Source organism: Pseudomonas sp. P4795, assembly GCF_048822895.1.
Classification (GTDB): Bacteria; Pseudomonadota; Gammaproteobacteria; order Pseudomonadales; family Pseudomonadaceae; genus Aquipseudomonas.
This window is the reverse complement of the sequence record NZ_JBMFBT010000011.1, coordinates 1-114742: the sequence shown is the minus strand read 5'-3', so window position 1 is coordinate 114742 and position 114742 is coordinate 1. Positions and strand designations below refer to the sequence as shown.

General features: G+C 58.2%; 105 protein-coding genes, 1 tRNA gene, 3 pseudogenes and 1 riboswitch (1 of these 110 cut by a window edge). Of the genes and pseudogenes, 49 read left to right on the top strand and 60 right to left on the bottom strand.

Going from position 1 to position 114742, the window contains the following annotated elements:
- Positions 1-46, top strand: partial view of an EcsC family protein gene (locus ACOI8A_RS25690; RefSeq protein WP_420650277.1) — the end only. It extends 665 nt beyond the left edge of the window; 46 of the gene's 711 nt are visible here — the last part of the coding sequence; its start codon lies off the left edge, out of view; the stop codon is at positions 44-46.
- Between the two features lie 7 nt (positions 47-53).
- Here ACOI8A_RS25690 and ACOI8A_RS25685 read toward each other — a convergent pair whose 3' ends face one another.
- The 5 genes from ACOI8A_RS25685 to ACOI8A_RS25665 form a co-directional block, all read right to left on the bottom strand.
- Complete coding sequence (locus ACOI8A_RS25685; protein ID WP_420650278.1) at positions 54-1904, bottom strand: metallophosphoesterase; 1851 nt, start codon at positions 1902-1904, stop codon at positions 54-56.
- A 4-nt stretch (positions 1905-1908) separates the two neighbouring features.
- Entirely contained in the window at positions 1909-3027 is a 1119-nt protein-coding gene (locus ACOI8A_RS25680) for a hypothetical protein (protein WP_420650279.1), read from the bottom strand.
- Positions 3028-3248: 221 nt separating this feature from the next.
- Positions 3249-4013 (bottom strand): ABC transporter ATP-binding protein, encoded by a 765-nt coding sequence (locus tag ACOI8A_RS25675; protein WP_420650280.1) that lies wholly within the window; start codon positions 4011-4013, stop codon positions 3249-3251.
- On the bottom strand, positions 4010-5026 hold the full coding sequence (locus ACOI8A_RS25670; protein ID WP_420650281.1) for a FecCD family ABC transporter permease: 1017 nt from the start codon (positions 5024-5026) through the stop codon (positions 4010-4012). The genes ACOI8A_RS25675 and ACOI8A_RS25670 overlap by 4 nt, the downstream gene beginning before the upstream one ends.
- Positions 5023-6036 (bottom strand): ABC transporter substrate-binding protein, encoded by a 1014-nt coding sequence (locus ACOI8A_RS25665; RefSeq protein ID WP_420650282.1) that lies wholly within the window; start codon positions 6034-6036, stop codon positions 5023-5025. The genes ACOI8A_RS25670 and ACOI8A_RS25665 overlap by 4 nt, the downstream gene beginning before the upstream one ends.
- Before the next feature lie 140 nt (positions 6037-6176).
- Positions 6177-6374, bottom strand: a riboswitch (cobalamin riboswitch).
- A gap of 604 nt (positions 6375-6978) precedes the next feature.
- Between ACOI8A_RS25665 and solA the strand changes: the two genes are divergently transcribed.
- From solA to ACOI8A_RS25645, 4 genes are all read left to right on the top strand, one after another.
- Entirely contained in the window at positions 6979-8157 is a 1179-nt protein-coding gene (solA, locus tag ACOI8A_RS25660) for an N-methyl-L-tryptophan oxidase (protein WP_420650283.1), read from the top strand.
- A gap of 185 nt (positions 8158-8342) precedes the next feature.
- Positions 8343-10538: an OsmC domain/YcaO domain-containing protein gene (locus ACOI8A_RS25655; RefSeq protein WP_420650284.1), complete on the top strand. Its 2196-nt coding sequence runs from the start codon at positions 8343-8345 to the stop codon at positions 10536-10538.
- A gap of 226 nt (positions 10539-10764) precedes the next feature.
- On the top strand, positions 10765-11400 hold the full coding sequence (gene ycaC / locus ACOI8A_RS25650) for an isochorismate family cysteine hydrolase YcaC (protein ID WP_420650285.1): 636 nt from the start codon (positions 10765-10767) through the stop codon (positions 11398-11400).
- Positions 11401-11520: 120 nt separating this feature from the next.
- Positions 11521-11802: a hypothetical protein gene (locus ACOI8A_RS25645; protein WP_420650286.1), complete on the top strand. Its 282-nt coding sequence runs from the start codon at positions 11521-11523 to the stop codon at positions 11800-11802.
- Between the two features lie 13 nt (positions 11803-11815).
- On the opposite strand, the gene ACOI8A_RS25640 is transcribed toward ACOI8A_RS25645, so the two are convergent.
- The gene (locus ACOI8A_RS25640; protein WP_420650287.1) at positions 11816-12412 is read right to left on the bottom strand and encodes a LysE family translocator; all 597 of its coding nucleotides are present in this window, start codon (positions 12410-12412) and stop codon (positions 11816-11818) included.
- A gap of 50 nt (positions 12413-12462) precedes the next feature.
- On the bottom strand, positions 12463-13299 hold the full coding sequence (locus ACOI8A_RS25635; RefSeq protein WP_420650288.1) for an AraC family transcriptional regulator: 837 nt from the start codon (positions 13297-13299) through the stop codon (positions 12463-12465).
- 177 nt (positions 13300-13476) lie between these two features.
- Here ACOI8A_RS25635 and ACOI8A_RS25630 point away from each other — a divergent pair, with 177 nt between their 5' ends.
- The 9 genes from ACOI8A_RS25630 (at position 13477) to catA (ending at position 23082) form a co-directional block, all read left to right on the top strand.
- Positions 13477-15603 (top strand): TonB-dependent receptor family protein, encoded by a 2127-nt coding sequence (locus ACOI8A_RS25630; RefSeq protein WP_420650289.1) that lies wholly within the window; start codon positions 13477-13479, stop codon positions 15601-15603.
- Between the two features lie 140 nt (positions 15604-15743).
- Entirely contained in the window at positions 15744-16700 is a 957-nt protein-coding gene (locus ACOI8A_RS25625; protein WP_420650290.1) for an AraC family transcriptional regulator, read from the top strand.
- A 160-nt stretch (positions 16701-16860) separates the two neighbouring features.
- Complete coding sequence (gene benA / locus ACOI8A_RS25620; RefSeq protein ID WP_420650291.1) at positions 16861-18219, top strand: benzoate 1,2-dioxygenase large subunit; 1359 nt, start codon at positions 16861-16863, stop codon at positions 18217-18219.
- A complete protein-coding gene (gene benB, locus ACOI8A_RS25615; RefSeq protein ID WP_420650292.1) occupies positions 18216-18704 on the top strand; it encodes a benzoate 1,2-dioxygenase small subunit in 489 nt (162 codons plus the stop codon). Before benA ends, benB begins: the two co-directional genes overlap by 4 nt.
- A gap of 20 nt (positions 18705-18724) precedes the next feature.
- The gene (benC, locus tag ACOI8A_RS25610; RefSeq protein WP_420650293.1) at positions 18725-19735 is read left to right on the top strand and encodes a benzoate 1,2-dioxygenase electron transfer component BenC; all 1011 of its coding nucleotides are present in this window, start codon (positions 18725-18727) and stop codon (positions 19733-19735) included.
- A 191-nt stretch (positions 19736-19926) separates the two neighbouring features.
- Positions 19927-20688, top strand: coding sequence for a 1,6-dihydroxycyclohexa-2,4-diene-1-carboxylate dehydrogenase (locus ACOI8A_RS25605; protein ID WP_420650294.1), 762 nt, complete (start codon positions 19927-19929; stop codon positions 20686-20688).
- Between the two features lie 22 nt (positions 20689-20710).
- Positions 20711-21832 (top strand): muconate cycloisomerase family protein, encoded by a 1122-nt coding sequence (locus tag ACOI8A_RS25600; protein WP_420650295.1) that lies wholly within the window; start codon positions 20711-20713, stop codon positions 21830-21832.
- Positions 21833-21850: 18 nt separating this feature from the next.
- Positions 21851-22141, top strand: coding sequence for a muconolactone Delta-isomerase (gene catC, locus ACOI8A_RS25595; protein WP_420650296.1), 291 nt, complete (start codon positions 21851-21853; stop codon positions 22139-22141).
- Between the two features lie 41 nt (positions 22142-22182).
- A complete protein-coding gene (catA, locus tag ACOI8A_RS25590) occupies positions 22183-23082 on the top strand; it encodes a catechol 1,2-dioxygenase (protein ID WP_420650297.1) in 900 nt (299 codons plus the stop codon).
- Positions 23083-23140: 58 nt separating this feature from the next.
- Here catA and ACOI8A_RS25585 read toward each other — a convergent pair whose 3' ends face one another.
- Positions 23141-23374: a hypothetical protein gene (locus ACOI8A_RS25585; RefSeq protein WP_420650298.1), complete on the bottom strand. Its 234-nt coding sequence runs from the start codon at positions 23372-23374 to the stop codon at positions 23141-23143.
- A gap of 167 nt (positions 23375-23541) precedes the next feature.
- On the opposite strand from ACOI8A_RS25585, the gene ACOI8A_RS25580 reads away from it, so the two are divergent.
- Entirely contained in the window at positions 23542-24183 is a 642-nt protein-coding gene (locus tag ACOI8A_RS25580) for an ATPase (protein ID WP_420650299.1), read from the top strand.
- Between the two features lie 260 nt (positions 24184-24443).
- On the opposite strand, the gene ACOI8A_RS25575 is transcribed toward ACOI8A_RS25580, so the two are convergent.
- The 3 genes from ACOI8A_RS25575 to ACOI8A_RS25565 all read right to left on the bottom strand — a co-directional run bounded on the left by ACOI8A_RS25575 (position 24444) and on the right by ACOI8A_RS25565 (position 25414).
- A tRNA-Gln gene (locus ACOI8A_RS25575) sits at positions 24444-24518 on the bottom strand.
- 193 nt (positions 24519-24711) lie between these two features.
- Positions 24712-24921 carry a hypothetical protein gene (locus ACOI8A_RS25570; protein WP_420650300.1) on the bottom strand — a complete coding sequence of 70 codons (210 nt, stop codon included), beginning with the start codon at positions 24919-24921 and terminating at the stop codon, positions 24712-24714.
- 85 nt (positions 24922-25006) lie between these two features.
- Positions 25007-25414, bottom strand: a complete 408-nt coding sequence (locus ACOI8A_RS25565; RefSeq protein ID WP_420650301.1) for a RidA family protein — start codon at positions 25412-25414, stop codon at positions 25007-25009.
- Between the two features lie 121 nt (positions 25415-25535).
- Here ACOI8A_RS25565 and ACOI8A_RS25560 point away from each other — a divergent pair, with 121 nt between their 5' ends.
- Positions 25536-26477, top strand: coding sequence for a LysR family transcriptional regulator (locus ACOI8A_RS25560; protein ID WP_420650302.1), 942 nt, complete (start codon positions 25536-25538; stop codon positions 26475-26477).
- Here the strand turns inward: ACOI8A_RS25560 and ACOI8A_RS25555 are convergent.
- A complete protein-coding gene (locus ACOI8A_RS25555; protein WP_420650303.1) occupies positions 26440-27300 on the bottom strand; it encodes a LysR substrate-binding domain-containing protein in 861 nt (286 codons plus the stop codon). The genes ACOI8A_RS25560 and ACOI8A_RS25555 overlap by 38 nt on opposite strands.
- A gap of 136 nt (positions 27301-27436) precedes the next feature.
- On the opposite strand from ACOI8A_RS25555, the gene ACOI8A_RS25550 reads away from it, so the two are divergent.
- The 4 genes and pseudogenes from ACOI8A_RS25550 to ACOI8A_RS25535 all read left to right on the top strand — a co-directional run bounded on the left by ACOI8A_RS25550 (position 27437) and on the right by ACOI8A_RS25535 (position 31950).
- Complete coding sequence (locus tag ACOI8A_RS25550) at positions 27437-28489, top strand: agmatine deiminase family protein (protein WP_420651474.1); 1053 nt, start codon at positions 27437-27439, stop codon at positions 28487-28489.
- Between the two features lie 3 nt (positions 28490-28492).
- A pseudogene (locus ACOI8A_RS25545) lies at positions 28493-28916 on the top strand (nitrilase-related carbon-nitrogen hydrolase).
- 35 nt (positions 28917-28951) lie between these two features.
- A pseudogene (locus ACOI8A_RS25540) lies at positions 28952-29406 on the top strand (extracellular solute-binding protein); the annotation flags it as partial.
- Positions 29407-29616: 210 nt separating this feature from the next.
- Complete coding sequence (locus tag ACOI8A_RS25535) at positions 29617-31950, top strand: hypothetical protein (RefSeq protein ID WP_420650305.1); 2334 nt, start codon at positions 29617-29619, stop codon at positions 31948-31950.
- A gap of 76 nt (positions 31951-32026) precedes the next feature.
- Here the strand turns inward: ACOI8A_RS25535 and ACOI8A_RS25530 are convergent, their stop codons facing one another.
- Positions 32027-32521 (bottom strand): PaaI family thioesterase, encoded by a 495-nt coding sequence (locus ACOI8A_RS25530; protein WP_420650306.1) that lies wholly within the window; start codon positions 32519-32521, stop codon positions 32027-32029.
- 196 nt (positions 32522-32717) lie between these two features.
- On the opposite strand from ACOI8A_RS25530, the gene ACOI8A_RS25525 reads away from it, so the two are divergent.
- The gene (locus tag ACOI8A_RS25525; RefSeq protein WP_420651475.1) at positions 32718-34628 is read left to right on the top strand and encodes a tyrosine-protein phosphatase; all 1911 of its coding nucleotides are present in this window, start codon (positions 32718-32720) and stop codon (positions 34626-34628) included.
- 11 nt (positions 34629-34639) lie between these two features.
- On the opposite strand, the gene ACOI8A_RS25520 is transcribed toward ACOI8A_RS25525, so the two are convergent.
- Complete coding sequence (locus ACOI8A_RS25520) at positions 34640-35605, bottom strand: AraC family transcriptional regulator (RefSeq protein WP_420650308.1); 966 nt, start codon at positions 35603-35605, stop codon at positions 34640-34642.
- A 250-nt stretch (positions 35606-35855) separates the two neighbouring features.
- On the opposite strand from ACOI8A_RS25520, the gene ACOI8A_RS25515 reads away from it, so the two are divergent.
- Positions 35856-36608: a M12 family metallopeptidase gene (locus tag ACOI8A_RS25515; protein ID WP_420650309.1), complete on the top strand. Its 753-nt coding sequence runs from the start codon at positions 35856-35858 to the stop codon at positions 36606-36608.
- A 49-nt stretch (positions 36609-36657) separates the two neighbouring features.
- Here ACOI8A_RS25515 and ACOI8A_RS25510 read toward each other — a convergent pair whose 3' ends face one another.
- Positions 36658-38337, bottom strand: a complete 1680-nt coding sequence (locus ACOI8A_RS25510; RefSeq protein ID WP_420650310.1) for an MFS transporter — start codon at positions 38335-38337, stop codon at positions 36658-36660.
- 430 nt (positions 38338-38767) lie between these two features.
- On the opposite strand from ACOI8A_RS25510, the gene ACOI8A_RS25505 reads away from it, so the two are divergent.
- Positions 38768-39025, top strand: a complete 258-nt coding sequence (locus ACOI8A_RS25505; RefSeq protein WP_420651477.1) for a chitin-binding domain-containing protein — start codon at positions 38768-38770, stop codon at positions 39023-39025.
- A gap of 692 nt (positions 39026-39717) precedes the next feature.
- On the opposite strand, the gene ACOI8A_RS25500 is transcribed toward ACOI8A_RS25505, so the two are convergent.
- On the bottom strand, positions 39718-40101 hold the full coding sequence (locus ACOI8A_RS25500; RefSeq protein ID WP_420650312.1) for a DUF6124 family protein: 384 nt from the start codon (positions 40099-40101) through the stop codon (positions 39718-39720).
- A 455-nt stretch (positions 40102-40556) separates the two neighbouring features.
- Between ACOI8A_RS25500 and ACOI8A_RS25495 the strand changes: the two genes are divergently transcribed.
- Positions 40557-40988 carry a DNA methylase gene (locus ACOI8A_RS25495; protein WP_420650313.1) on the top strand — a complete coding sequence of 144 codons (432 nt, stop codon included), beginning with the start codon at positions 40557-40559 and terminating at the stop codon, positions 40986-40988.
- Positions 40988-41692, top strand: a complete 705-nt coding sequence (locus ACOI8A_RS25490) for a DUF72 domain-containing protein (RefSeq protein ID WP_420650314.1) — start codon at positions 40988-40990, stop codon at positions 41690-41692. Before ACOI8A_RS25495 ends, ACOI8A_RS25490 begins: the two co-directional genes overlap by 1 nt.
- Here ACOI8A_RS25490 and ACOI8A_RS25485 read toward each other — a convergent pair.
- From ACOI8A_RS25485 to rfaH, 14 genes are all read right to left on the bottom strand, one after another.
- On the bottom strand, positions 41667-43130 hold the full coding sequence (locus ACOI8A_RS25485; protein ID WP_420650315.1) for a family 16 glycosylhydrolase: 1464 nt from the start codon (positions 43128-43130) through the stop codon (positions 41667-41669). The two genes, ACOI8A_RS25490 and ACOI8A_RS25485, sit on opposite strands and share 26 nt — an antisense overlap.
- 30 nt (positions 43131-43160) lie before the next feature.
- Positions 43161-44216 carry a UDP-glucose 4-epimerase GalE gene (gene galE / locus ACOI8A_RS25480; RefSeq protein WP_420650316.1) on the bottom strand — a complete coding sequence of 352 codons (1056 nt, stop codon included), beginning with the start codon at positions 44214-44216 and terminating at the stop codon, positions 43161-43163.
- 29 nt (positions 44217-44245) lie between these two features.
- Positions 44246-45664: an oligosaccharide flippase family protein gene (locus ACOI8A_RS25475; RefSeq protein ID WP_420650317.1), complete on the bottom strand. Its 1419-nt coding sequence runs from the start codon at positions 45662-45664 to the stop codon at positions 44246-44248.
- Positions 45665-45679: 15 nt separating this feature from the next.
- Complete coding sequence (locus ACOI8A_RS25470) at positions 45680-46603, bottom strand: glycosyltransferase family 2 protein (protein WP_420650318.1); 924 nt, start codon at positions 46601-46603, stop codon at positions 45680-45682.
- Positions 46597-47892: an O-antigen ligase family protein gene (locus ACOI8A_RS25465; RefSeq protein WP_420650319.1), complete on the bottom strand. Its 1296-nt coding sequence runs from the start codon at positions 47890-47892 to the stop codon at positions 46597-46599. Before ACOI8A_RS25465 ends, ACOI8A_RS25470 begins: the two co-directional genes overlap by 7 nt.
- Positions 47889-49001 carry a glycosyltransferase gene (locus ACOI8A_RS25460; RefSeq protein WP_420650320.1) on the bottom strand — a complete coding sequence of 371 codons (1113 nt, stop codon included), beginning with the start codon at positions 48999-49001 and terminating at the stop codon, positions 47889-47891. The genes ACOI8A_RS25465 and ACOI8A_RS25460 overlap by 4 nt, the downstream gene beginning before the upstream one ends.
- Positions 48998-50071, bottom strand: a complete 1074-nt coding sequence (locus ACOI8A_RS25455) for a glycosyltransferase (protein ID WP_420650321.1) — start codon at positions 50069-50071, stop codon at positions 48998-49000. Before ACOI8A_RS25455 ends, ACOI8A_RS25460 begins: the two co-directional genes overlap by 4 nt.
- A 15-nt stretch (positions 50072-50086) precedes the next feature.
- Positions 50087-50794, bottom strand: a complete 708-nt coding sequence (locus ACOI8A_RS25450) for a WecB/TagA/CpsF family glycosyltransferase (RefSeq protein WP_420657874.1) — start codon at positions 50792-50794, stop codon at positions 50087-50089.
- Complete coding sequence (locus ACOI8A_RS25445; RefSeq protein WP_420650323.1) at positions 50791-52143, bottom strand: UDP-glucose dehydrogenase family protein; 1353 nt, start codon at positions 52141-52143, stop codon at positions 50791-50793. The genes ACOI8A_RS25450 and ACOI8A_RS25445 overlap by 4 nt, the downstream gene beginning before the upstream one ends.
- A 30-nt stretch (positions 52144-52173) precedes the next feature.
- Positions 52174-53565 (bottom strand): undecaprenyl-phosphate glucose phosphotransferase, encoded by a 1392-nt coding sequence (locus ACOI8A_RS25440; protein ID WP_420650324.1) that lies wholly within the window; start codon positions 53563-53565, stop codon positions 52174-52176.
- A gap of 175 nt (positions 53566-53740) precedes the next feature.
- A complete protein-coding gene (locus tag ACOI8A_RS25435) occupies positions 53741-56056 on the bottom strand; it encodes a GumC family protein (protein WP_420651485.1) in 2316 nt (771 codons plus the stop codon).
- Positions 56057-56058: 2 nt separating this feature from the next.
- Entirely contained in the window at positions 56059-56592 is a 534-nt protein-coding gene (locus tag ACOI8A_RS25430) for a polysaccharide biosynthesis/export family protein (protein ID WP_420650325.1), read from the bottom strand.
- A 12-nt stretch (positions 56593-56604) separates the two neighbouring features.
- Positions 56605-57765 (bottom strand): outer membrane beta-barrel protein, encoded by a 1161-nt coding sequence (locus ACOI8A_RS25425; RefSeq protein ID WP_420650326.1) that lies wholly within the window; start codon positions 57763-57765, stop codon positions 56605-56607.
- A gap of 53 nt (positions 57766-57818) precedes the next feature.
- Positions 57819-58337 carry a transcription/translation regulatory transformer protein RfaH gene (gene rfaH, locus ACOI8A_RS25420; RefSeq protein WP_420650327.1) on the bottom strand — a complete coding sequence of 173 codons (519 nt, stop codon included), beginning with the start codon at positions 58335-58337 and terminating at the stop codon, positions 57819-57821.
- Between the two features lie 757 nt (positions 58338-59094).
- On the opposite strand from rfaH, the gene ACOI8A_RS25415 reads away from it, so the two are divergent.
- The 4 genes from ACOI8A_RS25415 (at position 59095) to ACOI8A_RS25400 (ending at position 63828) form a co-directional block, all read left to right on the top strand.
- Positions 59095-60069 (top strand): NAD-dependent epimerase, encoded by a 975-nt coding sequence (locus ACOI8A_RS25415; RefSeq protein ID WP_420650338.1) that lies wholly within the window; start codon positions 59095-59097, stop codon positions 60067-60069.
- A 72-nt stretch (positions 60070-60141) separates the two neighbouring features.
- Complete coding sequence (locus ACOI8A_RS25410) at positions 60142-60522, top strand: RidA family protein (protein WP_420650328.1); 381 nt, start codon at positions 60142-60144, stop codon at positions 60520-60522.
- A 210-nt stretch (positions 60523-60732) separates the two neighbouring features.
- Entirely contained in the window at positions 60733-62721 is a 1989-nt protein-coding gene (locus ACOI8A_RS25405) for a peptidase U32 family protein (protein ID WP_420650329.1), read from the top strand.
- 123 nt (positions 62722-62844) lie between these two features.
- Positions 62845-63828 carry a GlxA family transcriptional regulator gene (locus tag ACOI8A_RS25400; RefSeq protein ID WP_420650339.1) on the top strand — a complete coding sequence of 328 codons (984 nt, stop codon included), beginning with the start codon at positions 62845-62847 and terminating at the stop codon, positions 63826-63828.
- Positions 63829-63935: 107 nt separating this feature from the next.
- Here ACOI8A_RS25400 and ACOI8A_RS25395 read toward each other — a convergent pair whose 3' ends face one another.
- Entirely contained in the window at positions 63936-64988 is a 1053-nt protein-coding gene (locus ACOI8A_RS25395; protein WP_420650330.1) for an alpha/beta fold hydrolase, read from the bottom strand.
- Positions 64989-65205: 217 nt separating this feature from the next.
- Positions 65206-65400, bottom strand: a complete 195-nt coding sequence (locus ACOI8A_RS25390) for a PLD nuclease N-terminal domain-containing protein (RefSeq protein ID WP_420650331.1) — start codon at positions 65398-65400, stop codon at positions 65206-65208.
- A gap of 413 nt (positions 65401-65813) precedes the next feature.
- Between ACOI8A_RS25390 and ACOI8A_RS25385 the strand changes: the two genes are divergently transcribed.
- The 5 genes from ACOI8A_RS25385 (at position 65814) to ACOI8A_RS25365 (ending at position 75014) form a co-directional block, all read left to right on the top strand.
- Positions 65814-68720 carry a type VI secretion system tip protein VgrG gene (locus tag ACOI8A_RS25385; protein WP_420650332.1) on the top strand — a complete coding sequence of 969 codons (2907 nt, stop codon included), beginning with the start codon at positions 65814-65816 and terminating at the stop codon, positions 68718-68720.
- Positions 68717-73330: an RHS repeat-associated core domain-containing protein gene (locus ACOI8A_RS25380; protein WP_420651478.1), complete on the top strand. Its 4614-nt coding sequence runs from the start codon at positions 68717-68719 to the stop codon at positions 73328-73330. Before ACOI8A_RS25385 ends, ACOI8A_RS25380 begins: the two co-directional genes overlap by 4 nt.
- 11 nt (positions 73331-73341) lie before the next feature.
- The gene (locus tag ACOI8A_RS25375; protein ID WP_420650334.1) at positions 73342-73848 is read left to right on the top strand and encodes a DUF4265 domain-containing protein; all 507 of its coding nucleotides are present in this window, start codon (positions 73342-73344) and stop codon (positions 73846-73848) included.
- A gap of 154 nt (positions 73849-74002) precedes the next feature.
- Positions 74003-74266 carry a PAAR domain-containing protein gene (locus ACOI8A_RS25370; RefSeq protein ID WP_420651479.1) on the top strand — a complete coding sequence of 88 codons (264 nt, stop codon included), beginning with the start codon at positions 74003-74005 and terminating at the stop codon, positions 74264-74266.
- Positions 74267-74372: 106 nt separating this feature from the next.
- On the top strand, positions 74373-75014 hold the full coding sequence (locus ACOI8A_RS25365; RefSeq protein WP_420651480.1) for a LysE family translocator: 642 nt from the start codon (positions 74373-74375) through the stop codon (positions 75012-75014).
- Between the two features lie 6 nt (positions 75015-75020).
- On the opposite strand, the gene ACOI8A_RS25360 is transcribed toward ACOI8A_RS25365, so the two are convergent.
- Positions 75021-75917 (bottom strand): EamA family transporter, encoded by an 897-nt coding sequence (locus tag ACOI8A_RS25360; protein ID WP_420650894.1) that lies wholly within the window; start codon positions 75915-75917, stop codon positions 75021-75023.
- Complete coding sequence (locus tag ACOI8A_RS25355) at positions 75914-77143, bottom strand: MFS transporter (protein WP_420650895.1); 1230 nt, start codon at positions 77141-77143, stop codon at positions 75914-75916. The genes ACOI8A_RS25360 and ACOI8A_RS25355 overlap by 4 nt, the downstream gene beginning before the upstream one ends.
- Positions 77144-77279: 136 nt before the next feature.
- On the opposite strand from ACOI8A_RS25355, the gene ACOI8A_RS25350 reads away from it, so the two are divergent.
- Positions 77280-77744: a winged helix-turn-helix transcriptional regulator gene (locus ACOI8A_RS25350; protein WP_420650896.1), complete on the top strand. Its 465-nt coding sequence runs from the start codon at positions 77280-77282 to the stop codon at positions 77742-77744.
- On the opposite strand, the gene ACOI8A_RS25345 is transcribed toward ACOI8A_RS25350, so the two are convergent.
- Positions 77719-78690 (bottom strand): alpha/beta hydrolase, encoded by a 972-nt coding sequence (locus tag ACOI8A_RS25345; RefSeq protein ID WP_420650897.1) that lies wholly within the window; start codon positions 78688-78690, stop codon positions 77719-77721. The genes ACOI8A_RS25350 and ACOI8A_RS25345 overlap by 26 nt on opposite strands.
- 107 nt (positions 78691-78797) lie before the next feature.
- On the opposite strand from ACOI8A_RS25345, the gene ACOI8A_RS25340 reads away from it, so the two are divergent.
- Positions 78798-79724, top strand: coding sequence for a Gfo/Idh/MocA family protein (locus tag ACOI8A_RS25340; protein ID WP_420650898.1), 927 nt, complete (start codon positions 78798-78800; stop codon positions 79722-79724).
- 12 nt (positions 79725-79736) lie between these two features.
- Here ACOI8A_RS25340 and ACOI8A_RS25335 read toward each other — a convergent pair whose 3' ends face one another.
- The 9 genes and pseudogenes from ACOI8A_RS25335 to ACOI8A_RS25295 form a co-directional block, all read right to left on the bottom strand.
- Entirely contained in the window at positions 79737-82121 is a 2385-nt protein-coding gene (locus ACOI8A_RS25335) for a DUF3772 domain-containing protein (protein WP_420650899.1), read from the bottom strand.
- A 141-nt stretch (positions 82122-82262) separates the two neighbouring features.
- Positions 82263-82955 (bottom strand): hypothetical protein, encoded by a 693-nt coding sequence (locus ACOI8A_RS25330; protein ID WP_420650900.1) that lies wholly within the window; start codon positions 82953-82955, stop codon positions 82263-82265.
- A gap of 39 nt (positions 82956-82994) precedes the next feature.
- Positions 82995-83615, bottom strand: a complete 621-nt coding sequence (locus ACOI8A_RS25325; protein WP_420650901.1) for a LysE family translocator — start codon at positions 83613-83615, stop codon at positions 82995-82997.
- 56 nt (positions 83616-83671) lie between these two features.
- A complete protein-coding gene (locus ACOI8A_RS25320) occupies positions 83672-84388 on the bottom strand; it encodes a DUF695 domain-containing protein (protein ID WP_420650902.1) in 717 nt (238 codons plus the stop codon).
- A 329-nt stretch (positions 84389-84717) separates the two neighbouring features.
- Complete coding sequence (locus ACOI8A_RS25315; RefSeq protein ID WP_420650903.1) at positions 84718-85272, bottom strand: YdeI/OmpD-associated family protein; 555 nt, start codon at positions 85270-85272, stop codon at positions 84718-84720.
- Between the two features lie 350 nt (positions 85273-85622).
- Entirely contained in the window at positions 85623-86537 is a 915-nt protein-coding gene (locus tag ACOI8A_RS25310) for an SGNH/GDSL hydrolase family protein (RefSeq protein ID WP_420650904.1), read from the bottom strand.
- A 155-nt stretch (positions 86538-86692) separates the two neighbouring features.
- Positions 86693-87034 (bottom strand): annotated as a pseudogene (locus ACOI8A_RS25305) (IS66 family transposase); the annotation flags it as partial.
- 125 nt (positions 87035-87159) lie between these two features.
- A complete protein-coding gene (locus ACOI8A_RS25300; protein WP_420650905.1) occupies positions 87160-87762 on the bottom strand; it encodes a hypothetical protein in 603 nt (200 codons plus the stop codon).
- Between the two features lie 319 nt (positions 87763-88081).
- Complete coding sequence (locus ACOI8A_RS25295) at positions 88082-88510, bottom strand: Rrf2 family transcriptional regulator (protein WP_420650906.1); 429 nt, start codon at positions 88508-88510, stop codon at positions 88082-88084.
- Between the two features lie 141 nt (positions 88511-88651).
- Here ACOI8A_RS25295 and ACOI8A_RS25290 point away from each other — a divergent pair, with 141 nt between their 5' ends.
- Entirely contained in the window at positions 88652-89539 is an 888-nt protein-coding gene (locus ACOI8A_RS25290; RefSeq protein WP_420650907.1) for an NAD(P)/FAD-dependent oxidoreductase, read from the top strand.
- A 36-nt stretch (positions 89540-89575) separates the two neighbouring features.
- Here ACOI8A_RS25290 and ACOI8A_RS25285 read toward each other — a convergent pair whose 3' ends face one another.
- The gene (locus ACOI8A_RS25285; protein ID WP_420650908.1) at positions 89576-89827 is read right to left on the bottom strand and encodes a DUF6555 family protein; all 252 of its coding nucleotides are present in this window, start codon (positions 89825-89827) and stop codon (positions 89576-89578) included.
- 221 nt (positions 89828-90048) lie between these two features.
- Between ACOI8A_RS25285 and ACOI8A_RS25280 the strand changes: the two genes are divergently transcribed.
- Positions 90049-90327, top strand: coding sequence for a hypothetical protein (locus ACOI8A_RS25280; protein WP_420650909.1), 279 nt, complete (start codon positions 90049-90051; stop codon positions 90325-90327).
- Positions 90328-92127, top strand: coding sequence for a malto-oligosyltrehalose trehalohydrolase (gene treZ, locus ACOI8A_RS25275; RefSeq protein WP_420650910.1), 1800 nt, complete (start codon positions 90328-90330; stop codon positions 92125-92127).
- 6 nt (positions 92128-92133) lie between these two features.
- Here the strand turns inward: treZ and ACOI8A_RS25270 are convergent, their stop codons facing one another.
- Positions 92134-93261 carry an ATP-binding protein gene (locus ACOI8A_RS25270; RefSeq protein WP_420650911.1) on the bottom strand — a complete coding sequence of 376 codons (1128 nt, stop codon included), beginning with the start codon at positions 93259-93261 and terminating at the stop codon, positions 92134-92136.
- A 39-nt stretch (positions 93262-93300) separates the two neighbouring features.
- Complete coding sequence (locus ACOI8A_RS25265) at positions 93301-93975, bottom strand: HAD family hydrolase (RefSeq protein ID WP_420650912.1); 675 nt, start codon at positions 93973-93975, stop codon at positions 93301-93303.
- A 222-nt stretch (positions 93976-94197) separates the two neighbouring features.
- Between ACOI8A_RS25265 and ACOI8A_RS25260 the strand changes: the two genes are divergently transcribed.
- The 4 genes from ACOI8A_RS25260 to ACOI8A_RS25245 all read left to right on the top strand — a co-directional run bounded on the left by ACOI8A_RS25260 (position 94198) and on the right by ACOI8A_RS25245 (position 96167).
- The gene (locus ACOI8A_RS25260) at positions 94198-94557 is read left to right on the top strand and encodes a response regulator (protein ID WP_420650913.1); all 360 of its coding nucleotides are present in this window, start codon (positions 94198-94200) and stop codon (positions 94555-94557) included.
- A gap of 120 nt (positions 94558-94677) precedes the next feature.
- Entirely contained in the window at positions 94678-95376 is a 699-nt protein-coding gene (locus ACOI8A_RS25255; protein WP_420650914.1) for a hypothetical protein, read from the top strand.
- Between the two features lie 103 nt (positions 95377-95479).
- A complete protein-coding gene (locus tag ACOI8A_RS25250) occupies positions 95480-95827 on the top strand; it encodes a hypothetical protein (protein ID WP_420650915.1) in 348 nt (115 codons plus the stop codon).
- 43 nt (positions 95828-95870) lie between these two features.
- Positions 95871-96167 (top strand): DUF7660 family protein, encoded by a 297-nt coding sequence (locus tag ACOI8A_RS25245; RefSeq protein ID WP_420650916.1) that lies wholly within the window; start codon positions 95871-95873, stop codon positions 96165-96167.
- A 77-nt stretch (positions 96168-96244) separates the two neighbouring features.
- Here the strand turns inward: ACOI8A_RS25245 and ACOI8A_RS25240 are convergent, their stop codons facing one another.
- Genes ACOI8A_RS25240 through ACOI8A_RS25230 form a run of 3 tightly spaced genes read right to left on the bottom strand, consistent with a single transcriptional unit; the run spans position 96245 to position 98854 of the window.
- A complete protein-coding gene (locus ACOI8A_RS25240; protein WP_420650917.1) occupies positions 96245-96871 on the bottom strand; it encodes a glutathione S-transferase family protein in 627 nt (208 codons plus the stop codon).
- A 45-nt stretch (positions 96872-96916) separates the two neighbouring features.
- Entirely contained in the window at positions 96917-97459 is a 543-nt protein-coding gene (locus ACOI8A_RS25235) for a GNAT family N-acetyltransferase (RefSeq protein ID WP_420651482.1), read from the bottom strand.
- Between the two features lie 39 nt (positions 97460-97498).
- Positions 97499-98854: a PBS lyase gene (locus ACOI8A_RS25230; protein ID WP_420650919.1), complete on the bottom strand. Its 1356-nt coding sequence runs from the start codon at positions 98852-98854 to the stop codon at positions 97499-97501.
- 93 nt (positions 98855-98947) lie between these two features.
- Here ACOI8A_RS25230 and ACOI8A_RS25225 point away from each other — a divergent pair, with 93 nt between their 5' ends.
- Positions 98948-99412: a GNAT family N-acetyltransferase gene (locus ACOI8A_RS25225; RefSeq protein ID WP_420650958.1), complete on the top strand. Its 465-nt coding sequence runs from the start codon at positions 98948-98950 to the stop codon at positions 99410-99412.
- A 23-nt stretch (positions 99413-99435) separates the two neighbouring features.
- Here the strand turns inward: ACOI8A_RS25225 and ACOI8A_RS25220 are convergent, their stop codons facing one another.
- From ACOI8A_RS25220 to ACOI8A_RS25210, 3 genes are all read right to left on the bottom strand, one after another.
- Positions 99436-99846, bottom strand: a complete 411-nt coding sequence (locus ACOI8A_RS25220; RefSeq protein ID WP_420650920.1) for a hypothetical protein — start codon at positions 99844-99846, stop codon at positions 99436-99438.
- A 32-nt stretch (positions 99847-99878) separates the two neighbouring features.
- Complete coding sequence (locus tag ACOI8A_RS25215; RefSeq protein ID WP_420651483.1) at positions 99879-100904, bottom strand: alpha/beta hydrolase family protein; 1026 nt, start codon at positions 100902-100904, stop codon at positions 99879-99881.
- A gap of 141 nt (positions 100905-101045) precedes the next feature.
- The gene (locus ACOI8A_RS25210; RefSeq protein ID WP_420650922.1) at positions 101046-101675 is read right to left on the bottom strand and encodes a TetR/AcrR family transcriptional regulator; all 630 of its coding nucleotides are present in this window, start codon (positions 101673-101675) and stop codon (positions 101046-101048) included.
- A gap of 127 nt (positions 101676-101802) precedes the next feature.
- Between ACOI8A_RS25210 and ACOI8A_RS25205 the strand changes: the two genes are divergently transcribed.
- Positions 101803-103020 (top strand): MFS transporter, encoded by a 1218-nt coding sequence (locus ACOI8A_RS25205; RefSeq protein ID WP_420650923.1) that lies wholly within the window; start codon positions 101803-101805, stop codon positions 103018-103020.
- Positions 103021-103032: 12 nt separating this feature from the next.
- Here ACOI8A_RS25205 and ACOI8A_RS25200 read toward each other — a convergent pair whose 3' ends face one another.
- Entirely contained in the window at positions 103033-103566 is a 534-nt protein-coding gene (locus ACOI8A_RS25200; RefSeq protein WP_420650924.1) for a hypothetical protein, read from the bottom strand.
- A 207-nt stretch (positions 103567-103773) separates the two neighbouring features.
- Here ACOI8A_RS25200 and ACOI8A_RS25195 point away from each other — a divergent pair, with 207 nt between their 5' ends.
- Positions 103774-104475 (top strand): tRNA (adenine(22)-N(1))-methyltransferase, encoded by a 702-nt coding sequence (locus ACOI8A_RS25195; RefSeq protein WP_420650925.1) that lies wholly within the window; start codon positions 103774-103776, stop codon positions 104473-104475.
- 10 nt (positions 104476-104485) lie between these two features.
- Here the strand turns inward: ACOI8A_RS25195 and ACOI8A_RS25190 are convergent, their stop codons facing one another.
- Genes ACOI8A_RS25190 through ACOI8A_RS25180 form a run of 3 tightly spaced genes read right to left on the bottom strand, consistent with a single transcriptional unit; the run spans position 104486 to position 107437 of the window.
- Positions 104486-105511, bottom strand: coding sequence for a sensor histidine kinase (locus ACOI8A_RS25190; RefSeq protein ID WP_420650926.1), 1026 nt, complete (start codon positions 105509-105511; stop codon positions 104486-104488).
- 40 nt (positions 105512-105551) lie between these two features.
- Positions 105552-107006 carry an RAD55 family ATPase gene (locus ACOI8A_RS25185; protein WP_420650927.1) on the bottom strand — a complete coding sequence of 485 codons (1455 nt, stop codon included), beginning with the start codon at positions 107004-107006 and terminating at the stop codon, positions 105552-105554.
- Positions 107003-107437, bottom strand: coding sequence for a hypothetical protein (locus ACOI8A_RS25180; protein ID WP_420650928.1), 435 nt, complete (start codon positions 107435-107437; stop codon positions 107003-107005). The genes ACOI8A_RS25185 and ACOI8A_RS25180 overlap by 4 nt, the downstream gene beginning before the upstream one ends.
- A gap of 239 nt (positions 107438-107676) precedes the next feature.
- On the opposite strand from ACOI8A_RS25180, the gene ACOI8A_RS25175 reads away from it, so the two are divergent.
- The gene (locus ACOI8A_RS25175) at positions 107677-108294 is read left to right on the top strand and encodes a LysE family translocator (RefSeq protein ID WP_420650929.1); all 618 of its coding nucleotides are present in this window, start codon (positions 107677-107679) and stop codon (positions 108292-108294) included.
- A gap of 36 nt (positions 108295-108330) precedes the next feature.
- Here the strand turns inward: ACOI8A_RS25175 and ACOI8A_RS25170 are convergent, their stop codons facing one another.
- Together ACOI8A_RS25170 and ACOI8A_RS25165 are read right to left on the bottom strand one after the other, a co-directional pair.
- Positions 108331-109233 carry a bestrophin family protein gene (locus tag ACOI8A_RS25170; RefSeq protein ID WP_420650930.1) on the bottom strand — a complete coding sequence of 301 codons (903 nt, stop codon included), beginning with the start codon at positions 109231-109233 and terminating at the stop codon, positions 108331-108333.
- Between the two features lie 146 nt (positions 109234-109379).
- Positions 109380-109736, bottom strand: coding sequence for a DUF7079 family protein (locus tag ACOI8A_RS25165; RefSeq protein WP_420650959.1), 357 nt, complete (start codon positions 109734-109736; stop codon positions 109380-109382).
- 172 nt (positions 109737-109908) lie between these two features.
- Here ACOI8A_RS25165 and ACOI8A_RS25160 point away from each other — a divergent pair, with 172 nt between their 5' ends.
- Positions 109909-110364, top strand: a complete 456-nt coding sequence (locus ACOI8A_RS25160; protein ID WP_420650931.1) for an anti-virulence regulator CigR family protein — start codon at positions 109909-109911, stop codon at positions 110362-110364.
- A gap of 457 nt (positions 110365-110821) precedes the next feature.
- A complete protein-coding gene (locus ACOI8A_RS25155; RefSeq protein WP_420650932.1) occupies positions 110822-111184 on the top strand; it encodes a DUF6124 family protein in 363 nt (120 codons plus the stop codon).
- A gap of 299 nt (positions 111185-111483) precedes the next feature.
- Here the strand turns inward: ACOI8A_RS25155 and ACOI8A_RS25150 are convergent, their stop codons facing one another.
- Positions 111484-114522 (bottom strand): SIR2 family protein, encoded by a 3039-nt coding sequence (locus ACOI8A_RS25150; protein WP_420650933.1) that lies wholly within the window; start codon positions 114520-114522, stop codon positions 111484-111486.
- Between the last annotated feature and the right edge of the window lie 220 nt (positions 114523-114742).

Below are 114742 nucleotides of genomic sequence, written 5' to 3'. Positions count from 1 at the left end.
TACTGTGGGCAACATTGCGCGGGATACATTCACGCCGAAAAAATGATAGCGGTTTATCGTTTCGCGCTCTCAGTTTCGCCTGCGAGGCTTGAGCCTGGTGATAGGCGGCCCGACCATTCAACGCTGACCGAGCGGGTGATTGTATTTACCTTGTCTTGTTCCGAGCTTCCCGGGTAAGGGGACTCTGCAGCTGCGGCCAATGCCATGCATAGCCGCAGGCTGTGGGCTTTATCCTTCACAGTCTGCGGGGTTGCAGGATCAAGCCAGTAATACGTATCCAGTGCCAAGAGAAGGTTGCCTTTGGCTTGTGCGGAGCAAAATCCTGCTCCAGTGTCACAATTGGCGTTGGCGCGCAATTTTTGTGCAACCTCCGCCGGACCTCTCAAAACAACGGGCCGCATTGGCGTGCCGTGATCATCGCGTTCCCCGAACGGGTAGTATTTAAACTCTTGGCTGGCGGGCATGGTCCGTTCTGCGACATCTGCATAAGCGAGCAACTGTGGTCGTAACTCCTCATGCTTCCCCGACCAGAATTTAAACCAGTGGCCAACAGCGCTAAAAGCGGCCGCTGTGTAGCGGATGAGCTTGGGGTACGTGCTGGTTCTATCACTCTCGGTATCTTGATTACGGACGCTGTAATCCCACTCATCCGAGCTTTTGGATAGTTGCGCTCCATCACAGTTCGGGCTGGATTGTTTGGCTATCAACGGAATTGCAGCAGAGCGAAATCCGACTGCTCCTCGCGAGTCCGCTTCGAACTTCAGATTACGCAAATAAACAGGGGCATCGCTCAGGCTCCCTGTATTGAGTTCTGTCAGCGAACCATATTCGCCATTGTGGCTTAGCAGGGCGCCCGTATGTGTATGGGCACTAACCAGGAAATGCAGCGAACGTGGATCGCCATTCAACTCGTTCCACAGGTCACGCTTCTCGATGCTCCAGTCGTTACCGCTCCAAACATCGAATGGATGGTGGGCGATAAAGAAATATCGGGCTTCGGAGGGGAGATCGGCAGTCAGGTGCTTTAACGCACGTAGCTGGTCGGTGGAAACTCCCGCCCGCAGCCCGGCAAGTCCCGACGGCTTCAAGTATGGGCGTTGATCGAAGTCCGAGCTATCCAGCAACAGTGCATAAACAGGAGTGCCGCCGGACTGCGCTGCCGGGAGGCGTACACGCTGAACGATGTAGGATGTCCACTGCAAGTCGCCCCTGCGAATGCGGGTCGCCCAGCACAACGAGCCGTCGGGATTGCAGTTCGGGTTTTTCGAATCCACAGCTGTATCCCGAGCGAGCATTGCGGCATATCGACTGACAATTTCCTCTTTGGGCATCTGGCTGTAGCGTCTTTGATGATCTGACCAGACTTGGCCTGCGTTGCACAGGTTGCTCCAGTAAGATTTGACATAGATCCGGCCGTCGGCATCGTCCTTGGGGTACATGTTGCCGGTCAGGAATCCATCGTGATTGCCCGGCGCGAATAGCCAACTGGTAGGCCCGGGGCCCGGCCGACCGGATGCCCCCATAGCCGCCATGAAGAGATTCCATTCCGTGGAGCAGGATACGTCGATCGCATCCCCTGCATGCACAACCAACGGGTACGACTTGGCACGCTCCATTGCGTAAGCCAGGATATCGGCCGCACCGATGACCTGTTGCCCGGTTCGCAACGTGACGGGCACAACTTCATCGCCTGATCGATTGAAATAACGGCTCGCGACCCCGCGACTCTCATGTATTTGAGTATCGGCAATGAGCGCGATTGGTTGCGTCAGCTCAGTTTTTCCGGACTGAGTCCAGTCTTTGCCTGGATCTACTGGAACGCCCTTGGGACCGTTTGCACAGCCAGCGACGGCTCCCATCGCTACCAGCAGGGGACACAGCCATGTCGAAATTCCATTATTCATTGTTCTATTCCTCGAAGGTATCCAGCTCGATGACGGTGCGTATGAGCGCACGGAAGAATTCCGCGCGCGGATATGGGAGATCGGAGGTAGCTGAGCGTATTGTCCAGGCGGGATGGTTGCGCAATGGCAACACATAGGTCCAATGATCAGAATTTGCCTCTGCCAGCAACGTCGAGTTGGGGAGCACCGCGTCAGATGCAATCATCTGGCCGTCGTTGCGCGGGTCGACTTGTGCGAGCAACTGGTAAAACGCGAGCAATCCTGGGGAAATTGAAGAGGCACCAGCGTATGCCACTATCGAGTAGAGGTTCACTCCTGGCATCCGAGGGTGCTTTTCCAGCCAGCGCAGTCGTTGGTGTCGCGTGAGGCTGGTGACCTCCTGACCATCCGAAGGTGTGCAATTCAACCCCGAATAGCGCGTGCCCAACTGCTTGTAAAGGTCATCATGCTTGTCAGCAAGTGGCGTACCCATTACAACGCCGGACACGGAAATGAATGAAAGCGGTGTTCGCAGTGGACGGCCATTACCGATTTTCGCGAGGGCGTGCAGAGTGTCAGCAACACCTTTGGAATAGCCGACGACTAAAATTCTTGTGATCGTGGGATCGTTAGCTTCGCGCAAGATCGCAGCGGCGATAATTTCGCCATTGGTTGATGAGGAGGCACGGCCGTGAACATTCACCGCTTGAACACGCGTGAAGCCCGAGAGCGTCAGGTAGGCGTAACCTTCGGTGAAACTCTTAGCAGGTGTTCTGACAACTCCATCGCTGAACGGCAATGCTTGGTCGGCGACGCAATCGCCAAAGATACCGGGAATGACAAGAATCGAGACGTCGTGCAAGGGTGATGATGGCGCCGGTGGTGGAGTCGGCACCGTTGGCCAATGTATCCATTTTGCGACATCACGATCATCCGGCGCAGAGGAGGCAGCAAGTTCTGCCGCAAAACGAGTCGCAAAAACACTGCGCTCATCACGTACTCCGGCAGCGACCAAAGGCAGGGTTACAACAGGCGGGTCACTCGGTCTGTACGATACCAGTGGCGGTGGCACACACCCGCAGACGCCGACCGAAGCCATCAAAGCCAACGCTTGCAGGGGTAAATTCCTGTGCTGATGGACCATGTCGCCACACCCGCATCCGTACACGTGTCATGTGAATGTAGCAGGTGGCCAGCGTTTGGCCAGCTTGCGACGAATGGTGCCTGAATGGCGATCTGCGATATTTATAAGAAACCGACTTGCGCTTTTAAGGCGCGGTAAGCTCGCACGGGGTTTGAGGTAATCGATGTAGAGGCCGATCCGGTGTGGCAGACGACTCACATGGAGAGCGTCTGCCAACTTGATCAGACCGAGCGCAAACGCAGGATCTGCGCGCCGTCGAACGGATCGGTCAGGTAATGCGCCTGCACCGCGAAGGTGTCGAGCAGACGTTGCGGCGTCAGCACTTCCAACGGTTTGCCCAGCGCTACCAGGCGCCCGCGTTCCAACACGGCCAACCGGTCACAAGTCAGCGCCTGATTGAGATCGTGCAGCGCAATCAGCGTAGTCACCGGCAACGCTTGAACCACGTTCAGAATCGCCAGCTGATGCTGGATGTCGAGGTGATTGGTCGGCTCGTCGAGCAGCAGAATCTGCGGACGTTGCGCCAGCGCCCGGGCAATGTGTACGCGCTGGCGTTCACCGCCGGACAGGCTGCGCCAGGTGCGTGTGCTCAGGTGTGTGGCGTCCACATCGTGCAAGGCCTGGCGGACGATGGCGTCGTCATCGGCTGACCATGGACTCAACGCAGACAACCACGGTGTGCGGCCCAGCGCAACAGCATCGAACACGCGGATCGCATCGTCGGTATCGGCCTGCTGCTCGACCACTGCCATGCGTTGCGCGATGTCGCGCCGGGACAAGCGACCAATGGATTGACCTTCAAGCTGAACCGCGCCCGCGGAGGGAACCCGCAGCCCGGCAAGTAGCTTCAGCAATGTGGATTTCCCCGAACCATTCGGCCCGACGATGCCCAGCGTTTCCCCGCGCTGGACGTCCAGATTGATCCCGTGCAACAACTGCGCGTCACGCACCTTGAACGCCAGATCGGTGCAACTCAGCACGCTCATCGCGCGTTTCTCCGGGCAATCAGAATTAGCGCGAACACCGGCGCACCGACCAATGCGGTCACCACGCCAACCGGAATTACCTGACCCTTGATCAACGTACGCGACAGCACGTCCGCCGCAATGAGAAACACCGCGCCGCCCAGCGCGCTTGCCGGCAGCAAGCGACCGTGACTGGTGCCGAGAAGCAGGCGCGCGGAATGCGGAATCACCAGCCCGACAAACCCGATCGAACCGACAATCGATACCATCACTGCCGTCACCATCGCGGCACAACCAATCAGCACAAACTGCACCCGACGCACCGGAATGCCCAGTGACGCCGCCGAATCTGCACCGAAGGTAAACGCATCCAGCGCCCGTCGATGCCACAGACACACCGCCAGCCCCAATACGGCCACCGGCATCGCCAGCCACACCGAAGGCCAGCGCACGCCGCTGAGATTGCCCAGCAGCCAGAACATGATCCCGCGCGCCTGTTCGGAACTGGCCGACTTGGTGATCAGAAACGCGGTGAGCGCATTGAACAGCTGTGAGCCAGCGATCCCGGCCAGAATAATCTGCCCGGTGCCATTCGCGGTGCCGCTGGCGCGCGCCAGCAGAATCACCAGCCCGAACGCCGCAACGGCCCCGACAAACGCGCCCGCCGACAACGAAATCAACCCAGCGCCAACGCCCAGCAGCGTGACCATCACTGCGCCGGTCGAGGCGCCAGCGGAGATGCCCAGCAGATACGGATCGGCCAGCGGATTGCGCAGCAGCGATTGCAGAATCACCCCGCAGGTCGCCAGCCCGGCGCCACACGCGGCCGCTACCAAGGCGCGAGTCAGACGGTAATTCCAGACGATGCCCTGATCAATCGGATCCAGCGCATAACCCGCCGCCCACAGCTTGTTGGCCAGCGTCTGCAACACCACGCCCGGCGCGATGGCCGTTTCACCGATGGACACTCCGGCGAGTACGGCAAGTAACAATACGCCGAGCGCCAACAGGATTCGAAACGCGATGGCGGTCATTTGCTCAGGTCATAACCGTTGATGGCCGAGGCCAGTTGTTCCAGACCATCGAACATGCGCAGGCTGGCCTGCATGGCCATGGCGTCGAGGATGATGATGCGGTTGTTCTTCACCGCGTCCATATTGCGGGTCACTGGGTCGCTGCGCAGAAACTCGAGTTTCTTCTGATGGTCGTCCGCCGGGAAGCGACGACGATCCATGCGTGCGATCACCAGAAAGGTCGGATTGGCCTTTGCGATGGTTTCCCAGCCGACGGTTGGCCATTCTTCATCGGACTGCACGATGTTGCGCACGCCCAGCGTCTCGAGCATGAACTCGGGAACACCCTTGTGTCCGGCCACGAATGGATCGACGCCCATCTCGGAGCTGGAAAACCACACCAATGCGCTGGCCGGCTTTTGTTCGTGCTGTTTAGCCGTGGCGATCGATTTGGCGAGGCTGGCCTTGAGTTCGGCGTTGAGCTTCTCGCCACGCTCCTGCACGTCGAAAATCTCGGCGAACTGGCTGACGCTTTTATAAATGCTGTCGATGTGGAATGGGGCAAGACGTGTGCCGTCAGCGCCGACCAGGTTGTTTTTGGCTTCACAGTCGGAAGGCATCAGGTAGGTAGGGATTTTCAGCTCGTGAAACTGCTCTCGGGTGCCGACAGCGCCTTGCGCGCCGACCATCCACTCCAGCTCAACTGCGACCAGTTGCGGGCGTTTGGCGATCACCGCTTCGAAACTCGGCTCGTTGTCGGCGAGGCGTTGGATCTTGTCGTCCTGAGTTTTGTATTTGGCCTGCACGTCGTTGTACCAGACCGAAGTGCCCAACACTTTGTCGCCCAGATCCAAGGCGTAAAGCATTTCGGTAGCGGCCTGGCCGACGGTCACTGTACCGGTCGGGGCATGCGCAAAACTGAGGGTGCTGCCGCAGTTCTCTACCGTCAGCGGGTAGTGAGTCGGGGTGGCGTGGGCGAGGGCGCAGACGCCAAGTCCGGTGATGAGCGCAGTAACGCGGGCCAGCAGCATGATGCAATCTCCATTTGAACCGTACACGGAGCAGGGGTACGGACTGGAAACACATCGAACGCTGCCGCAGGAGCAGGGTAGGGCCGGTCGAAGAGGAAATTGCGCACGGCAGCGATGTCCTTCCCGGACACCCCGCCGGTTAGTGATATTGCATGGCCGGCAGGTCTCCTGACTGATGCGTCGTCGCCACGCTCCAGGCCTTCCCGGAGATAAATCCAGTGGCAGAAAAGGAGCAGGCTCGGCATCTACAGTTGCGGGGGCAGTTCCGTTTCACGCCTCGTGAGGCGCTACGGATTCCCTATTAATCCCATTTGGAAACCGGCGGCGGCATGGTAGTCGATCGGGCGATGGAGGGGGAGTTAAATGTCTGAAACGGTGGGTACATATTCGTTGCTGCGGTAACGGCTTCTTGGGGTTCCGCCCTGACGGCGGGTCACCTTTTTCAAACGCCAAAAAGGTAACCCAAAAGGCTTTACCCTGACGTTCGGCCCTCGCTAAGGCTCGGGTTCCTTCGCTCCGGGATCGATCCGGGGGCATCGCCTCCGGTTTGCTGCGCTGCACCTCCTCTCGATGTGTTTGGCTGCGCCAAACGTCGCTGCGCTCCCACCCCCGGATCAATCCCTCCACTCAGCCTACCGACGGGCGCTCGCGATCAAGAGCGGTACTCGAGCTAACGCTCATTGTGTTGAGTGGGGCGGCTTTGCCGCATGGGTTGAACGCGAATCAAAAACTGTGGGAGCTGGCTTGCCAGCGATGGCGGCCTGACAGCCGACCAATCTCTGGCAGATGTACCCAGTTCCCAATGTGGAACTGGCTGCTGGCGATGGGCCTCACCTAACCAGTCCAGCTAACGCGCCAATGGCATATGGTTATGCTCTTTTGTTCGTTGTTTTACATGGAGTTTTCCTCTCAACTGGCGGTTTTCTGCTTGGGCGAGCGTTGATGTCTGAACGATTTGAAGCACTGGTAATCGGCCTGGGCGCCATGGGCGCGGCGACGGTTTATCAATTAGCCAAAGCCGGGGTAAAAGTGGCCGGCATCGACCGTCATCACCCGCCGCATACCTTCGGCTCAAGCCATGGCGACACGCGCATCACGCGGCTGTCGGTGGGCGAAGGCGCGCAGTACGTGCCTATCGTGCGCAACTCGCACCGCATCTGGCGTGAGCTTGAGGCGCTGTCCGGCGAGTCTCTGTTCGAGCAGTCCGGTTTGCTGGTGCTGACCTCAAGCCCGGACTTCGATCCAGCCGACCAAACCGATTTCACCCTGCGCACCATCGGCCTGGCCCAGACTTACGGCATCGAACATGAAGTGCTGGATGCCACGCAGATTCGCCAGCGTTTTTCGCAGTTCGCCGAGGTGCACGAGAGCGCCGTCGGCTACTTCGAACCGGGCGGCGGTTTCGTGCGGCCCGAGCGCTGCATCGACGTGCAGCTCAAACTGGCCGAGCAACATGGCGCTACGTTGTACAAAGGTGAGACCGTCATCGACATCAGCTCGAACGAGCAGGGGGTCACCGTCACCACTGATCAGCGCACTTTGCACGCCGACAAACTGGTGATCAGCGCGGGCAACTGGATGGGTGGCCTGGTCGGTGATCCGCTGGACGGGCTGCTCAAGGTCTATCGACAAAAACTGTTCTGGTTCGAACTGCAGGCTGATGCCGACCTGGTCGGCAAGTCGCCGACGTTCATCTTCACCCACGGCAAGGGTGACGACTGCGTCAACTACGGCTTCCCGGCTCAGCCGGGCGAGGGCAGCCTCAAGGTCGCCACCGCGCAGTACCACACCGCATCGTCGCCCGACACGCTTGACCGTACGGTCTCGATGGCAGAGCAGCGCGACATGTACGCGCAACAAGTTGAGGGACGTATCGCCGGGGTCACTGGCAAGGTCCTCAAGTCGGCGGTCTGCGCGTACACCGTCACGCCGGACCGGCATTTCATCATCGACCAGCATCCTTTGTTGCAACATACCTTGCTGGTGTCGGCCTGTTCCGGCCACGGCTTCAAACATTCGGCGGCACTCGGCGAAGCCTTTGCCCAATGGTGCATACGCGGCACCACCGACCTTGATCTCTCGTCTTTCTCCCTGAAACGCTTCGAAGGAAATCCATCGTGAAACGAGTAAGGTGAAAAACTTCATCCTGGAGCGCTATGACGGCTAAGTGGTTCCGGCGTTTTAAAGCGCTGAACACCTGAATTCACCGCTGTCATTCAGCGGTGAATTCAGGAAAGCACAAGACTTCAAGCGGAAAAACCGGATAATGGCGGCCAATTCGTAGCTCGCTATTCTGGTATTCCCGCATGGAAATCAAGGTCAACTTTCTCGACAACCTTCGACTTGAAGCCAAGTTCGACGACTTCACGGTGATCGCCGATCAGCCCATCCGCTACAAGGGTGACGGCTCGGCGCCGGGGCCGTTCGATTACTTTCTGGCTTCGTCGGCGTTGTGCGCGGCTTACTTTGTGAAGTTGTACTGCGACACGCGCAATATTCCGACCGACAACATTCGTCTGTCGCAGAACAACATTGTCGATCCGGAAAACCGCTACAACCAGATTTTCAAGATTCAGGTCGAACTGCCGGCGGACATCTCCGACAAAGATCGCCAAGGCATCTTGCGTTCGATCGACCGCTGCACCGTGAAGAAAGTGGTGCAGGCCGGGCCTGAGTTCGTCATTGAAGAAGTGGAAAATCTCGACGCCGACGCCCAGGCCTTGTTGATGCCGGCCTCGGCATCCGGCGCAAGCACGTTCATTGCCGGCAAGGACCTGCCGCTGGAGCAGACCATCGCCAACATGTCGGGCATCCTCGCCGACCTCGGCATGAAGATCGAAATCGCTTCGTGGCGCAATATCGTGCCTAACGTGTGGTCGCTGCACATTCGCGACGCGCACTCGCCGATGTGCTTCACCAACGGCAAGGGTTCGACCAAGGAAGGCGCATTGGCCTCGGCACTCGGCGAATTCATCGAGCGGCTCAACTGCAACTTCTTCTACAACGATCAGTTCTGGGGCGAAGACATCGCCAACGCGCCGTTCGTGCATTACCCGGACGAGCGCTGGTTCCAGCCCGGCCCTAACGATGAACTGCCTGCAGAAATTCTCGACGCGCATTGCCTCAAGGTTTACAACCGCGAAGGCGATCTGCGTGGCTCGCACCTGTTCGACACTAACTCCGGTAATGAAGCGCGCGGCATCGTTTCGCTGCCATTCGTGCGTCAGTCCGACAAGGAAGTGGTGTACTTCCCGTCGAACCTGATCGAAAACCTGTTCCTCAGCAACGGCATGAGCGCCGGCAACACGCTGGCCGAAGCGCAGGTGCAGTGCCTGTCGGAGATCTTCGAGCGCGCGGTCAAACGCGAAATCATCGAAGGCGAATTCGCGCTGCCGGACGTACCGGCAGAAGTGTTGGCGAAATACCCAAGCATTCTCGCCGGCATTCAAGGCCTTGAAGAGCAGGGCTTCCCGGTGCTGGTCAAGGACGCATCGTTGGGCGGTGAATTCCCAGTGATGTGCGTGACCCTGATGAACCCGCGCACTGGCGGCGTGTTCGCCTCGTTCGGCGCGCACCCAAGCTTCGAAGTGGCGCTGGAGCGCAGCCTGACCGAACTGCTGCAAGGCCGCAGTTTCGAAGGCCTCAACGATCTGCCGCAGCCGACCTTTGAAGGTCACGCAGTCACCGAGCCGAACAACTTCGTCGAGCACTTCATCGACTCCAGCGGCGTAGTGTCGTGGCGTTTCTTCAGCTCCAAATCGAATTACGAGTTTGTCGAGTGGGACTTCACCGGTAACGGCGAAAACTCCAACGCCGAGGAAGCCGCGACCCTGTTCGGCATCCTCGAAGGCATGGGTAAAGAAGTCTACATGGCGGTCTACGAGCACATCGGCGCCACCGCCTGCCGCATCCTCGTGCCGGACTACTCGGAGATCTACCCGGTCGAAGATCTGGTCTGGGATAACACCAACAAAGCGCTGTTCTTCCGCGCCGACATCCTCAACCTGCACAGCCTCGACGACGCTGAACTCGCGGCACTGGTCGAGCGTCTGGTCGAGAGCGAACTGGATGATTACACCGACATCACCACGCTGATCGGCATCGAATTCGACGACAACACTGCGTGGGGTCAGTTGACCATTCTTGAGCTGAAACTGCTGATCTGGCTCGCCCTTGGCCAAACTGAAGAGGCCAAGGAAGTCGTGGAAATGTTCCTGCAGTACAACGACAACACTGTCGAGCGCGGCTTGTTCTACCAGGCTGTGAACGCGGTGCTGGAGATAGGCCTGGACGACGATCTGGAGCTTGAAGACTACGAAGCCAACTTCCGCCGCATGTTCGGCAACGAGCGCATGGACGCCGCGATTGGCTCGGTGGACGGCAGCGTGCGCTTCTACGGCTTGACGCCGACCAGCATCAAGCTGGAAGGCCTGGACCGCCATCTGCGCCTGATCGACAGCTATAAAAAGCTGCATGCAGCGCGCGGCGGTGTGACCGCTTAATCCGGCTAATCACGCTGACAAAAAAAGCACCTTCGGGTGCTTTTTTGTTTTGTGCGGGTATTGGCTGGATTGAGAGATTCAATTTTTTAGCTGCGTCTACTTGCATTGTCCCGCTCAGGTTGACGGTCAAACGCTTTTCAGGCGGTTTATTGCGGGCAGATGCGTCAGTAATCTGTGCCCATGTTGAACGCAACCAAACTTCCATAACTTGAAAAGGGATTCAAACATGAGCACTGCAACCTACAACCGCCTGAACAAAGACGACGCCGTGGTACTGCTGGTCGACCACCAGACCGGTCTGATTTCACTGGTTCAAGACTTCTCGCCGAACGAGTTCAAGAACAACGTGCTGGCCCTGGCCGATGTGGCCAAGTTCTTCGACCTGCCGACTATCCTCACCACCAGTTTCGAACAAGGCCCGAACGGCCCGCTGGTGCCGGAACTCAAAGAAATGTTCCCGGATGCGCCATACATCGCTCGCCCAGGCCAGATCAACGCGTGGGACAACGAAGACTTCGTCAAAGCGATCAAAGCCACCGGCCGCAAACAGATCATCATTGCTGGCGTAGTGACAGACGTGTGCGTAGCGTTCCCGACACTCTCGGCGCTGGCGGAAGGCTTTGATGTGTTCGTGGTTACCGATGCTTCCGGCACCTTCAACACCACCGTGCAACAGGCCGCATGGAACCGCATGACTCAGGCCGGCGCGCAGATGATGAACTGGTTCTCGGTGGCCTGTGAGTTGCAGGGCGACTGGCGCAACGATATCGAAGGGCTGGGTAACTTGCTGTCGCAGCGGATCCCGAACTATCGCAACTTGATGAATGGGTATGCGGCGTTGACGGCTCGTCAGGCCTCGTAATCGCCAAAGATCAAAAGATCGCAGCGTGCCGCGATCGGACGATCTTTTGATTTTGCTCTGCGTGTGTGGAAGAAGATCTAAACTTTGTCTTAAGAATCACGTATTCCAGAGGCGGACCGGATGAACACCCAATCACGACGCAAGTGGATCCTGCCCTCGATACTCATCATCAGCCTGATGTTCACAGCTGGATGCACTCGAAAATCCGCTCACTACTCAGCCTCGAACGTCGGCGACAGCTGTTACGCCAAAGCGCTACCGACAGTGGGTGAGGGCGGGCTGGCATGGGGTTCGAGCTTGAGCGTGGCACGCAAAAAATCACTGAGTAACTGCATGCGCTACGCCGGCAGATCCGGAGGCACGCCGAACACCTGTCAGGTGGTCTTGGCCAAGTGCAAGTGACCTGCAATGAAGCCTAAACCAACACAGTCAACCACGCCGACACCAGCAGCAAAACCGCCAACCCCGTGTTCATGCGTTTGAATGCCTGTGGCGATCTCAACGCCCGCGCACTGCCCACACCAAGCAGCGCCCAAAGGGTCATGCATGGCAGGCAGACCAATAGAAACGCCAGCGACAACACCAGCATCCGCAGCGTCTTGTCACCGCTGCCGGCAAACACGCTGGCCACCGCAATCGCCATCATCCACACCTTGGGATTGATCACTTGCAGCAGGGCGGCGCCGAACACGCTGAGTTCGTCATCGCGCGCAGTCTGTGGGTCGAGGGATGGCGGCACGCTGCGGAAGATCTGCCAGGCCAGCCAGCTCAACCAGAGCACCCCGGCCCACGCCATCAGCTGTTGCACACGGGGGAATTGCAGCAGTGTTTCGCCCAGCCCGAGGCCCACGGCCAACACCACCAAAGTTGCCGCCAGACAGGCGAAGAAAATGATCGGCAGCGTCGCCGTCAGGCCGCGCCGCGAACTGTGGCTCATCACCAGAATATTGGTCGGCCCGGGAGTGATCGAGGCAACGAAGGAGAACAGCAAAAACGGCAGCAACGATTCCATGGCAAGCATTCCACTATGAATAGATAGCCATGGTCGCGGGTCAGGGCGGTTCAGTCTGGAAGGTTTGAGCAGCGCTTGCGGTAATCCGCCGGGGTCAGGTGGTAGGCGCGGCGAAACCAACGGCCCAGATGACTTTGATCGGCGAAGCCGAGGGCGCTCGCGACCTGCGCCGGCGACTCGCCGCGCGCCAGCAATTGTCGCGCCTTGGCCAGCCGCAGTTGGATCAGATACGCATGCGGCGCCAGTCCGAAGGCTGACTTGAAGGCACGCGTCAGACGAAAGCGATCAACCCCGCAAGCGCGTGCCAAATCATTCAGCCCGATGTCCTCGAAAGCATGCGCATGCAGATAATCGCGCGCCACTTGCGCCACCAGCGGCAGGCGCGGATCGACAGTCTGGCGCTTGCGCCAATCGAGGTGGCCAGTCAGCGCGCCGAGCAAATTGTCGACAGCGCTCTGCCGCACGATGCGCAAATCGCCCTCATGCAACGCGCGAAACGCCAGATTGATCGCGACGCTCAGGCGCGGGTCCTGACTCAAGGTGTCGGCAAAACCCGGCTGACTGTTGCTCGGCGCATTCTCGAACAACGCGTGCAGTTCGCGCTCCAGCCAGTGCGGATCGAGATACAGCATCGAATAGGTGAAACCGTCCTCGGTCGGCGCATGCCCGTCGTGGATTTCCCCCGGTTCGAGCATGAACACTTTGCCCGGCGTGCTCAGATGGCGCACCCGGCGACAATTGAACTGCTGCACGCCTTGCTCGGTGACGCCCACCAGAAAACTGTCGTGCCAGTGCGGATCGTAGGCATGCCCCTGAAAATGCGCGCGAATTGATTCAATCCCGGTTTCGGCATCCTGAGACAGATCAATCCAGCTGCGTTTGTCCACGCAAGGCTCCTGGGGCGTTGAAGCGGTTGGCTGGCTAAATTACCGCGCTTTGCCAATAGCCGTTTAGAAGATTTGTGCAGGTTTGGCGGTCGGCCAAAGCAAATTCTCATGTGTTGCGTTCGTCCTTTCATACGTCGCAGTTCTCATTGCCCGTTCTCGTATGTCTGGAGTTTCTCGATGCCCGCGTCCAAATCCCTGCCCACTGCATTGTTGGGGCTGGCCCTTGCCTGTCCGGCCATGGCTGACGCCCAGAGCATGGAGTTGGGCCAAGTGCTGATCGGAGCCGAGGAAACCAGCGGCGCAGATCAGGCGGTCGAGGATGCAAAAGTGCGGCTGGATCAGGTTGCCGGTGGCACCAATCTGGTCGATATGCGCCGCCCGTTGCAGGGTAAAGTCGCGAGCAATCAGGACGTGCTGGCTTATCAGCCGGGCGTCTACGCGCAGTCGGCGGGCAATGAAGGGGTAAAGATTTCGATCCGTGGCTCGGGCATCAACCGCGCACCCGGCGCGCATGCTTCGGGTTTGTACACGATGCTCGATGGACTGCCACTGACCGGGCCTGGTGGCACGCCGTATGAGTTGCTTGAACCGCTATGGCTCGACCATGTGGAGGTGCTGCGCGGCGCTAACGGTTTCGACCGAGGCGCGCTGGCGTTGGGCGGGGCGGTCGATTACGTCAGCCACACCGGCTACGACGCACCGCGTTTGCAAGTGCGCTATGCAACCGGCAGCCACGGTTACCAGCAACGGCAGATCAGCTCCGGCCAAGTACTCGGTGATTTCGATTACTACCTGGCCGTGACTGATGCGCGCTCCGATGGCTATCAGGATCACACCGCCAGCCAGAGCCAAGGCGTGATCGCCAACTTCGGCTATCGCTTCAACCCGAACTTGGAAACGCGTTTCTACATTCGGCATCGCGAGACTGAAAACGACCTTGCCGGACGCGTAACCAAAAACTCGATCGAACACACGCCGCGCTCCGCTAACCCGGCTTACGTCTCGCGTGACGACAGCCGCGATCAGCCGGGTAGCACCTTCATCGGCAACAAAACCACGTACTACATCGATGACGATTCAAGCATCCAGACCGGGCTTGTCTATCACGACTATCCGATGGATTTGCGCGAAGGCCCGAATCGCCTGAAAGTCGCCTACAGCGATGTCAGCGGCACCTTCGACTACAAGCGTCGCGACACGCTTTGGGGACTCGAAAGCCGCAGCACCGTCGGCCTGCGCGTCACCAAACACCTGCCGAATGCCGGCGCCAGCGAACTTGTGCGGATCCCCACCGGCAACACCGCCGGCTACGCGCCGGGCACGCCTATTCGCAACTTCACCTATCAAGGATCGGACACTGTCTTGCACTTTGGCAATGACCTGGAAATCGCCGATGACCTTTGGCTGACCACCGGCCTCGCCGCGATCTACACCCGCCGTGAAAGCGCCGTGACCTATCCGGCCAATGGCGGTAAAACCAGCATGAATGACTGGGATTACGCACCGCGTCTGGGCCTGCGCTATCAACTGACACCCGATCTGCAATTGTTCGGCAACCTCAGCCGCTCAGTTGAGGCGCCGCATCCGTGGTCGCTGATCTACAGCTCTAACATCCGCTTCCCGGCCGGCAGCGGCGTCGCCACTGGCGCGCAACGCGATCCGGTCAAGCTGCAAAACCAGACCGCGACCACCCTTGAACTTGGCGGTCGCGGCGACAGCGTAATCGGCGAATGGAGCCTGGCCTGGTACTACGCGCAAGTGCGCCACGAATTGCTCTCGGTGCTGCCCGACGCCAACGCCACTACGCCCTACGAACTCAACGCCAGCCCGACCGTGCACCAAGGCGTTGAAGCCAGCCTGCAAAGCAACCTGTGGTCAGCCAACGATGGCGGCAAACTCAGCCTGCGCCAGGCCTACACCTTCAGCGACTTCCACTACCGCGACGACCAGCGCTTCGGCGACAACCGCCTGCCGGGCCTGCCGATGCATTACTACCAAGGCGAACTGCGCTACGACTTCCCGCAAGGCTTCTTCGCCGCGGTCAACACGCAACTGGTGTCCAAAGTCGCGGTGGATTACGCCAACAGCTACTACGCCGATCCGTACGCGACATTCGGCGCGACACTCGGCTACAACGCGCCCAAAGGCGACTGGCAAACCTGGCTGGACATGCGCAACCTGACCGACAAACACTACGCCGCTACCGTCACGCCGGGTTATGACGACAAAGGTCTGGATGCCGCAAGGTCGACGCCGGGGGAGGGCATGGCGATGTATGTCGGGGTGTCGTGGAGTTTGCGGTAACCGAGGCCCCAGTGCGCTGGTCATAAAAACGTTCGATCAGCGCACACCCCAATTGCCCCCCTCGACTCTCAAGCGTACTGTGACCGGTGATGGCGCAAACCGTGACCACCACCATAACGACAAGATCGAGTGCCTCGCCCATGGACAGTCGCCTGTTGAGCGACCGCAGCAGCGTGTTCCATCACGCTGACCCGTATGCCGTCTCCGACTATGTGAATCAGCACGTCGGCCAGCATTTCATTGGGCTATCGAAAACCGCTCATCCGCAAGCCAGCCTCAATCATCGCAAACTCGCCGACCTCGATCTGTGCCGTATCAGCTACGGCGGCAGCGTGCGCGTTACCTCCGAGGCGCTGGAAACCGTCTATCACCTGCAAGTCCTGCTGCAAGGCAATTGCCTGTGGCGCGGGCACAAGCGTGAACATCATCTGGTGCCGGGCGAGTTGTTATTGATCAACCCGGATGATCCGGTGGACCTGACTTATTCCGACGATTGCGAGAAATTCATCCTCAAAGTCCCGGTCAGCGTGCTTGAGTCGGTGTGCGACGAACAGCGTTGGCTGCGTCCATCGCGGGGCATTCGTTTTCTGCGCAATCACTATCGGCTCGACGAGCTTGAAGGTTTCACCAATTTGTTGGGCATGATTTGTCAGGAAGCCGAGGCCAGCGATCCGTTACTGCGTGTGCAAGAGCACTACGCGCAGATCATCGGCAGCAAGCTGATTTCGCTGATGAGCACCAACGTCAGCCGCGAATGCCTGAATTCGCCGAACGTCAGTTTTGAACGGATCCTCGATTACATCGAACGTAATTTGAAGCACGACTTGCCCGCCGAGCACTTGGCCCAGCAGGCGAGCATCAGTCCGCGTTCGCTGTACGCGTTGTTCGAACGCCAACTCGGCGTGACGCCGATGCAGTACATCCGCCAGCGCAAACTGGAGCGCATCCACGCCTGCCTGACTGATCCGAGCTGCCCGGTGCGCAACCTCACCGAGCTGGCGCTGGATTACGGCTTCCTGCACCTCGGGCGTTTCTCCGAAAGCTATCGCCAGCAGTTCGGCGAATTGCCGTCGCAGACTTTCAAACGCCGCCACTGAACCATCCCCGCCAAAAATCCCCTCCGAAACACGCTGAACAACCTGCTTCGCCATCCTGCGCAAAACGGATAGCGATCTGCAGGATTCGGCTATTGCCCCGCGTATCGCCTGCCTAATCTGACCTGGCCTGAACTGAACAATAACAATGGAGGCCCTGGCCATGTCCCTGGGAATCGACTACTTAAATGCCATGCTCGAAGAAGACCCCGAGAAGGGCGCCTACCGCTGCAAGCGGGAGATGTTCACCGATCCACGGCTGTTCGAACTGGAGATGGCGCACATCTTCGAAGGCAACTGGATTTACCTTGCCCACGAAAGCCAGATCCCCAACAACAACGATTTTTTGACCACCACCATGGGGCGCCAGCCGATCTTTATCGCGCGCAACAAGGACGGTGTGCTCAACGCATTCCTCAACGCCTGCAGCCATCGCGGCGCCATGCTCTGCCGGCACAAGTCCGGCAACCGCTCCAGCTACACCTGTCCGTTTCACGGCTGGACGTTCAACAACAGCGGCAAGCTGCTCAAGGTCAAAGACCCGAGCGAGGCTGGGTATCCGGCGGCGTTCGATTGCGAAGGCTCGCATGACCTGACCAAGGTTGCGCGTTTCGAGTCCTACCGCGGCTTCCTGTTCGGCAGCTTGAATGCCGATGTGAAAACTCTCGCTGAGCACCTCGGCGAATCGGCGAAGATCATCGACATGATCGTCGATCAGTCGCCCGAAGGCCTGGAAGTGTTGCGCGGTTCCAGCTCTTACATCTACGAGGGCAACTGGAAACTCACCGCCGAAAATGGTGCTGATGGTTACCACGTCAGCTCGGTGCACTGGAACTACGCGGCCACGCAAAACCAGCGCCAGCAGCGTGAAGCCGGCGAACAAATCAAAACCATGAGCGCTGGCAGTTGGGCGAAGAAGGGCGGCGGTTTCTACTCGTTCGATCACGGCCATCTGCTGCTGTGGACGCGTTGGGCCAACCCCGAGGATCGTCCGGCCTACGAGCGCCGTGATGAACTGGCGCGTGATTTCGGCCAGGCGCGCGCTGACTGGATGATCGAGAACTCGCGCAACCTGTGCCTGTACCCGAACGTGTATCTGATGGATCAGTTCAGTTCGCAGATCCGCATCGCGCGGCCGATCTCCGTGGACAAGACCGAGATCACCATCTACTGCATCGCGCCGAAGGGCGAGAGCGCCGAAGCGCGCACCAAACGCATTCGCCAATACGAAGATTTCTTCAACGTCAGCGGCATGGCTACCCCGGATGATCTGGAAGAATTCCGTTCGTGCCAGACCGGTTACGGTGCCGGGCGCGGCTGGAACGACATGTCGCGTGGCGCTACGCACTGGGTCGAAGGCGCGGATCCGGCGGCCGAGGAAATCGACCTCAAACCGCTGCTTTCCGGCATGCGCACCGAAGACGAAGGCCTGTTCGTGCTGCAACACAAGTACTGGCAGGAAACCATGCTCAAGGCTGCCGCGAGCGAAGCAGATCTGATCCCAGTGGAGGCCGTGCAATGAACAGCCTCTACGAAACCGTGCGCGATTTCCTCTACCGCGAAGCGCGTTCTCTGGATGACGGCCAATGGGATCAGTGGCTGGAGTTGTACAGCGCCGACGCGAGTTTCTGGATGCCCGCCTGGGACGACAACGACAGCCTGACCGAAGACCCGCAAAGCGAAATCTCGCTGATCTGGTACGGCAACCGTGGCGGCCTCGAAGACCGGGTGTTCCGGATCAAGACCGAGCGCTCCAGCGCGACCATGCCCGACACCCGCACCTCGCACAATCTGAGCAACATCGAGATCGTCGAGCACGGCGACGGCCAGTGCCAGGTGCGCTTCAACTGGCACACCTTGAGCTTTCGCTATCAGGTCACTGACAGCTACTTCGGCACGAGTTTCTACACCCTGGATGTGCGCGGTGAGCAGCCGCTGATCAAGGCCAAGAAAGTCGTGCTGAAGAACGATTACGTCCGTCAGGTCATCGACATCTATCACATCTAGTCGACACGACGAGGTGCACCATGAGTTTCCAGATCGCACTGAATTTTGAAGACGGGGTCACCCGTTTCATCGAGGCCAGCGGCCTCGAAAGCGTTGCCGACGCGGCGTATCGCCAAGGCATCAACATCCCGCTGGACTGCCGCGACGGCGCTTGCGGCACCTGCAAATGCTTTGCCGAGGCCGGGCGTTATGCCATGGGCGACAACTTCATCGAAGACGCTCTCAGCCCTGACGAACTCGCACAAGGCTACGTGCTGACCTGCCAGATGCGCGCCGAGAGCGATTGCGTAGTGCGTGTGCCGGTCGGCTCGCAAGTGTGCAAGACCGAACAGGCGAGCTTCCAGGCATCGATCAGCGATGTGCGCCAGCTCTCCGAGAGCACCATTGCGCTGTCGATCAAGGGCGAAGCCCTGAGCAAACTGGCGTTCTTGCCGGGCCAGTACGTCAACCTGCAAGTGCCGGGCAGCGAGCAGACCCGCGCTTATTCCTTCAGCTCGTTGCAGAAGGACGGCGAGGTCAGCTTCCTGATTCGCAATGTTCCCGGCGGTTTGATGAGCAGCTTTCTCACCGGGCTGGCCAAGGCTGGCGACAACATCAATCTGGCCGGGCCTTTGGGCAGTTTCTATCTGCGCGAGATCAAGCGGCCGCTGTTGTTGCTGGCGGGAGGCACCGGACTGGCGCCGTTCACCGCGATGCTGGAAAAAATCGCCGAGCACGGCAGCGCATACCCGGTACATCTGATCTACGGCGTGACCAACGATTTCGATCTGGTCGAACTGGATCGCCTCGAAGCCTTCGCCGCACGCATTGCCAACTTCAGTTTCGGCGCCTGCGTGGCCAACCCGCAGAGCCAGCACCCGCTCAAGGGCTACGTCACCCAGCACATCGAGCCGCGTCACCTCAACCAGGGCGACGTTGATGTGTACCTGTGCGGCCCGCCGCCGATGGTCGAAGCGGTCAGCCAATACATCCGGGAGCAGGGCATCACCCCGGCAAATTTCTACTACGAGAAATTCGCGGCCGCTGCCTGACATTCTTTTTGATCCAGCACTGATTCTACTGGTGCAGGCATTCCCTGTGGCGAGGGAGCTTGCTCCCGCTGGACTGCGCAGCAGGCCCGGCTCTTTGGCTTTTGAACAGCGGGGGCCGCTTCGCGACCCAGCGGGAGCAAGCTCCCTCGCCACAAAGAGCGGTGTGATGCTCAATTTATTTCGAGGTTGTCATGAGCAACAGATTTGCCAACAAAATCGCGCTGGTCACCGGCGCGGCGCAGGGCATCGGGCGTCGAGTGTGCGAACGCATGCTGGAAGAGGGCGCGCAAGTGATCGCTGTTGACCGTTCCGAACTAGTCCACGAACTACAAGGCGCGGGCGTGCTGTCGCTGACCGCCGACCTTGAGCAATACACCGATTGCGCTCGGGTGATGGCTGCGGCCATCAACGCTTTCGGCCGGCTCGACGTGCTGATCAACAACGTCGGCGGCACCATTTGGGCCAAGCCGTTCGAGCATTACGCGGTAGAGGAGATCGAAGCCGAAGTACGCCGCTCGCTGTTCCCTACGCTGTGGTGCTGCCACGCGGCGCTGCCGTACATGCTCAAGCAGGGCCGCGGCGCCATCGTCAACGTGTCGTCGATTGCCACGCGCAGCCTGAACCGCGTGCCTTACGGTGCGGCCAAGGGCGGCATCAACGCGCTGACCGCGTGCCTCGCTTTCGAAAACGCCGAGCGCGGGATTCGGGTCAACGCCACGGCACCCGGCGGCACCGAAGCACCGCCACGGCGGATTCCGCGCAACGCCGCCGAACAGTCGACGCAAGAGAAGGCCTGGTATCAGCAAATCGTCGCGCAAACCCTCGATAGCAGCCTGATGAAACGCTACGCAACCATCGACGAACAAGTCGCGCCGATCCTGTTTCTGGCCTCCGATGACGCTGCCTACATCACCGGCGTGACCCTGCCGGTCGGTGGCGGCGATCTCGGTTGAGACCCTCTGAATGGACACTCAAATGCAGCGAATCCTGATCCAAAGCCTGTCGACCACCATCGTCGACCTGCCCACCATCCGCCCGCACAAACTGGCGATGCACACCATGCAGAAACAGACGCTGGTAATCCTGCGTCTGCGCTGCAGCGACGGCGTCGAAGGCATCGGCGAAGCCACCACCATTGGCGGTCTGGCTTACGGTTACGAAAGCCCGGAAAGTATCAAGGCCAACATTGACGCGCATCTGGCGCCAGCGCTGATCGGCATGGATGCGGGCAACATCAACGCCGCCATGCAGCGGCTGGACAAGCTGGCCAAGGGCAACACTTTCGCCAAATCCGGTATCGAAAGCGCGCTGCTCGACGCACAGGGCAAACGTCTCGGCCTGCCAGTCAGCGAACTGCTCGGCGGCCGCGTGCGCGACAGCCTTGAAGTGGCCTGGACTCTGGCCAGCGGCGACACCGCGCGCGACATTGCCGAAGCCGAACAGATGCTTGATCTGCGCCGCCATCGAATCTTCAAACTGAAGATCGGTGCCAATCCACTCGAACAAGACCTCACGCACGTCATCGCGATCAAGCAAGCCTTGGGCGACCGCGCCAGTGTGCGGGTTGACGTCAATCAGTACTGGGACGAATCCCAGGCGATTCGCGGCTGTCAGGTACTCGGCGACAACGGCATCGACCTGATCGAACAGCCGATCTCGCGGTTCAATCGCTCCGGACAGATCCGTCTGAATCAACGCAGCCCGGCGCCGATCATGGCCGACGAATCGATTGAAAGTGTCGAGGACGCTTTCAGCCTCGCAGCGGACGGCGCGGCCAGCGTATTCGCGCTGAAAATCGCCAAAAACGGTGGCCCGCGTGCCGTACTGCGTACCGCGCAGATCGCCGAAGCCGCCGGTATCGCGCTGTACGGCGGCACCATGCTCGAAGGCTCGGTCGGCACGCTGGCCTCGGCGCATGCCTTTCTCACGCTCAAGCAACTGACCTGGGATACCGAGCTGTTCGGCCCGCTGTTGCTGACCGAAGACATCGTCACCGAAGCCCCGCAGTACCACGATTTTCAGCTGCACATCCCACGCACCCCGGGCCTCGGCCTGACGCTGGATGAAGAACGTCTGGCGCGTTTTCGCCGCCACTGATCTCGCCAAGGAGACACCATGCTGTTCCACGTAAAAATGACCGTGAAATTGCCCCTCGACATGGACCCGGCCGTGGCGACCCGGCTCAAGGCCGATGAGAAAGAACTCGCCCAGCGTCTGCAACGCGAAGGCCAGTGGCGGCATCTGTGGCGCATCGCCGGGCACTACGCCAATTACAGCGTGTTCGATCTGCCGAGTGTCGAAGCGCTGCACGACACCCTGATGCTGCTGCCGCTGTTCCCGTACATGCAGATCGAGATCGACGGCCTGTGCCGCCATCCCTCGTCGATCCATTCCGACGACCGCTGAGTCCGAACTGAAGCCCATAACAACAAGATGAGGTGACTACCATGACCGTGAAAATTGCCCACACCGCCGAGCTGCAAACGTTCTTCGAACAAGCCGCAGGTTTTACCAACGACGACGGCAGCTCGCGCCTGAAAAACATCGTCCTGCGCGTGTTGCAGGACACCGCGAAAATCATTGAAGACCTTGAGATCAGCGAGGACGAGTTCTGGAAAGCCGTCGACTATGTAAATCGACTCGGCGGCCGTTCTGAAGCCGGACTGCTGGTGGCCGGTCTTGGCATCGAGCACTTTCTCGACCTTCTGCAAGACGCCAAAGACGCGCAGATCGGGCTGACTGGCGGCACGCCGCGCACCATCGAAGGCCCACTGTACGTGGCTGGCGCGCCGCTGTTCGAAGGAGAGTGCCGAATGGATGACGGCAGCGAGGAGGGCGTCGCCACCGTGATGTTGGTTGAAGGCCAGGTATTTGATCCAAACGGCCAACCGCTGGCCGGTGCCACGGTTGATCTGTGGCACGCCAATACCAAGGGCACCTATTCGTTCTTCGATCAAAGCCAGTCCGAATACAACCTGCGTCGACGCATCATCACCGACGCCGATGGCCGCTACCGCGCGCGCAGCATCGTGCCGTCCGGCTATGGCTGCGACCCGCAGGGGCCGACGCAGGAATGTCTGGATTTGCTGGGGCGGCACGGGCAGCGGCCGGCACATGTGCATTTCTTTATCTCGGCGCCGGGGCATCGGCATCTGACCACGCAGATCAATTTGTCCGGGGACAAGTATTTGTGGGATGACTTTGCTTATGCCACGCGGGAAGGGTTGGTGGGTGAGGTGGTGTTTCGTGAGGGCGTTGCCGAGCTAAAGTTCGACTTCCAGTTGCAGCAGGCGCCGGATGCTGGGGCTGAACAGCGCAGCCAGCGACCACGGGCGTTGCAGGTTTAACAAAGCCTGCCTGAATCCTTGCAGGAGCTGACGTTCGGCTCCTGCGCAATCTCGTGACTCAGAGCCAGGTTTCCTCGACCCGTCGATCCAGCTCTTCCCAATCGGCCATGCCCAGCACACGCGTGGTGTTCAAACCGCGCAAGTAGCCACGCAACTGATTTGCCACAGCCGACACCAGCCCGGCGTCCGCAGCGTCATCGAGCAGCACGCTTTCGTATTCCACCAGATATTCAGCGACCCGCTCACGATATTCGGGCAGGACGGCATCGCGGATCAGATCAAAGGTTCGCATGGGTATTCCCCCCAGGATTGTTTGGCTTGTTATCGACTGTCTCGCAGTCTGCACGCCGGGCAACTATCGGTTCAAGCAATAGTGATCATCAAGAATCGCAAGTTCTGCTTTGTGGGCGATGAGCACAAACTTGGCTCCATCGAAAACGCTGCTGAAGGAATTGCGCGATGAACATCATGACCCGACTGGCTGCCATTGCCCTGCTGATGAGCGGGATGACCGCAACATCGGTGTATGCCGATAACGCTCAGTCATGTCATTTGTTGCCGATCACCGCCAGCAGCGCCGCACTTCAGCATTCGCAAACAGTCGGTGTGCTGTACAGCGACAACACCCTGGACGATCTGCAATACCTTGAGCGCTACCACGATGTGGCGGTGAACGGCGCCAAAGATGCGCTCGATGCCCGGATTCGCGAGGCCTTCATCGACAGCTCCGATCCGGAACTGGCCATCGACTGGCTGACCAGTTCGCTGCAACAGCAGTTTCTCTCGGTGACCGTCTACGACAACCTCGATGCTCTGGTGCAGGCGCACCCGGACGTGGTGGTGATGCTCGATACGCACAACCGCTTGCTGACCCAGCGCAACAACCAGGTCGAAGCGCGGTTTGCCGCACGCTTCTACGACGCCGACCTGCAATACATCGGCAAGGCCAAAGGCGCGGTCGAGAAACAGATGCCATCGGTGTGGGTACACAACAAGGCTGCCCCCGAAATTGCCGCGCAGATCGCCCAGCAGCGGGATCTGCAACTGACTGCACTGAAACAGTTCGATGATTCGCTCAAGTCCCTGGTCAGCGCTGGCTGAGGAAGATTTCTGAAGATGCTCCTTTGGTTGGCCGCAACCAACCAATTTTTTGCCCCGCCAAGTGCGGGGCTTTTTTTGGGCGCAAAAAAGCTCGCAGCGTGCCGCAGATCCTACAGATGAATGTGTAGGCGCTGCGGCACGCTGCGAGCTTTTGAATTTTTGGCGAATGTTTTAAACGATGAAGTAATTACGTAAACAAGAAGAAGTAAACAGAGGATAAGACGAGGGAAAGCTGGAGGAGGGTGAAACGAGGAAAAAAATGGCAGGGGCGGCTGGATTTGAACCAACGCATGGCAGGATCAAAACCTGCTGCCTTACCGCTTGGCGACGCCCCTGTAACCGTTGCTGTCAGCCCTGTGTGGGCCTCTGCTCGAGTGGGCGGCAATTTACCAGCGTTCTTGCCATCTGTGAAGCCCTGAGATGAATAAATTTGAAGAAAAACAGCTACTTATTTCCATGGCCGGCTCAAACACCGCATTTTCAGACACTTGAGGATGCAAAAAGGGGCCGTAAAGCGGCCCCCACCGGTCAATTGCCATCGGCAACCTTGCGTTCGATTTCTGCGGTTTTGCGCTGCAACTCCTCGGCTTCCTGCTCTTTGGTACGAATAGAGGTGGGCGTAATCACCTCATCCACGGCGCGGGTGTCATCTTCCGGGTCCTGCAGATCGCGCTCAACTACATTCACCGGTTTGCCGGATGCATCGCTGGCCTGGGTTTGGTTGTCGTCGCTGTTCATGTTGAATTCCTCCGTTGGCTTAAACGTTGGATACAGCGACGGCACGCGAGTTCGAGTTTTTTGCCGGGGAGTCTGTGCCCGCTGATTATTCCTCGGGCAGTCTCGCGATGACTTTGATCTCGAACTGAAAGCCATACAGCCACGTCACACCGACCGCGGTGATATTCGGGAACGGCGCCTCGCCCCAGAATTCCGGCACTACTTCCCATATGGTTTCGAACGTCGATTGCGGATCGACCATGAACACGGTCACGTCCACCACATCGTCGAAACTGCAACCGGCGGCGCCGAGCACTGCATTGAGGTTGGTGAACGCCAGGCGCACCTGTTGTTGCAAGTCAGGTTCCGGCGAGCCGTCTTCATGACTGCCGACTTGCCCGGAGACAAACAGAAAACCGTTGGAGCGCACGGCCGGCGAGTAACGGTTGCGTTCATAGAGTGCCTGACGGCCGGGTGGAAAAACTACGTCGCGTTTTGTTGTAGAAAGCGTCATGGGGAGTCTCCTTCAAGGTGTTGAGAAGACTTTAGGGACTTGCATCCGCGCGATAAACCAGCAACCTTGGCGCTCACTGTTTGGAAATCCCAAACAATCGAGCCGCATTCAGGGGTTGGATATGGACCGTTTTGACGCGATGCAAGCCTTCGCTCGAGTAGTGGAGGCGGGCAGCTTCACCAAAGCCGCCGAAACCCTGCACATGAGCAAGACCACCGTGACGCATCTGGTGCAGCAGTTGGAAGCGCGCCTGCGGGTCAAGTTGCTCAACCGCACCACGCGCAAGGTCAACGCGACGGCGGACGGTGCGGCGTATTACCAGCGGGTGATCAGAATCCTCGCCGAGATGGACGATGCCGATACCAGTCTGTCCGGCGCATCGGCGCAGCCCAAGGGGCGCCTGCGGGTTGATGTGCCGAGTCCGTTGGCCAACCTGATTCTGGTGCCAGCGCTGCCGGAATTCTGCGCGCGCTATCCGGACATTCAGATCGACATGGGCGTCAGCGACCGCATCGTCGACATCATTGATGAGAACGTCGATTGCGTGGTGCGCGGCGGTGAGTTGCTCGATCAATCGTTGATGGCGCGACGGGTGGCTGATCTGCAACTCGGCGTGTTCGCTGCGCCCAGTTACCTCAAGCGCGCCGGCACGCCTGAGCATCCGCGAGAGCTGGAAGACTCGCATCACCGCGTGGTCGGGTTCCTCTGGGCGCGCACCGGTAAGCCGGTGCCGTATGCGCTGCACAATCACAGCGAAAACCTGCAAATCAAAGGTCGCCACGTGCTGGCGGTGGATGACGGCAATGCCTACCTGTCGGCTGGTCTCGCCGGGCTTGGCGTGCTGTGGCTACCCAAATACATGTCCAAGGCCCACGAGGCGCGCGGCGCTCTGGTGCCGTTGTTCGAAGACTGGCAACTCGACCCGATGCCGCTGTACATCGCCTATCCGCCGAACCGCCATATCAGCCTGAAACTGCGGGTGTTCATCGACTGGGTTGCCGAAGTCATGGCGCGGCATGCGCCGGTCATGCATCGGCCAGGTTACTCAGCAGCCACTCGGTAAAGCTGCGCGCCATCGGGTCGTGCTCGTTGTCGCGGTGGGTCAGCAGCGCCCAGTTCGGCCCGCGAATGGTGTCCTCGACCAAAGGTTGCAGCAGGCCGTTTTCCCGTGCCTGACGACTGAGCAACTGGCTGACCAGTGCAATGCCAAGTCCGCTGCAAGCCGCGTCCAGCAACAATCCCGGGTCAGAAAAATTCAGCCCCTGATCCTGCTGTCCAACATCGATCCCGGCTTCGACCGCCCAATGACTCCAGTCCATTTCCCGCTCACCGTGCAGGGTGGTGCGCTGTTGTGCGGGCACCTGCAAAAGGCTCGGATGACACGCCGGATACAGCCGATCCGCATAAAGCACTTTAAAGCTGCATTCAGCCTGCGAACTGATGTCGTCGCGCACCGCCAGATCGATGGTTTGCGTGGCCATGTCTGGCACTTCATCGGTGCTGAAAATCCACAGATCGACATCCGGGTGCTGCCGTCGAAACTCCCCCAGTCGTGGCAACAACCAATGACGGGCGAACGCGGGCGTGGTGTTGAGCACCAGTTGATTGGGCTTCTGATATTGGCCGAGCCGGCGGATGCCGACCGCCAGTTGCTGCAGCATCGCCTGCGTAGTGCTGAGCAAATCATGGCCGGCGTCGGTCAGGGCGACGCTGCGTCCGCTGCGATGAAACAGCGGTTGCTCCAGATACGCCTCAAGGCTGCGGATCTGCTGGCTGATCGCAGATTGAGTCAGGTTCAACTCGTCGGCGGCCTTGTGAAAACTGCCCAGCCGAGCGGCCGCTTCGAAACCGCGCAGGGAACTCAGGGGTGGCCAGTGTTTAAGCATGATCGATAAGCTCCGCTAATCATTTATCCGCTAAATCCATCGTTTGTTCGCCGGTTTTGCCGCCCGTAGCATACACATCAATGCCGCACAGGCGGATTTGATTGAACACAACGGCTTAACTGACGAGGCGATTAGCATGCACCAGCAGAACAATAACAACAGCGGTTGGATGATGCCGGCAGAGTGGGTGAAACACGCCGCGACGTGGATGGTCTGGCCACACAATCAGGCGTTGTGGGAGTCGGGCTGGCGCCTGACTTTGCCGCAAGTGCAGGAAGATTTCGCCCGTGTGGCCAACGCCATCGCGCGGTTCGAACCAGTGAAACTGGTGGTCGATCCGTCGGCGCTGGCCAGCGCCAAAGCGTTGTGCGGGCCGAACATCGAGCTGATTCCGCTGGCAGTCAACGACAGTTGGTGCCGCGACTCCGGCCCAAGCTTCGTCTGCCACCCGCAGCAAGGTCTGGCGGGCGTGAGCTGGCGCTTCAACGCCTGGGGCGGCAAATCCGCGCACGATCTGGATGAAAGCCTGGCGCGGCGTGCACTCAATCATTTGCAGCTGGAATGCTTCGGCACTTCGCTGAGTAACGAGGGCGGGGCGATTCACGTTGATGGCGAAGGCACGCTGATCACCACTGAATCGGTGCTGCTCAATCCCAACCGCAACCCCGGCGTGAGCAAAGCCGAGATTGAAGACATCTTCAGTCGTCTGCTCGGCGTGAAGAAAACCATCTGGTTGCCCGGCGACCCGGACTATGTGACCGGCGACATGACTGACGGCCACGTCGATGGCGTCTGCGCTTTCGCCCGTCCTGGCGTATTGCTGGTGGATGCCACTCACGACCGCAGCTCGGTATACGCCGAAGTTGCTCGGGAAAACCGCCGTGCACTGGAATTGGCGACTGACGCTCAGGGCCGTAAGTTCGAGCTGATCGAACTGTTTGAAGCCAGCGATGCGGTGGACACAGAAGCCGAAGTGTTCTGTGCCTCGTACACCAACTTCCACATCGCCAACGGCGCGATCATCATGCCGGCGTACGGCATCGAGGCCGACCACATCGCCGCAGAAACCCTGGCCAAAGCCTTCCCCGGTCGCGAAATAGTCCCAGTGCAGATCAACCATCTGGCGCATGGCGGCGGCGGTGTGCATTGCATCACCCAGCAGCAGCCAGCCTGGCCACTGGAGGCTTGAGCCATGACGATAGTCAAAGTCGCCACCACGCAAATGCCGTGTACCTGGGATCTGCCCGCTAACCTCGACCGCGCCGAACAACTGGCGCGTGAAGCCGCTGCGCAGGGTGCGCAAGTGATCCTGTTGCAGGAGCTGTTCGCCACGCCGTATTTCTGCATCGAACAGAGCCAAAGTCGCGAGCACTGATCCGGATCTGCAAATGCGCTTTTACGGCTCGTCGTTCATCACCGATCACAAGGGCAAATTGCTCGCCGAAGCCGACCGCGAAAGCACCGGCATTCTTGTGCAAAGCCTTGATCTGGCCGCCATGCGCGAAGAGCGCCTGAGCTGGGGCATCTACCGTGATCGTCGCCCGGAAATGTACGGCGCGTTGCTCACTCAGGACGGGCGCAACCTGCACGCTCGCTGGAATCCTCAAGGAGTCTGATATGCATACCTCAAACAAGTGGTTGCTCTGTACTCATCCGCAAGTTCCAGTCACAACCGGTGACCGATCTGGTCAACGGCAACCTGTGTCTGTCGCTGGGTTACAGCGGTGACATGACCCAGGCCCAGCGCACCTCGGCAGCGCCGGCAAGACCACCCAATTCCAATACCGCGTGCCGCGCGAGGGCACCACGGTGTGGATGGACACCATGGCCATTCCGGTCGATGCCAGACACCCGGAATACGCCTACGCGTTCATCAACTTCGTGATGCGCCCGCAAAACATGGCCGCCATCAGCAATTTCACCGGTTACCCAACCTCCAACGCCAAAGCGCGGGCAAGTGTCGATGCGGCGATGCGCAACAACCCGGACATTTACCTCGACGAAGCGACCTATGCTCGTCTGATCCCGGGCAAAGACATTTCCCAGGCTGAAATGCGTGCGCGCATGCGCATTTGGACCAAGTTCAAAACCGCCACTGCCAATTGATTTTACGGTCCGCCCAGCGGCCCACGACTCCATCAGGAACACACACATGCCGCGATCTGGGAGGACTTCACCGAAGACGTTCAGGAAGCGCTCGGCCGCATCGCCCGTTCGTCTGAAAGCTGAGTCCACCTGTAATTTCTGACAGTTGTTACCGAGTCGTTGTTGCGGTCAGATGTACGGGCGATACCACCTTAGATAAGGAGCGATTTTATGGACAATACTCAGCCAGATGCGTTGGTCCCTCCCATTGAAATCAACCAGGGTGGGATGTTCAGCGCTACGGAATTGCTGGTTGCTCGCCCTGCACGAGTTCGGGGAGGCATTAGGCCGATTCCGTTTACAGAAGACATGGGCGTTCCTTTGCGAGTTTCCAGGTGGAACAACAATATGTTCAGGTTGTTGATTGATCCACTGCAGAATCAGCGGCGAGATGACGAATATCATATTTATCTGAACAAACTGTTTGTTGCTATTGGATACGCCAAGGCTGATGATGACATTATTGAAGCAGACGTGCCAAACCTGCTGCGTTCCGGCGCTAACACTCTGACTTATATTGCTGTGCGCGGCAGCCAGAATTTGATTGAGTCGGAGGAGCTGACACTCCGTTACCATTATCCACAACCGGGTTACCAGGATCGTAGTCCCGGCGACGATCAACATTCAGAATTGGTATTGGAACTACCTCAATCAGTTCTCGATAAGGGTATCGACCTTGAAACTGCAAAAAAGGGAGTGCTGTTTTGTTTCACTTATCCGTTCTGCCGAGCGTACGACACAATTCGCACGAATCTCAACGGCTTCGATTACGACTACGAAGTCAAACAGACTGAAGCTCCTGCCACGCCATCGGCTACTCCTACGACGATTTGCATTCTGCTGTACGACGACACTTTTATGTTGGCGGGTGACCACCCGGAGTTTATCTGTTCCTTTATGGTAATTGACGCCTTGACCAACCCAAGTGATCTTGTTTCCCCATGGTCAAGCCCCGTTGTCATCGATGTGGACCAGGCTGGCGCCAGATTTCCAGGGCCTATCTTTCGGGAAGTGCTAGATGACACTCCAGATGATCCCGGCACTATTGATTTAGCAAAGCTCGGCAGTGAATTGTCAGGGTTTATTCTAACCAACGACAACCGTTTTAAAATAGGTGACGACATTCTTGTAACAGTCACCCTGCAGATACCGGGTATGACTGATTTGGTATTGAACGTGCCTGCGAAAGTCGAGGGTGATATGTTCGGGCAGAAAAAGCCCGTGGTATTCAGTATTCCCAGCTCAGGCATCGTCATTGGTGTCGTCGTAAAGGGTTTTTATACAGTGTCGAGAGGGGGTGTGAAGGCAGGGGATTCCAAGGTCACCAAGTCCACCGTTATTGGAGACGCCCCACAGGTTCTGCAAAAACCGAGGCTGCAAAAGTCGGAGAACGAGGTGTTCGATCCGGCCGAGCCTGCCAATCAGCAGGGCGGTAATGCTCGGATCGAAGTGCCGAACTCACGTCATGGCGACGAAGTCCAGCTTGTGATGGAAAATGCTTCAGGGGAAATTTCCCCTGCCTTTCCCCGAAAAAAACCCAATGCCAACGGCCGAGCTAATTATCCGGTGGAAAGCCGCATTATCGCGAAGAATTTGGGTAAGAAGATCAAACTATGGCATCGATACTTCCGCGACGGAAATTTGCTCGCAGAGTCGCCGAGCCGACAGGTCCGGATAGGTACCATTCCAGATGATCAGATCGGTCAACCGACTCCATTGATTGACAATAACGGCGGCGGTGAACTGGATGTACGCCCGCTTACTGCAAACGCCAAGCTGCATGTGTCGAAATGGCTACACCAAGTTGCGCAGCAACTTGTAAGTGTCAAATACACCGGGCTTGATGGGAATGGAAATGAAGTAGTTCTTGAAACAGCTAAGGGCGTGTCGAATGACTCGGCGAACGGTTACAGTGATACAGCCCCGGTTGAATGGCTTATGCGGCTTCGGCATGAAAGCAAACTGAATATCACCGTGAGAATCAACTACGGGGGAACTGCAAGTGAGGCCGATTCGGTCAGTCTTCCGTCTAGAACATATATTGTATTGACGCGGATGTTCGAGGGTTTTGACGGTCGGCCGGAGAGTAAGATTTATTCGGCTGGTGAAATAATTAGCACTCCTGTCCTGCAATTTCAGATGACAACTGTTGTCCCTTGGCCAGCTAATCCTATTTCCAGTACCCACATAGGAATCAGTCATTGGAACTACATAAATCGCGGGTATTTTATGTATTGGTATGTCCATAATGGTGCCGAGGCGCGGATAGAATTCAATCAGCCGGGGCAGAACCTGAGCTTCAAATGCGTCGCCAATATTGATAGCCCAGGTAATGTAATTCAGGTGGATGTTTATGGTTTAGCAGGTCATTTGGGACTAAGGACAATGCACTTTTATGGGGGGAGTGAAGCGTTTTCTTTTGCTGGCGCGAATATCATTAGGCTGGAGCTAAAAGCGTTCAAGAATGCCGGAATCGCATTCGATGATTTTTTGTTGACGCCTTAATCTCTTTTAGCCGCGCTGCCTCTGATTTGCGGCGTCGCCTATCCGTTCGATGATGGATAGGCGGCACCGCATTCGGTCAGCGGCCATGCGCGGCGGCTGCCAATTGTTCGGTATCGACGCGCACAAACACCGAATCACCAACCGCTGTCAGCACTTCCCCGGCATACACCTCGCAAATCACTCGCGTCTTGCGCCCGACTTCACCTTCGACTTTCGCCTTTAAGGTCAGCGGCACGCCCATCGGTGTCGGTTTGATGAACTTGATTCCGAGGTTGCCGGTGACGCAATTAATGCGCGGCAGGCTTTCGGCTTCACGTTGCTCGGCGCGGTAGTGGTAGGCCATTGCCGTCCAGTTCGAATGGCAGTCGACCAGCATCGCGATCAAGCCGCCGTAGACCAGATCCGGCCAACCGCAGAATTGCGCGTCCGGCTGATGCTCGGCGATCACGTGCACACCGTCTTCGTGCCAGAAACTCTTGATGTGCAAGCCGTGCGGGTTGTTGCTGCCGCAGCCGTAGCACACGCCGTCGGGTGCGGCGCTGTCTTGCAGGGAGGTGTCGAGCGTGGCCATGCCGGGATCATCCTTAAAAGTGGAAGCTGAACCGCGCTGATATTAACGCTGAATGCAGATCCTCGATATTCACGGACAGAAAACGCGGTGCCCGGACAGATCGCGCAGGGATTTTGCTGACAGGCTTTTCTGTCACATTGCGGCTTGGTTGATTGCAGATAGTGGCGGCCCAACCTGTTTCCCGTGAGGCTGCGCCGTGTTTCAACGTCTTGTGTGTTCGCTGTCCGTTTTGAGCCTGTCCATCGCTGCCGCGCAGGCGGCTGACCTCAATACCCCGCGTCTGCAGGGTATCGACAACTTCCGCGATATCGCCGGCACCACCAGCGCCTATTCAACGGCCAATGACGGCACCCTGCGTTCGGGCGTGTTCTACCGCTCGAATGCGCTGACGCCGACTGCGGCAGATCTGACCGTCCTCAATGGCTTGGGGATCAAATCCATTTACGATCTGCGCACGCCAAGCGAAATTGCCGCCACGCCGGACACACTGATCAGCGGTGCGACCTATCGCAACATCGACATTATTGGCGCCACCACGTCGGGTTCGAACATCACCAACATTTCGTTCCACAGCGCCGCCGAAGCCGTGGCGATGATGCAGGAGACCAACCGCGCCTTCGTCAGCGATGCCGGTATGCGCGGGCAGTTCACCACGCTGTTCAACGAACTGGCCGGGGTCGATGGCGCCGCGCTGTTCCATTGCACCGCCGGCAAGGATCGCACTGGCTGGACCGCCGCTGTGTTACTGAGTATCGCCGGGGTCGACAGCGCCACGATCATGGACAATTACCTGGCGACCAACGAGTACACCGCCGCGCGCGTAGCGAAAACGCTGGCATCGATGCCTGCAAGCATGGCCGCGATATACGCGCCGCTGCTCGGCGTCGAGGCGAGTTTTTTACAGGCCGGTCTTGATCAAGTGACCACGCAGTACGGCAGCATGGATAACTACCTCAAACAGGGATTGGGTCTGTCGCAGGAAACCATCTACGTACTGCGTGGCAAGATGGTTTATTACAACAGTTTGCCCGGTCAGCAGGGCCTGATCGGTAACGCCGCGGCTGGCGCGCAACTGTTGCAGCAACTGCAAAACACCAGCCTGTCGGGCACTTACAGCGATTTCAACTGCTACCTGCAATCGGCGATCGATGCCGGCACTCTCGGTGGGGTCGAGTCCACGGTCGGCGGTCAGGTGCATGCTGATGCGGCGAGTTATCTGCTGCGCCAAGGCGCGATGATTGATCAAGCCGCCGCGCCGTTCACCAGCGGCACCGATCTGAAAATCGGCCAAACCCGGCTGTGGAGCACCGGACTGGCGGGTTATCTCGGCACCGACGGCTCGGCGCATGCCGCCAGCAGCAACGAGCACAGCCAAGGCCTGATGGTCGGCCTGACCCAACGTTTCAGCGAACAACTCAGCGCTCACGCCGGTTTCGGTTACAGCAAGGGCAGTGTCGGCGGCGCGGGTGGCGAGGCGGATACCGATCTGACTTTCTTCGCCGTTGGCGCACGCTTCGCTCCGAATGGTCTGGAGCGCGGGCTGTTTGTCGATGCGGATGCCAACGCCGGTTGGCTCGACTACGAGAGCAAACGCGATCTGGGCGGCGGCCTCGGCTCAGCCAAGGGCGACAGCCACGGCAAACTCACTGGCGCGACCTTGGCGCTGGGTTATCGGCTGCCGTTTAGCGGGATGATTTTTGAGCCAAGCCTCGGTATGCGCGTCAGTCATCTGGACCTGTCGGGCTTCAAGGAGAAGGGCAGCGAACTGGCGCTGGATGTCGACGGCATGCAAGAGACGCGGCGCAGTGCGGTGGCCAATCTCGACGTGTCGTTCGCCCCGGTAGCGATGGGCGCGTGGCAACTGGTGCCGGGTGTCCGCGTGGGTTATGAGCATGTGCTCGGTGATCATCAGGTCGAGAGCGAAGGGCACTTGCTCGGGCTGGATATCGAACAACGCGCCGCGTTCGACAATCGTGATCAGTTCACTGGCGGGGTGAATATCATGGCCAACCTCGGCACGTTCAGCGTCGGCGCGGAGGTCGGTGCCAGTGGCGGTGGGGACAGCCATGGTTTTGGCGGCAGTCTGAAGGCCAGTTACCAGTTCTGACGTGGCCGGTTTCAGCCCTTGCGTACCTGCGCGGGGCTGACGCCGTAGGCGCTTTGGAAATACTGGCAGAACCGGCCGACATTGCTGAAGCCGAATTGCAAAGCCACCTCTGTCACGGAGGGGGACCCGTTGATCAGTGCCGCGTGGGCGCGTTCCAGCCGAACTTGCCGCTGATAACTGACAATCGACGTCCCGGCAAAGCGCCGAAAACCGTCCTGCAACGCGCGCAGGCTGAAATTGCTCAAACGCGCCAGATCCGTGCCGCTGACTTGATGATCGGGGTGGGCCTGAAGGTAATCGATGGCCTGCTTTACGTGCCTCGGCGCGATCAGCGGTTCAGGTCGATTCAGGGCGTCACTGAAGTTATGCGGCCAGGCTTGCAGCACAGCATCGACCAGCATTTCGCGCAGCCGCGAAGGCATCAGCGAACCGCTGCTCAGCAGCAAATCAAACTCGGTGCCGGTGGCCAGATCGATCAATGCGCGGATGCCCTTGAAGGCCTTGATGTTGAGATCGACCACGGGTTCGAAGCGCAGCTTTTTCGGCAGAGGCTTGCCGAGCAAGGTCGACAGTCGCTCGGTCAAAATTGCGCGCCCGATGGAAATCCCATGCTGCGCGTGGTTGTCGATAAAACGCATCGAGCGCAGTTCGGCTTTGTCTATGGCCAATCCAACTTGAGTCAAACCAACCGACTCGCTGCTGTGTTCGAAAATAATCTTGCCCGCGGTGGGAATCACAAAGGTGATCTCGTCAAACGGTGCCGGAAACGCCACGGTGAAATCACCGCGATAGTGCATCCGCCGAAAACTCACGCCTTCGTGCCGCCCATAAACACCACCGATAATGATGTTGCTCGGTAGCGGCGACGAGTCGGCATAGCGATTGCCCAACATCCGCGAAAACAGCGCGCCGAAGTCGTCGCAGTTCATGTCGTCGGAGCGAAGAATGATCGGTTGGCGCGTCGGGCTTGAGAACACCTTGGTTGATCGCCTTGCAGAGAATGGGGCGCAAGGACGCTATCAGTCGAAAATGACGATTGTGTGACAAGTAGAACAACTTGCGCCCTGATGTATGTGCAAACACAGGTCAATCTCCCGCGGTTGCATATGCTCAGCAATAAACTTTTATAAATAACAACTTTACGCCGATCGCTGGACCTAACTAATGTTCAGTCAGGTCTGACTATTCAAGCCGGCCTCAATATGAATTAATAGAAGGAATGCAAGCATGTGTAATTATAAGCCCTGCGTAACTCTGAAAGCTGCCGACCCGCGAGTCGCGTATCAAGTAGCCGTTGCGGAAAATGGCGATAACGCATTGCCGGGGGGCATCTCGATCCGTGCAGTCGCAATGCATAAACAATTGTGGGCCGGCGGACGTGTGTTGACTATTGCGTTTTTAGGGCGTCCTTCCGAACCCCTCAAAGAGGCGGTCAGAGTATTGATTCGGGAATGGGAACCCTATGTGAATTTGTCGTTTGATTTTATTGAAGGGAATAATGCTGACATTAAGATTCAGACAAATGCAGACCAGAATGGATCTCTGATTGGCACCGACGCACTTACAATCAAAGCCGGCCAACCAACAATGCTCATTAAAGCCATGCCTGGGGATTTTGATTTCAGAACGGTCGTACTGCACGAATTTGGTCATGCACTCGGTTTGCATCACGAGCATTTGCACCTGGACGCAAACATCCCTTGGAACAAAGAAAAAGTATATGAAGAGTACGCCACCAAATATGGCATGAGCAAAGAAGAGGTTGATGTGAATTTGTTAAACCCATTAAGCATTGATGACATACTTGTTGGCGTTTACGACACGACTTCCATTATGCATTATCCGGTTGAAAAGGAACTGACGAATGGTGTTTTTGAAGTTCCAATGAATACGGATATCAGCAGCGAGGACAAACGTGTCATTCAACTCCTCTATCCGATTGCCCATTCGCACTATGATGGCTCTTGTGAGCACCCCTGAGAGGGGCGCCCACTTTATCTGAAGGTTAAGTTACCTGGACGACCCGATCTCACTCGTCGTGATTAATATCCCGATCCTTGGTTTCCGGCAAGAAGAACGTCCCAAGCACCGCCGTCATCACCGCAATCACAATCGGGTACCACAAGCCGTAGTAGATATCGCCAGTCGCCGCGACCATGGCAAACGCCACTGTCGGCAGGAAACCACCGAACCAGCCATTACCGATGTGATACGGCAGCGACATCGAGGTGTAGCGAATACGCGTCGGGAACAGCTCAACCAGCCACGCCGCAATCGGCCCGTAAACCATGGTCACGTAGATCACCAGGATCGTCAGCAGCAGCAACACCATCGGGTAATTGGTCTTGGCCGGGTCGGCTTTCTCCGGATAACCGGCCTCTTTCAGTCCGCTGGTAAGGGCCGCGGTAAAGGCGTCGTTGCGGGTTTTGAAGTCTGCCGCTGGCAGCACGCTGCCTTCGAAGCTCTCGACAACCTTATCGCCGATGCGCACTTGCGCCACTGTGCCCGGTTCGGCTTTGACGTTTTCGTAAGGGATTGCACGTTTGGCCAGAATGGTCTTTGCCAGATCGCAGGAACTGGTGAATTTGGCCTTGCCCACCGGGTCGAACTGGAACGAACACGCGTCAGGGTCTGCAATGACTTTGACCGGATTCTTCTCCTGCGCAATAAACACGTCCGGGTTCCCGTACTGAGTCAGCGCATGGAAGATCGGGAAGTAAGTCAGTGCCGCCAGAATGCACCCGGCCATGATGATGCCCTTGCGCCCGATGCGGTCGGACAGGCTGCCGAAGATCACGAAGAACGGCGTGCCGATCAGAAGTGAACCGGCGATCAACAGGTTGGCGGTTTGAGGATCGATCTTCAGCGTCTGCAACAGGAAGAACAGCGCGTAGAACTGTCCGGTGTACCAAACCACCGCTTGGCCGGCGGTGCCGCCGAGCAGGGCCATGATCACGATTTTCAGGTTGTCCCAACGGGCGAAGGATTCAGTCAGCGGCGCCTTCGACGTCTTGCCTTCAGCCTTCATCTTGAGGAACACCGGCGACTCGCTGAGTTGCAGGCGGATGTACACCGACACCGCCAGCAGCAGGAGCGACAGCAGAAACGGAATCCGCCAGCCCCAGGCTTCGAACGCCTCAGTGCCCAGCACGGTGCGGCAGGCGAGAATCACCAGCAGCGACATGAACAGGCCCAGCGTCGCCGTGGTTTGAATCCACGAGGTGAAAAACCCGCGTTTGCCCTTCGGTGCGTGCTCGGCGACATACGTCGCCGCGCCGCCATATTCACCGCCGAGCGCCAGACCTTGCAGCAAACGCAGGGTAATCAGAATGATCGGCGCCGCCACCCCGATAGTCGCGTAACCGGGAAGGAAACCGACGATAGCCGTAGACACGCCCATGATCACAATCGTGATCAGAAACGTATGCTTGCGCCCGATCATATCCCCCAACCGGCCAAACACAATCGCGCCAAACGGGCGCACGGCAAAGCCTGCGGCGAAGGCGAGCAGGGCGAAGATGAACGCCGTGGTCTCATTCACCCCGGCGAAAAAGTGCTTGGCGATGATCGCCGCCAGAGAGCCGTACAAATAGAAGTCATACCACTCGAACACTGTGCCGAGGGACGAGGCGAAGATGACCTTGCGCTCTTCACGCGTCATCCCCTGATTCGGGGCGCTGCCAGTCGATGCTGTGTCGATAACCGCCATGGGTGTTCTCCGTCGTACGTTTTTGTTTTAGGCCGGAGCACCTAACAGTGTTGCTGTACCCGTGGCCTGGGGTGTGGCGCTTCGCGGGTTGCGGGAAGCGTGGACAGACTGAGGGCCTCGCTCTGGGGGCGGGGTTAGGTTGAGCTTAATTGGGTTTTGGGGGATTTCCACTGGATAGCGTTGGATGGGGGATTGTGGGGGAGTAGAGGTCGCGGGACGACATGCAAAGAAGTTTCGGAAGTTATGTTTATTGCGCATTGTTATTAAAAACTGTCATTTCTATCAGGTGCGGCTGTTTGTGGTTGTGTTGATACTTGTTTTCGGTACGGGGCAGTCTTATTAAATAGCGTGTCGCTGGTCGGTGATAGTGGAAGATAAAACTGCACTGTTTTTCCAGTATTTTGTGGATGTAAATAGGTCGGAGAATTTCATGGATACGACAAACTTGAGGGTGAGCGGATTTAAAGGTTCGAACTTGAACTTTGTCCAGTTGTGCACTGAGTTCGGCAGAGGGTTGAATGCGGAAGTCATTCAGGTGGCAATGGTTTCGGATGATGCAGCGGATGTGATGGTGATTCGCAATAATAGTCCAAGATCGGTAGCCGACGCTCTGCTCAGCTGGACAAGTCCAGAGGGGCAACATTTTAACGTTTCCTATACGGCTGATGAGTTTGGTTTTCAGCCATAAAAAAAACCAAAATCAAAGGGGGCAGATTTGAATGGCACTTACTTAACATGTTCTGGGTGCCCGTTCTTTCTAACCTCGGCCCTTGCTGAACTTATGAAACTTTCAGTTGTGCATGCCATCGTTTTGTCTTTCGTCGCTGCTGGTATGCCTGCACTGGCACAAGCAGCTATAGCCACCTGTGATGGAGTTGTCTTACTTCTGAGGACCTCCGACGTAGCGATAGGATCACCTGTTGAGGTGGATGTGACAGTGCGCAGCGATCTGGTTGGGAAGGTTAGCGGCGTAGTGCAATTCGCTGCCTTTAAAGGGCCAAGCTCGATACTCGGCTCAAACAACCAAGCATTCTCGGCCCCGAATACTAGGGTCGTAGTAAATACGAAGCCTACATCTATTGTTAATAACTACAAAGGCACATTGTTAGGTGTGGTGAATGGTGTTCAATGTGAGAAGAGGGTGGAGGGGGCGCTCGACTTGTACGCTCCCTAACAAACCAAAGCGGGACACTCATTGGTCGGTGACTAGTCAAGGTTAATGGGTGTCATCTTTGTTTTGCATCGACGAACCTCACTCTGCTCATAGCGCATCTCGTAAGTGCGACCCTGTAGGAGCTGCCGAAGGCTGCGATCTTTTGACTTTGAAGATCAAAAGATCGCAGCCTTCGGCAGCTCCTACAGGGGACGGCGTGGCAGTAATTATTCGGTTGGGACTAGGTTATCCAGCACTTGATTCACTGCCAATTCTCCGAGCATCACGATTTGGGCAATACCTAGGAGCGTTTTGCGATGTGTGCCTTCAAGCAGTGCGGCAAAGTCGCTGAGCATGACGTTGGCTGAGCCGAGGGTTTCGCTGGCGTCGACCAATAAGGCTTCGTTGCTGGACTTGGGGTTGGCGATGTAGAGGCGATTGGGGTAGTAGGGCGCTGCCATCATGCGAGCGGCGAGTGGGCCCAAGTGGTAGTCGAGGGCGCGTTCGGCGGCTTCGTTGAATTTTTTGGAGTCAGGACATTCGTAGGGCGATGTCGGATCGGTGATGTGTGCCGGTTCGGTTACCGGCGGATTAGGCGTGATTTTGAACATGCGATCTTCCTTTACAGTAGAACCGCAACCTTTTCGCTGCTAAACGAAGGGGTGGCAGCTGTGCGCAAGTTAGCAGACCGGTAGGAAAATCAAACCCGGCGCACCCGAAGATGCCATGCACACAGCTACCATCAAGCGCAGGTAAACACCTGACTGAAGATGCCAATGCAACCGTAAGTCTTTCCTGGCCGGGCTGCTAAACCCGATCACTGCGAATCAGTGACCCGATCAAAGTTACCGGCCGACCCCAGGGCGCACAAGCCGGCGGATTCTGGCCTAGCGGTAGGCAACGGCGCAAGGATTTGTGGGCATTTGGACGTAACACAGCGTTTCGCTAAACAGTCCTGCACTGTCCGGTTTATCGGCTTGCATCCATCAAAGAAAAGTCCCACAGAACCCCATGCCATTCGTCGGCAGCACCGCACTCAACCCCGCCGCACCCCCTCCAACCCAACATGACCAAAACCATCACCGCCCAAGACCTGCACATCGCAATCGCACCCCAAAACGACTCAGCCCTGTTCAAATGGCTGCTCGCCAGCTTTCTCATGGGCAAGCGCATCCAGGCCTACATCGCCGCTGAGGCCTACCGGGTGATTGTCGAGAAACACCAACGCGACACTCCACGCAAACTCGCCAATTGCACCCATCGCGAACTGGTACACATGCTCGGCGAAGCACATTACGTGCGCTACGACGAAACCACCGCCACGCGTTTGTTGGCGCTCGCCGCCAAACTCAACGAAGAATACGCCGGCAAAGTCAGCGCCATCGTCGAGGCCAGCACCGACCGCAGGGATTTTGAAAAGCGCCTGCAAGCCTTCGAAGGCATCGGCCCCAAAACCGTGGAAATCTTCATGCGCGAAGCGGGCAGGGTGCTGTTTTGATGTTCATCGGTTGCGCAGGCTGGAGTCTGAGCCGCGAATACTGTCCGGACTTCCCAACCGAGGGCACGCACCTGCAACGCTACGCCACGCGGGTCAATTGCGCGGAGATCAACAGCTCGTTCTACCGTCCGCATCGCCGGCAAACCTATCAACGTTGGGCCGAGTCTGTATCACCGAACTTTCGTTTCAGCGTCAAGCTGCCAAAGCTGATCACCCACGAACTCCAACTGCAGCACTGCGATCAGGCGCTCGACGAATTCCTGCAGCAGTGCTCAGGGTTGGGAGAAAAACTCGGATGCCTGCTGATCCAACTCCCGCCAAAACTGGCCTTTGACGCACCACAGGCAGAAGCCTTTTTCAGCAAACTCCGAGAGCGCTCCAATAAAGACGTCGTGCTAGAACCGCGCCACGAATCCTGGACAACCGCCCATGATCTGCTGATAGAACATCGCATCGCCCAAGCCGCAGTCGATCCCTCACGCATCAGCACCGACGCAACCCCACAGGGTTGGCCGGGTCTACGCTACTGGCGCTTGCACGGCTCCCCCCGCATCTACCACAGCGCATACGAACCAACGTACTTGCAGCAACTCGCCAACCAACTGCAAACCACCAACACCTGGTGCATCTTCGACAACACCGCCAGCGGCGCCGCCCTTGGCAACGCGCTCTCACTGGCTACTTGCTGCGAGTCCAGATCTTGACGTAATCCACGCGAAACGTCGAAGGCAAATCCGCATCATCCACGACGCCAAACCACTGCCACATCGCCTCGCTGTCGAATACGATCTGCATCGGAAAATTCCAGTGCGTGTTCTTCGCCTCACGCACCAGCACTCCATCGACATACCAGCGCAGCGTGTCCGGTTGCCAGTCAAACCCGTACACATGAAAGGTGCTCGCAAAGCGCCACGGCGCGGTCCAGCTGCTTCCTTCGCTCAGGTGTTGATTGTTGCCGGGTCTGGCCCAGACGTGGGCGTTCATGTTGTACAGCCGATCAAACTTGCCATCGCGGGTCTTGCCGCCGATTTCGAAGATGTCGATTTCGGTGGCGTTGTCCGTCAGCCCGGTCCAGGCCAGCCAGAATGCACTGGAACCGGCGGAATTCATCGGTTTCGCCCGAGCTTCGTAATAGCCGTAAAAACCGCGTTCGATGGTGCGCACCATGGCCGAGCTGTAGTCCTTGTAGCCAAGGCTCAGGTACTTTTCCGGCAACTGCTGTTTGCGAAAGTAGATGTTCAGATTGCCGTTGCCGACCTTGGCGTTCTCCGGCAGGAACAGCGCCGGTTTGCGTCCTAGCGAATCGGTGCCGGTCGCGTCGTTGACGTGCCAGCGGTTGCGGTCGAGGGTCGTGCCGTTGAAGTCGTCGGACAGGCGCGTGTCGAGCAGCCATTGCCCCGCGTTGGCCTGATCCGATAGCGGCAGATTCGCGTTCATATGCGTCGGCGTTGGACCGAGCGGTCCGCTGCGGGTCCACGCGCTGGACTGCTGCGGGACCGCCACCGCCCACTTTTCGGCAAGGTAGGCGAACACCCGTTCACGTTCGGCCTGCGACACCAGCGGCCGGTCGTAGACCAGTACTTCGGCGATATCGCCGCGCAAGATCTCCGAGGTGCCGACCACGTTGCGCGCCACCGCAAACGGGCCGATCGGCACGTCGGTGGCTTCAACAAACGCGATGGCCGGTTCATACGCCGTGGTATGCTGCACGCTGAGGCCGAAGTTCGGCGCGACGTTGTCGTTGTCGGCCAGTTGCGGACGCGAGCTGAACAAGCGTTGCCAGGCTTTGCCGCCAGCCTGTTCCGGCAAACGCCGCGACACCACAAACACGCTGACCGGCCCGGTCCCACTTCGAATCGATGGGCCGATAAACGCCGACACGCCGCTGAAGCGCACCACCGAACGACCGTTGATGGCGTCTTTGACCAGTGTCGGCAACGCGCTCGCCGCCGGATTATCGAGGCTGACATTGACCGCACGCGGGGATTTATCGCGCCAGCTCAATACGCCGTTCTGCCCATCGACGCTCATGTGCGTCGGGTCGGCGCCGTCGAGCCATAGCACCAAACCCTCGGTGACCATCGGCGCCGCCAGCGCATTGGTCGACAACAGACACAGCCAAATCACGCATTGCCTGAACATACGAAACTCCTTCCCTGAGTGAACCTGCTATTACTTGCCCGCGATTGCCAGCAACGGCGCAATGGGCGCGTGATAGCCGTGGGGATTGTTCGACTGCCAGCGCCAACTGTCAGTCAACATCTGCCCGAGATTGCGCTGCGCCGACCAGCCCAGTTCACGCCCGGCCTTGCTCGCATCGGCCCAGCATTGCGCCACGTCACCTTCGCGGCGTGCGGCGAAGCGGTAGGGAATGCTGATCCCGGTGACGTCTTCGAAACCCCGGATGATCTGCAGCACGCTGTAGCCGATGCCGGTGCCGAGGTTCCAGATGTGAATGCCGTGGTCGCCGTGCAAGCGTTCGAGTGCCTTGAGATGCCCTTCGGCCAGATCGCTGACATGGATGTAATCGCGCACGCAGGTGCCATCGACCGTGGCGTAATCATTGCCATACACGGTTAATTCGCCGGCCCGGCCGATGGCAACTTGGGTCAGGCAGGGCAGCAGATTATTTGGCACACCGTTAGGTGCTTCGCCGATCAGACCACTTTCATGTGCGCCGATCGGGTTGAAGTAGCGCAGCAGAGCGATGTTCCAGCGCGAATCCGAGCGCGCCAGATCGGTGAGAAATTCTTCGGTCATCAGCTTGGAGCGGCCGTAAGGATTAGCCGGTTTGCCGGTGCCGAGCGCTTCGTCAATCGGCGTGCGCGCCGGCTCGCCATACACCGTCGCCGAGGAGCTGAACACCAGATTGAACACATGCGCGCGGGCCATCGCCTGGCACAGGAACAGCGTGCCAACCACGTTGTTGGCGTAGTACTCCATCGGTTTGCGCACGCTCTGCGCCACCGCTTTGAGGCCGGCGAAATGCACCACGGCGTCGATGGCGTAGGCGCTGAAAATCTCATCGAGCAACAACGGATCGCGGATATCGCCTTCAATGAACTCGATCTGCGAGCGGGTCAGTTGTTCCAGCCGCGCGATGGATTCGACGCAGCTGTTGCTCAGGTTATCCAGCACCAGCACGCGATGGCCGGCCTCCACCAGTCTTACTACCGTGTGCGAGCCGATGTAGCCGGCACCGCCCGTGATCAACGTGGTTTTGCGCATGACGAAATGCTCCAGAGAGACAGCGCTGCTCACCGGGTGGTGAACACCGATTTGAATTCATGCGGCCAGCGCGGATGCAGCACGCTGTAGGCGAGGGCGTAGGTCAGCGCGCCGGCGAGGATGTTGGCGCCCAGATGCAGGTAGCCCGAGAGGCCGGATCGATGCGAGACCCAGACGACTACAGCGGACATCACCAGCGTCGCGAGGACGCTGCGGTAAGCCGAGTCGAAGAAGCTGCGCCAGCGGTAACCGATGGCGGTGTTGAGGCCGCGAATCTGCAACGGCGTGATCGCCAGCATGCGCAGCAGCAGCGCGACCGCTGCGGCCATGCCGCCGTAAACCGGCCCCAGCGCATACACCAGCGCCAGCGCAAGAACGGTGGTGGCGACTTCAGCCTTGAGCGTCAGGTAGGTGCGATTGACCGCCACCAGCGCGGTGGTCGCGTACAGCGCCAGATTGCCCAGCGCGGCGGTGACGGCCAGCACTTGCAGCAGCACAATCGCGTCGGCCCATTTGTCGCCGAATATCAGCAGAATGATGTCTTCGGCGGTCAGGGCGATGCCGACGAACAATGGCGTCAACAGAAAGCCGCTGATGGCCGTCGAGTCGCCGATCAGGCCGATCAGCCGCGATGGTTCAGCGCTGCGCCGGGCAAACGCCGGCAGTGCGTAGCTCATCAAGCCGTTATAAATCGCCGAGCGCGGCAGGTCGATGATGCGCATCGCCAGGTTGAACATGCCCACCGCATGCGCGCCGGCGGTCATGCCGAGCACGATGTTGACCCCGCGTTGCAGGGTTTGCGAACTCAGCACATTGATCGCCACCGGCGTGCCGCTGCGCAGCAGATCGAGCAACACCGCACCATCGATGACGAATGGAATGCGCCGCCGATCACCGTGCATCAACACTACCAGCGCCAGCAGATCCATGATCAGCGCCTGAGCAATCACCGCCCACGCGCCGAAGCCCAGCAGCGCGACGACGATCCCGGCGCTGCCGCCGGCGACCTTGCCCAACAGGGTGCGCGAGGCCAGCAACTTGAAATTGCCGGTGCGGCGCATTTGCGCGACATAGACCCGCGCCATCATGGTGAAGAGGATTTTCACCGAGGCGATGGCCGTCATCCATTGCAGCACTGGCGACGAGGTATACAGGAATGCGCCGAGCGAAATCACCACGATCGAAACAAGGCTGATCAGCACCGAAAACCAGAACGCGCTGCTGATGTGCTTCTCCTCCAGACGCTCAAGCCTGACCAGCGGATCTTCCAGCACTGACGAATACAGAATGCCGACCACTTCGACGATGGCGATGATCACCGTGCCGATCCCCAACTCGGTCGGCGTGAGCAAACGTGCGTAGACGACGAAGGTGATCATCGACAGGAAAATCAGGCCGAATTTCTCGGTGAAGATCCAGATCAAGGTGATCAGGCGATGGTTAGCCATGGCAGCACCCGCGCTTCAGGAAGTCTTGCGCAAGGTCTTCGCCACGGCGTAGACGTAGCGCAGAGTCGGTTTGCCACGGGAGAAAAACAGCGTCTGCCACGAGTGTCCGAGCATGTTGCGAAAGACTTTGATCACCTGCGCGTGCTCACCACGCCGGGAGAATGCCGCGAGAAATTCGGCATGGTTGGCCAGCACGAAGTGGATACGTTGCTGCTTGCTCAGTGTCGCGCCGTAGCGGGCCAGAAACAGCTCGATGAAGCGCATTTTGTGCGGGTAGTACTTGATCGGTTGCGCGGTGATGTTGCCGGCGTTGACCCCGCGCCGCAGCAGCACTTCCGGCACGGTGTGGATTTCCCAGCTCTCGGCAATGCGTGTCCACAGTAGACGGTCTTCGGCAAAGCGCAGGGTCTGATCAAAGCCGTTCAACGCCACCAGCACTTCGCGCCGCACCAGCACGCCGGAGGTGCCGTTGATCACGTTCTCGCGCATGAAATCGGCAAAGTGCTGGCCGCTTTTACGCCGGTCTTCGAGCTGCCGGCGGCCGTCGCTGAACTCGCTCATCTGATAGCAATCGACCAACCCGACATCATGGCCGTCCGCAGTCAGTTGCTGGTACAGCGCCAGTTGCTTTTCCAGCTTCTGCGGATGCCATTGATCATCGGCGTCGAGGAACGCGATGAAGGTTTCGCTGGCTTTGAAGATGCCCTGATTGCGCGCCGCTGCCGGGCCTTGATTGGCTTGTTGCAGGAGCAGCACCGGGAACGGCGCCACAAAGTCCCGGACAATTTGCGGGCCTTGGTCGGTGGAGCCGTCGTCGATCACGATCACTTTGTCCGGGTGTCGGGTTTGTTCGGTCAGCGAATCGAGCGTCTGGCCGATACTCGCGGCGCCGTTGTACAGCGGAATCACCACGCAGACCGTTGGCTTGTCATTCAACATGCTTTGTACTCCTTGGCCATGACGGCGCGCCGACGCGGCAGTGGCGCCGGGCGTTTGATGGCGTGGTGACGGAACGACAGGGCCAGAACGCAGAACACCAGGAACTCGCCCGAGCGATAGTTGGGGATCACGTAGGCCACGTAATTGGTCACCACGAACAGGCCGATGATCACCAGCGCACAGGCGTGATAGCGCGCCGATTGATCGGCCGTGATCGCGCGGTATTGCTTGGTCAGCGCTTCAGTGAACAACAGGATCAGCGCGATCAACTGGATCAGTCCGCCATTGAGCAGGGTTTCGACGTAGCCGCTGTGCGCGTTGCCGATGTAGCCCCAGCGGGTGATGAAGCCGTCGGCGTCGGGGCTGGTCCAGAACGCGCCGAAGCCGTAACCCTTGAGGAAGCGCTCGTCGATAAGCGGCCCCAGCAGTTCCCAGATCAGCGTGCGGTCGGTGAGTGACGGGTCACGCCCGACCCATTCCAGGAGCAGCGTGTAGTTGCCATACAGGAACAGGCAAATCAGCAAATACACCACGGTGGCGACGAAGAACGCCGACAGCGAACGGTTGATGCGCAAGCGGATCAGCGTGAGGAAATACCAGTAGCTGGCGGTGCCTGTGACGATCAGCGCGATGCCGGTGGCCGACTGCGCGAGGCCGATGGCAATCAGCGAAAACAGTGCATAAAGCATGGCCAACGGGTTGCGCTGGCGGATCATCGGCAGCAGCAACAGGATGCCGATTGCATTGAGCCGCGCGCCCGCGTTCTTCTCGGCAAAAATGCCCTTGAATGCACCGTCGCGAATGCCGCCGGAAATAAACGCGATGTCGGGTCGGATCACGGCGAAGATCAAACCCACCAGCGCAGCGGCGCCGATCACGCAGCCGAACACGAAAGCGATTTTTTCCAGGCTGTAGTGGTAAGCAATGAACCCGGCGAAAAACACCACGCTGAGCAGCGCGACAAAGCGTTTGAGGCTGAGCATCGGGTCGCCGGACCAGCTTATAGAAGCTGCAATACACAGCAGAAAAACCAGCAGAAAGGTGTTTTGCCGATAGAAGTTTTTGCTCAGGAATACCTTGTTGCGGATGAAGAAGAACAGCGGCACCAACAATGTAATCAAGCCGCAAACCTGATTGACGACGTTGCCTTCGAGGTCTTTTTGCGCGTCGTCCAGATTGGCGACGTTGCCCAGCCCGAGAAAAAAGCCGATCACCTGCAAGTAAAACAGCACGCCGAACAGGGTGAAGGCGTCACGCAGGGTGGAATAGCGAACTTGGAGTCGGTTCATGGCGCGGGACTCCCGAGCAACGCCGCCAGATAGGTGTGCACCGCACGGCCACTGACGAAACGCGCCGCTGCGTCGAGACGCCGCTGGCGGTGCAGGTCTCTGGGCAAGGCCAGTTCCAGAGCAATGGCTTGCGCCAGCGCTGCGGGATTTTCCACTTCGACCAGCGGCGCCACTGCACCGTCGGCGAGAATTTCCTGCGGGCCGTAGGGGCAGCGGGTCGAGACGACAGGCGTGCCGGTCGAGAGCGCTTCGACCAGCGCATTCGGGCTGCCCTCGAAACGTGAGGACAGCACAAAGCAATCCGCCGCGCTGATCTGCGCCAACGGATCGGCGGCGTAGCCTGGCAGGTCGATGCGTTCAGCGATGCCGAGGTTGGCAGATTGTTCCAGCAGTTCAGACCTGAGCGTGCCTTCGCCGAAAATGATCAGCCGTGCACGGTGATCTGGCAGTTTTGCGAAAGCTTCCAGCAGAATATCGAAGCCTTTCTGCCGCGCCAGCCGCCCTACGGCGACGATTACCGGCGTGGTTTTCTCCAGCAGCCACGGATGATTTGGCTGCCTCGGTGGCTGGTCGCGAAAATCGTTGTCGAGCACCGGGTTGTCGGCGATGGTCACGTCCCGCGCGCGGGCCAACGTCGTGTCGACCAGATCTTCGGCGACCCCGCGCGAGACGCAGATCACCGGGTTCGGAATCATTCGGTACAGCAGCGGCGCCAGCCAGTAAGCGAGGCGCACCGCTAACGCCGGGTTGACGTGTTTGTCGCGGGAAAACGCATTGCGCTCGCTGACGTGCAGCCGCGCCAAAGTGCCTGACAGCGTGGCGGCGGCGATGGCGATCACGTTGACATGGGTGAGGGCGGCGAGTTGCGCGTCGAAGCGATTGCGCCGCAGGAAACGCGTCAACGCCGGTACTGCGGCAGCGCTGCGCGGACTTTGCAGTTCGACCTGTTTGACCCGAGGATCGAGCGCCGCGACATTGATCCCGCCACCGGTGAGCATCAGCAAAGTCACGTCGTTGCCAGCCTCGACCAAGGCCCCGGCGAGGCGCGCCATCATTTTCTCGGCGCCGCCCGCGCTGAGATCCTGAAGAATGATCAGCAGTTTTTTCATTGATCCCACACCTGATAGTAGGCCTGCGCCGCGTGTTGGCTGGTGTAAGGCAACACCGCTTCGGCGGTCGCCAGCGCGGCGTTGACGCTGTCGGTATTCAGGCTGCGCAGTATGGCTTTGGCCAGCGCCGGTACATCATTGACCGGCACCAGTTGGCCGAGTCGGCCGTGGTCGAGCAGTTCACGCGGGCCGCTGCCGCAATCGGTGGAAATCACCGGGGTGCCGAGGGCCAGCGCTTCGATCAGCACGGTGGGCAAGCCTTCGTGAAATGAACAGAGCACCAGCAGTTGCGCGTGGCGGATCAACGGGTAAGGATTGCGCAGGTGTCCGGTGAAATGCACGCGGCGTTCGATGCCCAGCGCAATCGCCTGGGCTTCGAGTGTCGAGCGTTGCGGGCCATCCCCAGCGAGCACCAGATAGGGCACGTCGGCCTTTTGTGCGGCCAGCGCGTAAGCCTCCAGCAGCAAATGAAAGCCCTTGGTTTCCACCAGGCGACCGATGCCCAGCCAGAATCGCGCCGGCAGGTCGGCCGGCAACGGTGCTTGCCCGGCGCTGAGCAAGTGCTCGCTGACCACTGCGTTCGGGCAGTAACGAACCCGCGGCCGACCCCATGGCATCAAACCGGCCAGCGCCTGACGCAAACCCAGCGACACCGCCACGACTTTGCCGCTGCCGCACAGGTACAAGGCGTACAACAGGCGCAGGCTGGCGACACCGGTTTTCTGTTCGGCGCAATCCAGTGCGGCGTGCCGGGTGTAGATCACCTGGCATGGCGTGCCGAGGGTGGCGATCCAGCTACAGAGGTTCGCCTGTTCCTTGGCGCTGATCACATGGGTTACACCTTCGTGCAGGATCGTCCTGCGCAGTAACCGCACCGATCTGAGCAGGCCGCCGAAGCCATTGCCGCCGCCCGTGATGGTCGGCACGTTGTCGAGTTCCGGTTGTTCGCCGTTCATCACGAAGAAGCTCACGTGCTGACCGTCCAGCAGGAACTGTCCGGCCAGGCGCTGCTGCACGCACTCGACGCCGCCGCCGGGCTTGAAGTCTTTCAGGGTGAACAGGATGTGCATGGGAATCCCCGGCGCTCACGGCGCTGTGATGTCGATGGCGACCTTGTGCCGAACAATCATTTCGGCCAGTTGCAGGAAGTTGCGCGGGTAGTCGAGCAGGTAGCGCTTGATGGTGTGCGGCTCGCGGTACATGCGGTAGAACGCGCGCAGGTGCACGCGATCAATGACTTCGGGGTAGTAGTGCTCGCTGGCGCTGGCCTCCTGACGGATGAAGCCGCCACAGGTGAAGGCCACGCCGTCGAAACCGGCGTTCAGCGCATCAATCACGAAGCGTTCCTGCAAACCGGCGCCAAGTCCCACCAGCAGCAAATTGGCCTGGCTGTGGCGGATGTCAGCCTGAATCCGTGCCGCTTGCGCTTGATCGAAATAACCGTTGTGCGTGCCGGCGATGATCAGTTGCGGATAACGCCCGCGCAGCTTGCCGATGAACACATCAAGTTCGGCTTGTCGGGCGCCGACGATGTACACCCGCAGCTGCTGTTGTTCCGCGTCGCGGAGCACCGGATCGGCAATCGAGGTGAAATCGAAACTCACGCGCTGCACCGGTTGCCCGCTGACTTTGGCCATGAAGCCAGACATCAGCATACCGTCGCAAAAGTAGGCGAGGGCGGCGGGCGGCTGGCGCATGAAGCTGCCGACCGAGGCGAAGTTGATAAAGGAAAACGCCCGGTTGCAGCTCAGCAGGCTCGGTGAATAGTGGCCGACCACTTCGAGGCGGATCATGGCGAGTCACTCGCGGCGACGGGTGTCGGGCGGCCGACAGAAATGTAGGTGAAACCGCGGCTGCTCAGGCGCTGCGGTTCGAACAGATTGCGTCCGTCGAAAATCAGCGGCTGCTTGAGCTGGCGTTTGAGCAGGTCGAAGTCCGGCGCGCGGAATAACGCCCACTCGGTAACGATGATCAGCGCATCGGCGTTTTTCAGTGCCGCTTCCTTGGTGCCGGCCAAGGTCAGATCATCGCGGGCGCCATAGTGCCGTTGGGTCTCTTCCATGGCTTTCGGGTCGTAGGCCTGCACATTGGCGCCAGCGCGCCACAGCCCTTCCATCAGCACCCGGCTTGGGGCTTCACGAATGTCATCGGTATTCGGCTTAAAACTCAGGCCCCACAGCGCAAAGGTCTTGCCTTGCAGCGCGCCGTCGAAGTGCTCGGAGATTTTGCGGAACAGCGTGGTTTTCTGTTCGTGGTTGCGCGATTCCACCGCTTTGAGCAGCCGCGCATCGAAGTCCACCGCCTCAGCCGTGTGGATCAGCGCCTGCACATCCTTGGGAAAACACGAACCGCCGTAGCCGATGCCCGGATAGATGAACTGGTAGCCGATGCGCGGATCGGAGCCGATGCCGTGGCGTACTTTTTCGATGTCGGCGCCAAGTTTTTCCGCGAGGTTGGCCATCTCGTTCATGAAGCTGATCTTGGTCGCCAGCATGCAATTGGCGGCGTACTTGGTCAGCTCGGCGCTGCGTACGTCCATGACGATGACTTTGTCGCGGTTGCGGTTGAACGGCTCGTACAACTCGCGCATGACTTCTTCGGCGCGGGGGCTGTCGGTGCCGATGATGATCCGGTCCGGGCGCAGGCAATCCTCGACTGCGCAGCCTTCCTTGAGAAACTCCGGATTCGACACTACGTCGAAAGTCAGGTGGCTGCGCTGAGTGTCGGCGAGTGCCTGGGCAATGCACTCGCGCACAAGGTCCGCCGTGCCCACTGGCACCGTGGACTTGTCGACAATGGTCGCGTGCCGCTGCAAATGCTCGCCGATGGTCCGTGCGACGCTCAGCACGTGTTTGAGATCCGCCGAACCGTCCTCATCCGGGGGCGTGCCAACGGCGATCAGTTGCACATCGCCGTGACGCACCGCTGCGGCCAGATCGGTGCCAAAGCGCAGCCGACCGCTTTGATGGTTCTCGCGCACCAGCGCCTTGAGGCCCGGCTCGTAGATCGGCAGCGTGCCGTCTTCGAGCGCTTGCACCTTGGCGGCGTCAACGTCCACGCAGAGCACGTCGTGGCCGACTTGCGCCAACGCAGCGCCCTGCACCAGGCCCACATAGCCTATGCCGAATACACTCACATTCATGGGTAAACCTCGGGTGGGGGTGAAGCCGGGTCAGTAGATGTCTTTGGAAAACAGGGTGAAGGGCGTCTTGCAGAGGATTTTGATGTCGAGCCACAGCGACCATTGGTTGATGTAGTTGAGGTCTTGGGCGACCCGCAGCTGCATCTTTTCCAGTGTTTCGGTTTCGCCACGGTGGCCGGTGATCTGTGCCAGCCCGGTGATCCCCGGTTTCAGCCGGTGGCGGGCCATGTAGGCACGGACTTTGCCGGTGTAATAGATGTTGTGCGTGACGGCGTGCGGGCGCGGACCCACCAGTGCCATGTGGCCGAACAGCACGTTGAACAGTTGCGGCAGTTCATCGATCGAACTGCGCCGCAAGAAGCGTCCGAACGGGGTGATGCGATCATCTTCGCGGGTGGCCTGACGCACCTGTTGGTCGTCATGCACGCGCATCGAACGAAACTTCCAGACCTTGATCACTTGCCCGTCGCAGCCGTGGCGGTTCTGCTTGAACAGCACTGGCCCGGGCGACGTGAGCTTGACCGCCAGCGCCACGCCGAGCAGCAGCGGGCTGAGCAGAATCAGCGCGACCGCCGCGAGGCTGCGCTCGAACAAGTCCTTGCAGAACAGGCTGCCAGGGTGCGAGGTGATCAGGCTTTCGTTGAGGTAGATCGCCGGCATCCGTTCGATTTCCGAGATCGAATGGTTGAGCAAGACCATGCTGCCGAAATCCGGAATCCATACCACGTCGACGTTCATGTCGAGCAGGTCGATGTACAGCGCTTCGATGGTCGCGGCGTCGGCCATCGGCAGCACGATGTACACGCGCCGCGCTTCGAGGCGGCCGATGATTTCGCGAATGTCATCGACATGCCCGAGCAGCGGCAGAATGCTCGGCGCCGGGCGCACCGGATGGGTGGCGGCAACGAATCCGAGCAGCAGGGTGCGATCCGGGTTGATGAGTTTTTTCGCCAGTTCATGGGCGGTCGGGCAGGTGCCGATGATCACCGCACGGCGCTCGTTGCTGATCATTTTCGAGTACAGGCGCGCGATGAAATGCAGCGGCAGGAAACTGCAGGCCTGGACGAGGAACCCGGCAAGCGCCCAGACGATCATTACTTGCCGCGAAAACAGCGCACTGGTCTGCGTGACGAAGGCGATGGCGCTGAGTACCGCCAGCAGAATCAGCCAACCGGCCAGCAAGCGGCCGAGTCCGATCAACAAGCCGTGACGCTTGTGATAGACCTGCATCAGGCTGTAGGTCGGCACCGAGCCGAGGATGGTCAGGATCATCAGCATTCGGTATTCGCTGGGCAAATAGCCGATCCGCCAATGCACGAGCACGATCAGCAACAGATTGACCAGGGTCATTGCGGCCAGCCACTGGCCCCAGAAAGTCAGGCCCCGGCGATGGGCCATTTGCGCGGTGTATTGCGGCGTCATGACTTGATCTCACAAGAAGGGAATGACCGCAGACCTGTGGCGAGGGGGCTTGCCCCCGTTGGGCTGCGCAGCGGCCCCAGTATTTTGTGAGCGCTGCGCACTCAAACGGGGGCAAGCCCCCTCGCCACAGGTGCTGTGTCAGGCATGTCAGGTGTGTTGGTTGTGTCAGGCGGGTTTAGCGCGGGGCGAAGTCGTAGTCGTAGAACGAGCGCGAATGGCTGTGGCCGTATTTACGCGCCTTGCGCAGGTCGACCTGATTGAGCACCACGCCGAACACCGTGCCCTGACTTTGCTGGAGCATCGCCAGACTTTTCTGCACCTGGCTGACCGGCGTGCTTTCGGCCTTGACCACGTAGATCACCGCGTCCGAATGCCGGGCCAGCAACAGCGCGTCGCTGACCATTTCCGCGGGCGGCGAATCGATGATGATGTGTTGGTAGCGGCCCTTGAGCGCCTGCAACATGCGCCCCAGCCGTGGCGAGCTGAGCAGGTCCTGTGCGGGTGGCCGATGCGCTGCGCTGAGCGGGTCACGTGCCGAGGGCAGGCGCGGCGCATCAAACGGATCGAATGGCTCAAGGGACAGACTGCCGGCCGGCAGCATGTCCAGATTGCCCACGGTGCGGATGCAATCCTCAAGTTTGGCGGTGCCGGCGATCACATTGGCCAGACCCGGATTCTCCGGCGGGAAGTCGAAGTTCAATGACAGCGTCGGCTGGCGCATGTCCGCGTCGATCAACAGCACCCGCTCCAGCGAGGTCAGCGAACAGGCGAGGTTGTTGGCGATGGTGCTCTTGCCTTCCCCGGCCACGGACGAGGTGACCAGCACCACTTGCGACGGCGTTTCGCTGCTTTGCAGCATCAGCCAGGTGCGCAGGTTGCGGATGGTTTCGCAGAAGCGCGGATGGTCGTTGTCCTCGAACAGTCGCGCCAGTTGGCGACGGCTTTTCTTCATCACCAGTGGCACCACGCTGAGCAACGGCACGCCGAGGGTGGACTCGATGGTTTCATCGCTTTTGAAGGTGTTGCTCAAGGTCTCGAGCAAGAGCGCCAGTGCCACACCGAGCACGGCGGCGGCCAGCGCCACAATGGCGACAATCAAGGTTTTGCGCGGCTTGCTGGCTTCGGTCGGCACAATCGCCGGATCGACGATGCGCGCCTTGGCCGAGTCCATGTCGGAGGTGGCGGCGGTTTCTTTCAGGCGGGTGACGAAGGTTTCGTACAGCGCGCGGGTGCTGTCGACCTCACGCTGGAATTCGCGTAGCTGGAATTCCTTGCGCGAAATGTCCTGGATCTGCGCCTTGTTGGTGTTGAACGACTGGCGCAACGCGTTTTCGCTGGCGACCGAGAGCTGGTATTGACGCTCGATACCGGCCACCACTTGCTGCACTTGCAGACGCAGGCTGTTGGCGGCGGTGCGCAGTTCGGTCTTGGCCGAGACCAGCGCCGGATGTTTTGGCCCATAACGACTGGACAGCTCTTCGACCTTGGCTTGGGCCTTGGCCAGATCGGCCTGAAATTGCTGGATCAACGGGTTGCTCAACACTGCGGGGACGCTGGAGAGACGGCTGATATCACCGTTGCTCAGCGCTTGCGCCTGACGGAACTGGCTCTCGGCCTCGGCGCGGTTACGCCGTGCATCGATCATGCGGTTGCCGGTCATTTGCAGCTCGTTGGCGCTGATAGTGGCGACGCCATCGACATCCACCAGACCTTGCTCTTCGCGATAACCCTGCAGCTTGTTTTCCGCATTGCGCAGGTTATTGCGCAGTTCGACGAGACGGGTGTTCATCCAGCTGGTGTTGTTCTGCGAGGACTTGAGGCTGGTGTCCTGCTGGCTGTCGATGAAGCTTTGCGCCAGCGCATTGGCGACTGCTGCGGCGAGTTGCGGATCAGGCAATTCGACTTCGATTTCGATCAACTGGCTCTTGCCGACAAACTTGACGCTGGTGTGCAGCATCAGGTTCTGCGTGACGGCGTTGAACACGTCTGCTTCGGTTGGCGCAGGCTTCGCGGCGGGCAGCAGATCCATCCATGGCAACCATTGATCGCGATTGAGTTCGGCCAGCCATTGGCGCGGTGCGAACCATGAGGTCGGCCGCTGGCGCGGGTCGGTGAGCGGATTGCTGGTGAGGTTGAGCTTTTTCACCGCGCGTTCGGCCAGCTCGCGCGATTGCAGCAGGGCCAGTTGCGTCTGCAAATAGTCGGTGGTGGTTGAGCCGCCCGAGTCGTTGGTCTGCTGAAAGCTCATCACCGGTGGCGTTTTGTCTTTGATCAGCAATGTGGTGCTGCCGATGTATTGCGGCGTGATGAACGACAGCGCCGCCACCGCCAGTGCGCAACTGAGCGCCACCAGCAGCGCGATGTTCCACTTCGCCGCCCACACCACGCGCCATAATTGCAACAGGTCGAGGGTGTCCGATTCTTCAGCATGTTGCTGATGCATATGCGTCTGGAGCGGGCGTTCGGTGTAGGTGCTAGGGCTGTTATCGATCATCAGAAAAACCCCTGTGCGATGGAAATCGTGTCACCGGGACTGATGACGGTGGTGCGGCTGATGTCGTCGATCACCGGTGGGCCACCGGCGCCGCGCAGAATGGTCACGCGTTTCATCGAGGCGCGCTCGGTCAAACCGCCGCCCAGTGCAATGGCTTTTTCAAGGGTGAGGCCGGGCTGGAACGGGTAGCTGCCGGGTTTTTGCACTTCGCCATTGATGTAGAACGGGCGGTATTCGATCTGGCTCAGGCTGACCTTCGGGTCGACCAGATAGCCTTGCTTGAGGCCATCGACGATCTTGCGTTCCACCTGACTCGGGGTGAGTCCGGCGGCGGTGACTTCGCCGAGAAACGGGTAGGAGAAGGTGCCGGCATCATTCAGGCGCACCTTCTTGATGCTCAGTTCCGGCTCGCCGAATACCGTGATGCGCAACACATCGCCGGCGGCCAGTTTGTAGTCGGTGGCGGGCTCAGCCGCATGGGCCCCCGGGATCAGCAGTACCAGCAACAGCAAATAAACAATGCGCGAGTTCATGGGCCTGGCCTCTCAGAGACTGACGTCGAAACTGATCTGGAACACGTTGCGGGTGAAGCTCTCGTTGTCGGCATCGGAGTCGTTGTCGCGGTAGCGATAGCCGAGCTCGACATCCAGCCAGCGGCGCATCTTGTAGATCACCGCGAGGTTGTAGTCCTGGAGGTTGTCGGTGCGGTCCTGGCCTTCGTACTCGTAGCGGCCCATGCCGGCCTGGGCGACGGTGATGACCCGTTCGGTCCAGCCATGCCGCCAACCGACCTGGGTGAAGGTCGACTTGACCGCGTCGGCACCGTCGTCGCCCTCGGCCAGTGCCTGGCGGGCGAGGAAGGTGAAGGTCGAATAGGTGCGCGGTTTGAATTGCAGATCGACCTGCCAGGTGGGGTTGCTCAGGTCGTCGGAGGCGTTGTCATCGAAGTTCTTGCGTTCATAACCGAGCTTGAGCTTGCCGGTGGTGCGCGCGGTCATGTCCCATTCCGCGCCGGCGAGCAAGGCGTCGGACTTGCTGCTGCGCACGCTGTCCGATTGCAGGTAGTCAAAGCGCGTATGGTCGTATTCGAGCAGGCTGCGGGTCTTGCTGCCGAGGCGGTGATACCAGGTGGTGTTGAAACCGGTGGTATTGCGCTCCTTGTCATCATTGATGCCGTCGGCGTTGTCATAGCGTAGTTGCGCGTAGTTGGCGCCAAAGTCGATCTGATTGGCGGCGGTCTTGGCGCCGAAGGTGTACACGCCGTTGACCCGGGTATTTTCGATCTTGTCGTTGATGCCATCGACCGCGGTGGAAGTGGTGCGCTCGTATTTGCGCGCCTCTGCTTCGAGTTTCAGCCGATGACTGTCGGTGAATTCCATGATGCTCTCGGCACGCAGGCGCTGGGCGGTGTTGGAGGCGTCGGAATCCGAGTGATAGATGTAGCGCGTCGGTTGCCAGATCACCCGCGTGGCGCTGTTGCGATCTTCGGCCTTCAGTTCAAACGAAGGCGCCAGCCGGGTGATCATCGTCGACTCGACATCGTGTTCAAGTTCGCGAAAGTTATCGTCGTAGCTTTCCGACATGGAGAAGGTTGGAATGAAGTCGAAGCCATACACATTGATGGCTTGCGGATTCAGACTCCAAGCCGCCTCGGGGTAAGCAAAAGCCAAAAGCAAGGCGACAGGGCAGCGTGACTTCAGGGCCATGAGCCGTGCTCCTGGAGAAGTTTCTATTGTGCGAAATGGGGGTGTTTCTGAGGTTACTGGCGTTGCCGTTCGACGATGTTCAGCGGTACGCAGACATGCTGTTGGCGGTTGAGAAACTGCAACAGGATCATCACCCGCTCAGCGCCTTGCATTGACAGGAACACGCCTTCCAGAGGCGAAAACGGACCTTGAACGATATTCAGGGTTTCGCCGGGTTCAAGCGTGTGGTCCGCCGGGGGTAGCACCGGTTTCAGGCTGCGCTCACGCAAATGTTCGATTACCTGCTCATGCACGATGGCCGGCTCATGGCTGAACTCGACGATGCGACTGACGCCACGGGTCGAGCGGATGGGCGCCCAGTTGTCATCACTGCTTAGTTGGATGAACAGGTAACCCGGAAACAACGAGTCGAGCACCTTCAAGCGTTTGCCACGCACAATCCTTTCGCTCATCAGTTGCGGGCGAAAGGTCGTGTAGTCCTGCTGGAGCAAGTTGAATTGCGCCCGTTCATCCTGGCGGGGCTTGCACTGCAATAAATACCAGTTGGAGCCATTGCGGCTAACTGTCTGCATGCTGGAGTACTCCATACATAGCCAAAGTTTAAGCGCGCCAACGCACAGGTCAGTGCGGGTCGGCAGGCTTGCTAGTAGGTAGTAGGCTGATCAAGGCCAAATTGGCGAAACCAGATGCTAAGTGTGTTTTATCGGCAGTTTGAAGTGTTTCAAATTTGAATCACTTGCGCGGATGTATTAGTTATATGTGTGGTTGTCTACAGCATAAGCGAGCGGGAGTTTTTGTTTGGGCAAAGCTACCGCACGGTTTGCATTCGCAACCTTTGATCAATTTAGCTAGATGATGGCCTGATACTGGCTCGACAGAAGCGGCTATGTTTCGGCGAGTCAATTCCGGGCTGGGATTAGTTATCAGCCAGTCTTCACTTGCTGTCAAATGATAACAGTCAAAAAGCGCGCCTTTTATCTAATAGTTTCCGGTGAACATCATAAGCATCTGTTTCCATTAGGCTTTAAATTAATATTTTTAATATTAAACTTTTTCAGTGTCATGAAGTCTCGTGCCGTCGCGTTCAAAGGTAACGGTGGTGGCGAACTAGCTGCACTAACTGTCATGTTGTTGTGATCTGTTGAAACTTGTGTTGCCGCAACTCTCTGTTGTGGCTGAAATTTAAGTCTATCAATTGGTTGTTTGTATCTCGCTGACTTTGGCTAGTTGCCATGTGGTTGGCCTGCGCTTAGATTGATGCACTGCCCGTCTGGCTATTTTGGATCCATGCCACCTTCGAAACATATGTTCTGCTCGGGAGCGCTCGCCATGACGATTCTGATTACAGGGGCCGCCGGATTTATCGGCTTTCATACGGCTCAACGGTTGGGTCGTGAAGGCTTTGAAGTGGTCGGAGTCGATAACCTCAATGCCTATTACGAAGTTTCGCTAAAACGTGCGCGGCTGGAGATATTGCAGGCATCGCCACAATTTCGGTTTCTGGCGCTGGATGTCGTCGACAAATCTGGGCTGATTACCCTGTTCGAAAAGCACCGCTTCGAGTATGTCGTTCACTTGGCTGCGCAGGCTGGTGTGCGTTACTCGCTGGACAATCCGGACGTGTATGGGCAATCCAATCTCGTGGGCTTTTTAAATCTGCTGGAGGCCTGCCGGCAATATCCGCCGCAGCATTTGATCTATGCCTCGAGCAGTTCCGTTTATGGCGCCAATCATAAGATGCCGTTCAAAGAGGACGACCCGGTCGAGCAACCGGTTTCTCTCTACGCCGCGACCAAGCGCGCCAATGAACTGCTCGCCTTCAGCTATTGCCATCTGTATGGCCTGCGAGCCAGCGGATTAAGGTTTTTTACCGTGTACGGACCTTGGGGCCGGCCGGATATGGCGCTGTTCAAGTTTACTCAGGCGATTCTGGAAGGACGCGCTATCGACCTCTACAACGAAGGCGAGATGGCGCGGGACTTCACTTACATCGATGACATTGTCGAGGCGATTTTTCGTTTGTTGAGTAAACCGCCTGAGAACGAGGGGCAGCGCGGCGCCAATCGACTGTTCAACATCGGACGCGGCAGCCCTGTAGCGCTGCTGGAGTTTGTCGAGTGTCTGGAGTCGGCGCTGGGCATCAAGGCGCAGCGCAATTTTCTGCCGATGCAGGAGGGCGACGTAGTGCGCACCTGGGCCGATGTCTCGGCGTTGGCGGCGCACATCGGCTTCAGCCCGCAGGTGTCGGTGGATGTCGGGGTGCAGGCGTTCGTTGAGTGGTACCGCGGGTACTATCGGCTATAGCGGTGTTTTTCACATCGCGCGGCGGGCTGTAGACTGGCCGGCCTGAATTTCGATCACCCCTACAGGATTCCCATGGCCAATCAAGACATCACCTTCACCCCTGATCCGGACGCGGACTCGATCTCCTCCGACGTCACCGAGTTCAACGGCATTCTGATGTCGACGCAGATTCCGACCCATGCCGATGGCAGCCTCGAACTGGGCGACATCACCGCGCAAAGCGAATGCACGTTGCAGGCGCTGAAAGTCGCGCTGGAGCGTGCTGGCAGTTCGATGGATCGGGTGATGCACCTGACCATCTACCTGACCGATATGGCTGATCGCCCCCCATTCAATGAAGTCTACAAGCGCTTCTTCGCCAAGCCATGGCCAGTGCGTGCGGCGGTTGGTGTGGCCGCGTTGGCGGTTGAAGGGATGCGCGTGGAAGTCACCGCAATGGCAGCCAAGGCCTGAAACCCACGTAACCTGTGTAGGAGCTGCCGAAGGCTGCGATCTTTTGATCTTCAAAAACAAGATCAAAAGATCGCAGCCTCGTTGCACTCGACAGCTCCTACAGGCGTGGCGCCGGGCTCAACTGAACCACCCGGCAGCACAGGCGTGCCGGTCGCGCGTTTCGCGGCTACAATGCGCGCCTCGACCGTGACAGCCTGACTAAAAAAATATATGTCCTTGCCCAAGCATCACCTGGAATTGCTCAGCCCCGCCCGTGACGTGGCCATTGCCCGCGAAGCCATCCTGCATGGCGCCGACGCGGTGTACATCGGTGGCCCGAGCTTCGGCGCGCGGCATAACGCGTGCAACGAGGTCAAAGAAATCGCCGAACTGGTGGAATTTGCCCGCCGTTACCACGCGCGCATCTTCACTACCATCAACACCATCCTGCACGACAACGAACTGGAGCCGGCACGCAAGCTGATCCATCAGTTGTACGACGCCGGCGTTGACGCGCTGATCGTCCAGGACCTGGGTGTGATGGAACTGGATATCCCGCCAATCGAGCTGCACGCCAGCACCCAGACTGACATCCGCACTCTGGATCGCGCCAAGTTCCTCGATCAGGCCGGTTTCTCGCAGCTGGTATTGGCCCGTGAGCTGAACCTGCAAGAAATCCACGCCATCGCCGCCGAAACTGATGCCGCCATTGAATTCTTCATTCACGGCGCGCTGTGCGTGGCGTTTTCCGGCCAGTGCAATATTTCCCACGCGCAGACCGGGCGCAGCGCCAACCGTGGCGACTGCTCGCAGGCCTGCCGTCTGCCGTATACCTTGAAGGACGAGCAGGGCGGCGTGATCGCCTACGAAAAACACCTGCTGTCGATGAAGGACAACAACCAGAGCGCCAACATCCGCGCGCTGGTCGAGGCGGGCGTGCGTTCGTTCAAGATCGAAGGTCGCTACAAGGACATGGGCTATGTGAAAAACATCACCGCCTATTACCGCCAGCGCCTCGACGCCGTGCTCGAAGATCGTCCGGATCTGGCCCGCGCCTCCAGCGGCCGCACCGCGCATTTCTTCCTGCCCGACCCGGAAAAAACCTTCCACCGTGGCAGCACCGATTACTTCGTCAGCGAGCGCAAGGTCGACATCGGCGCGTTCGATTCGCCGACTTTCACTGGTCTGGCCGTCGGCGTGGTCGAGAAAGTCGGCAAGCGTGACATGCAAGTGATTACCCACGAGCCGCTGTCCAACGGTGACGGCCTCAACGTGCTGGTCAAACGCGAAGTGGTGGGTTTTCGCGCCAACATCGCCGAGGCCAAGGGCGAGTTCGACGAGGACGGCGAGAAACGTTATCGCTACCGCGTCGAGCCGAACGAAATGCCAGAAGGCATGCACAAGCTGCGGCCGAACCATCCGCTCAATCGCAACCTCGACCACAACTGGCAGCAGGCCTTGCAGAAGACTTCTGCCGAGCGTCGCATTGGCCTGACCTGGCTGGCGCGTTTGCGTGAAGATCGCCTGGAACTGATCGCCACCAGCGAAGAGGGCATCAGCGCCAGCGTCCGCCTTGACGGGCCGTTTGGTGTGGCGAACAAGCCGGAACAGGCGCTGGAAACCCTGCACGATCTGCTCGGCCAACTCGGCACCACCGAGTACCACGCCACCTCCATCGAGCTGGACGCGCCGCAAGCGTTTTTCATCCCGAATTCGCAGCTCAAGGCTTTGCGCCGCGAAGTCATCGAAGCGCTGACCGCCGCACGTATCGCCGCGCACCCACGTGGCGCGCGCAAGCCTGAAACCACGCCGCCGCCGGTGTACCCGGAATCGCATTTGTCGTTTCTGGCCAACGTCTACAACCACAAGGCCCGCGAGTTCTATCACCGCCACGGCGTGAAGCTGATCGACGCGGCCTACGAGGCCCATGAAGAAAAAGGCGAAGTGCCGGTGATGATCACCAAGCACTGCCTGCGTTTCTCCTTCAACCTGTGCCCGAAACAGGCTAAAGGCGTGACCGGTGTGAAAACCAAAGTCGCGCCGATGCAGTTGATCCATGGCGACGAAGTGCTGACCCTGAAGTTCGACTGCAAACCGTGCGAGATGCACGTGATCGGCAAGATGAAAGGGCACATTTTCAACCAGCCGCAACCGGGCAGCGTGGTCGGGCATATCAGCCCGGAAGACCTGATGAAAACCATCCACCGCGCGCCGCACTAAAAGCGCTGCAAGCGCGACGTTTCGGCGTCGCGCTTGCGTTCGTTGGCGCCCGCGCTTACAAATCTTGTTCCAACAAGAACAGTGGGCCGGACCTTGATCGAACGACGCCAATTCAGCGGTGGCATGAAGGGCAAGAACCTTCGCTACCTGAACGAGCCTTCCAACGGGCCGGGGCGCATGACCCGTACGGGTTTTGTGCTGCTCGAGCATTTCTCCTTGCCGGCGTTTACTCAGGCGCTGGACACCCTCATTACTTCCAATCTGCTGCGTCCGGGCTTGTTCTCGACGCGGACCTTTGGCCTCGACGAACGCGAAGTCGTCAGTGATCTGGGATTGGTGATTCGCCCGGATGCACGGCTCGATGTCAGCGCACTGCAAGAACTCGATCTGCTGGTGATTTGCGGCGGTTATCGCACCGAGTTGAAGGCCAGCGATGAGTTCATCGGCGTGCTGAGACACGCGGCAGAGGCGGGCATAATTCTCGCGGGATTGTGGAACGGCGCCTGGTTTCTCGGGCGGGCAGGGGTGCTGGAAGGCTATCGCTGTGCGATCCACCCGGAGCATCGGCCGGCGCTGGCAGAGATTTCCAGGGCGACTCAGGTCAGCAGCGAGCCGTATGTGATTGACCGTGACCGCTTGACCGCGTCCAGTCCGTCCGGGGCTTTTCACATGGCGCTGGACTGGATCAAGTCCCTGTATGACAAGGCTTTGGTCGAAGGCATCGAGGATATTCTGGCGTTTGAGGAGTCGCGCTATCGGCGGATCAAACCAACCGAAAACATCTGCGTCAGCGCACCACTTCGCGAAGTGGTGAAGTTGATGGACGCCAACCTTGAAGAGCCGTTGGAGCTGGAGCAACTGGCGGTGTATGCCGGACGTTCGCGGCGCCAGCTCGAGCGATTATTCAAAGAACAACTCGGCACCACACCACAGCGCTATTACATGGAACTGCGCATCACCGAAGCACGGCGCTTGCTGCAACACACCGAGCTGTCGCAGGTGGATGTGCTGGTGGCATGCGGGTTTGTCTCGCCGAGCCATTTCAGCAAGTGCTACAGCGCGTATTTCGGTTATCGCCCCTCAAAAGAAAAACGCCTTATCAAGTAACACCCGATCCCCTGTAGGAGCTGCCGAAGGCTGCGATCTTTTGACTTTGATCTTTAAAAACAAGATCAAAAGATCGCAGCCTGCGGCAGCTCTACAGGGGATGTGTGTTACAGGTGATCGGCGTCGATGATCGCTTTGGCGAACGCTTTCGGGTCTTCCTGCGGCAGGTTGTGGCCGATGCCGCCGTCGATCAAGCGGAACTGATATTTGCCGGTGAAGCGCTTGGCGTAATCCTCCGGCGCCGGGTGCGGTGCGCCGTTGGCATCGCCTTCGAGGGTAATGGTCGGCACGCTGATCGATGGCGCGGTAGCGAGTTTTTGTTCCAGCGCATCGTACTGGCTTTCACCTTGCACCAGACCCAGACGCCAGCGGTAGTTGAACACCGTGATCGCGACATGATCCGGGTTGTCCAGCGCAGCGGCACTGCGCTCGAACGCGGCGTCATCGAACGCCCACTTCGGTGACGCCAGTTGCCAGATCAGCTTGGCAAAATCGTGAGTGTTTTTCTGGTAACCGGCAGCGCCGCGCTCGGTGGCGAAGTAGAACTGATACCACCATTGCAGCTCAGCCTTGGGCGGCAGCGGGTTCTTGCCGGCAGCCTGATTGCCGATCAGATACCCGCTGACCGACACCAGCGCCTTGACCCGCTCCGGCCACAACGCCGAGACGATACCCGCCGAACGTGCGCCCCAGTCGTAGCCGCCGAGCACAGCTTCCTTGATTTTCAGCGCGTCCATGAAATCGATGACATCGCTGGCCAGCGCTGCTGGCTGGCCATTGCGCACGCTTTTGTCAGAGAGAAAATGCGTGTCGCCATAACCGCGGGCATAGGGCATCAACACGCGATAGCCCTTGGCGGCGAGCAGCGGCGCGACTTCGTCGTAGCTGTGAATGTCGTAAGGCCAGCCGTGCAGCAGAATCACCACCGGGCCTTCGGCCGGGCCGGTTTCCGCGTAGGCCACATCGAGCAATCCGGCTTTGATGTGTTTGAGCGGGCCGAACGGCAAGCTCGCGCTGACGCTTTTCACGGCCTGCGGCGCAGCACTTTGCGCATTGGCGACGTTGAAAGCGCCGAACTGCATCAGCGCAGTGGCGATAATCGACAGGCCCAGCAGACGACCGCTTTTGGCGGATGAGGTGGTGCGCAGTGCATGCTTCATCTGAAGTCCCCTTTGCAAGCGACGGGTCAGGGTTCTGGCTGAACCCTGCAAACCTTGGACTTCAGTAAATCTTCTCGACGTATCTGCGCTGTTTCAGTTTTGCTCGCCAAATGCCGTGGGCTGTATCCGCGAGCATTCGGTACACACTGCGATACAAACCCCGGCCAATAAAAAACCCCGAATCATCGGGGTTTGTTTTGCGTCCATGAAGCAGGCGCTAGGCTTGGGTCACGTGCTTCGGCCCGGCCAAGGCCCAAGCGATCAATCCAAGCAGCGGTACAAACACGATCAGTACGATCCACACACCCTTGTTACTCGATTTGCCTGCGCTTTTGCGCACCCGGTTGATGGCCCACAACTCGACCAGCAACAGCGCGACGGCCAACACAACCCATATTGTTTCGATCTGCATGAGCTACCTCCTGATGGTCTGTTCTGTTAGGCGGAGGCATGCGCGCAGGGTTCATTTAATTTGCCCGAAGCGGTCGATGGCGAGCGGAAAATATTACGGTGAGTTGCGCAAGAAGTTGCGCAGTGGTTTTCGCCAAATCCTCCCGTGAATCGCCTACAAGCCACGCCGTTCGTGGCCTACAGCCAAGTGCGCAAGAAGTTGCGCAGTACTGCGCAACTTCTTGCGCACTTTTAGGCTGTTTCCTACAGAGAAAATCGAAGATTCCTCGCGCTGACGGCGTAAATCATTGATCCGTAATAGCTCACTAATGGCTGGCACGCATTTTGATATGTGAATCGCTATCTCGAGCGGCAATCCCGTCTGCCCACATGGGCATGACGCGCGCGTGCTGCACTTCTGCGAGGAACAAAGGAATGTTCTCACCGGCCAATCAGCCTCATTTCAACCTGACCGTCGATGGCGTGGAAAACGATTTCCAGGTTCTGTCGTTTACCGGCCGGGAGGCGCTCAACACCCCCTTCGAGTTCGAGCTGGAACTGGTCAGCGAAAAGGCTGCGATCAACCTCGAAAGCGTGCTGCATAAACTGGCGTTTCTTCAGTTGTCGCCGACCGGCACCGGGATTCACGGGCTGGTCTACAGCATCGCTCAGGGCGAGGCGGGCAAGCGTCTGACCCGCTACAAGATCATCCTGCGCCCGCAACTGGCGTACCTGGCGCACCGGATCAATCAGCGGATTTTCCAGCAGATGACCGTGCAGCAGATCATCAGTCAGGTGCTGGAAGAACACGGCATCCTCGCCAGCGATTATCACTTCCAGCTCAGCGCGATTTACCCCGAGCGCATCTACTGCGTGCAGTACGAGGAATCGGACCTGCATTTCGTTCAGCGCCTGTGCGAGGAGGAGGGGATTCACTACCACTTCCAGCACAGCGCCAGCGGCCACAAACTGACCTTTGGGGATGACCAGACGGTGTTCCCGAAACTCGCGCCCGTGGCCTATCAGCAGGACTCCGGACTGGTAGCGGACACTCCAGTAATCAAGCGTTTCGGCCTGCGTCTGGCCACGCGCACCAGCCGTACCACACGACGCGATTACGACTTCGTCAAACCCAAGATCGAGCTGGAAAGTGATGCCAAAAGCAGCGCCCAGCCGGATCTGGAAGATTACGATTACCCGGGTCGGTTCGTTGATCGCGAGCGTGGCAAGCATCTCGCCAATCGGGCACTGGAACGCCATCGCAGCGACTATCGCCTGGCCGAGGGCAACAGTGACCAACCGATCCTGGTCAGCGGACATTTCCTCGCCCTGACCGAACACGCCAACCCGACCTGGAACGACCTGTGGCTACTCACTGAGATCTTCCACGAAGGCAAGCAGCCACAGGTGCTGGAAGAGTCGGTCACCAGCGACACCACTGACCTGAAGGACGATTTTCACCAGGGCTACCGCAACCGCTTCAGCGCGATCCCGTGGGACGTGCCGTACCGTCCGCCGCTCGATCACCCGAAACCGAAAGTCCTCGGCGCGCAAAGTGCGGTGGTCACCGGCCCTGAAGGTGAAGAGATCTACTGCGACCAGTATGGCCGGGTCAAGGTGCAGTTCTTCTGGGATCGTGAAGGCAAGCACGACGACATGACCACCTGCTGGATGCGCGTGGCTTCGAACTGGGCGGCGCAGACCTTCGGTTCGATCAACATCCCGCGGGTTGGCATGGAAGTGCTGATCAGCTTCCTCGAAGGTGATCCCGACCAGCCGCTGATCACCGGTTGCCTGTACCACGGCGCGAATCTTCCGCCGTACAAGCTGCCGGATTTCAAGACCTTGGCCACGGTCAAGAGCAAGGAATACAAAGGCAGTCGTGCCAACGAACTGAGGATCGACGATACCACCAGCGAGATCAGCATTGCGCTGCGCAGTGATCACGGTGCGAGCGCGATCAACCTCGGTTACCTGACGCATCCGCGCCCAAGCGGTGGTCAACCGCGTGGCGAAGGTTTCGAATTGCGCACCGACCGCCACGGCGCAGTGCGTGCCGGTGCCGGTCTGCTGATCACCACCGAGCCACGTCCGAACGAATCCAAACACCACAAGGATCTGCCGGAAACCGCCGAACGCCTGGCCACCGCGAGCGATCAGCAGGACGGTTTTGCGGTGCAGGCCAAAGAGTTGCAAGCGCAGGAATCCGGCGATCAGGACGACGTGGCCAAGGCCTTGCACGCCCAGCATCAAGGTGTGCTCGGCAGTGGCCCGGCGAACATGACGGCCAACGAATTCCCGGAATTCACTGAACCGCATCTGGTACTGGCCAGCCCGGCCGGCATCGCCCTGACCACACCGCGCTCCAGCCACATCGCCACCGGCGAACATCTGGCATTGAGCAGCACCGGGCACACCAGCCTGTCGATCGGCAAACGTCTGCTGGCCAGCGCCAGTCGCGGCATGCGCCTGTTCGTGCAAAGCATGGGGTGGCGTCTAGTGGCCGCGTCCGGCGACATCGACGTGCGTGCGCTCAAGGACAGCATCAACCTGCTGGCCAAACTCAACATCACCGCCAATGCCGACCGCATCACCATCACCGCCAAGACCGAACTGGTGATCCAGGGTGGCGGCAGCGCCACGACCTACAACGCCGGCGGCATCACCCACGCCACCAGCGGCCCGTACACCGCGCATGCGGCGAACTTCGCCTATACCGGGGCCAAATCCTTGGCGGGCGTATTCCCGGAGCCGCCGAAACCGGGCAAAGGCAACCTCGAACTGTTCAACCAATACGCCGGGCGCCAAGGCATCAAGGAAGGCGATTACGAAGTCATCGACGCCTTGGGCAAAAGCATCAAGGGCAAGCTCGACGCCAAGGGTTTCGCCAGCGTCTCTGGCGCCGCACCGGGGCCAGCGCGGGTGTTGTTCGGCAAGGATCCGGCAGACACCTGGAGCGATGGCAGCTATATCGGCAAGCCGGAATGGCCGCTGAACCCGCCAGACGCTGCAGAGGTGCCAAGCCAGGTGCAAGCGATGGTCGCTCAAGTGTTGCCAACCAAGAACTGGGACATGCTGGAGAAGGGCAAGGCAATGGCACAAACGGGGATGAGTGCAGTACAGAAGACACAAAGCGCGATGCAAACGGCGCAGCAGGTGAAAGGCGCCGTGCAGGGCGGAGTGGCCGGATTGCCGAAACTGGCGAGTGCCGCCATGCCGAGTGCTTCTAGTGTGCTGAGCCTGGCGAGCAAGACGGGCAAGTTGCCGACACTGCCGGCGCCAACGCTTGCGAAACCTTCCTTGAAAACTCCGGGTTTGTTGGCGGGTGAGGTGTTGGTATGACGACTGAGAATGCTGTGAAACGGCAGCCTCAGGTTGCCATTGTTCCGCTCAACACGATCGACATCAAAGACGTCGGGCGCGGTGCCGCGAGATTTGATGCCTGGCTGCAATCCATCAGTGGTGGTGTAGTCACACTGGATCGAATCAAAAACGTCGCGGGCGCCTTGCCCGTGGTGGGCAACATCATGGCGTTGGTCGATGCGCTGGGCGATATCGTCACGTTGTCCAAGAGCAAGCAACGCGAGCTGCTGGACTGGGTCAGTCTGGGCATCAATCTGATTGGTGTGTTACCGGCACCGCCTACCATGGCGTCGGCGCGGATGACCTTGCGTCCGACCTTGGCACTGGTGCGCCAAGAGCTGCGTAACAGCGCCAAAATGCTGCTCGGTGACTCATTGATCGAAGTGCTGATCGGCCATTTGAACGCGACCATCGTCGGCACAATCGATGACTTTGTAAAACAGGCCCAGCCCAAATTGGCAGGCATTCTTGATGATGCTGGCACACTCGGTAAAAACGCCGTAAACGAAATTGCCAAAGGTCTGGAAACCGTAGTCAACGGCAAACTCGACGCCAAGGGCGACCTCAACGCGGCGGGCGCCAAAATGAGTGCAGCCGGCGGACAATTACTGCACAACCCCAAAGCCGCCATTGGCAATATTTTTGGAGCGGCCTTCAGTGCTTATAAAGCCGTAGGTAAAGGTGCGGCCAACAGCGCCGCGAAAAATCTGCTGCCAGAAAGTGCCAAGGCCTTGGTGCTCAGTCACACGTCCACCCTGCGTACTCTGGGCTCAGAGTTGCAAACCCAGTTGAAGAAACTGGGTAATCCGGGTGTGCAGCATTCGATCGGTTGGCTTCTGCAGATGCTGGCCGGTTCTGTGGTGACCTGGCGCAAGCGTAGGTCACACGGGCAGGGCGCCAGCGTCAAGCCCGCGGCGACCAGTAAAGCTCAACACCGGGCGGGAGAGGGCCGCCTGGAGGCCACGAGTCGCCAGGCGCCGGCGACAGGTGCAGCCAATGGCAAAAAGAACGGCACTTGCTCCAGCACCTGCCATAGAATCAACTTTGCACTCGGTTCAGAAACCCTACACCACACCGATTTCAGCCTTCCAGGTCCATTCCCGATTGAATGGACGCGCACCTATAACTCACGCCTCGGCGCCTACGATCAAAGCGAACTGGGTGCGCGCTGGATCACTAAATTCACTACGCGGTTTGACTGTGTGGACGATGGCCTGACGTTCCACGGTGCCGATGGCCGTAACCACAGCTATCCGTTGCCCAAGCTGGGGCTGTTCCACTACGACGCCATCGAAGACATCACCCTGGTCCGTACTGGCGAAGATCGGCTATTGCTGTGCCACGGTTTCGAGCGCAAGGAAACCTATGTGCGCCGTGGTCAGCGCTTTGTGCTGACGAATATTTCGCTGCGCAACGGCGCTGGAGTCATGCTGCATCACGAGCATCGTCACGGCGAGCATTCGGTGCTCTCGGATCTGATCACCTATCAGGAAAACGATGTCAGCAAAGTCCACCTGCACCTCGGCACGCTGATCGATGATCACGGCCGCTTGATTGGCTTGTGGGAAATTGTTGATGGTGCCCCGCTGCGGCAACTTTGCGCTTACCAATACGGCACTGATGGCGACCTGATTCAGGCACAGGACGAGAATGCCTCGGTCTGGTCATATCAATACCAACATCACCTGATCACCCGTTATACCGACCGCACCGGTCGTGGCATGAATCTGCAATGGCAAGGCGTCGGCGCCGATGCCAAAGCCGTGCGCGAATGGGCTGACGACGGCAGCTTCGACACGCGTCTGGAGTGGGATGAGAACATTCGTTTGACCTATGTCACGGATGCGCTGGGCAATGAGACGTGGCACTACTACGACATCCAGGGTTACACCTACCGAATCCGCTACGCCGATGAGCGTTCGGAATGGCTGTTCCGCGACGAGGCGAAAAACGTGTTGCGTCACGTACACACTGACGGCAGCACGGATCGCTACAGCTACGATGATCGCGGCAATTTACTTGAGCACCTACGCGCCGATCAAACTGTGATGCATTACGCCTACGACGATCAGGATCTGCTGACCAAGATCAGCGATGCCGAGGGCGGGCAGTGGCAGCGCACCTATGACGACCAAGGCAATCTGGTCGAAGCTGTCGATCCGCTGGGCAATAAGACCGAATACGCCTACAACAAGGCTGGTAAACCTACGGCAATTAAGGACGCCAACGGCAATGAAAAGACGTTGGATTACAACGACGCTGGGCAACTGGTGGAGTACGTCGACTGTTCGGGCAAAACCAGTGCTTGGGAGTACAACGAACGGGGGCAGATGATCTCCTTCACCGACGCCGCCGGGAACGCCACCGAGTACGAATACAAAGCCGGGCAGTTGGTACTGATCAAGCACCCGGACAAAACCGAAGAGCGCTTCGAGCGTGACGCCGAAGGTCGTTTGCTGGCGCATGTCGATGGGCTGGATCGCTGCACCACCTGGAGCTATACCACTGCTGGTTTTATTGCCGAGCGTGTTGATGCGGCAGAGCAGACGCTACGTTATCGCTGGGATCGCCTGGGACGGTTGCAGGCACTGGAAAACGAAAACGAACAACGCGCGCACTTCCACTACGACCCGGTAGGTCGTCTGCTGGAAGAGTCCGATTTTGATGGGCGCACCACCCGTTATCAGTATGATCCACTCACTGGTTGTTTGGCCCAGTCCGCCAATGGCGAGCGCGTGATCGCGCTGAGCTTCGACCCAATGGGACGTTTGACCGAGCGTCGCGCGACCTTCGGCGATCAGTCACAAAGCGAGACCTTCGCCTACGACGGCAACGGCAACATGGTGCTGGCCGACAACGCCGACAGCCGCCTGCAATGGTTCCACGACCCGGCCGGCAATCTGCTGCGCGAACACCAACATTACCTCGGCCTGGAAAAGCCTACCGTCGCAATCTGGCAGCACGAGTACGACGTGCTCAACCAACGAATTGCCACCGTGCGCCCCGACGGCCACCGCGTCAGTTGGCTGACGTACGGCAGCGGCCACTTGCTCGGCCTGCGCCTGGATGAACATGAACTGATCGGCTACGAACGCGACGACATGCACCGCGAAGTCGCCCGCCATCAAGGCAATTATCTGCTGCAAACCCAGAGCTGGGACCCGGCCGGCCGCTTGCAGGAACAGTTGCTGGGACGCAGCGACGACAAATCCACTCTGCTCAAACGCGAGTACACCTACGACGCTGCAGGCCAACTGACTGACATCAACGACAGCCGTCGCGGGCCGCTCGTCTATCGCTACGATCCGGTCGGCCGACTGCTCAGCGCCGCGACGCGTCAAGGCGTGGAAACCTTCGCGTTCGACCCGGCCGGCAACCTGCTGGACGACAAAGCGACGGAAATTCGTCGTCCTCTGGACCTGACCCCGCCGCGCAGCAAACTGGTCGACAATCTGCTGCGTGAATACGCCGGCACCCACTACGACTACGACGAACGCGGCAACCAGATCCAGCGCTGGCACAACGGGCAGCGTAGCGATCTGAAGTGGGACTTGTTTGACCGGCTGGTGCACTTCGAAGATCCACGCCTCGCGGTCGATTTCGCTTATGACGCGCTGGGGCGACGCCTACACAAAAGCTCTCGCGCTCACTACAAGCAGCGCCCGGAAGCCGGCTCCCTGTGGAACCGCAACGAACACGCACGCAAGCAGCAAGAGCTGGGCTGCGGCTTCACGCTCTACGGTTGGGATGGCGACAACCTTGCATGGGAAAGCAGTCCCCCGCAGGCCGATGGAGAGCCTGGGCGCACTGTTCACTACATCTTCGAACCAGGCACCTTTGTTCCTGTTGTGCAGGCGGTGCGCCATGCACCGATTGTTCTTATGGAGCTTCCGAATTACACCAGTGCTTTCAGTCTTGATGATGACCCGTTGTGGAATCACAAAGCCATAGCAATGCAATTTGATGCGTTGGCCTGGTACCAGTGCGACCACCTGGGCACGCCGCAGGAGCTGACCGATCAACAAGGCAATATGGCTTGGGCTGCACAGTACAAGGCGTGGGGACAACTGACGGAGAAGCGTTCGGAATGGGCGCGGCAGCATGGTGTGACCAACCCGATACGGTTTCAGGGGCAGTACCATGATCATGAGACTGGGCTACATTACAATCTATACCGGTACTACGACCCGAGCACAGGAAGGTTCATCAGCAAAGACCCAATAGGGTTGGCGGGTGGACTCAACGTGTACCAATATGCACCGAACCCGTTGGAATGGGTTGATCCCTTAGGCCTTGCTCGCATTCCTAAAAAAGTGAAGGCTAACGTAGCAACGGAGAACAAGGAATTCTACGGTGTCGAGACGTGCGAAAAGTGTCTTATTGCAGTGGTGCCGGGTAAGAAGAGCCAGCGGGGTGTCACTCCCCCTTCGAATGAACGACAATTCGACCATATTGATCCTGACTCGCTGGGCGGAGGTAACGATGAGGCTAACACTGAGATACTGTGCCGTCATTGTAATCGCGAGGATTCAAACTCAATCAAGCCGAATTACAAGATTTTGAATCGCCTAGGTCGTTCCAACCCATGAGCGCATCTCACATGACCGAAATTTTTCATAAAATTATTTTTGAGTTAACACCTGATGAGGACGATTACCCACCGGTTTCTGCGGAGTCGGTATGGGGGATTTACCAAGGAGATAATGTTTATATTGTCGACAATACGCCTTATTACACGTATGGCGTAAGCAAGGGGGATAGCGTGCTAGCGCGTCAGAATGATGGCGAGTTAATCGTAACGCATGTAATCAAGCAGGGTGGGCACTCAACAATCAGGGTGTATGCCAATAATCCTGAAAAAAAATCAGAAATTATCGACAAGCTTCAAAAGCTTGGTGCTTCTTGTGTGTCTAACAAGGAGTTGTCACTCTTTTCAGTTGATATCCCCGGCTCTTGTGTTTTCTCGGTAGTCGATGAGTATCTTTCGGCCATCTCTGATGGAGAAAATATTGCGTACGAAGACGCATGCTTACAACACTCAGGCATCTCATCAGCTCGTCTGGATGAGTGCTTATCGCTTGCCACTGTTCCGTTCATGACACACTGATGACGTTACGAGATGGGCACCTGATAACTTTGTTCCTGACGGACTTGGATGAGCGAGCTGTCTAAATATGGAGGTAGTTGATTACTCCTTCCAGTCCGCTCGGAATGTATCGACTCAGACAGCCAGCCCCAACCCAAGTCAAAGGAGTGACAGTTTGAAAGACGCAATCCGCCTCGGCGACTCCACCACTCACGGTGGCAAGGTGCTCGAAGCATTCCCCCAGACCGACCTCAACGGCAAGCCGATTGCCGGGGTCGGTCATAAGGTCAGTTGCCCATTGTGCAAAGGGGTTTTTCCGATTGTCGAGGGCAGCAGCACCTACACCGTTGATGGCACGCCCATCGCTCTGGACGGTATGAAAACTGCCTGTGGGGCTGCACTGATTGCCAGTGGACCGAAAGGGGCTGTGGTCAGTTGAACGTCTGTTCTCCGGTCTGATTTCCTTCCGGGAGTTGCAATGCTCGTCGCTTCTCACACGGATGTGACGACTGTAATATGGCCAACCCACTCCAACGAGCATGAAAATGGACTCTCACTCGCTTCTGGCTTTCACCCTGGTTGGCGCAATTGCCATCGCCAGCCCCGGCCCCGCGACGTTGATGGCGATCAACAACAGTCTGGCTCACGGCCAGCGCAGCGCGATCTGGTCGTCCCTTGGCAACGCGAGCGGTCTGTTCTGCCTGTCGGCCGCTGCGATGCTCGGCCTCGGGGCGTTGCTCGCCAGTTCTGAGATGCTGTTCAACGCGGTAAAGATCATCGGTGCCTGCTACCTGTTTTATCTCGGGATCAAGCAGCTCACCAAGAAGGGCCCGATGCTTGCGCAAGGTGCTGAGGATGAAGTGATCAAGAGCCGGCCGACGCGCACCAGGCTGTATAAATCGGCGTTTCTGACGGCGGTGACCAATCCCAAGGCGACGATGTTTTTCACTGCATTGTTCCCGCAGTTCATCGATCAAAGTGAGGCGTTGCTGCCGCAGTTTTTGATCCTGACTTCGATCTTCATGGCGCTGTCGGTGACGTCGCTCAGCATGTACGCAGCACTCGCCTCGCGAGCCAAGGGTTGGTTGACCCGGCCGGAACTGTCGCGCTGGGTCAGCCGGGTGGTGGGGACGACGTTTATCGGTTTTGGCGCGGCGATTCTGACCATGCGTCGGCAGGCTGCGTAAGCACGATCATTGTGGAGCTGGCGCAAAGCGGTTCAACACCGCCGCCAGTATCCGCTGCCCATACAACCCGACCCCAAGCCCCGACACGATCAGCACCACCGCAACAATCTTGTTCAACGACAACTGCTCATCAAAAATCGCCACCGAACCCAGCAACCCGAACACCGGCACCAGCAACGACAATGGCGCGACGGTGGACACCGGATATTGCTTGAGCAACGAGTTCCATACCCAGTAGCCGAACAGTGTGTTGGGATAGACTTGGAACAGGATCGACAGGACGGCGCGGTAGTCGAGTTGGCTGACCAATGCGCTGTACCCCGTCGTGCCGTTCACCGCGTAATCCAGCGCAAACAGCGGTATCGGCGAGAACGCACTCGACCACACCAGAAACGCAAAAACCTCGGTGGTTCTGGCTTTCTTGTTGATCACGTTGGCCGCGCTCCAGGCAACTGCGCCGAGCAGCACCAGGCTTAAGCCAAGCGTGGTGACGGTGCCATCGACGATCGAAAGAATGCTCAGCAGACCACACAGCGCCAGCGCCATGCCCGCGTATTGAAAGCGCGAGATCCGTTCCTTGAACACCCACGACCCGAGCAGAATGGTGAAGAACGCGCTGAACTGCAGCACCAGCGAAGCAATGCCCGCCGAAAGCCCCGACTTGATCCCAAGGTTGACCACACCCCACAACCCGATGCCGAACACCAGCCCGTAGCCGATGATGTAGCGCCACTGCACGTCAGGTTTCGGGATGAACAGGATCGCCGGCAGCGCGCACAGGGTGAAGCGAATGCCGGCGAGGATGAACGGGTCAACCGTGGTCAGTCCCAGTTTGATCACCGAGAAATTGATGCCCCAGATTGCGGTAATCGCAATAGCGAGTAACAGGTGCCTGGCCTTCATGCGGGTCTTCCTTGAGCGGACGGTGAGTGATGAAGCGTGAGAAACCACAGGAGCAGGGCGGTCGCGCTGATCGCAGCGCCCAGCAGGCTAACGGCGATCCAGCCCCAGCGCGCGTAAACCTGAGTCGCGGCGACGGCGCCCAGTGCGCTACCGACTGAGTAGAAACACATGTACGCGCCGACCATGCGACTTTGCGCGTCGGGTCGTGCGGCGAAGATCATGCTCTGGTTGGTGACGTGCACGGCCTGCACCGCGAAGTCGAGCAGGATCACGCCGATGACTAGCGCGATCAGCGAAGACTCGGCAAAACTGCTGGGCAGCCATGAAAGCGTCAGCAGCGCGAGGGATATGCCAGTCACCCGTTGCCCAAAACCCCGGTCAGCCCAGCGACCGGCACTTCTGGCCGCCAGCGCGCCGGCCACACCGGCCAGGCCAAACAGGCCGATCGCCGTATGAGAAAGCGACAGCGGCGGGGCGCTCAATGGCAGCACCATCGACGTCCACAGCACCGAGAAAGCGCCGAAGATCAACATCGCCAGCAGGCCCCGAACCCTCAGCGTGCGTTCGGTGATGAACAGTTTGAACAGCGAAGCGATCAGCGCCAGATACGACTCTCGATGGGGCGGCGGCGCGGTGACCGGCGCGACTTTCCACAGCACTGCGGCGATGCTCAGCATCAGCCCCGAGGACACAAAATAAACCGCGCGCCATCCCGCTAGATCTGCGATCACGCCAGAAGTAAAGCGCGCCAACAGAATGCCCAGCACGATGCCGCTGGTGACCGTGCCCACGGCTTGTCCGCGTTGTGCGGGCGTTGCGAGCATCGCGGTGTAAGCCACCAGCACTTGAACCACCACGGCCAACAAACCCACCGCGACCATCGCGCCCAACAGGACCAGCCATTGCTGTGCAGCGCCGACAGCCGCGAGCGCCGCTGACGACAACAGGACTTGAGCCAGAACCAGCCGCTTGCGATTGACCAGATCCCCCAGCGGCACGATGAACAACAACCCGACCGCGTAACCGACCTGAGTCGCCGTCACCACGATCCCGATCATCGACGCATCTACGCCCAGGCTCTGAGCCATGGAGTCGAGCAACGGTTGGGCAAAGTAAACGTTGGCCACTGCCAGCGCGCAGGTGACGGAAAACAAAAACGTCAGCGCCGGCGATAGCCCGTCAGTCGCACGCGATGTGTTGATGGCCAATTTTGCATCTGCTGTCATGCACGCCTCCATGGCGTTAAACTGGTTTCAAATTAAAACCTGAGCTGATTGTTGCAATATCAGGTTTCAAATTGCAACCATGTTTCGCCTGGCGGGTCGCTAGACTCGCCATGATCAAATTCCGGGAGGTCCCAACATGGTCGAAGTCGCATCACCGTCAGGCAACGAATGCCCAGTCGCCAGAACCCTTGAGGCTATTGGCGATCGCTGGTCGCTGATGATCATCCGCGATGCGTTTGACGACATTCGTCGCTTCAGTGAATTTCAGAAAAGCCTCGGCGTAGCCAAAAATATTCTGGCGTCGCGCCTGAAAGCTTTGGTCGAGGTCGGGGTGTTTGACGTGCAACCGGCGTCGGACGGCAGCGCCTACAAGGAATACGTCCTGACGGAGAAGGGACGCGAGATTTTTCCGCTGGTAATCAGCATGCGCCAGTGGGGCGAGCGCCATCTGTTCGAGCCGCAGGAGACGCGCTCGCTGTTGCTGGATAACGCCTCCGACCAACCGCTGCTGCCGATTGAAGTGCGCTCGGCAAACGGTGAGAAACTCGGGCCGCGTGACTGCCACCGGATACGCCTTATTGGCGGCAAGCTGCCTGGTTGATTTGTGTGTTGATCCACTGTCGGCTGTGGCTCAGAACCCGTGCTGCGACAGTTGTGGGGAAGTGAATGAAGCCATGGGGACAGGCCGGCAACAGGTGCAGGTCAACTTCGGCGGCTTTCATCCACTGCCGGGCGATCAGCAGCGTGTCGTCACGCAACGGATCGAGCTCACCTGCAAACAGCAGCGCTGGCGGCAGACCGTTGAAGTCGCCATACAGGGGCGATAGCTGCGGTTGGCGGCGTTGTTCGTCGCTCCTGTCTGGCGTGAGCATGCGCAGTGCTTCAACCATACCCGGGCCGTCGAGCAACAGTGTATCCGGGCCAGCGGCGCGCACGCTGGGCGTTCCGGTCAGGTCATAGACGCCGTAATACAGAACCGTCCCGCGTACGCGTTTGAGCAAGTCGGGCGAGGCTTTCAGTGACAACAACGTTGCAGCAGCGAGATGCGCACCAGCGGATTCGCCGACGACGATAACCGGCAGGTCCTTGAATTCTTCGCAGTCGCCCAACAGCCAACGCGCCGCGCCAAGGCAGTCACTCAGCAACCCTTCGATCGGCGTCGACACCGCCAACCGGTAATCGACCGACACGGTGACCACCTCGCATGCGTTGACCATCGCCACGTTGAAGGCGTCATCCATCTGCGCATTGCCAATCACCCAGCCGCCACCGTGGTAATCCAGCACCACGCCCTTTGCCTGGCCTTTGGGCCGGATAATGCGCAAAGGAACGGGCACGCCCTCCACCGTGATGACCTTGGTCTCGGCAACAACCCCACGCAATGTCCCCGCGCCAGAGATTTGCGCGACCCGCAACAAACCCTGAATCAGACGCGGCGTCAGACGATTACGAATGCGAAAACGCGGCAACCACTTGAGCTTGCGGTTGAAGCGCTGCACCTGCTCCAGATCTCTTTGGTCTAATGGTGCAAATTCTTTGCTATCCAATCTTTCACTCCCTTGTCAGGATTAGCCCCGCGAAGTCGCGCATTGTAGTGTGACCGCGCGTGACCCATAAGCGCTTCCTAAAACAAGACAAAAATCAGGAGTCATTGATGCAACCGATCCGTCTCGGTCTGGTGGGCTACGGCAAGATTGCCCAGGATCAACACGTGCCAGCGATCATGGCCAACCCGGCGTTTGAATTGGTGGCCGTGGCAACGCAAGGGCAGCCTTGCGTCGGCGTTGAGAATTTCCGATCCCTGAGCGAGCTGCTGGAAAACGGCCCGCAGGTCGATGCGGTTGCCTTCTGCACGCCGCCGCAAGGTCGCTTCGCGCTGGTGCAGCAAGCGCTGGCCGCCGGCAAGCACGTACTGGTGGAAAAACCGCCGTGCCCAACCCTCGGTGAAGCGCTGGCGCTGGTCGATCAGGTCAACGCGCAAGGCGTCAGTGGGCTGTTCGCCTGGCATTCGCGTTACGCGCCGGGCATCGCAGCGGCGCGTGACTGGCTGGCCAGCCGCACTCTGCAAAGTGTGCAGATCGACTGGAAGGAAGACGTGCGCAAATGGCACCCCGGTCAGGCGTGGATCTGGCAACCCGGCGGCCTCGGCGTATTCGATCCGGGCATCAACGCCTTGTCGATTGCCACCCACCTGCTGGCGCTGCCGCTGTTTGTCGAATCCGCCGAGCTGCGCGTCCCGAGCAACTGCCAGTCGCCGATTGCCGCGTCGATCAAAATGTCGGACGCGCGCCAACTCGATGTGCGCGCCGAGTTTGATTTCGATCACGGTCACGATGAACTGTGGAGCATCGAAGTCCGTTGCGCCGAAGGTGTGCTGCGCCTCGACAACGGTGGCGCAGTGTTGAGCATCGACGGCGTGCGCCAAGCGGTGTCGGAGGAGGGTGAGTATGCGGCGGTGTACCGACATTTCCAGCAGTTGATCAACGACAAAACCAGCGACCTCGATCTGCAACCGCTGCGGCTGGTGGCCGACAGTTTCTTCGTCGGTAGCCGCGAGTTGGTCGCACCGTTCTACGACTGACCGGCGCAAGCGTCAGGCGGGCGGTTGGGCCGGTTTTGCCAGCTCGATTCCCGCCGCGCTCAAGCGTTTGAGAATCTCGAACAGCAGATCACTCTTGGTCGTGCCGACAATCCTCGGACTGGCGACGTAACCGGTTACCGTCAATGTGATGCCGTCCGGCGACAGCTTGCTGAAGCGCACGAATGGCGCCGGGTTTGCGAGAATGGTTTCGTGTTCGGTGTAGGTGTCGAACAGCAGGTTCTGCACCTGCTCCGGGTCAATGTCCAGCGGAAACATCAACTCCAGCGTCGCCACGCCCTGAGCACTGCCGCCGAGCGTGACGTTGCGCAGATTCTGCGAGATCAGCTGCGAATTGGGCACGATCACAATCGAGCGATCGCTGAGCTGGATCTCGGTGGCGCGCACATTGATGCGGCGGATATCGCCCTCGACGCCGCTGATGCTGATCAAATCGCCGACCTTGACCGGGCGCTCGGTCAGCAGAATCAGACCGGAGACAAAATTCTTTACGATCTCCTGCAAACCAAAGCCGATACCCACCGACAACGCACTGACGATCCACGCCAGATTGGTCCACTGCACGCCCAGCGACGACAGCGTCAGCAGGATCACCAACGCATAACCGATGTTGGAAAACAGTGTGCTCAACGAGGCGCACATGCCCGGGTCCATATCGGTTTTGGGCAGAAACTCGTGGTCGAGCCAGCGGCGCAAAGCGCGGATCAGGTAGATGCCGATCAGCAGCGCCAGCATCGCGTTGAGCAAGTGCCCAGGCACGATGTTCAATTTGCGCAGCCCGGCACCGCCAAGGATGGTGCCGATGTTGGCGATCAGTTGCCCGAGCGTCGTGCCGATACCGCCGACGAACATGGTAATCACCGCCAGCAGCAACAATCCGGCGCGCCCCACGCCCGCCAGTAGCGTCGAGGCTTGTTCAAGACGTCGATCACCGATGCCCAGCAGCTGCTTCAACGCCTTGCCGCTGGAGTGGCGCGGCGAGAACAGGTACTCGCAGCTGTCCTTGAGCAGTTGCATCAGCAGATAAAATCCGCAGAACACGATGAACGCCCACACCAGCTCGTAAGTGATAAAACGCGCCAGCGACACGTAGCCGATCAGCAGCGCGCCGAGCGCAATTACCATTGCCAGAGTGGCGACGGTGTACACCACACCGGCAAATGTATTGCCCGCGACCGGCGCTTCACCGGCCGCCGCCAGCGCCTTGCGCACCTTGCCGAGTCGGTACAGCAACGTCGCCACAATCCCCATCACCACCAGCGCAATCACCCCACGCCCGGATATCACTATCTGGCTGCTCATCCCGGCAGCGTTGAAGATCTGCACCAGCGTTACCAGCACCAACAGCGTACCGGCGAGAATCTGAAAGAATGGCTTGAGTGTGAGTGCGACCTCGTCCGCCATCCCCGGCAAACGCCACGTCGGACGCTCGGTCGAGAGCAACGCGCGGCTCAACCCGGTGATCAGCACACAGGCATAAACCACCTTCTCGAATTCATCGGAAAACGTCGCCAGCATCGGCGGCAACGGTACATGCCGAGTGCAGGCGTAAAACAACAACTCCAGCGCAATCGCTGTGGCCGCCAGCGTTGCCAGCGCGGAAGCGAATGCCAGCGAACTGCGGCGCAAGCGTCCCTCCGGCATCCGATGAATACACACCCATGCCAGCCACCGATCAGCGAACCGCCGGCCCAACGTCCACACCAGCCAGGCCAGCAGCACCAGAACGCCGGTGTAAAACCGCTGTTGCGGCCTCAATGCTTCGGCACCGGTTGCCTTGATTTGATCAACAAACCCCCCCAACCGGTGACGGTCGTCCCACGACGGCGCAACCAGCGGCGCCCAGAACCCGGTGCTCAACACACTGTGGCTGCGCAGAGTCAATTCGCTTTCCAGCAGCGTGCGCCTGATGCCAGCGATCTGGGTGATCAGTTCAGTCGCACTTTGCTTCAGCGTCGCGACATTCTTCAGCGCGGTATCGACCTTGTTCTTTTGCTCGGTCAAGGCCGCACGCTGCGCCACGATATCTGCCTGCTCGGCCGCTACCTCACCGACCGGCGCCGCGCCCAAAACACCAAGCTGCACGATCAACTGCGCCTGCTGCGGCAACAACGAGGCCGACAACCGATCCAGATCCAGAATAAACGCCTGCACCCGATCCTGCGGGCCTTCGAGCTGGTTGTAATTGTTCGCGGAGGAGATCTGCTGTTTGAGACCGTCAAGGCGCTGTTGCAGTGCCTGCAAATCGGTTTGAGTCACGCCGGGGAGCGGCGCGGTGGTGTTGATCTCGGCCGTGCCCGGCAGATCGGCGGCCGACACTGACGCGATGGCTGGGCCGAGGAGGAAAAGTGCGAAGAAAAACAATAATGCTTTTTGCATGGGGGCTCGAACCGGGTTGATCACACAATCCTAAGAGGTTAGGTGATCGAAACGCGGAGCGAGGAAAAGTTTGGGGTGGAGTAGTTGAGCAAATGATTCAGATGCGGATTGATCGTGTCGTTGTGACATGGCGAAAAAACCTCATGCCGACGGGCCACTCGCTAAATATGCCGGTTGCGAGTCATATAGCGGCTGTGCTTCGCCGAGTGCGCGCGCGATGATCAGTCGTTCGTAAGCTGCGAGGCTTGTCCTGCCAAGCTGGCAGTAAACGCCCCCCGGATCGGCGTGCCAGGAAAACAGGACGACGATCTCTTCGCTGCTGACTTTGAGGATCAACTGCATAGATGCTTCAAACGCGGTATTCGCTGTCAGGTAAGTGAACTCCTGAATGACGGCGCTACCGCACCAGCTCAATTCTTCCCATGCCCGCAGATTGTCTGGCAGAACCGGCACATGATCGGATTTTGAATCTTCCTGAAACTTGCGCAAAACCGACAGCAATCTTTCGCAAGAGAGAACCTGTAATTCGTATCTGCATTGCCCGTAGTGCGCCGCATGCACAATTCCAGTGACTGGAGCGGCACCCACCACTTTCACCTCCAGAAGGTAACTCTGTGCAATCTCTGATGGCTGCTCATCCCAACCGTTCAAATCGGCAACAGGCGGGCACCACATGACCCGCACTGTTTCACCGACGCTTACCGGCTCGCGGCTTTCGAACCAGGCGAACGTGCTTTCGCCAACGCTCGGCAAAATATCGCCGATGCGCAGTTCCCCTGCGCCGTAATCAATGCCGGAGTCTTGCGACCAGAATGTCGGGCAGCAGATCCTCATGTCGTCAACTCCTCATGCGGTACGGAAATAACGGCCAGATCAGCGCTTGCTGAAAGCCAACCGCGCAGCGAACAACACGAAAATCAGCCCCGTGGTGCGATCCATCCAGCGGATCACCTTCTCACGCCGCAGAAACCCCGACAGCGGCTGCGTAGCGCCGATCAACACCGAGGACCAGATCAAACCCAGCACTACATGAATGCTCACCAGCCCGAACGTCCACGCCACCAGCGGCGCGCCCTGCGGAATGAACTGCGGCAGAAAAGACACGTAGAAAATCCCGATCTTCGGGTTGAGTACATTGCCGAGCATGCCTTTTAAAAACCAGCTCGAACCCGATTTGCCGTTGGCCTCAACCGCGCCTAGCGAGCGGCGAGGGCGCAGCAGCATATTCAAGCCGAGCCACGCCAGATACGCCGCGCCGCAGTACTTCAATACGTTGTAGGCCAACTCGGAAACGGCGATCAACGCACCCAGGCCGAACGCGACTGCAGCGCCCCAGAGCAGACAGCCGGCATTGATGCCCAGCGCGGCGCGAAAGGCTTGTTGCCGGCCTTCAACGGTCGCGGTGCGCAAGATCAACGCGGTGTCGAGACCGGGCGTCAGCGTCAGCACTGTGGCGGCGAGGATGAAGGCGAGGAGGTTGTCGGCGATGGACATGGATGCGTAAGTTTCCGGTGGGTGCGCGAGCAGGTTAGCGGATTCTCCCGTTTACCTCACTCCATGCATAATTTGGGCGTGATCCTGACTTCGTCAGGCAGGTTGTTGTCTGTCTGCCCGTTGGCCCCGCGCAGGGGTTCTTTTCGTGTGCTCCACTCGACAGGATAAGGCCCGGTGGGTGCGAGGACCGACTGTAGCCGCGAGATGAAGACCAGATCGCTCGGGGTGTAGAAGATCCATTCCCGCCGATGCTCTCCAGTAACTGTGCACACCCACTTTGCCGGCCCTTGATCCTTGACGGCCGACAGCAACAGGTCTTCCATTTTATCCATCCGCTCAAGTTCGATGGCTTCCGGCAAGAAGGTTTTCGATGTGTACTTCCAAGTGACCCGGACTTTGAAAGGCAGCGCCTGCTTGTCAATCACCGTTATCGAGCCATTCATGCGGTATCTCATGGGGCTGGCGATGTCTGGAAAATCGGCCTCTTGGTAAGGGATATCCTCCGGGTCGGCGAGTGCCATTTGCCGGTTTGAGGCACCGGTGTCGTCGAGAAGTGCACGCAGCGCCGCGGCTCTTTGCAACGTCCTGGAAGCCTCACAAGCATCGTAAGCCGCGCTTTTGGCGGGGCCGGCGTCCAGGCACTCGTCGCGAGAGGGTTCTGGCGGGGGAGGAGTCGCACACCCGGTGATGAGCACGCACGCAAACGCCAACAACCACACCAATGGCCGTGCGCTTGTGAGTGTCTGTGGATCGTTGCTGCTGGCGTGAGTCAAAGTACCTTCCTTGGATGACGTGGCGCGAAAAAATGATTTTGGCTTCGATAACTCGGCGAAGAGTTCGTGTTTGGTGAGACTGGTCTCTGGCTGGCCGACGTGCTGCAAGGGTCGCCGATATCACGATGCCACTGCAACATCAAAACTCGAAGTTATGCCTAAGTCACTGAATAGGCGGGGGAATTGCCGCAACTACCATGTCTGGCGCTTTGTCCGTGGGGCGGTGATATCGTGGACGAGCAGGGCTTGGTAGCCATTGAGATCAAAGGTCAGGAGATCGGGGAGGGCTTCGGCCCATAGGGCGGATTGGTCGTTGTTGCCGCGCACCGCTAATGATTAGCTGCCTCGGGCGCACGGAATGCCTTGCTGTAGTAACCAGACTGGTCGAAACAGCAAACCTGCTTCTTGCCGGATGCGAGCATTTCGCAGGCATCACCCATGCGTTTTACGCGTGTCTTGTGTTGTTTGGCTGAAGTAATCCAGTGTATCCAGTCTACTCGCGCAATGGTCGTCGTATTGTTCCAGACGTTACGAGCCTCAGGATTGGCTGCCAATGCCTCCTGAAAATCTGCCGGGATGTCAGGCTCGGGCTCTTTTTTCACAGGGGTCAGTTCTAGCGTAATGACATCCCCAGCGGCCGCGCCTGCGGCTTCTTGTAATTGCCTACTCACCTGCAGCCAATGGCTCAACTGACCATCCGGCTCAAGGGTTGCCTGGAAATGGTGGCCATTGATTGTGCCTTCAACTGTCGTGCGTCCTCGCCTCGGAAGCTGTTCACTCGCGTCTCTTGGCAGAACTACGAACGCCCACGTCGTATCATCACCGGGCTGTGCCGGACGAAGAAGCTCTGCTTCGAATCGGGATGTCACAGCGATTGTGGTCATTGCAACTCCTCCAAAAGCCAAAAAGAGCTAAAAAGAGCCAAAAGGGGATGCGCCTGTCCCGCCCCGAACAATCATTAAAAACTCTGACACCGCCGCTCAAATCCTCCGACGACTGCGCAAGCGTGACACTCCCTAACCGTTTCAGAAGCAACGCTTGCGTAATCGTCCGACGAACACACCTTCCAGATCCCAACACTAAGGACAATGGTTTTCGCGTAATTTACCCAATAGCGTCCAGATCAGAAGCGCGAGGGGTAGATAGCCTCAGACTGACTGTCTATCCCTGCCTTGGCAATGATTTGCGCGCGCATCCCTGAGCCCGCTCGCCGGCTATGACCTGATAGAGAACCTCAGCGGCTAGCTTTTAACGTTTCAAGCATCGCCTCGGCGGCCAGAGTGTGGACTTTGCGGGTCGGGTGCCATTCATCCCAGTAGTAATGGGCATCTGGATTTTCACACACGGGCTTGACGTCCGGATAGGTAGCTTGGCACGGGGTATCCAGATCCTTCAAACCCGCAACATCGGGTGCAGCGCGAAGCTTGTTGCTGAAGGCCAGGTGGTCAAAGTAACTAATACTGACGTGATGGGCTTTAGCCAGTGTTGTTAGCGCTGCTGGCAGTTTTTGTTCGAGTATCTGCTGGTATTCTGTTGCATCCTTGACTTGATTGCCCTGCACCACAGCCGGCACATGACTCAAATCCGTAGTCCCCACCACCATCAAGTGCTTCGCGCCTGCTGCAATAAGCGTCTCGGCGGCCTTTTTTATGTTCGCCACGCTGTTCTGGCTCAGCACGTCAATCGACTCTGGGTGCGAGAAGTCGGCCCATTCAAAAAAGTCGTTGGCTGAGATGAAAATGAAATAGAGCGAATTCGGATCCGCTTTGTGCGTTTTAGCGGCTTTGAGATGATCATCGATTTGGCCGAAAACCCCAGTGTCGCGAGAGGGTTCCATCCAAGCATAGTAGTTGCCGTTGCCGCTCTTGGCACCGCCAATCCCGTAGTCGGTCAAGGGGGTTTTCAAGGCGTGAGCCAAGCCCTCGACGGCGGTGGGGCCATTGCTCCAGCGTCCCTTCCAATACAACGAACCGGGTAACTCCTGTGCATCTTTGACCTTCTGCGTGGCCAATGTTCTAGTGAAGGTTTGACCCGCACCATTGTCAGAGTAGCTGTCACCGAAAGCATAGAGATGATCGTAGCTGGGGGCGCCAAAGGCGGTTGATGCGGTCAGTGTCAATAGAGCGGCCAAGCAAGCGCATCGAGTCATTGAAAGTCTCCCAGGTTGTCACCTCAGACTACCGGCGGCGAAATTTTTTCTTCGCCACGGTTGCGACGTATGTTTAGCCATGTGCGCAAAGACTGTCCTGTTCGCGACTGGTGGTAGCGGGTAGCCGTATGCGTCCGGCCTCACGCCTTGCGTAATTAAACCAGCTGCCACTTATGCGGCAGCAACTGATCGATTTCACTCGCCCGCTGCGTCGGCAGGCGCGTGAGCACGTCCTTCAAATAAGCATACGGATCATGCCCGTTGAGGCGCGCTGATTGGATCAAACTCATGATCGCGGCCGCTCGTTTTCCGCTGCGCAGCGAACCTGCAAAGAGCCAGTTCTTGCGACCCAACGCCCACGGTCGGATTTGGTTCTCGCACCAATTATTGTCAATTGGTACGGCCCCGTTATCGAGATAGCGCGACAGCGCCGTCCAGCGTTTGAGGCTGTAATCCAGAGCTTTGCTTATCGCCGAGCCATCGTGCACGATCTGGCGATTCAAAAAGGGACAGATTTATTTTCTGTCCCTCTCCCATCCTATGGAGGCACGCTGGTCACATTTATCTCAATAAATAATGTAAACGCGTCCACTATTGCTTTTTTGTCCAATTCATTCTTGGTTTAGTGTTTCGGTGCGCCTGCTGTGCTCTTTTTAGTAGCATCTTCTGTGGCCTTCATTTCCGCATATGCCTTATCGGCTGCGACCGACTTTTCAACTGCTTTCTCGGCAGTAATTTTATCCGCCGCAAGCTGCTCAGGCGTTTTTAATCGGTCGTTTACGAGCTTGTTAATTGCAGTGACCTTTTCTTCCATCTTGGCAGATTCGTCTACGGGTAACTCTTGTGAGTATGTTGCACATCGCCCGCTCACGGAAATCGAAGCTAAAACAACTTTAGCTCGCTCCGCATCGGTTGTAGTGCTGTCGGTTAGGGAGTTTCTGATTTCCGTATGGAATTTATCCAACAAACCGCTAATGACTCTAGCGCGATTGGACCTGACGAGTGCCTCATCACCCAAGTCGGTCTGGATACCATTCGTCGCACCGGACAGAGACGACCAAGCCTTGGCTGCCGTACCGCCAGCGGTTACTCCAAAAATGCTGCCGGCTAAAACACCGAGGACTTTCACGCCGAGCTTCGTTCGCGAATTGATGTTGCCGGTGCCTTCATAGAAATTACTTACTTGCCTGCAAAACGACGTTGCAGCGATCACCGACTGATACATCTCAGTAGTTGTGCAAGTGGACCTGCATCCTTGGAGGTTAGTTATTCCTGATTCTCCCCATGGCCAAGTGGGTGAACCCGCCGCGTCGTCTTTGCTGCACCCGAAAAGAAGAGGCAGCGTGAAGAGTGCGAGAATAATAGCCCTTATGTTCATGTCCTTGTACCGTCCCTGAAGTAATGAAGTCGCCATCAAGGTGATGCTAGTACGCCAGTACGAAAAATCAACGTACCCGGACTAAAACAGTTTCGGAAATACAGAGGCCAAAGAGAGCACAAAAAAGGAGGCGGATATTTCACGTCACTGTCCCTCCCTAACGCAATTACAAACTCTGATACCGCCGCTCAAAATCCTCCGCCAACTGCTCAAGCGTGACACTGCCCAATCGCTCCAGAAGCAACGCCTGCGCCGCGTCAAACGCATCCGTCAGCGCAGCGTTTACCGCTTGTTCGACCAGGCATTTTGGATGGTCAGTCGACAACCCGATGGCGAAAAGACTGGACGAACCCAAGGCCTGATGGATATCCAGCAGCGTCATTTCTGCCAGCGGTTTCGCCAGCGTCCAGCCGCCACGGTGACCCTTTTCCGAACTTACATAACCCTGTTCCTTGAGCAGCGCCATGGTGCGTCGGACCACCACTGGATTGGTGCCGAGCATCTTTGCGATGGTGTCGGAGGTGGCCGGTTGTTCGTGGCGGGCCATGTGGATCAGTACGTGCAGCATGCGCGACAGGCGGGTGTCGTTTCTCATGGATGGTGATCTTCTGAATTGCGTGCGTCGAGTATCGCTCGATACAGCATAAGTTACGAGACCGTTGACACCTGAATGTCACGTAACTTACGGTGTGTCTAGAATTCTTCGAGCAGGTCGAAGACTCACGGAGACACACCCATGGTTTATGACGTGATCATTGTTGGCGGCAGTTATTCCGGCATTTCCGCAGGCTTGCAACTGGCGCGGGCGCGGCGAAAGGTGTTGGTGATTGACGCGGGTCAGCGGCGCAATCGCTTTGCTCACGCCTCGCATGGATTTCTCGGGCAGGACGGTCGCGACCCCGCAGCGATTGCCGAGGAGGCACGCGCTCAGTTGCTTGCTTACCCGACTGTGGAGTGGCTTTCGCAGTCGGCCATGCAGGCGAAGGCGGGCGGCGATGGATTGGTGATAACGGCCGAAAACGGGCGCGAGTTTGCCGCACGGCGTCTGATCCTGGCCACCGGCGTAGTGGATGAATTGCCCAAGGTTCCCGGACTGGCAGAGCGCTGGGGGCAGCGCGTGTTTCACTGTCCGTATTGCCACGGCTATGAACTCGACAGCGGGCCGATCGGGGTATTGGCCGCGTCGCCTGTAGCGATTCACCAAGCACTGATGTTGCCCGACTGGGGGCCAACAACGCTGTTGCTCAACCAGGCATTCGAGCCGGATGCCGAACAGTTGGAAAAGCTCGCCGGTCGTGGCGTTGTGATAGAGCGCGAACCTGTGTTGTCGGTAGGCGGGGAACAAGCCGATGTGTTACTCGCCAGCGGCCGTGTAATCAAATTTGCCGGGTTGTTTACTCAGCCTCTGACGCGCATGGGCAGCCCATTGGCGGCGCAACTGGGTTGCGAGTTTGAAGCCGGGCCAACGGGGGAGTTCCTCAAGATCGACGCGATGCGCGAAACAACCGTCCCCGGCGTATTTGCCTGCGGGGATGCGGCCGTTGGCGCGGGCAATGTGGCAATCGCCGTGGGCGACGGTGCACGCACGGGAGGCGCGGTCCACCAGTCGCTGATTTTTCGCTGAATGCAGGCATCGAGACCTGCAAAGCCAATCGAGTGATCAGGTCGTAACCTCCGACCACTCCAGCGACTCGGTCTCGCGCCACTTTACTTCTGTCACCCCGTACTTCTCCGCTTGCGGTTTGGACACTACCTTGAGTGGCGGCCTACCGGGTTTCGGGATTGGCGCCATCCCCGCATCACAACTCGCCCAGTGCCACGCGTCCGCATTGCGCATCGATTTTGTGCGGATGACGAAGGACTTCGGCTTGCCATGGAGTTTGTATTCGATGACGAAAATATCAGTGTTCATGAGACCCTCCTCTAGCTCATAAACACAAGGAGTGACTGCGCCAGAGAAAATTCCAAGATTTTTCCGGGCAATTACAAGCCCATGAATCTGCGCGAATATTTTTCATTGTGCGGCCCCTGATGGGCAGTGCAGGCAAGAAGAACACCACCCCTCGTCGGACGTTCTGAACCGGCCGTCAATTCCGAAGCTCCATTCTGAAACCTATCGGGATCGACGCTGCCATGAGTCATTTCAAAATCATGCTCCTGCCCGCGCAACTCCGGCGCCTGCGTGCGCTGGATTCCTGGTATCGCACTTTTGAAAATTGCGCGTTGCGGATGGATTGCCCGGACAGCTATCACGAAGAGCTTCTGCGTCAGGCAGATGAGATGGATCGCAAGTGCATCGTTGACTGGGATGAGTGGCGCGAGCTGCGCGTGGCCGCCGATCAGGCTTACTTGCGGGCAGTCGCGGGCGAAGATTACCAGCGTGGCGAGCAAGACACATCGAAGGAGGATTGAATGGATCTGCCGACCGATTTGCGCGCACGCCACGGCGCAATCTGCATGGATTCCGGGCTGACGCGTTTCGCGCTGTGGGCGCCTGATGCGCAGACAGTCAGTGTCGTGACCTCCGACGGTCGCTCATGGCCGATGCCAGCACAACAGGGTGGCTGGTTCGTGCTCGAAGTCGAATGCGTGGCGGGCACTCTCTACAAGTACAGAATTGACGGCCATCTGGAGGTTCCTGATCCGGCTTCGCGCGCTCAGGCTGAAGACATTTATGGGTACAGCGTGGTGCTCGATCAAAACGTCTTTCGTTGGCAACATCAGGCTTGGCAGGGTCGACGCTGGCATGAGGCGATCTTTTACGAACTCCACGTTGGCCTGGTGGGCGGCTATGCGGCAGTGGAGGCAATGTTGCCTCGCCTGGCTGATCTGGGCGTGACGGCTATCGAGCTGATGCCGCTCGCGCAGTTCCCGGGTATTCATAACTGGGGTTATGACGGCGTGTTCCCGTACGCGCCGCAGGCATCCTACGGATCTCCACACGAACTCAAGTCGTTGATCGACACCGCGCACGGGCTGGGTTTGGCGGTGGTGCTGGACGTGGTCTACAACCACTTCGGACCAGACGGTAATAATCTGAATGCGTATGCCAAGGAGTTTTTCCGCAGCGATAAGGAGACGCCGTGGGGCGATGCCATCGATTACCGGCGGCGTGAAGTGCGCGATTTTTTCATCGACAGCGCGCTGATGTGGCTTCAGGACTACCGTTTTGATGGCTTGCGGCTGGACGCCGTCCACGCCATCGAGGATCCGACTTTTCTCGAGGAGTTTTCGCAACGCGTTCGACAGCAGTGCGACGCAGCGCGTCAGGTCTGGTTGATCCTGGAGAACGAACTGAACGAGGCGCATCGACTTGAACAAGGTTTCGATGCGCAGTGGAATGACGACGGGCATAACACGCTGCACGTGCTGCTCACCGGCGAGACCGACGCCTATTACGCCGACTTCGCGCAAGCCACCACGCAAAAACTGGCCCGGATGCTGAGCGAGGGATTTGTTTACCAGGGCGAGACGACCAGCGATGGCCTGCCCCGCGGGGAATGCAGCGCGCAGTTGCCGCCGAGTGCATTTGTGCTGTTCCTGCAAAACCACGATCAGATCGGCAATCGCGCTTTCGGCGAACGGCTGGTACATCTTGCTCCCACGCCAGCCTTGCGCGCTGCTACGGTTTTGTTGCTGCTCTCGCCGATGATTCCGTTGATCTTCATGGGCGACGAATGTGGGGCCGATCAGCCGTTTCTGTTCTTCACTGACTTTCGCGATGAACTGGCGCAGCAAGTGCGTGAAGGGCGGCGAGGGGAGTTTGAAAATTTTGCCGCGTTTGCGGACAAAGAAACACGCGAGCGCATCCCTGATCCGAACGCCACATCGTCATTCGAAAACTCGATACCGGCACTGGATGCACCATCAAAGCAAAAAGACCAAGACCTCAATCCCGCCGACTGGTTGGCCTTGTACCGTGAGCTGCTGCAACTACGCCAGCGTGAGATTTTGCCCCGACTGCCTGGCGCCAAAGCGATTGAAACACTGGTGCTGGGTGATAAAGCGGTATCGGCGCGTTGGTGCATGGGCGACGGATCAATTCTTCGGATCGATTTGAATCTCTCGGATCGGATCGTCTACCAGTTCGAAAATCCTGTGGGCCGAATGCTCTACGAGCTTCCTGCGAGGAATGAGGAAGATTCGCTACGCTTGTCGCTTGATCGCTATGCGGTTTTAGTCACGCTTCAATCGAGCGAGGTGGACGCGTGAAGGGCTTCACGCACGCTTCGGCATCGTTACCACGAAAGTGGTGCCGCTTCCGTGCTTTGAAATGACCTCGACGGCGCCACCGTGTGACGTAACGATCTCCGACGCGATGAACAAACCCAGACCCAGACTTTCACTGGGCCCATGGTCGGCAACCGGGTGCTGAGAAAACCGGCCCATCGGGTTGAAAATGAACGGCAGCACATCGTCCGGAATCGGTTGACCACTGTTGTGTACCGAGAACGTCACACCATCCTGCGAAGCGTCCAGTGTCACCCTCACAGGTTGCTGGTTATCACCGTGCTGCACGGCGTTGCCGATCATGTTGGAGAACACCTGCTCCATTCGCGCGCCGTCAAACTCGCCCTCACAGGAAGTGCTTTTCTCTAAGAGGATTTCCGTGCCTGGATGGAATGCCCGAAGCTCATCAACAATGCGCTCGCACAAAGGCACCAGGTCCAGCCGCTCTCTTTTCACCGGAATCCCCGGGCCCATCTGGCATCGCGTCAGATCCAGCAGATCGCCGACAATCTGGCTGGCGCGTTTGACGCTGGTGTAAATCTGCGATGCGATTTTGGTCCCTCTGGGTCCGATGTCCTCCGAGCGTCGCAACATGTCGGCCCCGAGCAAAATAGCGCCCAGCGGCGTTCTCAAATCATGCCCGAGAATGCCCAGAAAGACGTTGCGTGACACTTCGACCGCGCTCGAGTAGCTGGCGATGGACTCCGCCAGCGCCTGATCGATCGCTTCGTGAAACCGCGTCATGTCGTCAACATCCAGGGGGGTTCCAGCCCTCATGTGCTGTGACCACTGACTGAGCACGCTCGCCCTGAGCGCACGGTACTCGGACGCCATCTGATCGATGGTGAAACCTGCCATCAGTCGGGTGACAGCGTGGGTTTCCGCAGGCGTTTCGACCGGGCTGGCAGGCGCGTTGCCATGGGATTTCGCAAGCTGCTCCTGGGCCGTTTGCTTGGTGCGCAGATCGACCACGATGGCCTGGAGCATCTGTTCGGCGTGATCACGCAACGCGGTGGTACCTAACGGTGCGCCAGGCGTGTCGATGGTCCGTGCGAAATCTTCCCAGTCCTGCAAGATGGGCTCGATGTTGTCGGTGATGAAATCTGACAGCCGCATGTAGGAGATCCTGATCAAAAATACAAAGTACGCGACGGGCTATGGACGCGATGCAACCTCATCCAGATGCTGCAACAGGCTCAAAGGATCCTCGTAAACCCGCAGCGCGCCGGCGCGCTCAAGCTCACCCGTGTCATAGCCGCCCGACAACAGACCGATGCCGGTTGCCTTGCTGCGTCTGGCCGCGAGCATGTCCCATACCGCGTCGCCAATCACCAGGCATTGTTCTATCGGCGCATCGAGTTTTTGCGCTGCTGCCAGAAACAGGTCGGGATCCGGTTTGCCGTACTTGACGTCATCGCGCGTGATGAGATTGACGCCTTGCGGATCAAGCCCGAGCGCCTTCAAATTGATGCTCGCCGTTGCGATCCCGCCGCTGGTGGCAATGCACCATTTCAATTTCTCTTCGGTCAACGTGCCCAGCAATTCAATCGCGCCGGGCAGGGCGGTGATCTGATGGCGCAGATCCTGATAAACCTCAGCGTGCTTTTTGCTCAGCCTTTGCGCCTGTTCTGCGCTGATCTCTTGCCCGGTTTCCCGCGACAGCGTTTTCAGCATCAGCCCGCCGCTCATGCCGATCTTGCGGTGAATACGCCACATTGCCAGCGGAATACCTTCTGAATCCAGCGCCGCTTTCCAGGCGAATACATTCTGGTAAACGCTGTCGGTCAACGTGCCATCAAGGTCGAAAATAAATGAAGTCTGCGGGCGCATGCGGATACCTGTCTGTTGCTTGCATCGTAAAAATGAACTTCCTGCACCTCTTGATTAGACGTGCTCTATTTTTCGAAAGCATGAGGGGGGAGTCGTTCATTCTTTTGCTCGAGACAGGCTTGCAACTGCAGACTGATTGCGTCGATTCAGACCACTGGTCAGCCACGTAAAACGTCCAGCAGCCGCGACAGCACTAAGTATCAAGGTCTTGGGATTTACGATATGTCGCTTACGGTGTTGGTAGTAGAAGATGACGAAACATTGCGCTCCCTGATCGTGGAGGCTGTCTCGCTGCTGGGTTTTCGAGTGCTGGATTGCGCCTCTGCGGATGACGCACTCACCACTTTGGTTGACTGTTCTTCAGTGGCGTTGGTCATAACCGACGTTTGCATGCCAGGTAGCATGGATGGAATAGGGTTGGCAAAAGTGATCTGGGTACGGTGGCCATCTTTGCCCGTGATCATTACCTCCGGCAACCGCACGATGCCGGAGGACTTACTTCCCGATCACGCAATGTTCCTGCGCAAGCCATGGACGCTTGATGTGTTGCACAGCGCGATTACGGAGTATTTGCCCGAGTAGGATCGCGCGAGCAGCTGCCACGATCTGGCGTTCCCATCTGTCCCTTCTTGATTCTTTTTTACAGAATTTCAGCCCGGTGACGACAACCTGCCCGTACCTTTCTCTATACATGAGTCCTTCATGAAGAAGTTCGCTGTCCTGATGTTCGCCGTTCTGTTACTGGCCGGATGTGCCAACCAGAAATTCAAACCCGAATACCGCACACAGATCCACACCGTGAAAATTCTGCCGGTCGCGTGGAAGCCCAAGGAAATGAGTTACATGGGCCGAGAACAAGCCTGGGGCGCAGCCATTGGCGCGGGCGTTGGAACCGGTGTTGGTTTGGCGGCGGGGGCCGGCAAAATTGGCACGGCGGCGTTGGGCGGTGCCGGATTTGCCGCGGGTATGAAGGCGGGCGATCTGGCGTCGATGTCGACGGTCGATGCGATCCTTTACAACATGGAAACCGCCGACATCAATCTCGGCGATCTGGTAAAGAAGAGTTTCGAGGAAAAACTCGCCGCCAGCGGCCGTTTCAAAATCGTCGGCGAGAACGAGCCGGCTGATGCGCAGATCGAGCTGACGATTTTCAGTTGGGGTTTCGCACTGACTCAAGGCTTCAGCAGTGTGGTCTACCCAACTATCGGGGTGAGCGGTGTGATGAAGCGCGGCGACGAGTTGATCTGGCAACGCAATGAACCGATCACCGCGTTCAACGGCGCCAACACCTACGGTTACGAGCCGCTGCGCTATCGCACCGAGCCCGAGTTGGTGCGCACGGCGTTGACCGGCGTTTCGCAAATTGTCGGCGGCTATCTGATCAGCGATTTGAACGAGTGAACGCGGCCATTTTGGTGCTCGATGAGCTAATGCACCTCAACCCCAAGCAGACTCTGCGAGGCGTATGACCAGGATATTTCCCACGCACGAACTCAACCGACTTTTGCGCGAAGCCGAAGCAGATGGCTTGACGCTGGGTGATCTGGCCGTCTCTTGCGAAAAGTTCGATATTGCGCCGACAGACCTGCTGAACGAGTTGTCTGTCGCAGTTGCGCATGGCTACCTACAGAGGGCCCTGAGCTATGATTTTTGCGATGCTGTCATGAACGGGATCATAGGTGCTGTGGTTGAAGTGGGGATGACTGACGATATGCCTCAGCCGGCTTTCGCCCTTTATCAGGCATTCGATCAAGGTGAATGGATTCGCCGTTACGATCCTCCGGAGACCAACCCGGCTGAGAAATACACGAGGCCGATGGTCGATCAAATCATGCGCAAGCTTAGAAGTTAGTTTCCGCAGATCCCAACGCCAGCAACCCGATATGAGGATAGCGATGCCTGTAGATTTGGATGAATTGTTGGAAAACGTGAACGATGAGCAATCGTTTATCGCGTTTGTTCAGGCGCTAGGTGGTGACTTTGCCAGAGAGCGTGTGCTGGAACGGTCGACTCCCTCATCTCCGCACGGGCCCGGGGTTTTGGGTTGGGAGAATGGATCTGTCGATGCGTTTCTGGATGCAGCAGCTGCCTGGGCGACCGCTGACTCCAGGAATACTCCGTCGAGTACTTCGCAACCCAATGTATGGCAGCGTTGTGCGGAAATTCTGCTCGCTGGCAAGTTTTATGAGTAAGCGGCAATGCGAAGATGGGTAGAAAGGGGGACAGATTTATTATCCGTAAATAAATCTGTCCCCATTTTTACGGCATCTCACTTGGCAAACGCATATTCCCCACCTTGTTCCAGCGCCTTGCGATAAGCCTCTCTACCCTGAAAGCGCTTCACCCACGCCGCGAGATACGGGTACGCCTGCAACTTGCCCTGCGCCCCGGCGATTTCGCCGATAAAACTCATCTGGATATCTGCGCCGGTCAGTTCTTCGCCCAACAGATACGGCGAGTTTTCCAGCGCGTCGTTCAGGTAACCGAGATAGTTAGCCACTTCCGACTCAATACGCGGATGCAACGGCGCGCCGGCGTCACCCAGGCGTCCAACATACAGGTTGAGCATCAGCGGCAGCATCGCCGAGCCTTCGGCGAAGTGCAGCCATTGCACGTACTTGTCGTAGGTGGCGCTGGCCGGGTCCGGTTGCAGGCGGCCGTCGCCATGGCGGCGGATCAGGTAGTCGACGATCGCGCCGGATTCGATCACCACGTTGGCACCGTCCTCAATCACCGGTGATTTTCCCAGCGCATTGATCGCCTTGAGTTCCGGCGGCGCGAGATTGGTTTTCGGGTCGCGCTGATAGCGCTTGATCTCGTAGGGCAGACCGAGTTCTTCGAGCAGCCACAGAATGCGCTGCGAGCGTGAGTTGTTGAGGTGGTGGACGATGATCATGTCGGCGCTCCAATGTGCACAGCCAGGGGGTGTATGAGCAGACTGCTATGCGACAGCAGAGTGCCCTGAATTGATTGACTTGTCTGACGGCAGTGGAGGATTTTGATTCAAGCGCATGCCCATCTCGACCGCGCGATTCTCAAACCCGAACTCCGCATACATGCGCGCCGCACGCTCATTGAACGGCCAGACCGTCAGTCTCAAGTCCTGCGCGTCATGCTTGACCGCCCAATCCCTGACACGCTGAATAAGCCCGCGCCCGATGCCTTTGCCGGAGAACCGCTCGGCGACACACACCGAACCGATGCGCACCACATTCATCGGCTGCATCAAGGGGCCGACGCTTGGCGCTATGTTGGCAGTAATGAACGCGACAGGTTGCTGATCGACATGCGCGATGAATACAACGTGCCCCGGCTTCTCGAACACGCCTGACCAGTGCGGCAGATCACGCGCAAAATCTTCGGTGGGCGCGGCGTAAATGTCTGGACGGGCAACGTGGTGGACCGCGTTGAGCAATTGACCCAACTCGCACATGGTCAGTGCGTCGTCTGCGGTGGCGGTTCGGTAGGTGATGATTTCTTCCATGAGGTGTGGCTCTCGACGAATGGGTAAGGGCTACGCAAATTATCTGGTAAACCGGGTAACACTGACTTTGCATATGAGGCCGACGGCCGCAAGGTCACGCAGTTTTGTCACCACGGCTTCGCGCTCGGTTTTAGGGGTAAATGAATCCTGAACTGCATAGCGACCATCGCACCACGCATTGAGATGGTGGAGCCAGAAATCCTCCACAACCGGCTCTTTTTCCAGTCGCTGCAACAGGTACGCCACCTGCTGCCAACCGGGCCGCAAATGTAATATTTGTTGGCGGCGACGTGGCGATAACTCATGCCAGTCGCGATCCAGTTTCTCGCCGACCAACGCGTTCACTGCAGACCAGGACTGCTTGTCGAGCCGCGCGATTGCTGTGGCGAACACCTTGTCGCACGGGTCATCAAGTGCCCCGAGTAACTCGGGCAGATGCGCCTCGCCAAGCAGCCGCGCCGTTGCCTGACGCACTGTGGGAAAGCTGGAGCGCAGCGCTGCGGTCAGCCATCGTTGGTCGAGGCAGGCGTCAATTTCGCCCGCCAGACCAAGGATGCCTAGCCACTCGCGTTTGCCTGTCGGGTGATCGTGCGCCAACCGTTCATTCAACACTTCCAGCGTATCGAGGTCGTGACGCGGTGCCGACCAGCGCGCCAGACTGCGGATCGCGGGCGATGCATCGAGCAACGTCTTGCGCAACAGTGGTCGCGGGTCTTCGAACAACGGCAGTAGAGCGCGAAGCACGCACACCCGCACTTTCGCCCCCGGACGCGCCAAAGCCTCAACTAACAAAGGTGAGGCTTGCTGTGCCGGCAATTGCTGGCAGGCAGCTACTGCATCCAAACGAACGATCAGCTCGCGATGAGCCAAGGCATCGCGCAGGAGGCCTTGCGGGTCGGGATCGTTCTCCAGTAAAAGCGCAAACAGATAGCGCGCGGCTTTACCCTGTCGTGTAAGGAAATCGGCATGGACTTGCGCGCGAGTCTCGGGCAATTGCAGTACGGCGCGAGCGGCATGCAGGGTCGGGCCGTGGTCGGCTCTTTGCCGCGCAGCCAGCGCAATGAGTGGCACCAGCGCGAACAACAACGCCGAAGCGTGGAAGGGCGTCAGATAACGGTTCAGCCCGGCCCGCGCCAGTTCACGGATCTGCGGCACCCAATCATTCAGGCGCACGATCAGCGCCACAAGTGTTTCTGGCGAAGCGTCGTTGCACAGTTCTCTGACTGCGACTTCGCGCACGAAACCGTTGTAGTGAGTGCTGAGCTCTATCCATGATCCGCTGCCCTTGGCGTTCGCCAGCAGCTCCAACGCTTCGGCGCGTCGACGCTCCTCCCATTTGCACTCGGATGTGTGCTTGTTCTTCAATCTGTCCAGCCATTTCCATGTGGAGCTCACGCTGCAATCCTTTCTGTACGCTGGTGCGGTCTGTTTGGCGGATACTCTAACGACTTTTTCCGGCTGGTTGGCCAGTAGCACAAGGAGATTCAAATCATGGAGATCAAACGCGCCCGCCCCGGCGATGCTCAAGTGGCATTCGACATCCGTCTGCGAGCGATCAGGCATCAATGCATCGGCGTCTATACCGAGGAACAAATGCTGATCTGGACCAAAGGCGCGGCCGAGGACGGATATTGCACGCTGATGGAAAAGCACTTCTATCTGGGCTGCGTCGAGGGCGAGGCGGTGGCAACCGGGATGCTCGATCTCGAGCATCGGGAGATCGGCGCGATCTTCGTACTGCCCGATTTCATGCAGCGCGGCCTCGGTCTGCAGATGCTGGGTTTCCTTGAGTCTGTGGCGCGGGAACTGGGCCTCGAAGAAGTCTGCCTGGATGCTACGTTGAATGCGGCGGACTTCTATCGACGCAGCGGTTATGAAGGTGAGCAAACGGCGATTTATCATTCGCCGTCAGGTTTGCAACTGGCGTGCATTCCGATGGTGAAGCAGCTTTAGCGCCGCGTCACTACCGTCGAGCGTTACTTACCGCCCATGCAATCAGGGAGGTTAGAGCCAACCTCGATCATGCCGACCGAAACACTTCTGCCCCAATATAGATTGCCGCCGAAGTTAACGAGATCGTAGATGCCGCTTTCGCTGATGAATTCGCCGGTGAGATTGTTATACAGGCGGAAAAACGCCGGAGATTCCCACCCGACAAACCAGTGGGTTTCCATCATCTCATCAGGGTGGGGGTTAGGGTGGAAGAAGCTTGGCAAAACCCAGTAAGGTCTGAATTGCTGAACTCGGTAGCAGCCATTGGGGCTGATGTCGGCGGCATGGACGGGTTTCGCCCACGCCTTTTCCCACCATTGCGAAGCGCCCCAAAGGGTCGTGCAGATCGCTAAAGCAACAAGGATCAACTTCGGGCGGCGGGGCCGATCGTTCAAGTCAGATAACTTCCATTTAAATAACGTCCGATCTAGCCGCGCGGTGCGTGCGCCAGAAACTCTGTGATCAGCGAAGTCACCTGCTGCTGCAGCACCTCCCGCGAGCGGCCACCCTCGGCATCGCCGCAAATGATGCCATCGCCGGGCGACGATTCTTCGATCAACTCCACCGCACCGGGTTTGCATTGGGCCATGAAGGTGAAGTGGCTGGCGTCCGCGATCTCGACGTAGCGCGACGACGCTGCGGGTAAGCGTTTTGCCAGATCGGCGGATTCAAGCTGTGCGGGGAGGTCTACCGATGGCACGCCCGCGCCGATCACCAGTACTGGCACCGACAGGGCCGCAAGGCTCGCATCGGTGAAGCCGCGGGACAGGCCGAGGTCCAGCGAGACGATGGCGCTGACGCGTTTGTCGCTCAGGTCAGCGGCCATGGGTGCCGATGGCGGATTGATTTTTTGGTAAGCGATGCACCCGGACAATTGCGCATGAACCTTGCAGTCCTTGGCAAACAGGTCTGGATCGAAACGCGAGCCGGCGAGTTCAAGCGCGGTCCAGCCTCCGAGCGAATGGCCGACGACGGCAATGCGTTGCTTGGCAACGGCGCCAAACTTTTCCGGTTGCGCCGTCACTGCGTCGATAGCCCGGCGGATGTCGTTGGGCCGCTGCCACAACTGCGCCGCTGCCTGCGGACTGCGGTCTTTGCTGGTGGTGCCTGGGTGATTGACCGCCGCCACAATGTAACCCTTATGGGCCAACGCGCTGGCCAGCCACGCCTGGTTGATCCAGTTACCGCCGTTACCGTGAGAAATCACCACCAATGGATGTTCGCCCGCAGTCGGTGGCGCGTCGGGCACAGCAGGGTTACCGACGAACACGATGGTGTCGGCGATCAACTCAGGAGTAGCGGTGGTTGTGCTGGGGTACCAGACGACCATTTCCAGCGGGCGGTTGTTTTGTGCGTCCGGCAGGGTAGTGGTCTGAAAGCCGATAGGGCTGTCGACTGCGAATGCGGGGGTGGTCAGGCAAATCAGAAGGAGTGAGGCGAAAGCTTTTTTCATTGTTTTTATCTTCCTTGAATGGATCAACTCATCGGGAGCAACGCGTCAGGCGAGTCTGCCCCTGAGCGACGCTGCCGCCGATGCTAACAGCGGGGTATCGCGACAGGCTAGTGCCAGGCAGAACCGCTGCGTTATCGATGGTTATCGACGCGTCGAGATGGCGGAGGCCGCGATGTCCCACGTCAGCATTATCTGGGTAATCGCCGCATCGATGACCTCGTGCGATGTGTTGTCCCGAGCAAGGATCGAGATGCCCTGCAAGAAACTGTCAAACACCGTCGCCATGCCGTGCGCGTGGGTGTTTCCCGGTAGTTCACCGGCAATGATTCCCCGCTCGACACACGCCAGAATCCCCGCGCGAGTGCGGGCGCGGGAGTGGGACAGCGCCGCGACCACCCGCGCATTTTCCGGGCTGGGTGCGCTCATCACGCCGAGGGTGACCATGCAGCCCTTCGGGTGTCCATCTTCACACTGCATCAGCGCCGACTGCCGCAGTGCGGTTTCGATGGCGCGGCGGGGCGGCAGGTTCTCGTCCCACAGGCATTCGGTGACTTGGGCAAATGTCGTCAGATAACGCTGTACGCACTCATCAAACAGCGCTTCTTTGGAGCCGAACGCCGCATAGAAGCTCGGTGCGGAAATCCCGCCGCCCATGCCATTTTTCAACTGCGCGAGCGAAGTGGCGTCGTAGCCGTGTTGCCAGAACAACAGCAGGGCCTGCTCTACGGCCTGGTCGCGGTCGAAGTTACGTGGGCGGCCCATTTGTGCCATTTCAACACTCCTCTGATGAAGAGATAAATACTAGTCGATACATAAGTCGTTGACAACGTGGTGTATCGCCTGCAACATTTGTATCGATCAGTATTTAAATCCGCGATACGCTTTCAAGGAATCTCCCGTGACCCCCTCAATGACCTTATCCGCAGCGCCCGAACGCTTGCCAATCGGAGCCTTGCTCGCGCTGGCGATGACTGGCTTCATCTGCATCGTCACCGAAACCCTGCCCGCAGGTCTGTTGCCACTGATTAGCGAAGGCTTGGCGATTTCGCCGTCGATGGCCGGCCAGATGGTCACTGCTTATGCACTGGGTTCGGTGCTGGCGGTGATCCCGATGACCATCGCCACCCGTGGTTGGCGCCGGCGCAATGTGTTGCTGCTGACCATTGTCGGTTTCTTGCTGTTCAACTCCATTACCGCATTCTCATCGCATTACGGCGTGACGTTGGTGGCGCGCTTTTGTGCCGGGATTGCGGCCGGGCTGGCGTGGAGCCTGCTGGCAGGTTACGCGCGGCGCATGGTCGAACCTCATCAACAGGGCAAGGCGCTGGCACTGGCCATGGTCGGTGCACCGATTGCGTTGTCGCTGGGCGTGCCGCTCGGCACCTGGCTGGGTGGGCTCGTGGGTTGGCGCACCACCTTCGGCATCATGTCGGCGCTGACCCTGGTGTTGATTGCGTGGGTGCTGGTTAAAGTCCCTGACTACCCACCGCAAGCGGCGCACCAGCGCATGTCGCTGCGCACTGTGCTGACCACTCCAGGTGTCCGACCGGTGCTGGCGGTAGTGATCAGCTGGATGCTGGCGCACAACATTCTCTACACCTACATTGCGCCGTTCGTGGTGCCAGCGGGGTTGGGTGACCAAGTGGATTTGGTGTTGCTGGTGTTCGGCATTGCCGCATTGCTGGGGATTTGGCTGACGGCCAAACTGGTTGAACCGTTGTTACGCAAGACCGTGCTGGTGAGCCTTGCAACATTTGCGGCGGTTTGCGTCATGTTGGGGTTTTTCGGGCGCGCGCCTGAGGTGATTTATCTGGGCGTGGCAGTTTGGGGGCTGAGCTTCGGTGGCGCGGCGACGTTGCTGCAAACCGCACTGGCCGACGCGGCCGGCGACGGGGCAGATGTGGCGCTGTCGTTGAATGTGGTGGCATGGAACAGTGCAATCGCCGGAAGCGGCGTGATGGGCGGAGTGTTGCTCGACACGTGGGGCGTCGCCTCTTTTCCTTGGGCGATGCTGGTGTTGGTCGGGGTGGGATTTGCGATTGCCTGGCTGGCGCGGGTTCACGGCTTTAAAGCAGGCCGCCGAGCGTCGGGCAAGCCCGTGGTGGCGGGGCACTGACGGGTAAAAAATTCAATCAATGGTGGTCACCCAGCGAGTTACAACGCCTTCAAGATCGGCGGGTAGCTCGTTGAGCAGCACCACGGATTGATCACCCTGATTAAGGAAGATTATGAAATCTTCAGTGCTGAAGACTGTTTTGAAACCTACGAGGTGATTACTTGGGCCAAGCCTGGTGTCGACCATGCCACGAACGTCGGTTATTACGGTGTTCTTGAGATGAGTTGCTGAAAGTCTGGTCAGGAGGCACTCAATTCGCCAGGAACAGATCGCGCCTGGTTCAATCTCAAAGGTGGGCGGCGTGTCGATAGGCAGTAAATCTGCACCTACAGACTCGCCATCACTTAACGTATGCATTGAAACAGTCAAATGCTCAGCGCACTGCCACTGAATTGAACCTGCGTCGTCCCGGCATATTTGATCGTTGAAGTAATACGGATTATGTACCAGTGCAGTAACTGTCTGCCCGATCAGTTTTCGAGCATGGATAAGATCTTGGGTTTTTCGGTTGGCTCTCGCCGCCATGCGATGGTTCAGGTCATTCATGTGGCAGGTTTACTTGAGTAATAGCGGCCATAGATTTAAACAGCCGTTGTTCTGGTTGTCGACTGACGGCTTGATGGCATCCGCGAGAGTTCGACCAATCTGCCACGGCCTTCATCGCATAAATTTGAAATGTGCTGCATTGCCCGACACAATCGCGCCCCGATCCGGCCCACAGCGCCGGACGTTCGTGGTGAAAAGGATCTGCAGTTGAATCAACACACTTTGTCCATGCGCCTGGAACGCGTGGCGGCGCATGTGCCAGCGGATGCGCGGCTGGCTGATATCGGTTCGGATCACGGCTATCTGCCGGTGGCGCTGATGCGCCGTGGCGCGATTGCGGCGGCGGTGGCGGGTGAGGTGGCCTTGACGCCGTTTCGCGCGGCGCAACGCACCGTGCGCGACAACGATCTTGAGCAGCGGATCAGCGTGCGTATGGCCAGTGGTCTGGCGGCAATCGAACCCGGCGACGGAATTACGGCGATCAGCATCTGTGGCATGGGAGGCGAGACGATTCGCGACATTCTCGAGGCCGGCAAGGCTCGACTGAGTGGGCGCGAGCGCCTGATCCTGCAGCCTAACGGCGGCGAACAGCCCTTGCGCCAATGGCTGATGCAACACGATTACCGCATCGTCACTGAAGAGCTGCTGCGGGAAAATCGTTTTTACTATGAAATCATCGTTGCCGAGCGCGATGGGCCGGTGGCGTACAGCCCTGAAGAGCTGTACTTCGGCCCCCTACAGATGCTCGCGCGCAGCCAGGTGTTTTTGAGCAAGTGGCAACACATCTTGCGGCACAAGCAGCAAACCCTGACCAGCTTCGCTCAGGCGCGGCAGGCCGTTCCCGAGGATAAGGTGCAGGAGACGGCGCAACAGGCCAAATGGATCAGCGAGCTGCTCAGTCAAGCCTGACAAGCGACCTTCAAGGACGCGCCAACGGTAACGTCACAGTGAACTCACTGCCTTTGCCTTCGCCTTCGCCTTCACTGCGACCAATCACCGTGCCGCCGTGGGCTTCGACCAGTTCGCGCACCACCGTCAGACCAATCCCCAAGCCCGATCCGTTGAAACTGATGGCGCTTACGTCCTGTACATAGGGATCGAAAATGAACGGCAGGGCCTGCGCGGCAATGCCAATCCCATTATCGACAATACGGATCACCACCAAGTCGGATTCCGATGCAACAGACAGCTCGACCGTCCCGTCATTCGGCGTGTACTTGGTCGAGTTGGTCAGCAGATTGTGCAAGATCTGCGCGAGACGCACCGCATCACCGTTGACCACCAGCGGTTCGTCGGGGAAATGAGTGATCAACTGCAGGTTTTTAGCGCTCATCATCGGACTGCATGTCTCGATTGCACTGTTGATGACTTGCACCATATCAACGTCGCAACAATTCAGGCGCAGCTTGCCGCTGCTGGCGCGCGACACATCCAGCAGGTCTTCGACCATGCGCGACATATGCTGAATCTGGCCTTCGATCAGCGCCCGCATCCGTGGCAACTCAACGCTCGGCATCTTGACCATGAGTTCGGCAATCATGCTGATCGGGGTCAGTGGATTGCGTAGCTCGTGGGCGACTTTCGCCAGAACGCTTTTTTGCTGCGCCAACGCCTGCTCGGCCCGTGATTGCAGGTCTTGGGCGCTGAGGGCGGCGAGAACCAGTTGCTCGTTGGCTTCAAGGGTTTCCAGATAGGACTCGGACAGCTCGGCATTGGCCGCATCCGGATCCGACAACGCCCCGAGCAACGCCAGGACCAATTGTTGATTGGCCTCGATCAGATGCTCGATTTGCGGGCTGTCGCGCAGTTCACTGTTGACGTCGACCAGTTCTTTTTCCAGCGTTACCAGCAGCGCCCGGGCGTTGATGATTTTTTTGCCCAACAACAAGAGCTCGCGGGCGGCGTTGGCCAGCTCGCGTTCGTTCTTGCCACCGGTTTCGCTCATGTGAGGCACTCAGTCATATTCGTCTCCCAGACGTGGAGCATCAGGACGTGCTTTTAGTCGGGCGTCCGCCCAACAACCCTTCACGGCCGTGGAGCATTTCGCCAACCTGTAACCCGTTGTCGTCGATCTGATACAGACGCAGTTCATCCGAATGCGCACTGGCACGAACCTTGACCACACCCATGATGCGTAGCAAGCGGCTGTCGACCTCGATATAGCGCTGCACGATGATCGCATCGGTGAGGAACGCCGTACCGTAAGGGCTGAACCGCAGATCGGTATACCGATCTTCGAGTTCGGAGGTCATCAACACCGTAACACCATATCCGGTCAAGGCGATGACCAGTCGCGACAACGATTCGCGGAAGTCGTCGCGAAAGGTCGGTGCCACCGCCAGTTCGAAGCCCGAGAGGGAGTCGATGACCACGCGGGTGGCGCCCAGACGGCGGATCTCGTCCAGCAGCATTTGCACAATCTCATCGATCGACAGATCGGGCGCGTGGCTTTCGACCAGTCCGACCTTGCCACTCTGAATCAACGCGGCCAGCTCAGCACTGCGCAGGTGATTGGGCCGCTGCTCGAAGACTGCGATGACCCCGGTTTCACCGTTGCGCGCGCCTTCGGCGAGGAACGTCGAGGCGAGGATGCTTTTGCCTGATCCCGAAGGTCCGGCAACCAGCAATGAATAACCGCGGGGCAGGCCGCCGCCGAGCATTTCGTCAATACCGGGCACGCCCAGTTTCAATCGTGCAGTTTGCATCTCGGCCGGTGGATTCGACACTTCGGACAAACCCACGCTGGCAGGTGGAAAGACTTTGATCCCGCAACTGGCAATCCGGAAGGTGTGCAGCCCCGGCAGAGTCGGCTGGCCGCGCATCTTCATGATTTCCATCTTGCGCACCATCGAGTTGCGCTGGACGCTCTGACGCAGCCAGATCAAGCCATCGGCCACGGTGAAAATCGGGTTGGTGTCGGTTTCGGTGAAGTATTCGCCGATCAGGAACGTGGTGGCCTGCCAGGTGGTCATCAACATGCCCAGTTGTTGCACGAACTGCGGCAGGTTGTTGTTCGGATTGACCTGAGTCTGGCTCGCCAGCACCACCGAGCGGAACGAATCGACGAACACCAGGCCCGGCGAGTATTTTTCGACTTCGATGACGATACGGCGCAACACTTCGTCCAGATCACCCGCAAGCGTGTCGTCCGCCAGGTTGATGTAACGCACCGACTTGTTAATGGTTTCACTGTCGAAGAAGTCGAACTGCTGCTGATAGCGCAGCATTTTCAGTGGCGGCTCGCCCAGAACGGTGAAAAACAGCGCAGGACGCTCCGGGGTGGCCAGGGCGAACATCATTTGATGCGCCAGCGTGGTCTTGCCGCAGCCCGGCGGGCCGGCAATCAGGTTGAAGGAAAACTCCGGCAAGCCTCCGCCCAGCACCTCGTCCAGCCCAGGTACGCCCGTAGCTAAACGGTTGATTGTTACTTTGCTGCTCATGGCGAGATTTCCTGCGCGGGTGGGGCGCTCGAATTGATGTCCCACACATCCAGAAGCAGACGTGCGCAGAGCGAATTACCGATCAGCGTGGCGAGCAACGCATACAGCGCTTTCAACCATTCTTCGCCAAAGAAAATGACGTCGGTTCGATTTTGCTGGACGAGGACAGATTTGAAATCCTCCATATCCAGCGGGTCTGCGAGGCGCCGAGAAATGTCGGCCAGCCGTGGCTGCGCAGAGGTGCAGAGGTTAAGACTACGGCGAAAGAGTGCAGCGACCCCTATGGGGCCAATGACCGGAACGAGCGCAGCGCTTGTGTCGTGGAGCAACGTAATGATCGCACCGGCGACTTGGTCGATGTCTGCGATGTGATCAACCCGGAGCGCCAGGGACGCAACGATCCGGCGGCCCTCTTCGCTTTCCGTAGGCATGGCTGAAAGATTTCCGATGTGTGTACGTCGAGTCTACACGGGTGGGGTGGATGCAGCGGTGTTTTCCAGAGGTGCGCAGCAGATGGACAGTGGTAGTTGCGGATTAGTTTGATATATCGGGATTTGGCGGGCGCATGGCTTGCGGGCAAGCTTTTTTCCGCGTCAGCCAGGCGCTCGACGGCACGTCCGATAATTGCCTAAGCTGCACGCCTCAGCCGTAGTCATTACAAGGAATGCACATGATCGATGGACCCGCTGTTGTTACGGTTTTTCTGGTTTACCTGGCCGGCGTGGTGATTCCGGGGCCGAACTTCGTCGCTGTCGTGCACAAAGCCGTGGCTGCCAGCCGTTCGGAGGCGTTGGCGCTGGTCGCCGGTATCGTGCTAGTCAATCTGTTCTGGGGCGCAAGTGCCATTGCAGGCGTTGGCATCGTGTTTGCCGCGTTTCCCTGGGCGGCACTGATCGTCAAAGTGCTCGGCGCGGCCTATCTCATGTGGTTCGGATTACGCCTGCTGATCAAGTCGGGGCAGGGCGCGTCGATCTCTGAGCGGCCGAGTGTCGACGGAAGCTGCCGTCAATCGTTCATTCAGGGCATCGTGACCAACATCGGAAACCCTAAATCCATGGCGTTCTACGCCGCAGTGTTCTCGGCGGCCGCCCCCGCGCATGTCTCGACCGGCACATTTTTGTCGATGTTGGCGGTGGTGGTTGTGGTTTCGCTGATTTGGTATGGATTGGTGGCGATTGCGCTGTCGCAACCGAAGATTGCGTCTGCCTATCGGAGCCGGAAAACCGCGATTGACCGGGTGTGTGGTGGGTTGATTTTGTCGTTGGGGGTTCGGCAGTTGGTTCGGTAGATTGCGCCGCTCCTGCGGATTCCAGCAGCGCAATCCTCAAGCCGGCTCCTCCAGCCTGCGCCCATGCCCCAAAGAATCACGCTGCATCGATTGCAGGTTTTTCTCGATGGTTTCGCACAGGGCTTCCATCTGAATCTGGTGTTCGCTGTGGCGAAACGGGCTTTGCAGGTCGGTGCCGATGCGTTCGATGGCCAGCAGCATGAAACCCACCACGGTCGAGGCCAGTGGTGTGTACCAGCCCAGCGACTCAACCAGGCCTACCGGCACGATCAGGCAGAACAGCGAGATAAACAGCCGCGGAAAATACACGTAAGGGTAGGGCAGCGGCGTATTTGCGATCCGTTCCATGCCACCTTGGCTGTTGGACAAATCCACCAAAGTCGACTCCAGCCGGGCCAGACGAATGCTGTCCAGCCGTCCGGCCTTGTACTCCCGCGCCAGCAACGCCGCTGAGCCGGTGAGAATGTCGTTGGCAAAGTTATTGGTGGTGCCACTGCGCGCAAATTCGTCAGCGGGAATAAACGCGCGGATTTCATCCGGGCAAGGATGGCCCTGCAGATGCGCCGCGAGGCAATTCACATACGCCACGTGGCGGCGCAGCAGAGTAGATTTGACCGGATTGACCTCGGCGCCAGCGTCATCCAGCAACGTCAGCACCTGCCGGGCGAAGCTGCGCGAATTGTTGATCATCGACCCCCACAACGTCCGCGCTTCCCACCAACGGTTATACGCGCTGCTGTTACGAAAACTGATCAGCACCACCAATGCCGAACCGAGCAACGTCAGCGGCATCAACGGCAGGTTGATCTTGGCGTTGAGAAACAACATGAAGTCCACGGTTACGGCGATGTCCCAAAGCAACAACCAGAACAAAGCCCAGCCCACATAACCCATGGTTTTGACGATCAGACGGTATTTTTTGATGATGGCAGCTTTCAAACGGAAACCTCGTGGCGAGCGGTAAACATTAATGCCTAAGCTCGGACGGTGTTTTTGGGGGAAAGGTTCGCTGGCGGCTTGAGTCGTTGCAGAAGCAGCCGACGAAGATACGGCGGATGGCTGTTAAACGCGGCGCGTTCAGGCGCTCATAGCCTGGAAGCAATTTCCTTCCAGATGTCGCTGTAGTTGTATTTCAGCCAGCGAACCAACGCTTTATCAAACTGCCTGCGAAACCAGTTACGTTCCCTTGCCGCCAGCCTTTCCTCTATCGAGGCTCTGAGTAGGTCGGGATCGAAGCCCGTCCACACCGGGGGCACCGGCGTCATAAGGTTGGTGAAGCACACGGGTGCGACCTCTGAATAAAGGATTTCGTGAAGTACGTCAGGATCGACGCCTCTTACGCTATCCGCTATGTAGTCATACTCGACGGCAAAATCGTTGAACGGCCAGGAGAGTGCGGCTCTGACGTCGGTCAACTGCGGCTCACTCAGCAAATGTCCCAATGCGAAAATTCCCTTCAGCTCTTCATCCAATGAATCGGCGGTTGCTTGGCCCGCGCAGCCACCTTCTTTCCAGTTTGTGAAAGGCTGTCGTTGCAGGTCAAGCGTAACGACGCCGGATCGTCAAATGCGTCTATGGTTAAAGACACCCCTCGGTCTTCTGAAGGAACGAACCATGCCCAACGTTCGCGCGTTATTTGCCGCGATTACTTGTCTCGCGCTTGCCTGCGGCTCGGTGACGACACTGGCCGATCCTGGTAATGGGAAGGGTCAGGGAAAAGCGCAAAACGGCCAAGCCCAAGGCAATTCGAAGTCGCATACAAACAAGGGCAAAAATGCCGGCGCAGACCGGAGTCATGGGCCGAGTATTGACCGCGGTAGCGTGCTCGGAATTGTCGGTGGTTATCGAGACTACTGGAGCCAAGGCCCAGCGTTGCCACCCGGCATTCAAAAGAATCTTGCGAGGGGGAAACCGCTTCCACCCGGGATCGCGAAAAAACTCGATGGCCGGCTGGTCGGCAGACTGCCTCATTACGACGGATACGAATGGCAGCAGGCCGGTACCGACTTGATACTGGTCGCGCTGGCGACCGGAATCATTTATGAAGTTCTCAACGGCGCATTTGATTAGTGGGAAATGGTGACAGATTTATTTTTCTGCACTGAGCGGTGAGCATTCGTGTGATTACGCGACTTCGACGTGATCTGACGCCTGACTCACTTCCAGCCTTGTTTAATCAGGTTTTTCGATGGCGTTTAAGGACACTAAACGTTACTTCCTAAAGGCTACAGCGGCTTGCGCCTTTGCCTACGACTACGCCAGAATCCGCCGGCTTGTGCGTCTACGGCGCGGGTTCTATTGTGGGTCGGTCACTGAGAAACAGTGATCGGGTTTGGTAGCCCGGTGTTAGATGTACAGCGTCATCATTGCCGATCGAGTCTTCGAATCGGATCTATGGTGGGCATGTACAGGGCGTCTTCGGGCGCGCCGGTTCCTAACACCCGGTCTACCAACCTGTACATGGCCATCGCCCTTCGTTTGGTAGCGCAAGGGTGAAGCCTCCTTCAAATGTGTTAGGAGCTTCATCATGATCAAACCAACACCGAATCCTCCAGAAACCGATCCAGTCTCCCCGTATCAATTCCCCGACTCAAAAACCCTGAACGAAGCCGCAGAACGCGCCCTCGACCATTACCTGACACCCAAGCAACGCATCATGGGCAGCCACCACAAACACGACCCCATGTTCATCGCCAATACAGCCTATGACACCGAATCGCTGCTGGCTAACGCCAGCGAATCTCTCGGTTCGGCTGGGGAAATGCTCCACAACTTTGCTGCCGTGCTGGATCCTGCCCACCGCAAGACTGCGCTGGGGATTGCGCAGGTGGTGATGTTGGGGGAATTGGCGGTGAATCAGGCGCTGGATAATGTTGAGGTGAAGGCGTGAGCATTTGCCACCTCGTCTAGGGGGCTGTGAGATCACATAACTTGACCCTCGCTTGGCCGGAGTTGCCTGGTCACAGGCAGCTTTCGGCCAATAGCGGCCTCTCAAACCTAAACACTGTTAAACAGCTTGGCCGTATCTACGAATGACACTATTGCTGTGGAAGTTGTGCGCGGGAAAGCTGTACCCTCCTTCGTATTCGCCAATCCAGCGCTCAACTTCCGCGGAGTCGTGCGTCGGCAGACAACATAATGTGCCTACGACTGCTAAACGGACTCGGCATCCCCAATCCCAGGACAAGCCTAGGCCTCAATCGTCGCAAGTCTTCCGTAGTAATACGATACCGCGGGATCGCGCTCAGGGATGCTCCCTGGGAAACTAAGAGTTTTAAATTTATTCACCGCTTCTAGTTCGGGCTTCTGCTCGTCACGCAATCGCCAGTAGAGTGAGCTGTATTTGAATAGCTGAAGTAGATTGATGTGGTCATTATTTACTTCAAAGGCGGCCCACAGGATGCGGTGGCATTTTGAATGCAGTGGCGTCAAGTTGTCGTGGTGTAGATGGTGGTAAATGCTGATGAGCGTCGAGATCTCCTTGGCATCGAGCGACCCACGGACGGTCATGATTGAGTCGGCGTAGCTGAGTGTTGCTCGTATTTCGTTATACAAATCTTTGTGCTCGTGACAGTACTCAACAAGCTCCTTGAGCATTTCGGCTTTGGCAGAAGCTTCGAGGTCATCAGCACGATCCAAGGCAATATTTGCGTAAAGCGTGGTGGCTTTGGTTTTTGCCTTAGATTGAATTTTCGAAATATCAGCTTCCTTGGATGCTAGATCACTATTCTCGAGCGCGATGTGGGCGGCCTGCATCGCCACGCTGCCTTTGGTGAGCTTCTGAGCCTGGGTAGCATAATCAACCGCTTGGGCTTGAGCTTTCCTCCCGGAATAGATCATTGCGATGTGCAGCTTGATCGAACCTACCAGTTTTGGCTGAACAATATGATCGAGGCAGCCCAGCAGCATTTGTAGTGCCTCGTCAGCATTCGACTTGTCACCTACCATCCGAATCGACTGCGCACATAAGTAAATGAAGAACCAGTATTTTTCATCCTTATCCCAGCTATCAAGCATCGGCCTCAGCGCGATATATAAGTCCTGCACGACCTTGTAGTACGATTTTTTGCTGACTGTAGCGCAGAACTGCGAGGCGAGTTCCATGCCGACGGTACGCCATCTTTCGTTGGCTTTCCCTTCAGCGAAGACTTCAACGATAAAATACTTGGCGTTGTTGATCTCCGACGATTTTTCGCTGATGTCATTAGCCTTGAAAATATGATGCAGCTTAGGACTCAGAGTCTCCCAGTCTTCACCGAAGTAGAGCTGATATGCCTGATTTTTTATCTTGGCAATTTCCCTTGGCTTCGTCTCTTGGGCGAGCCACTGTCTGACGGGGCGTGTGACGATGAGTCTTTTTTTAGAACCCCTGATTCCGGTGTGGCCAAAGCTGTCTTGATCCTCCACATAAATGAAACCTTCTCGTTGAAGGATTACTACGTGGTCAATGGAATACTTCTTCGATTTATCAACACGCTTGATGTTGTCTAGATATTCGCCGTACGGAAACGCGGCCAAGCTCTTCAGCAATGAAAATGCATAGCGCTTCTCGATTTCCTTTGCAGTTGACAGTGCTTTGATGGAGTCACCAAAGCGCCCCGTCAGATTGATGCGTGAACTGCCTCGCTCGCTGATGATCTCTTCCAATGACGCGACGACAAGTTTATCCAGCGCTTCCTTGATGATCCGAGGGACGCCATTAGTATGTTCGTAAAGCTGCGTGAAATCATCGTTGCCAAGGCCTCCTTGGTAGAGAAGGTGCGATTCGATGTAGGCCCTGGTATCCGCGCCATCCAAAGCAGTCAACTCGACCGCCTCGTTTCTCCAGACAGGCAAGTTTCGGCTTATCAAAATCATCCGGAGGTTTGGGCAAAAGGAGGTAAGTATATCTGCCAAGCTTAACAGATCGGCTTGAAGTTTTTCCTTGTCGTCACAGGTATCGAGCGGAACGTCCCTTAGAAGTAGGTAAGGCTCGTCAATAAGCGACAAGGTGCCGCAGAATGATTCAAATGTAGCACCCAAAAGCTCTTCGATTTGGCGGTAGAAGGACGCTTTGTCAGAGTAATTACCAATATTTACTGAATAGATCTTGTTGGGTTTTTTTGATACTCGGGCGATCAATGCAGAAATGAATTCATCTTCTTCCATTCCCCAATCAGCTGCCAACCACAAGCGCCTATGGAGATTTAGGATCTGCTCTGCTTGGAATGACTGCGCATGCCTGACGCTGCGAGCTTGTGGTGCCGGGGGGAGCGGGCTATGAATGCCATCCAGTGAAGCTGTCTTTTGTCCTTGCTCCATCAGTTGAATAGCAGTATTGCCTCGCAGGTCTGGGTACGCTCCAACGTTCTGACTTGTAACCTCCTGGAACAGTCCATCAAGGAATTGCTTCAGAGACGAATGATTAGTACCGAAGCCGATGGGTTCGACGATATTTTTCCATGCCGGATCAGCTTTGCGGGTAGTGACCTCTGAATCTTTGACTAATGCAAACGTAGAAAGCTTGGTCGATTTAAGCTCTTTTCTCAGCCATCCTAGAGTCTTGACGAAATTGGGGTCTTCAAACGTGCCGCCGCAACCTACGAACACAAGGTTTTCAAACACTGTCATGTGCTGCTGGAAGAAGTTGCGCGTACTGCTTTGTATCGTGGCCTCATAGTCTCCACTGCTCAGTATGCAGGTTTCGGGCTTCTTCCAGTGGCCGTGTAGGTGAAGAATTCCTTTACGCTCGCCTTTAAACCACTCAATGACCTCGTCTGACTCGGTCATATAAACGGGTGATAGATTGGTGACATTCTCTAGCAGCGAGTCATAGTTGAGAGTGCATATTTTTACCCCCGCGTCAGATAGGGCCCTAACGGTACTTGCGAGCGCTTCATTTTGAACTTCGACCTCACTGAACTCTTTTGTCAGCCAGGCGGCGTAATCGTAGTCGTCTCCGCTGGACAGGCTACCGGACAGAAATCCCGCCACATGCAGGATCTCGGTAGTGGTGGGTGTCCCTTCTAAATGCTTGAGCCAGTTATCAGCGCTGGCCTCTGGGATTTTCCCAATCTCGACAGCGTAGCGGAATCCGCTTTTAATCAACCCCGTCCAAGCTAACTGAGGGAGTTGCCCATCAGTCAGCCCCATACTCATGCCTGTACCAATGACCAAGATGGTGTCTTTGCTTGGCTTGATGCGTTTGCTTGCGTATTCCAGACCTAAAGCTGTGTTGTTCATATCCATTGTAATAGCTTCCAATTTGAGGTGCTTAGGCGCTCACGCATGGAGAGCCGCAGGCATAGGCATTTCTAGCACCGATTCACACGAGATGGTGGCAGGCATCATGATGCACGGTCGGATTAGCATTTTCGAGTCATTGTCAAATGACCGCTAATGGCCGATCTCTGCCTGTCGCGAGAGTCAGAAACCGACCCAAAGCCGCCGTTGGTGGAAGGCAGCTATC

Bases quoted from the DNA above. Each gene is read 5' to 3' on its own strand.
- ACOI8A_RS25685 (WP_420650278.1), bottom strand. From the start codon at position 1,904: ATGAATAATGGAATTTCGACATGGCTGTGTCCCCTGCTGGTAGCGATG.
- ACOI8A_RS25680 (WP_420650279.1), bottom strand. From the start codon at position 3,027: ATGGTCCATCAGCACAGGAATTTACCCCTGCAAGCGTTGGCTTTGATG.
- ACOI8A_RS25675 (WP_420650280.1), bottom strand. From the start codon at position 4,013: ATGAGCGTGCTGAGTTGCACCGATCTGGCGTTCAAGGTGCGTGACGCG.
- ACOI8A_RS25670 (WP_420650281.1), bottom strand. From the start codon at position 5,026: ATGACCGCCATCGCGTTTCGAATCCTGTTGGCGCTCGGCGTATTGTTA.
- ACOI8A_RS25665 (WP_420650282.1), bottom strand. From the start codon at position 6,036: ATGCTGCTGGCCCGCGTTACTGCGCTCATCACCGGACTTGGCGTCTGC.
- solA (WP_420650283.1), top strand. From the start codon at position 6,979: ATGTCTGAACGATTTGAAGCACTGGTAATCGGCCTGGGCGCCATGGGC.
- ACOI8A_RS25655 (WP_420650284.1), top strand. From the start codon at position 8,343: ATGGAAATCAAGGTCAACTTTCTCGACAACCTTCGACTTGAAGCCAAG.
- ycaC (WP_420650285.1), top strand. From the start codon at position 10,765: ATGAGCACTGCAACCTACAACCGCCTGAACAAAGACGACGCCGTGGTA.
- ACOI8A_RS25645 (WP_420650286.1), top strand. From the start codon at position 11,521: ATGAACACCCAATCACGACGCAAGTGGATCCTGCCCTCGATACTCATC.
- ACOI8A_RS25640 (WP_420650287.1), bottom strand. From the start codon at position 12,412: ATGGAATCGTTGCTGCCGTTTTTGCTGTTCTCCTTCGTTGCCTCGATC.
- ACOI8A_RS25630 (WP_420650289.1), top strand. From the start codon at position 13,477: ATGCCCGCGTCCAAATCCCTGCCCACTGCATTGTTGGGGCTGGCCCTT.
- ACOI8A_RS25625 (WP_420650290.1), top strand. From the start codon at position 15,744: ATGGACAGTCGCCTGTTGAGCGACCGCAGCAGCGTGTTCCATCACGCT.
- benA (WP_420650291.1), top strand. From the start codon at position 16,861: ATGTCCCTGGGAATCGACTACTTAAATGCCATGCTCGAAGAAGACCCC.
- benB (WP_420650292.1), top strand. From the start codon at position 18,216: ATGAACAGCCTCTACGAAACCGTGCGCGATTTCCTCTACCGCGAAGCG.
- benC (WP_420650293.1), top strand. From the start codon at position 18,725: ATGAGTTTCCAGATCGCACTGAATTTTGAAGACGGGGTCACCCGTTTC.
- ACOI8A_RS25605 (WP_420650294.1), top strand. From the start codon at position 19,927: ATGAGCAACAGATTTGCCAACAAAATCGCGCTGGTCACCGGCGCGGCG.
- ACOI8A_RS25600 (WP_420650295.1), top strand. From the start codon at position 20,711: ATGCAGCGAATCCTGATCCAAAGCCTGTCGACCACCATCGTCGACCTG.
- catC (WP_420650296.1), top strand. From the start codon at position 21,851: ATGCTGTTCCACGTAAAAATGACCGTGAAATTGCCCCTCGACATGGAC.
- catA (WP_420650297.1), top strand. From the start codon at position 22,183: ATGACCGTGAAAATTGCCCACACCGCCGAGCTGCAAACGTTCTTCGAA.
- ACOI8A_RS25585 (WP_420650298.1), bottom strand. From the start codon at position 23,374: ATGCGAACCTTTGATCTGATCCGCGATGCCGTCCTGCCCGAATATCGT.
- ACOI8A_RS25580 (WP_420650299.1), top strand. From the start codon at position 23,542: ATGAACATCATGACCCGACTGGCTGCCATTGCCCTGCTGATGAGCGGG.
- ACOI8A_RS25570 (WP_420650300.1), bottom strand. From the start codon at position 24,921: ATGAACAGCGACGACAACCAAACCCAGGCCAGCGATGCATCCGGCAAA.
- ACOI8A_RS25565 (WP_420650301.1), bottom strand. From the start codon at position 25,414: ATGACGCTTTCTACAACAAAACGCGACGTAGTTTTTCCACCCGGCCGT.
- ACOI8A_RS25560 (WP_420650302.1), top strand. From the start codon at position 25,536: ATGGACCGTTTTGACGCGATGCAAGCCTTCGCTCGAGTAGTGGAGGCG.
- ACOI8A_RS25555 (WP_420650303.1), bottom strand. From the start codon at position 27,300: ATGCTTAAACACTGGCCACCCCTGAGTTCCCTGCGCGGTTTCGAAGCG.
- ACOI8A_RS25550 (WP_420651474.1), top strand. From the start codon at position 27,437: ATGCACCAGCAGAACAATAACAACAGCGGTTGGATGATGCCGGCAGAG.
- ACOI8A_RS25535 (WP_420650305.1), top strand. From the start codon at position 29,617: ATGGACAATACTCAGCCAGATGCGTTGGTCCCTCCCATTGAAATCAAC.
- ACOI8A_RS25530 (WP_420650306.1), bottom strand. From the start codon at position 32,521: ATGGCCACGCTCGACACCTCCCTGCAAGACAGCGCCGCACCCGACGGC.
- ACOI8A_RS25515 (WP_420650309.1), top strand. From the start codon at position 35,856: ATGTGTAATTATAAGCCCTGCGTAACTCTGAAAGCTGCCGACCCGCGA.
- ACOI8A_RS25510 (WP_420650310.1), bottom strand. From the start codon at position 38,337: ATGGCGGTTATCGACACAGCATCGACTGGCAGCGCCCCGAATCAGGGG.
- ACOI8A_RS25505 (WP_420651477.1), top strand. From the start codon at position 38,768: ATGGATACGACAAACTTGAGGGTGAGCGGATTTAAAGGTTCGAACTTG.
- ACOI8A_RS25500 (WP_420650312.1), bottom strand. From the start codon at position 40,101: ATGTTCAAAATCACGCCTAATCCGCCGGTAACCGAACCGGCACACATC.
- ACOI8A_RS25495 (WP_420650313.1), top strand. From the start codon at position 40,557: ATGACCAAAACCATCACCGCCCAAGACCTGCACATCGCAATCGCACCC.
- ACOI8A_RS25490 (WP_420650314.1), top strand. From the start codon at position 40,988: ATGTTCATCGGTTGCGCAGGCTGGAGTCTGAGCCGCGAATACTGTCCG.
- ACOI8A_RS25485 (WP_420650315.1), bottom strand. From the start codon at position 43,130: ATGTTCAGGCAATGCGTGATTTGGCTGTGTCTGTTGTCGACCAATGCG.
- galE (WP_420650316.1), bottom strand. From the start codon at position 44,216: ATGCGCAAAACCACGTTGATCACGGGCGGTGCCGGCTACATCGGCTCG.
- ACOI8A_RS25475 (WP_420650317.1), bottom strand. From the start codon at position 45,664: ATGGCTAACCATCGCCTGATCACCTTGATCTGGATCTTCACCGAGAAA.
- ACOI8A_RS25470 (WP_420650318.1), bottom strand. From the start codon at position 46,603: ATGTTGAATGACAAGCCAACGGTCTGCGTGGTGATTCCGCTGTACAAC.
- ACOI8A_RS25465 (WP_420650319.1), bottom strand. From the start codon at position 47,892: ATGAACCGACTCCAAGTTCGCTATTCCACCCTGCGTGACGCCTTCACC.
- ACOI8A_RS25460 (WP_420650320.1), bottom strand. From the start codon at position 49,001: ATGAAAAAACTGCTGATCATTCTTCAGGATCTCAGCGCGGGCGGCGCC.
- ACOI8A_RS25455 (WP_420650321.1), bottom strand. From the start codon at position 50,071: ATGCACATCCTGTTCACCCTGAAAGACTTCAAGCCCGGCGGCGGCGTC.
- ACOI8A_RS25450 (WP_420657874.1), bottom strand. From the start codon at position 50,794: ATGATCCGCCTCGAAGTGGTCGGCCACTATTCACCGAGCCTGCTGAGC.
- ACOI8A_RS25445 (WP_420650323.1), bottom strand. From the start codon at position 52,143: ATGAATGTGAGTGTATTCGGCATAGGCTATGTGGGCCTGGTGCAGGGC.
- ACOI8A_RS25440 (WP_420650324.1), bottom strand. From the start codon at position 53,565: ATGACGCCGCAATACACCGCGCAAATGGCCCATCGCCGGGGCCTGACT.
- ACOI8A_RS25430 (WP_420650325.1), bottom strand. From the start codon at position 56,592: ATGAACTCGCGCATTGTTTATTTGCTGTTGCTGGTACTGCTGATCCCG.
- ACOI8A_RS25425 (WP_420650326.1), bottom strand. From the start codon at position 57,765: ATGGCCCTGAAGTCACGCTGCCCTGTCGCCTTGCTTTTGGCTTTTGCT.
- rfaH (WP_420650327.1), bottom strand. From the start codon at position 58,337: ATGCAGACAGTTAGCCGCAATGGCTCCAACTGGTATTTATTGCAGTGC.
- ACOI8A_RS25415 (WP_420650338.1), top strand. From the start codon at position 59,095: ATGACGATTCTGATTACAGGGGCCGCCGGATTTATCGGCTTTCATACG.
- ACOI8A_RS25410 (WP_420650328.1), top strand. From the start codon at position 60,142: ATGGCCAATCAAGACATCACCTTCACCCCTGATCCGGACGCGGACTCG.
- ACOI8A_RS25405 (WP_420650329.1), top strand. From the start codon at position 60,733: ATGTCCTTGCCCAAGCATCACCTGGAATTGCTCAGCCCCGCCCGTGAC.
- ACOI8A_RS25400 (WP_420650339.1), top strand. From the start codon at position 62,845: ATGAAGGGCAAGAACCTTCGCTACCTGAACGAGCCTTCCAACGGGCCG.
- ACOI8A_RS25395 (WP_420650330.1), bottom strand. From the start codon at position 64,988: ATGAAGCATGCACTGCGCACCACCTCATCCGCCAAAAGCGGTCGTCTG.
- ACOI8A_RS25390 (WP_420650331.1), bottom strand. From the start codon at position 65,400: ATGCAGATCGAAACAATATGGGTTGTGTTGGCCGTCGCGCTGTTGCTG.
- ACOI8A_RS25385 (WP_420650332.1), top strand. From the start codon at position 65,814: ATGTTCTCACCGGCCAATCAGCCTCATTTCAACCTGACCGTCGATGGC.
- ACOI8A_RS25380 (WP_420651478.1), top strand. From the start codon at position 68,717: ATGACGACTGAGAATGCTGTGAAACGGCAGCCTCAGGTTGCCATTGTT.
- ACOI8A_RS25375 (WP_420650334.1), top strand. From the start codon at position 73,342: ATGACCGAAATTTTTCATAAAATTATTTTTGAGTTAACACCTGATGAG.
- ACOI8A_RS25365 (WP_420651480.1), top strand. From the start codon at position 74,373: ATGGACTCTCACTCGCTTCTGGCTTTCACCCTGGTTGGCGCAATTGCC.
- ACOI8A_RS25360 (WP_420650894.1), bottom strand. From the start codon at position 75,917: ATGAAGGCCAGGCACCTGTTACTCGCTATTGCGATTACCGCAATCTGG.
- ACOI8A_RS25355 (WP_420650895.1), bottom strand. From the start codon at position 77,143: ATGACAGCAGATGCAAAATTGGCCATCAACACATCGCGTGCGACTGAC.
- ACOI8A_RS25350 (WP_420650896.1), top strand. From the start codon at position 77,280: ATGGTCGAAGTCGCATCACCGTCAGGCAACGAATGCCCAGTCGCCAGA.
- ACOI8A_RS25340 (WP_420650898.1), top strand. From the start codon at position 78,798: ATGCAACCGATCCGTCTCGGTCTGGTGGGCTACGGCAAGATTGCCCAG.
- ACOI8A_RS25335 (WP_420650899.1), bottom strand. From the start codon at position 82,121: ATGCAAAAAGCATTATTGTTTTTCTTCGCACTTTTCCTCCTCGGCCCA.
- ACOI8A_RS25330 (WP_420650900.1), bottom strand. From the start codon at position 82,955: ATGAGGATCTGCTGCCCGACATTCTGGTCGCAAGACTCCGGCATTGAT.
- ACOI8A_RS25325 (WP_420650901.1), bottom strand. From the start codon at position 83,615: ATGTCCATCGCCGACAACCTCCTCGCCTTCATCCTCGCCGCCACAGTG.
- ACOI8A_RS25315 (WP_420650903.1), bottom strand. From the start codon at position 85,272: ATGACCACAATCGCTGTGACATCCCGATTCGAAGCAGAGCTTCTTCGT.
- ACOI8A_RS25310 (WP_420650904.1), bottom strand. From the start codon at position 86,537: ATGACTCGATGCGCTTGCTTGGCCGCTCTATTGACACTGACCGCATCA.
- ACOI8A_RS25300 (WP_420650905.1), bottom strand. From the start codon at position 87,762: ATGTATCAGTCGGTGATCGCTGCAACGTCGTTTTGCAGGCAAGTAAGT.
- ACOI8A_RS25295 (WP_420650906.1), bottom strand. From the start codon at position 88,510: ATGAGAAACGACACCCGCCTGTCGCGCATGCTGCACGTACTGATCCAC.
- ACOI8A_RS25290 (WP_420650907.1), top strand. From the start codon at position 88,652: ATGGTTTATGACGTGATCATTGTTGGCGGCAGTTATTCCGGCATTTCC.
- ACOI8A_RS25285 (WP_420650908.1), bottom strand. From the start codon at position 89,827: ATGAACACTGATATTTTCGTCATCGAATACAAACTCCATGGCAAGCCG.
- ACOI8A_RS25280 (WP_420650909.1), top strand. From the start codon at position 90,049: ATGAGTCATTTCAAAATCATGCTCCTGCCCGCGCAACTCCGGCGCCTG.
- treZ (WP_420650910.1), top strand. From the start codon at position 90,328: ATGGATCTGCCGACCGATTTGCGCGCACGCCACGGCGCAATCTGCATG.
- ACOI8A_RS25270 (WP_420650911.1), bottom strand. From the start codon at position 93,261: ATGCGGCTGTCAGATTTCATCACCGACAACATCGAGCCCATCTTGCAG.
- ACOI8A_RS25265 (WP_420650912.1), bottom strand. From the start codon at position 93,975: ATGCGCCCGCAGACTTCATTTATTTTCGACCTTGATGGCACGTTGACC.
- ACOI8A_RS25260 (WP_420650913.1), top strand. From the start codon at position 94,198: ATGTCGCTTACGGTGTTGGTAGTAGAAGATGACGAAACATTGCGCTCC.
- ACOI8A_RS25255 (WP_420650914.1), top strand. From the start codon at position 94,678: ATGAAGAAGTTCGCTGTCCTGATGTTCGCCGTTCTGTTACTGGCCGGA.
- ACOI8A_RS25245 (WP_420650916.1), top strand. From the start codon at position 95,871: ATGCCTGTAGATTTGGATGAATTGTTGGAAAACGTGAACGATGAGCAA.
- ACOI8A_RS25240 (WP_420650917.1), bottom strand. From the start codon at position 96,871: ATGATCATCGTCCACCACCTCAACAACTCACGCTCGCAGCGCATTCTG.
- ACOI8A_RS25235 (WP_420651482.1), bottom strand. From the start codon at position 97,459: ATGGAAGAAATCATCACCTACCGAACCGCCACCGCAGACGACGCACTG.
- ACOI8A_RS25215 (WP_420651483.1), bottom strand. From the start codon at position 100,904: ATGAAAAAAGCTTTCGCCTCACTCCTTCTGATTTGCCTGACCACCCCC.
- ACOI8A_RS25210 (WP_420650922.1), bottom strand. From the start codon at position 101,675: ATGGCACAAATGGGCCGCCCACGTAACTTCGACCGCGACCAGGCCGTA.
- ACOI8A_RS25200 (WP_420650924.1), bottom strand. From the start codon at position 103,566: ATGAATGACCTGAACCATCGCATGGCGGCGAGAGCCAACCGAAAAACC.
- ACOI8A_RS25190 (WP_420650926.1), bottom strand. From the start codon at position 105,511: ATGAGCGAAACCGGTGGCAAGAACGAACGCGAGCTGGCCAACGCCGCC.
- ACOI8A_RS25185 (WP_420650927.1), bottom strand. From the start codon at position 107,006: ATGAGCAGCAAAGTAACAATCAACCGTTTAGCTACGGGCGTACCTGGG.
- ACOI8A_RS25180 (WP_420650928.1), bottom strand. From the start codon at position 107,437: ATGCCTACGGAAAGCGAAGAGGGCCGCCGGATCGTTGCGTCCCTGGCG.
- ACOI8A_RS25175 (WP_420650929.1), top strand. From the start codon at position 107,677: ATGATCGATGGACCCGCTGTTGTTACGGTTTTTCTGGTTTACCTGGCC.
- ACOI8A_RS25160 (WP_420650931.1), top strand. From the start codon at position 109,909: ATGCCCAACGTTCGCGCGTTATTTGCCGCGATTACTTGTCTCGCGCTT.
- ACOI8A_RS25155 (WP_420650932.1), top strand. From the start codon at position 110,822: ATGATCAAACCAACACCGAATCCTCCAGAAACCGATCCAGTCTCCCCG.
- ACOI8A_RS25150 (WP_420650933.1), bottom strand. From the start codon at position 114,522: ATGGATATGAACAACACAGCTTTAGGTCTGGAATACGCAAGCAAACGC.